This is a genomic window from Marinicella meishanensis, assembly GCF_019931145.1.
Classification (GTDB): domain Bacteria; phylum Pseudomonadota; class Gammaproteobacteria; order Xanthomonadales; family Marinicellaceae; genus Marinicella; species Marinicella meishanensis.
The window spans coordinates 1-115,343 of sequence record NZ_JAIOUV010000009.1; the positions used below are offsets into that span (position 1 = coordinate 1).

The 115,343-nt window shown below is 49.4% G+C and carries 65 protein-coding genes, 9 tRNA genes, 1 other RNA gene and 1 pseudogene; 25 read left to right on the forward strand and 51 right to left on the reverse strand.

From position 1 onward, the window contains the following. The 8 genes and pseudogenes from K7G70_RS14675 to K7G70_RS14710 form a co-directional block, all read right to left on the reverse strand. Positions 1-289 (reverse strand): hypothetical protein (locus tag K7G70_RS14675; RefSeq protein ID WP_223789411.1); only part of this gene is annotated, 289 nt, incomplete at its 3' end. 730 nt (positions 290-1,019) lie between these two features. After that, a complete protein-coding gene (locus K7G70_RS14680; protein ID WP_223789412.1) occupies positions 1,020-1,973 on the reverse strand; it encodes an ankyrin repeat domain-containing protein in 954 nt (317 codons plus the stop codon). Further along, the gene (locus K7G70_RS14685) at positions 1,973-10,987 is read right to left on the reverse strand and encodes an RHS repeat domain-containing protein (RefSeq protein ID WP_223789562.1); all 9,015 of its coding nucleotides are present in this window, start codon (positions 10,985-10,987) and stop codon (positions 1,973-1,975) included. Before K7G70_RS14685 ends, K7G70_RS14680 begins: the two co-directional genes overlap by 1 nt. A 471-nt stretch (positions 10,988-11,458) precedes the next feature. After that, positions 11,459-12,646, reverse strand: a pseudogene (locus K7G70_RS18115) (transglutaminase domain-containing protein); the annotation flags it as partial. Beyond that, positions 12,603-31,553 carry a CARDB domain-containing protein gene (locus tag K7G70_RS14695; protein ID WP_223789413.1) on the reverse strand — a complete coding sequence of 6,317 codons (18,951 nt, stop codon included), beginning with the start codon at positions 31,551-31,553 and terminating at the stop codon, positions 12,603-12,605. The gene K7G70_RS14695 and the pseudogene K7G70_RS18115, both read right to left, overlap by 44 nt. 633 nt (positions 31,554-32,186) lie before the next feature. Continuing rightward, positions 32,187-32,630, reverse strand: a complete 444-nt coding sequence (locus tag K7G70_RS14700; protein ID WP_223789414.1) for a hypothetical protein — start codon at positions 32,628-32,630, stop codon at positions 32,187-32,189. A 13-nt stretch (positions 32,631-32,643) separates the two neighbouring features. Continuing rightward, the gene (locus tag K7G70_RS14705; protein ID WP_223789415.1) at positions 32,644-34,029 is read right to left on the reverse strand and encodes a DUF1501 domain-containing protein; all 1,386 of its coding nucleotides are present in this window, start codon (positions 34,027-34,029) and stop codon (positions 32,644-32,646) included. 14 nt (positions 34,030-34,043) lie between these two features. Then, a complete protein-coding gene (locus K7G70_RS14710) occupies positions 34,044-35,672 on the reverse strand; it encodes a DUF1800 domain-containing protein (RefSeq protein ID WP_223789416.1) in 1,629 nt (542 codons plus the stop codon). Positions 35,673-35,995: 323 nt separating this feature from the next. Here K7G70_RS14710 and K7G70_RS14715 point away from each other — a divergent pair, with 323 nt between their 5' ends. Beyond that, positions 35,996-36,253, forward strand: a complete 258-nt coding sequence (locus K7G70_RS14715; protein ID WP_223789417.1) for a hypothetical protein — start codon at positions 35,996-35,998, stop codon at positions 36,251-36,253. 816 nt (positions 36,254-37,069) lie between these two features. On the opposite strand, the gene K7G70_RS14720 is transcribed toward K7G70_RS14715, so the two are convergent. Both K7G70_RS14720 and K7G70_RS14725 read right to left on the reverse strand, forming a co-directional pair. After that, entirely contained in the window at positions 37,070-39,742 is a 2,673-nt protein-coding gene (locus K7G70_RS14720; RefSeq protein WP_223789418.1) for a serine/threonine-protein kinase, read from the reverse strand. Then, entirely contained in the window at positions 39,739-40,278 is a 540-nt protein-coding gene (locus K7G70_RS14725; RefSeq protein WP_223789419.1) for an ECF-type sigma factor, read from the reverse strand. Before K7G70_RS14725 ends, K7G70_RS14720 begins: the two co-directional genes overlap by 4 nt. A 149-nt stretch (positions 40,279-40,427) precedes the next feature. On the opposite strand from K7G70_RS14725, the gene K7G70_RS14730 reads away from it, so the two are divergent. Beyond that, complete coding sequence (locus K7G70_RS14730) at positions 40,428-44,357, forward strand: Ig-like domain-containing protein (RefSeq protein ID WP_223789420.1); 3,930 nt, start codon at positions 40,428-40,430, stop codon at positions 44,355-44,357. A gap of 93 nt (positions 44,358-44,450) precedes the next feature. Here K7G70_RS14730 and K7G70_RS14735 read toward each other — a convergent pair whose 3' ends face one another. Beyond that, positions 44,451-45,656, reverse strand: a complete 1,206-nt coding sequence (locus K7G70_RS14735; protein WP_223789421.1) for an RtcB family protein — start codon at positions 45,654-45,656, stop codon at positions 44,451-44,453. Between the two features lie 404 nt (positions 45,657-46,060). Here K7G70_RS14735 and K7G70_RS14740 point away from each other — a divergent pair, with 404 nt between their 5' ends. Together K7G70_RS14740 and K7G70_RS14745 are read left to right on the forward strand one after the other, a co-directional pair. Further along, positions 46,061-46,630, forward strand: coding sequence for a hypothetical protein (locus K7G70_RS14740; RefSeq protein ID WP_223789422.1), 570 nt, complete (start codon positions 46,061-46,063; stop codon positions 46,628-46,630). Further along, positions 46,630-47,691: a hypothetical protein gene (locus tag K7G70_RS14745; protein WP_223789423.1), complete on the forward strand. Its 1,062-nt coding sequence runs from the start codon at positions 46,630-46,632 to the stop codon at positions 47,689-47,691. Before K7G70_RS14740 ends, K7G70_RS14745 begins: the two co-directional genes overlap by 1 nt. A gap of 5 nt (positions 47,692-47,696) precedes the next feature. On the opposite strand, the gene K7G70_RS14750 is transcribed toward K7G70_RS14745, so the two are convergent. Beyond that, positions 47,697-48,632 (reverse strand): hypothetical protein, encoded by a 936-nt coding sequence (locus tag K7G70_RS14750; protein ID WP_223789424.1) that lies wholly within the window; start codon positions 48,630-48,632, stop codon positions 47,697-47,699. A 331-nt stretch (positions 48,633-48,963) separates the two neighbouring features. Between K7G70_RS14750 and K7G70_RS14755 the strand changes: the two genes are divergently transcribed. After that, the gene (locus tag K7G70_RS14755) at positions 48,964-49,764 is read left to right on the forward strand and encodes a hypothetical protein (RefSeq protein WP_223789425.1); all 801 of its coding nucleotides are present in this window, start codon (positions 48,964-48,966) and stop codon (positions 49,762-49,764) included. Positions 49,765-50,198: 434 nt separating this feature from the next. Here K7G70_RS14755 and K7G70_RS14760 read toward each other — a convergent pair whose 3' ends face one another. The 5 genes from K7G70_RS14760 to K7G70_RS14780 form a co-directional block, all read right to left on the reverse strand. Next, positions 50,199-50,807 carry a redoxin domain-containing protein gene (locus tag K7G70_RS14760; protein WP_223789426.1) on the reverse strand — a complete coding sequence of 203 codons (609 nt, stop codon included), beginning with the start codon at positions 50,805-50,807 and terminating at the stop codon, positions 50,199-50,201. 1 nt (position 50,808) lies between these two features. Continuing rightward, on the reverse strand, positions 50,809-52,842 hold the full coding sequence (locus tag K7G70_RS14765) for a protein-disulfide reductase DsbD family protein (RefSeq protein WP_223789427.1): 2,034 nt from the start codon (positions 52,840-52,842) through the stop codon (positions 50,809-50,811). 145 nt (positions 52,843-52,987) lie between these two features. Continuing rightward, positions 52,988-53,305 carry a pYEATS domain-containing protein gene (locus tag K7G70_RS14770; protein WP_223789428.1) on the reverse strand — a complete coding sequence of 106 codons (318 nt, stop codon included), beginning with the start codon at positions 53,303-53,305 and terminating at the stop codon, positions 52,988-52,990. Further along, entirely contained in the window at positions 53,302-53,790 is a 489-nt protein-coding gene (locus K7G70_RS14775) for a hypothetical protein (protein ID WP_223789429.1), read from the reverse strand. Before K7G70_RS14775 ends, K7G70_RS14770 begins: the two co-directional genes overlap by 4 nt. Before the next feature lie 215 nt (positions 53,791-54,005). Beyond that, on the reverse strand, positions 54,006-54,368 hold the full coding sequence (locus K7G70_RS14780) for a hypothetical protein (protein ID WP_223789430.1): 363 nt from the start codon (positions 54,366-54,368) through the stop codon (positions 54,006-54,008). 313 nt (positions 54,369-54,681) lie between these two features. Here K7G70_RS14780 and K7G70_RS14785 point away from each other — a divergent pair, with 313 nt between their 5' ends. Beyond that, positions 54,682-56,118: a hypothetical protein gene (locus tag K7G70_RS14785; protein WP_223789431.1), complete on the forward strand. Its 1,437-nt coding sequence runs from the start codon at positions 54,682-54,684 to the stop codon at positions 56,116-56,118. 368 nt (positions 56,119-56,486) lie between these two features. Here K7G70_RS14785 and K7G70_RS14790 read toward each other — a convergent pair whose 3' ends face one another. The 3 genes from K7G70_RS14790 to K7G70_RS14800 all read right to left on the reverse strand — a co-directional run bounded on the left by K7G70_RS14790 (position 56,487) and on the right by K7G70_RS14800 (position 60,285). After that, positions 56,487-57,977 (reverse strand): S8 family serine peptidase, encoded by a 1,491-nt coding sequence (locus tag K7G70_RS14790; RefSeq protein ID WP_223789432.1) that lies wholly within the window; start codon positions 57,975-57,977, stop codon positions 56,487-56,489. Continuing rightward, the gene (locus K7G70_RS14795; protein WP_223789433.1) at positions 57,978-59,669 is read right to left on the reverse strand and encodes a S8 family serine peptidase; all 1,692 of its coding nucleotides are present in this window, start codon (positions 59,667-59,669) and stop codon (positions 57,978-57,980) included. Between the two features lie 304 nt (positions 59,670-59,973). Then, complete coding sequence (locus K7G70_RS14800; RefSeq protein WP_223789434.1) at positions 59,974-60,285, reverse strand: hypothetical protein; 312 nt, start codon at positions 60,283-60,285, stop codon at positions 59,974-59,976. A 349-nt stretch (positions 60,286-60,634) separates the two neighbouring features. On the opposite strand from K7G70_RS14800, the gene K7G70_RS14805 reads away from it, so the two are divergent. Together K7G70_RS14805 and K7G70_RS14810 are read left to right on the forward strand one after the other, a co-directional pair. Next, positions 60,635-61,279, forward strand: a complete 645-nt coding sequence (locus tag K7G70_RS14805; protein WP_223789435.1) for a response regulator transcription factor — start codon at positions 60,635-60,637, stop codon at positions 61,277-61,279. A gap of 21 nt (positions 61,280-61,300) precedes the next feature. After that, complete coding sequence (locus tag K7G70_RS14810; RefSeq protein ID WP_223789436.1) at positions 61,301-64,477, forward strand: sensor histidine kinase; 3,177 nt, start codon at positions 61,301-61,303, stop codon at positions 64,475-64,477. Between the two features lie 245 nt (positions 64,478-64,722). Here K7G70_RS14810 and K7G70_RS14815 read toward each other — a convergent pair whose 3' ends face one another. From K7G70_RS14815 to ssrA, 3 genes are all read right to left on the reverse strand, one after another. Continuing rightward, positions 64,723-65,217 (reverse strand): alpha/beta fold hydrolase, encoded by a 495-nt coding sequence (locus K7G70_RS14815; RefSeq protein ID WP_223789437.1) that lies wholly within the window; start codon positions 65,215-65,217, stop codon positions 64,723-64,725. Between the two features lie 169 nt (positions 65,218-65,386). Continuing rightward, a complete protein-coding gene (locus K7G70_RS14820) occupies positions 65,387-68,425 on the reverse strand; it encodes a hypothetical protein (protein ID WP_223789438.1) in 3,039 nt (1,012 codons plus the stop codon). A 597-nt stretch (positions 68,426-69,022) separates the two neighbouring features. Then, positions 69,023-69,375: a transfer-messenger RNA gene (gene ssrA / locus K7G70_RS14825) on the reverse strand. Between the two features lie 276 nt (positions 69,376-69,651). Between ssrA and K7G70_RS14830 the strand changes: the two genes are divergently transcribed. The 3 genes from K7G70_RS14830 (at position 69,652) to K7G70_RS14840 (ending at position 72,828) form a co-directional block, all read left to right on the forward strand. After that, the gene (locus tag K7G70_RS14830) at positions 69,652-69,960 is read left to right on the forward strand and encodes a hypothetical protein (RefSeq protein ID WP_223789439.1); all 309 of its coding nucleotides are present in this window, start codon (positions 69,652-69,654) and stop codon (positions 69,958-69,960) included. Between the two features lie 129 nt (positions 69,961-70,089). Next, on the forward strand, positions 70,090-70,359 hold the full coding sequence (locus tag K7G70_RS14835; protein ID WP_223789440.1) for a hypothetical protein: 270 nt from the start codon (positions 70,090-70,092) through the stop codon (positions 70,357-70,359). 108 nt (positions 70,360-70,467) lie between these two features. After that, on the forward strand, positions 70,468-72,828 hold the full coding sequence (locus K7G70_RS14840) for a TonB-dependent receptor (protein WP_223789441.1): 2,361 nt from the start codon (positions 70,468-70,470) through the stop codon (positions 72,826-72,828). 49 nt (positions 72,829-72,877) lie between these two features. Here the strand turns inward: K7G70_RS14840 and K7G70_RS14845 are convergent, their stop codons facing one another. Continuing rightward, positions 72,878-73,972 carry a choice-of-anchor Q domain-containing protein gene (locus tag K7G70_RS14845; RefSeq protein ID WP_223789442.1) on the reverse strand — a complete coding sequence of 365 codons (1,095 nt, stop codon included), beginning with the start codon at positions 73,970-73,972 and terminating at the stop codon, positions 72,878-72,880. Between the two features lie 144 nt (positions 73,973-74,116). Between K7G70_RS14845 and K7G70_RS14850 the strand changes: the two genes are divergently transcribed. After that, positions 74,117-75,709: a peptide chain release factor 3 gene (locus K7G70_RS14850; RefSeq protein ID WP_223789443.1), complete on the forward strand. Its 1,593-nt coding sequence runs from the start codon at positions 74,117-74,119 to the stop codon at positions 75,707-75,709. 23 nt (positions 75,710-75,732) lie between these two features. Here K7G70_RS14850 and K7G70_RS14855 read toward each other — a convergent pair whose 3' ends face one another. Then, positions 75,733-76,536: a helix-turn-helix transcriptional regulator gene (locus K7G70_RS14855; RefSeq protein ID WP_223789444.1), complete on the reverse strand. Its 804-nt coding sequence runs from the start codon at positions 76,534-76,536 to the stop codon at positions 75,733-75,735. Between the two features lie 82 nt (positions 76,537-76,618). Here K7G70_RS14855 and K7G70_RS14860 point away from each other — a divergent pair, with 82 nt between their 5' ends. The 5 genes from K7G70_RS14860 (at position 76,619) to K7G70_RS14880 (ending at position 82,013) form a co-directional block, all read left to right on the forward strand. Continuing rightward, on the forward strand, positions 76,619-76,789 hold the full coding sequence (locus K7G70_RS14860) for a hypothetical protein (RefSeq protein WP_223789445.1): 171 nt from the start codon (positions 76,619-76,621) through the stop codon (positions 76,787-76,789). A 224-nt stretch (positions 76,790-77,013) separates the two neighbouring features. Continuing rightward, a tRNA-Met gene (locus K7G70_RS14865) sits at positions 77,014-77,090 on the forward strand. A 137-nt stretch (positions 77,091-77,227) separates the two neighbouring features. Then, positions 77,228-77,746, forward strand: coding sequence for a chalcone isomerase family protein (locus tag K7G70_RS14870; protein ID WP_223789446.1), 519 nt, complete (start codon positions 77,228-77,230; stop codon positions 77,744-77,746). Next, complete coding sequence (locus K7G70_RS14875; RefSeq protein ID WP_223789447.1) at positions 77,746-80,751, forward strand: amidohydrolase family protein; 3,006 nt, start codon at positions 77,746-77,748, stop codon at positions 80,749-80,751. Before K7G70_RS14870 ends, K7G70_RS14875 begins: the two co-directional genes overlap by 1 nt. Next, entirely contained in the window at positions 80,748-82,013 is a 1,266-nt protein-coding gene (locus K7G70_RS14880; RefSeq protein WP_223789448.1) for an amidohydrolase family protein, read from the forward strand. The genes K7G70_RS14875 and K7G70_RS14880 overlap by 4 nt, the downstream gene beginning before the upstream one ends. A 66-nt stretch (positions 82,014-82,079) precedes the next feature. Here K7G70_RS14880 and K7G70_RS14885 read toward each other — a convergent pair whose 3' ends face one another. From K7G70_RS14885 to K7G70_RS14990, 22 genes are all read right to left on the reverse strand, one after another. Further along, on the reverse strand, positions 82,080-83,987 hold the full coding sequence (locus K7G70_RS14885; protein WP_223789449.1) for a SurA N-terminal domain-containing protein: 1,908 nt from the start codon (positions 83,985-83,987) through the stop codon (positions 82,080-82,082). 62 nt (positions 83,988-84,049) lie between these two features. Further along, positions 84,050-84,126: transfer RNA gene (locus K7G70_RS14890), tRNA-Asp, on the reverse strand. A gap of 5 nt (positions 84,127-84,131) precedes the next feature. Beyond that, positions 84,132-84,207, reverse strand: a tRNA-Val gene (locus tag K7G70_RS14895). Positions 84,208-84,219: 12 nt separating this feature from the next. Beyond that, complete coding sequence (locus tag K7G70_RS14900; protein ID WP_223789450.1) at positions 84,220-84,492, reverse strand: HU family DNA-binding protein; 273 nt, start codon at positions 84,490-84,492, stop codon at positions 84,220-84,222. A gap of 241 nt (positions 84,493-84,733) precedes the next feature. Further along, positions 84,734-87,139, reverse strand: a complete 2,406-nt coding sequence (gene lon / locus K7G70_RS14905; protein ID WP_223789451.1) for an endopeptidase La — start codon at positions 87,137-87,139, stop codon at positions 84,734-84,736. 29 nt (positions 87,140-87,168) lie between these two features. Next, on the reverse strand, positions 87,169-88,428 hold the full coding sequence (clpX, locus tag K7G70_RS14910) for an ATP-dependent Clp protease ATP-binding subunit ClpX (protein WP_223789452.1): 1,260 nt from the start codon (positions 88,426-88,428) through the stop codon (positions 87,169-87,171). 265 nt (positions 88,429-88,693) lie between these two features. Next, positions 88,694-89,296 (reverse strand): ATP-dependent Clp endopeptidase proteolytic subunit ClpP, encoded by a 603-nt coding sequence (clpP, locus tag K7G70_RS14915; protein WP_305067299.1) that lies wholly within the window; start codon positions 89,294-89,296, stop codon positions 88,694-88,696. Between the two features lie 4 nt (positions 89,297-89,300). Further along, entirely contained in the window at positions 89,301-90,605 is a 1,305-nt protein-coding gene (gene tig, locus K7G70_RS14920) for a trigger factor (RefSeq protein ID WP_223789453.1), read from the reverse strand. 30 nt (positions 90,606-90,635) lie between these two features. Further along, positions 90,636-90,721 (reverse strand) — tRNA-Leu (locus tag K7G70_RS14925). Positions 90,722-90,762: 41 nt separating this feature from the next. Continuing rightward, positions 90,763-90,838: transfer RNA gene (locus K7G70_RS14930), tRNA-His, on the reverse strand. Positions 90,839-90,856: 18 nt separating this feature from the next. Further along, a tRNA-Arg gene (locus K7G70_RS14935) sits at positions 90,857-90,933 on the reverse strand. Positions 90,934-90,955: 22 nt separating this feature from the next. Next, a tRNA-Pro gene (locus K7G70_RS14940) sits at positions 90,956-91,032 on the reverse strand. Between the two features lie 134 nt (positions 91,033-91,166). Continuing rightward, positions 91,167-91,244: transfer RNA gene (locus K7G70_RS14945), tRNA-Arg, on the reverse strand. Between the two features lie 249 nt (positions 91,245-91,493). Then, positions 91,494-91,584: transfer RNA gene (locus K7G70_RS14950), tRNA-Ser, on the reverse strand. 975 nt (positions 91,585-92,559) lie between these two features. Further along, positions 92,560-92,808, reverse strand: coding sequence for a carbon storage regulator CsrA (csrA, locus tag K7G70_RS14955; RefSeq protein WP_223789454.1), 249 nt, complete (start codon positions 92,806-92,808; stop codon positions 92,560-92,562). Positions 92,809-92,921: 113 nt separating this feature from the next. Continuing rightward, positions 92,922-95,543, reverse strand: coding sequence for an alanine--tRNA ligase (gene alaS, locus K7G70_RS14960; RefSeq protein ID WP_223789455.1), 2,622 nt, complete (start codon positions 95,541-95,543; stop codon positions 92,922-92,924). 105 nt (positions 95,544-95,648) lie between these two features. After that, the gene (gene kdsB / locus K7G70_RS14965; protein WP_223789456.1) at positions 95,649-96,431 is read right to left on the reverse strand and encodes a 3-deoxy-manno-octulosonate cytidylyltransferase; all 783 of its coding nucleotides are present in this window, start codon (positions 96,429-96,431) and stop codon (positions 95,649-95,651) included. After that, on the reverse strand, positions 96,428-97,411 hold the full coding sequence (gene lpxK, locus K7G70_RS14970) for a tetraacyldisaccharide 4'-kinase (RefSeq protein WP_223789457.1): 984 nt from the start codon (positions 97,409-97,411) through the stop codon (positions 96,428-96,430). The genes kdsB and lpxK overlap by 4 nt, the downstream gene beginning before the upstream one ends. Then, positions 97,404-99,149: a lipid A export permease/ATP-binding protein MsbA gene (msbA, locus tag K7G70_RS14975; RefSeq protein WP_223789458.1), complete on the reverse strand. Its 1,746-nt coding sequence runs from the start codon at positions 99,147-99,149 to the stop codon at positions 97,404-97,406. The genes lpxK and msbA overlap by 8 nt, the downstream gene beginning before the upstream one ends. Then, positions 99,146-99,568 (reverse strand): ExbD/TolR family protein, encoded by a 423-nt coding sequence (locus tag K7G70_RS14980; protein WP_223789459.1) that lies wholly within the window; start codon positions 99,566-99,568, stop codon positions 99,146-99,148. Before K7G70_RS14980 ends, msbA begins: the two co-directional genes overlap by 4 nt. Further along, positions 99,565-100,173, reverse strand: coding sequence for a MotA/TolQ/ExbB proton channel family protein (locus tag K7G70_RS14985; RefSeq protein ID WP_223789460.1), 609 nt, complete (start codon positions 100,171-100,173; stop codon positions 99,565-99,567). Before K7G70_RS14985 ends, K7G70_RS14980 begins: the two co-directional genes overlap by 4 nt. Positions 100,174-100,275: 102 nt before the next feature. Beyond that, complete coding sequence (locus tag K7G70_RS14990) at positions 100,276-102,261, reverse strand: SDR family oxidoreductase (protein ID WP_223789461.1); 1,986 nt, start codon at positions 102,259-102,261, stop codon at positions 100,276-100,278. An 80-nt stretch (positions 102,262-102,341) separates the two neighbouring features. On the opposite strand from K7G70_RS14990, the gene K7G70_RS14995 reads away from it, so the two are divergent. Then, a complete protein-coding gene (locus tag K7G70_RS14995; RefSeq protein ID WP_223789462.1) occupies positions 102,342-102,599 on the forward strand; it encodes an acyl-CoA-binding protein in 258 nt (85 codons plus the stop codon). Then, positions 102,600-103,226 carry a TetR/AcrR family transcriptional regulator gene (locus K7G70_RS15000; protein ID WP_223789463.1) on the forward strand — a complete coding sequence of 209 codons (627 nt, stop codon included), beginning with the start codon at positions 102,600-102,602 and terminating at the stop codon, positions 103,224-103,226. Between the two features lie 15 nt (positions 103,227-103,241). Here K7G70_RS15000 and K7G70_RS15005 read toward each other — a convergent pair whose 3' ends face one another. The 3 genes from K7G70_RS15005 to K7G70_RS15015 are packed head-to-tail and all read right to left on the reverse strand — an operon-like array spanning position 103,242 to position 106,767. Next, positions 103,242-104,849, reverse strand: coding sequence for a hypothetical protein (locus K7G70_RS15005; RefSeq protein ID WP_223789464.1), 1,608 nt, complete (start codon positions 104,847-104,849; stop codon positions 103,242-103,244). A 56-nt stretch (positions 104,850-104,905) separates the two neighbouring features. Beyond that, positions 104,906-105,970, reverse strand: coding sequence for a saccharopine dehydrogenase family protein (locus K7G70_RS15010; protein ID WP_223789465.1), 1,065 nt, complete (start codon positions 105,968-105,970; stop codon positions 104,906-104,908). Next, on the reverse strand, positions 105,967-106,767 hold the full coding sequence (locus K7G70_RS15015) for an SDR family NAD(P)-dependent oxidoreductase (protein WP_223789466.1): 801 nt from the start codon (positions 106,765-106,767) through the stop codon (positions 105,967-105,969). Before K7G70_RS15015 ends, K7G70_RS15010 begins: the two co-directional genes overlap by 4 nt. 208 nt (positions 106,768-106,975) lie before the next feature. Here K7G70_RS15015 and K7G70_RS15020 point away from each other — a divergent pair, with 208 nt between their 5' ends. The 6 genes from K7G70_RS15020 to K7G70_RS15045 all read left to right on the forward strand — a co-directional run bounded on the left by K7G70_RS15020 (position 106,976) and on the right by K7G70_RS15045 (position 112,364). Next, positions 106,976-108,157, forward strand: coding sequence for an acyl-CoA dehydrogenase family protein (locus K7G70_RS15020; protein WP_223789467.1), 1,182 nt, complete (start codon positions 106,976-106,978; stop codon positions 108,155-108,157). Next, positions 108,154-108,846, forward strand: coding sequence for a TetR/AcrR family transcriptional regulator (locus K7G70_RS15025; protein WP_223789468.1), 693 nt, complete (start codon positions 108,154-108,156; stop codon positions 108,844-108,846). Before K7G70_RS15020 ends, K7G70_RS15025 begins: the two co-directional genes overlap by 4 nt. After that, a complete protein-coding gene (locus K7G70_RS15030) occupies positions 108,843-109,844 on the forward strand; it encodes a phosphotransferase family protein (RefSeq protein ID WP_223789469.1) in 1,002 nt (333 codons plus the stop codon). The genes K7G70_RS15025 and K7G70_RS15030 overlap by 4 nt, the downstream gene beginning before the upstream one ends. Before the next feature lie 30 nt (positions 109,845-109,874). Continuing rightward, a complete protein-coding gene (locus K7G70_RS15035) occupies positions 109,875-110,627 on the forward strand; it encodes a glucose 1-dehydrogenase (protein ID WP_223789470.1) in 753 nt (250 codons plus the stop codon). Further along, complete coding sequence (locus K7G70_RS15040; protein ID WP_223789471.1) at positions 110,624-111,040, forward strand: nuclear transport factor 2 family protein; 417 nt, start codon at positions 110,624-110,626, stop codon at positions 111,038-111,040. The genes K7G70_RS15035 and K7G70_RS15040 overlap by 4 nt, the downstream gene beginning before the upstream one ends. Positions 111,041-111,119: 79 nt before the next feature. Continuing rightward, complete coding sequence (locus tag K7G70_RS15045) at positions 111,120-112,364, forward strand: DUF3011 domain-containing protein (RefSeq protein WP_223789472.1); 1,245 nt, start codon at positions 111,120-111,122, stop codon at positions 112,362-112,364. Between the two features lie 302 nt (positions 112,365-112,666). On the opposite strand, the gene K7G70_RS15050 is transcribed toward K7G70_RS15045, so the two are convergent. Beyond that, positions 112,667-115,258, reverse strand: a complete 2,592-nt coding sequence (locus tag K7G70_RS15050) for a TonB-dependent receptor plug domain-containing protein (protein WP_223789473.1) — start codon at positions 115,256-115,258, stop codon at positions 112,667-112,669. Positions 115,259-115,343: the final 85 nt, after the last annotated feature.

Genomic DNA, 115,343 nt, shown 5'->3' on the forward strand with positions numbered 1-115,343 from the left:
ACGCATACAACGGAGGAATGACACCCAATGAGTCAGAGCGAAAGTTCTGGCGTGAATCTAAAACCGTGGCCAAAATTACTTGACCACTACAACTCTTCAATGAGGCCAAAGACAAAATGATTAAAGAATAAGAGTCAATCTTTTCAGAATCACTTTTTCCCTGCTTAATAATTGCAATCAATTCATTGGGTGAAGCTTTTTCAATTTCATTAAATAAATTCTCAGCCTCAAAGTTTTGCGCACTACTTATAACAGCAAAAAACAGGCTCATTAAAATTACTTTTTTCATAAATCTAGTCATTTAGTGTAAATTAAATTACTCATTAGCTTTTACCCTCAAGTGGGCTTGAAATTTACGGTTGTTACCTATTTGTATTACTTGCTGCGGCATAACAGGAAAATGTAGTCTGGTTTAACGAGCCAGGCAAGAATCTTAGTGCTTATTTGAACGAAGAAATAGATCCCTTTTCGCAATTTCTTGTAAGAATTTTTCAAGATCTATTTAGGTTTAAACCTAAATCAGATTTCAAGGTTCGTCTTTAATTAAATAAAATGACATACCCAAAGAAGTTCAACGCTATTTTCATATAGAAAACCAAATTTTCGCTAAGCCATTCAACTAAGATTTAATGAAGCTACTTCTTTCTTTTTCTGTATTTTTCATTGTCTCTCATGATATCGACTACAAGTAACACCAACACCAAGAAAACTGATCCATAAATCAGATTATAAACCAACGTTATTCCAGATGAAGCGATTGAGATCATTGGAGATAATAAAAGCAACAAAATAAATTTCATTTACATCACAAAACTAATTGGGTTAGTAAAGCCTTTTTTAAACATTTTGTATTGGTAGTCCAATTAATGGTCTCCATACTCAAATGCGTCAGTCGTTCTATTCCACTCTATTCATAATTAGGTGTATACAGTGACTTAGGCGCCGTGGTCGCGGAACTATTTGTGGTTTCAATTACTGTCCATTGCCTATTAGTTTGTACCAAGAATTAATGTATTTTCCTATTCTTGGCAGTTTAGGTTGTATTCATTTTCAAGGTACTTATAAGCAACTGATTGACGGTTTTCACTCAACATTTTAAAGTAAAAGTCTGGGTTTTCATTTTTATCATGAGGGCCGGTTCCTCTCCGTTCAATATAATTTAAAACGGAATCTCCTAAATCATCTTTATGACAAATATCTGCGCCCCAATTCAAAAGCTGTTTAGTTAAGGATAATGGTATGCTGGAGTAATGTGCAACTTGAAATATACTGCTTCCGGCGTTATCGGTTGAGTTAATATCAAACCCTTTACTCAGAAAGAATTCATAACATTCCAAATAGTCGCAAAAAAACATATAGTTTGCACCTGTAGGGCTTAGGTGATTAATATCTCCATTGTTATCAACCAAAAACTTCACTCTTCTAATATCATTACTGAATAAGGCTCCTTCAATTGCAGTTTGCCCGAATTCTGAAACAACATTTATATCGGCACCGGCATATACAAGTAATTTAGTGATTTCAAAACTCTCAGAATTTTCATTTTCAAGGGTTGTGTAGGATGTGGCAATCAAGGGTGTTACCCCATATGGATCTAAATAGTTAACTTTGGCACCATAGTCAATTAATATTTCGACTGCTTTTGGTTTGAAGTTCTTAGCTGCAAAAAGTAAAGGGGTGCCCCCTTGATTCTTAAATCCATAATCAGGGTCAAGATTATATTTTTGAAATATCAGTTCTAGAATTTCATAACCGTCTCTTCTAATTAAGGAGTAGTAACTGTTGATGTTAACTTTACTTTCTGATTTTTCTAAAAATTCAATTATTTCTGTTTCTGTTCCATTCGCAAATATATCGTAGTCCTCAGAATTTAAACTATCTGGAAGTGACTTAGAAATTACCAAAATAGCAATTGAAAAAATAATTCCAGAACTAATCAAAAGAATCAAACAGCTTCTTAACTTATGATGCATCACTTTGAAACCTCCTTGCTGCCAGGGTTTTTCTCATTTTCCATTACAGTGTCACTTTCCTTTAAGCTATTTTTCACATGATTATATATAAATATTTTTGATTTATATTGGGCATTATTAAACGCATCGTTTAGTATCCTGATCAACTCTCTTCTGCTTAAAGTTCTAATTAAAACATCTTTATGTTGATATTCATTCTTACTTAATGTTTCATGTGCAATGAGCTTTAATTGTTGATCACTGAAATTATTCAGTAGCCTATAGATATTTTCTCCCAAATCATGATCTTCTGTTCTAGGAACATTATTAATTCCATGCTTACTTAGTAATTTCCTTATTGCAACGAATTCATCATCATCATTTATCAAGTCTTGTGGATCAACTAAATATTTAGGTATGTCAATAGCATGAGCATCATTGTAAAGTGATTCATTTAAATCATCTAAATCTGCTAACATAGCATTTAATTTTTTTCTAAATGTATATCTACTCATTTTTTGAGATCCTTGCCTTTGAGTATATTTAAAAAGAAGCCAAGCCCTAGCTTTAAAGGCTTGTTTTCGTTTACTTTCATGGTACAGATACGATTTATCAGTTGATTTCATTTCAAACAAGTGACCTTTCAAAAAAGTATGTGACTTTTGGTCATCGCTGTTCAAAGATTGTTTTTCGATATGAAAGAAACTATCTGTATTGGTGTGGTCTGCCGTACCAATCTGTGCGAAATTATCAGCAACGTTAAATGTATATGCAGATACTGCTTCTCTTACTTGCTCTGGATCTACTCCGCAAAGAGCATGTGCACCACAGTTATTAATAATCAAATTCTTACCAGAATTAATGTATTTGTTTATTCTATCTTCGCTTCCACTCATAAGTTCAGCAAACCCAAAAATTGGCCCAAGAACTTGCTCGAATGCATATCCGCTTGAATTATTAATTGCATCATGATGTTTAAATTCATCACCAATTTGTGCACCCAATGCATAGGCATACATTTGTCCTTCATTTAAGCCAACCAGTTTTCCAATCAATAAGGCTTCATAGTAATGAGAGGTATCGTTTGCTAAACCAGTAGGGTCAATGTAAAAAGTTGGATTGCTGGCAGCGTAGTTATACCTATGCAAACTAGGTGGGTTACTGATGTCGCCTTGCAACGGATCTTCTCGAAGAAAAACTCCTTCAACAGGATCATAGTACCTAGCCTTCGCATAATATAACCCAGTGTCTTCATCTTGTTGGTAACCTGTGAACCCGAAAGGGTTTTCATCGGTATTGCTTTGGTTGGTCTGATTACCCCAAACATCGTATTCAATTCTATTTTGAATTGAACCATCACCTCTAGTTATAGCAATAGGTGTTCGTAGAGCATCATGAATTAGAAAATTGCTTGATCCTGATCTCGTTTCTGCAATTACTCTATCAGAGCCGTAATGATATTTTGCTATGACATTTCCAATATTATTAGTCTCAAATAACAGACTGGTCCCGTCATATGTGAAAAATCTTGTTTGGCCATTGCTGACTTTTTTTATTCGGTTACCTAAATAATCATATTTATACTCAATATTAGATCCACCTGAGATAATTGATTTAATTCGCTGTCTAGGAGTGTAATTATAAATCGAGATATCTCCATTAATATTTTTCTCAGTTCTATTACCTGTAGCATCGTAACTGAACGACACATTCAATCCATTAGTATCTGTGATACTAATTATTTGGTCGCGGTTATTGTGTGTGAAAGTCTTACTTACTACTCCACCTCCATTATCAACAGACTCAGTAATTCGATTTCCGACTTTGTCCAATATGTAGTCAACAGATTGATGGGGATAAGCAACTTGTATTAACCTATCTGCATGGTCATATGAATAATTAATGACTTCATTTGCACTAATATTACTCTGAGTAACTTGAGTGCGGTTCCCATTTAAGTCGTATTCATAGTTAAAAGTAGCTACTGGTACACCCATTTGAAAATTTGTAATAACATCAATACGATTTGCTGAGTCGTATATGAATTTTGATTCCCCATTATTTGGATATTTGATACCCTCAAGTAATCCAGCAGAATTATAGATGTAATCAAAAGCACCTGTTCCAACCATAATTGCTTGTGAAAGTCTGTTTAAATCATCATAAGTATATTTGCTTTGATTGTTTTGAGGGTCTTGCAATGTTTTTCGATTGCCATTTGAGTCATAAGCAAACTGCAAAGTGTTCCCGTGATGATCAGTGATTAAAGTGATTCTATTAAGCTCATCAAAAGTGGAATGAATACTGCTTGAAACACCTTCAATAATTTCTGTTACTATTTCAATGTTTCCATTTCCATCTAGTGTGAATGAAACGTCGATGGATTCAGAAGATGAAACATGGCTTTGACTGATTTGTCGATTTAATTCATCGTAATGAAAACTAAACGAATCACCATTGGCTAATTCTACTGATGCTAAATTGCCATTCTTATCATACCCATAAGATTCAACATCAGTACCGCCAGGATAAGTTTTCGACGTTTTGCGGTTGCGGTTGTCGTAGGTAAAGGTGGTGACTTTTTGTTCGGCATCGGTGATGGTTTCGAGGTTGTCGGCGGTGTCGTATTGGTACACCGTTTCAATTGATTCTGGCACGTTTCTGACATGGGTCAGTCTGTTGGCAGCATCGAAATCGTATTCCCATCTTTGACCTCCGGGTTTGATCACCGCGGTGCGATTGTTGTTCAAATCGTATTCATACCTGGTGGTCTCGCCGGCGCCGTTGGCTTCAGTTTTGAGCCTTCTTCTTAGATCATAGGTTTTGGTGATGTCGTTGGGACCGGGGTTGTTTTGCAGTTCCACATCACCGAAGGCGTTGGGGGTAAACACAATGACCTGGCTTTCGGGTAACACTGTCCGGGTTTTGTGGTATTGGGTGTTGTATTCGTGGACGGTGTTGTTGCCATTCGCGTCAGTCACAATCACCGGCAAACCGGCTTGGTTGTAGGTGGTGGTGCTTTGCAGCTGTCCGGCCCGGGTCACGCTGGTCTGGCGGTTTTCCAGGTCGTAGGTGAATTCTGTGACAATACCTCGGTAGTCAGTATGGGAAAGTACATTGCCCAAAGTGTCATGGCTCATGTTTATGACAAAGGAACCCGAATTGCCCTGGGTTTGTTGATAGGTATGATTCAGGGCATTGACCAAATAGCTGGTGGTGATGTTTCTGGAATCGGTTTGGCTGGTGAGGTTACCGTTCAGGTCATAGCCATAGGCCATGAAGTAGTCATCTGGGCCGCTTGAATCGATGCGGCGTCCCAGTTGGTCCATTTGGTGGGTGATGGTTCCGTTCGGTCCGGTATCAGTCAACATGTCCCCAAACACATTGTAGGTGTATGTATGCCCTCTCCCCTCTGGTTTGATCTCTGCGGTGCGTTGATCCAAGGCATTGTATTCATAGGTGGTTAACTCGCCATTTCCGTCGGTGAGGGTTTTGAGGTTGGAGTTGGCATCGTGGGTTTGGGCCTGGATCAAACCCATTGTATCTGTGCGGGAAATTTCCCGATTCAAAACATCATAGGCATAAGTGATCACATTGCCATCAGTTTGACCGCCGATCACTGGCCAGCGTTCGGTGATCAAGTTACCCACTGAATCATATTCCAAACGCCAAGTTTGCTGATTGATGGTTTTTCGCACCGGCAAATTCAAGACACTGTAATCATAAGTTGCATGGTAACCATTGGGCTTGGTTTCGGTTTTGATGTTGCCATTGCCGTCATGGGTGTAGGACAGGACACCGCCCTCTGGTAAGGTCACCCGTGACAAGCGATTGGCCAAGTCATACTCTTTGGTGGTGGTTTGATTGCCGGTGCTGTTGTATGTGGTTTCTTCGGTGACATTGCCATTGGCATCATAAGTCATGGACTGACCCGAACCCAAAGGACCACTGGCAGTGAGCAAGCGATCAAAGGCATCGTAGGTGAAGGTGGTTTGATTTTGATTGGGATCGGTTTCGGTCAACACATTGCCATGCCCATCAACTGTGCGGCTGATGATGGCATCCCCTTGATCACTCTTGCGGGTGATGCTGGTTTGGAAATACCTGTTTGGATCATAGGTGTATTCGGTGATGCGATCGGCGGTGGTTTCACTCAATACGTTACCCACCCCATCATATGTGTAGGTGGTGACCTTGCCAAGGGGTTCATTTTTGGTGATCAAACGGTTGGCATCGTTGTATTCAAAGGTGGTTTCGTGACCGCCAAAATTATTTTCCGAAGTTTTGTTGCCATTCAGGTCATAAACATGGCTGAAGGTGTCTGTGGCGGCATTGGTGGTGCTCAACAAACGGCCTTGGGTGTCGTAGGTGTGTGTGGTGCTGTGGTTGTTGGGGTCGGTTTCAATGCGGGTTAAACCGCCATTTTGGTATTCATATGTCCACAAGCCATTCCAATTTTTGCTGACCAGGCGATCGGCCAGGTCGTAACTGTAAGTGGTGGTGAAGTTTTTGGCATCGGTTTCACTCAGCATGTTACCGCGGGCATCCCAGGTGTGGTTGATGGTCTCGCCTGCAGGGTTGCGTTGTGATTTTTGGTGGCCAAATGCGTCATAGGTGTACTGGCTGGTCAAACCCCGCCCATCGGTCATGGCGATGACCTGGCCGCGATCATCATATGCATAGGATACGGTGATGTCATCCAGCTCTTCAGAGACCTTGTTGCCATTGAGATCGTATCCGTATTCGGTGGTGAATCCACGCCAGTTGCTGTGGGTTTTGATGCGGTCTTTGATGAAAGGCGGGTCAAACTGGTCCGGCGCATGGTATGTGTAGTTGCTAACCAAGGTGCCCAAGCGCTCTTCGGTGATGTTTCCGAACTCATCATATTCAAAAGCGCGTACCCGATCATTTTCATCGGTTTCACTGAGCAGCAACACATCGGTCCCAGTTTCCCAGACAAACGAGCGGGTGCCGGCTGGTGAGGTGATCTGGGTGGCAGCACCGTAGCTGTTGAGGCTGTATGAAGACTCCTGACTGTTTTGGTTCACCGTGGCAGCGGCGTTGTAACCCAGCCCAGGGGTGAAGGTAAACGCGGTGGTGCCGGCATCCGATTCGGTGATGCTGGCCACTTCTATGCCCAAGACATCAGGGACATCATCAATGCTCGGAGGTACCGCTGTATTTTTGGCATTGTACAGCCAGCTGCGAGTTGCACCGCTCGCTTGGTCCGTCACAGACAACAACAAAGAGCGCGTGGGACCTGACAAGTCACCCGAGTAGGTCATGACTTCGTTGGTGGTTCCACCAATACCGCCTCCTTCCCGTTCGGCCCGAATCAAATTACCCAGTTCATCATAATCAAAAGACAAACTGATGCCTTCTGGCCCGGATACATTGATCAGCATTTCATGGCGGTAGATGCCAAAATCGCGCAGTTCATAGGTAAAATTAAAGCGTCGTCCAACCGCATCGGTCACTGCTGTGATGATTGGCACGTTGTTGCGGAATTGAACCTGGACATCCAATCGGTTGCCATTGGGGTCTTCGATGTAATCCATCCACCAAACGCCTTCTTGCATCTGGACGTAGTGATAGCGATTACCGCCTTTGGGGTAAAAATCAAAACTGCCATCGTCATTGTAAATCAATGATGAATGATGTCCCTTGAGTGGAATGAATTGGTCGCCTTGAATTCGAAACCTGGCAGAACCACCATCTGCGCCGGTGACGATCACTTGACCACAATTGCCCACCATCACCCTTGACATGAAATTGTAGCTCCAGCCATAACCCAATGGCCCAAGTTCGTGTCTGCCAATGGATGAGTAAGTGCGGGTGAATTCCAAGTCAGCGCCTGGGGCTTGCAAAGCAATGTCTTGTTTCGAATAAATCATCGAGCCATCAGCCAGGTCAACCCCTTTGACCACCGCATGGCCAATGGGCAGTGAATTGTCGATGTCGTAGGTCGAGACCAAAGTACCAATGGCTTCATCCTCATCGCCATTGTCATCAGCCACGGCACGGATGCGCAAACTGTAGGTGTGGTTTCCAAACATTTCTGCCCGTGCCGGGATTAAATTGGCACCCGCTGGCAAGGATTCATCAGTGATCAAATTTATGATCTCGTTGGTTGGCACCCCATTCACATCATGTTTATAGGCATCGATGGTCACTTGCGATGCAGTAACCAAATCAATGGTGATGCCTTCCAGACGACAAACGGCCGCGTTGGCCAAGTCCAGAGAGGTGCTTAATCTCAAGGCCTTGTCAAAGGTGTTGTTGATCACGGGGCCACCACAGGCACCAAAAAGACCGTTGCCCGATTCGCAATTAACAGCGCTGATGAGCCTGCGAGACAACCCTTCAAGGGTTTCTTTTTCGTGCTTGATTTCAAACTCGGTGCCACTGTTCATCACCAGCTCGATGAAATAATTCTTGTCCACATCAATCGGTGTGCCTGCGGGCAAAGTCACATCCACAACCGGAGATCCTGGATAATGGGTGGTTTCACTGTGGATCAATTGTGAGTCAGCATAAAAATTCGCAGTTAGATCAGTGGGTTGAAAGCTTGGAGGCGAGATTAAAACGGTGAAGATTGAGCGGGTGGTGGTGGCTTGTTCATCGTTGAGATCAAACACCTGAGGGATTCTGCCCACCAATTCTGCCTGTACAGTGGCACTGCGGGTGATCACTGTCATTTGGTCAATGAACTGCCCCGGATAGACCCCAACAGATTCAAACACCACGTCATCATTGGTGATGGTGTTGATGTTCAAAGTGGGCACTTCACCCATGGCGTAATTCACAACCCAATCATCTGAGAAGCCACCAATGGTGAGCTCTGCATTACCCACCACGCTGACGGTTTCTTGGGAGTCAGAAGACAACAAACGACGTTGAACAAAATCACAGCCATCAGGTGTTCCATCATTGGTGTAGGACAGATAATACGGTTTAATCTGGCGATTCACACTGTCTTCTGGTTCGGCACCAAAATAGTCGCCGTTGGGACCATTGGTGTTGTCACCCATGTACACAATCCCTGCTGGGGCATAGTTACCAGGGGCCACTTCAAAACCATTGAGGCGGCTGATGGTCACATCTACCAAACCAGCTGAACTGATGGTGACTGGAAATCGGGTGGCAGGGTAGCCTTTGCCGTTGTAAAGCGAAAATGTTTGCCAAGTTAAATCAGATGACAACTGGGCTGATGTGTCGGCACACGCAGGTACATCAATGGCGCCCAAATCATGACAACTGTTGACCGCTATTTTGGCGGGAGTCTCAGCATCACAACGACCGGTGATGGCGGCTTTGGTTTGATCTACTTGAAAACCCAAGGCGGTCAGTTGTTCGTTGGTCAGTTCCTGGTCACCCTGCCACCGGACATTTTCAGCAGGCAGCAAGTCTTGCTGAAGGACGCCTTCAAACGCAGCCGACTGAAATGTCTTGGCAACATCGCCAGACGATTCGCTGGTGGATTTATTGATGGATGCCTGTGGAATGGGTGTGTCAGCAGTGATGGTGATGGGGGTGTTGGGCACCGGATTGTTGAATTGATCAACCACTGCTACGTAGACATTACCGGCATGCATTTCCTGCTGTCCTGCCTGGGCCACACAGTCCAATCCTTGCCAATGACAGTCATTGACCAAAATTTGGGTCGGCTGATCTGGGATGGCATAGTGATTGAAGGGCTCTTGGCCGGCCACAAAACCCAAATTGGTGTTGACCCCAAACTGGATTTCAACCAAGCCCAGTTGGGTCAGGTTTTCATCGCTGGGATTGACCCGAACCAATGGTCCGCTCCTCAGTTTTTGGTCCAGCATCACCTGCACTTCTGCGATGCCTTGTTGGTTGGTTTGAACCACCAGTGCATCAACCAAACCCGAATCAGATTGCAATTGGGCTTGTGCTCCCACCACACTGAACAACACTTGGGCACCAATCACTGGGCGATTTTGGGCATCGGTGACCAAAACTTGACTGGGCATGGGCAAGGCTTGATTTACCACACCGTATTGCTGGTCGGTGGCTTCAATCTTCACCACTTTGCGTCCGGCATTGGGGTCTTCATTGGCGCCTTCGGCATAAGGTGCTGAAAGCATTTGATTCAGCTCCCCCAACTCCCAATCATTGGGCGGTTCTGTGGTTTGTCCGCCGGCATAACCACCGCTGATGAAAAAACCTGATTGGCCAGTTTCAGGGTGCCAAATGTACCATGTAGAGCCTATCCAGGCGTTCTTTTGAGTTGGATTTTGACCTATCAGCACATGATGGCCGCCGTCAACCCAAGACTGTACGTGTGATTTAACGTATTCAGGGTGATTCAAGCCACTGATCAGTCCGGACTGATTGGCCTGTGTGATTTCATGGATGACCTCACCATTGTGGCTTTGAATACGCAGACCTTGATCGGCAGAAATGGCTTCGATGTCCCATTGGGCACCAAATATTTCTGACTCCAGATACGACCCTTGCAATGCCGCCAAGCGCATCCAATCAGCACTGATTTCTGAGACTTCGTTGATCGCATCAACAGTGCGGCTCACTGCATCAAAACTGACTCCCATAAATCGCATTCGGATTGGAATGCCATTGAATTCATCCACCGCATATTCAGGCGCGATGATGGCCACACTGGGTATTGGCCGGATGATGGTTTGACCCATCAAGCTGGCCATCTCATTTTCGGCCTCGGCCCATTGTTGGTTGTAGCGAATGCCCAGATTGTGCATCAATCGAATCGGCAAAGTTTCGTCATCAAGCTGATTGATGGTAATGGGACTCTGCGGAAATTCATCATCTTGTGTGCCCAACACCAACGACAAATAGGTGCCCGCAATCAATTTTCGATTCAACTCAATTGAACCGCTGGGACCATGTAAACTCAGCCTCATATCATGGGCTTTGGCCATGGAAATCTCCAATGGCTCATTGGCCACTGGCCTGCCTTCGAGTTTGATGACAGGTCGCAAATTCACCAAATAAGGCGGTACTTGCGCCATGCCACCTGCCTGATTGATTAAATTCAAGTCATCCACGGTGGCAGGCAGGTAAGAAATGGACAGCCGTTTGCCTGAGACCGCAGCCATGGGCAGATCAGCAGCCACCAGCATTTGTCCGTCTGCAACCAACTCAACTTGCAAACGATGCAGTTGTGCTGCCGGCAACGCGGGTCCTTCGTGCGTAACCGCTGTGACTTTGAAAGGCAATGAAGCCGGTAAAACGTGCCAGGCGTCATTGACCAACTGGACTTCAGTCCTCAAGTCATCGGTTTGACCAACCAGGGCATTTTGTAAATGCTCCTGCCAAAAAGCCAATGGTGACTGGTTGGTGGTCACTGCATCGCCCACCAAGTAATCGGTGATCAATTGACTTTCATCCAATCCCAAGTTGGCGTAAACAATCGATGCCGGAATGATTTCTGCTTGTTTGATTGCCGGCGCCAATGGTATCCATGCCGGATCCTTAAGGTCGTTGGCACTGCCCCGGTAATGGGCATAAGGAATGTAGGCACTGACCCAAGTATGGTGCAATCGCACCGCTCGAACTTGACCGCCTTGAATGATGGGCTCATGCGCCACACCGGCTCGATCCAAAGCTTGCAGTACTTGACTGGGCTCGTTGATGCCCAAGGTAATCACCGCTTCATCGATGGGTAGTTCAATCACCCCTTGCACAAAATGGGCGGGGATGTTGGAAGCCCTGAGTAATGCGATCAACAAAGCTGACTGATCCACATCGTTTCCGGCATATGACAACAAAGTTCCGTGAGCCCCTTTCATGCTACCGGCATAATACTGTCGCCTGACTTGCAATCGCACAAAGTTATGGATTTTGATGTAGTCATGCTCCAAGCTGGCGGCCATGGCATAGATATCTGGGGTCAAAGCCACCACATCATCAGCAATCAAACCAGCGGCATCCCCGGGTAATGCCATTTCATCGGCATAAGTCGGGGTGATCATGGGTTCCGTGCTCAAGGGTGGTGCCACCCAGTTTTGGTGGTTATAAGGCAGCAATTCATTGCGCAGGATGGGCCGTGACTCAACCGGTGCTGACATGGGTTGTTGGCTTCGTTTGAGTTGTTGGATGCCTGATTTGGTCCATACCTGCCATGATTTGACTGGCACTTGCATCGCCCTTTCAATGGCTTGCCAGCGAGTTTGCATGTTTTGTAACAATTCTCGACTTGGTTCTGAAACCACTGGTTTCAATTTCATCAGTGGTCCGTTCGACAGATCTGAGAGCCAATGTTCTGTTTTCTGATAGTGATGCTTCAGCTGGTTGAATTCATGGTCAATAAAATCTTGATGTTGTTCATGCAATTCTCCTTTGATGCGCGATAATTTATCCAACTGTTTAATGAAGTTTTGTTCAGCCGATTGATATCGAATCAAGGGATTGTCGTGGTGCAGTTGGGTGTCGTCTGTGACTGCTTGGGCGGCCGCATAACTGGCAGCCACCCCAGTTAGATCCCGGCCCATCAACAAGCCTTTCAGCCACTCTTCCTTTAATTCTTGAGGGTCGTTTGCCCACAAGGTGGTGCTGAAAAACATGATTAAGACGAAAACTATTCGAGCCACATGTCTCAATTCCCAAATCATGTATTTGTTATTTGGTTGATTGTCCTTGTGCTTTTTCATTTCAATGGCCCTCCATGTCGGTAAACAAACCAGCATTATCGGCATTCATAAAACCCGGTGCAGCGCATTCAAATGGATCTTTGAAGATAAATGGGTACACTGTGTCTGAGTCATGTGCGAAGTTGTCACTTGGATTAACGTCGGATATTTCATCAGGCATCAACACCTCTGCTGAACCCATCACCAATGCCGGTTCTGCCGCCACCACCACGGTTTGGAAAATGAACTCGACTTGCCCACCAATTGGCATGTCCAGTAACTGACCTGTCAAGTTACCCACGCCACTGTTTTGATAACAGTGGCTTCCTGAAGAGGCCACACAGGTCCAGCCAGGAGTTGCCAGACCTGCATCAAACTCAGCATACGCTGCCACGCCATTGATTGCCTTATTTCCAGTGTTCTGAATGATGTAGTGGTATGTCAGGCTTTGTCCGTTCTTCACCCCAGCTTGGCAATTGGTGATGGCAGCACTCAGGTCTGGCCGCTCACCTGCAATCAAAGTCAAATCCAAGCTTTGATGCACGTCCACATCGTCGTCAATATACACCTCTAATGTTAATGTGGCAGGTGAGTCGTTAACCATAAGCCAAAATTCACGGGTAATGGTCTCACCTTCAGCCAGGTCATAGGCAAAACTGAATCCATCCGGGTTGGGAGTGATCATCGTGTCACTGTGAGCCAAAAGCAATGTTTCCGGTAGCAACACCTGAACATGACCCGCTACAGCGCGGCCACTGTTAACCAACTCGAATTGAACTGCGCGGGCATATCCCAATTCATTGGACAATCCCAATGGATGGGTATAAGAAAATGCGGCTTTGAGAATTGGCATGTAACCATTGATGCCATTTTGACCCATCGCTTGCAACAACCAATCCAAACCGGCAAACACAGCAGATCCCTCCAAGCCATCCAACCAACTGATGGCCCAGTGATTGGGTTGATTGATACCTGGACCATTGAAGTGGGCCGCTCCGGTGGCACCTGACAAAGACACCTGTAACACCGGCTCAGTGGGCTCAATCGCCAACACTTCAGGAGCACTGAAAGGCGAGGCCAACCATTCTGTGGCAATGGCAGACTGGTGAGTACCGATCACACTCACACCCATGGCTGAATAGGATTGGGCGGTCAAGTTGTCATGGCCACTGGCAACCAGCAGTCCGGCACCAGCATTCACTGCTTGCATCAATTGATCTTGCTGTGTATCACTGAGTAGAACATTCTCCGCCAACAGCGCATAAGCCACATACTGACCTGTGGCCATTGCCTCGGAAAATTCGCTGGCTTCGGTGACCAGGTCAAATGACCAACCTTCTGACAGCAACATGTTTTCCAGCATCACCTGCTGGCTGGCCAAATAGGGTGCTGTGGCCGGACCATTGGGGTCATCTGTGGCCAGAGCAGGAAACAAGCGCACATCAGCCACTTGTAAATCACCGACTTGGCCACCTATATCAGCCATCAATTCACAACCCACATCAATCAAACCGCTGGACCAACTGGTAACCCCCTGAGAGCTTTGCAGTGACAAAGTCAGCTGATATGGTTGCATCATGATGGCCGGATTGGCACCACTGGCGTGGTGTACCCAAGCCGCCACAACACCATTGGTAGGCGGCATCAACAGCAGATTAACATCACTGGTTTCCCCCTGTTGATCAATGACTTGTTGGCCGATGTTGATGAAGTCGACATAGGCTGCCGTTTCTGTTTGGATCAAGGTGCCTTGGGCATCAAACAGTTGCGCTGTGATGACATCAGCAAATGCCCAACTGTGCTCTGTGCGACGTTGTAGGCGGTAGTCACTGAGGCCTTGGCATTGGTTCGAGTCAACTTGAGCAGTGGCCGGATCGACCAATAACAGCAGGCGGCCAGTTTGTTTGTTGGCTCGGACATTCGCTGCCAAGACGGGTTTTTCTTGATAGAACCCAAAATTTTCAATCCTGGTTAGGTTGGCCTCAACAATCACCTGTGAAGGATTGTTGTTGGTGGTGAGCATCCATTCATTCAACAGTGCTTCCTCAATCACAGCCACCGTGTATTCACCGGGAACCAAATCCACCAGAGAATAATGTCCCATGGTGTCGGTCAGAATTTCCTGACTGATTTGATTTTCATCAGTAACGCGCAGTGCCACTTGATTGAAACCGACTTCTCCGCCATCAATCATGCCGTCTTGATCGTCATCCTGCCAAACGCGACCTGACAAAGCGCCCACTTCGATGTATTCGACTTGTCTGATTTGTGGTTCACTGACATTGCCAGCTTGGTCGGTGGCTGTCACAGTGATCAGATTCATACCAACCTGCAAATCCAGTTCCGGGGAGTTGAACTGTCCAGCTGCATCGGTTTTGACCACACTGAAGCTGCCATTGACATCAATCCCAATGGTGTTGCTTGGTTCTGATGATCCACTGACCACCACATGCCCAGTGGTGTTTTGGCTGTTGTTGATTGGAGCCGTAACCACCAGCACTGGAGCGGTGGTGTCGATGATGAACTCACGTATGACTGATGCACTGTTTCCAACCTCATCTGTGGCTATGATGAGCAGTTCATGGCTACCTTCGGCATCCACAACATGTCCATTATCGATCGTTATTTGGTTCAACTCTGCCACGGCAACAAAACCATGGTCATCAGTGACTTCAAAGTCCACCAACACAGGCTGATTGGTGATCAGTCCATCTGATGGGCTGTTCACCTCGATCATCGGACCTTGGGTATCGACTGCAAAAGAGACCACTGCACTGGTGGTCACATTGGCATGACTGTCTTCTGCCCTGAACACGACTTGATGATCACCATGGGTTAATGACAGTTGTGTGCCATATTCAACGCCATTCCATGTCAGAGGCACCCACGTGGATGAGCCATCCAGTTGGTAGCTGACCTCGTTCACATCACTGTGGGCATCATTGGCCAAAACCACAAACTCAACATTGTTATCGAATAACTGATTGGAAATTGGCTCGACCACGGTCAATTCCGGGCCCAAAACGTCTTGTAAATCAATCAAGTGGTCATCCAGCAACTGCCATTGACCCTCGATTTGAACCTGCATTTCCAACCGATGCGGGCCAGAAATCAATGTGTCAGTGGCGAACTCTGTTGTACCCGTCAACACTCCTGCAGCGGTCAAATTTGCGGTCAAGTTATCAGCATCCTGCAGCTGATTGTCTGCCACCCGATATAAGCCTATTGACAACGGCAGTTGCGTGACTGGGAAATTATTCTGATTGGTCAATTGCCAATCAACCAGCATGGTATCACCCAAATTGTGACTGGAACCAGCATCCAGACTGCCAGTGACATCCACACCATCGATCAGCATCACATTGACTGTCGTATCAATACCAGTGTTACCGGCCAAGTCCGTAGCACCCACAATGATGCTGTTACTGCCACTGGCCAAAGGCACATCAGCCAGATTAAACAGACCCGCATGATTGGCCTGAACAGAGGCTTGGTATGCACCATTCACCAAGTTAACCGTGGCCATGGCTTCAGTGTTTCCACTCACGCTGATGCTGGGTTGATTGGTTTCACTGTTGTTGGCAGGATGGGTGATGATCACCACTGGTGCAGTCAAATCCAAACTAAAAGTCATGCGACGGGTGGACGTGTTGCCGGCCAAATCGGTGGCAACGACCATCAATATGTGACTGCCCTCCTCATTGATTGGACTGCCAGAAATGTATGGCGCACCGTTCAATGTGGTCAGGGTGTTGGCTAAATTCAGTTCAGTGATGACCACATCTGCCTGCACCGGACTGTTATATAGCCCGCCATCACTCACTCCAGTGATGTCAATCACCGGCGCGGTACTGTCGACTTGAATGGAGACAGATTGGCTACCAATATTGCCCCAGTCATCTGTGGCTTCAAGCGAAACTTCATGGGACCCATCAGACACTCCAGTCAACCAATACTGGTAATTGTCATTCAAACCCTGTCCTGCCAGTGTGACTTGTTGGATGCCATCCAACATCACCCTGACGTGTCCTATGTTTGCGTGCTCATCGATGATCACTGCCCGCATTTCAAAGCTGGATGGGTAATGGGCCATGGCTTGTGGCTCAATGATGTTGATTTGTGGCCCATCAATATCAGCCGTTTGGATCGTCAGGGTATCAATCAGGTAACTGTCACTGCCTCCAAAACCACTCAAATCTGCACTCAACACCAACAGATATGGGGCGGTTGTCATTTCGCTGCTGTCCCACAGAACCGACTGCTGGGTGCTGGCTCCGACACCCAAAGAAGTCACCCATGTGTCCACCAACAATTGTTCACTGAGGTCATCCTGCCATAAAGACAGGCTGATCGGCACATTTTCTAATGCCACAGAGTGGGTGTTCGTGAGTTGATAATTCACTTGCCATTGGCGACCCAAAATCACAGCAGCCGGTAGGTCTTGAATCTCGCCACCCAATGACAAATCAGCCGTTACTGGCAACACGATAAATGGTATTTGGGCTGATTCTGTCACCAAATTGGTTTGTAATTGCACCCTGGCAACATATGCTCCTGGCTGAATGGCTGTCCATGATTGAATGAATGAACCCGCAAAACCAGGTAGCAATGACCCCAAGTTTTGTGTGTCACTGAATACCAGTACCTCATTCTCATCGAAAATGTCCCACAACAATTGTCCAGACTGAGGCACATTGCCTTGCTGATAAATAACGTTGGCGGCTAAGTTGATCGGCTCGTTCAATTGAACTTGAGCAGCAGAAGTGGATAATGACAGAGACATTTGAGCCAATTCAAACACGGCAAAAGCCTGTTGTGTTTGATCCAAGACTTGTTGGTTGTGATCCAATAAGGTCACTTCAACCCAATAATCACCAGCAAACACTGCTGCACTGTTCCAGCTGAATGCCTGCTGCCAAGCCTGATTTGACGGTAGCGAATCAATGGCTTGAGTCTCATCAAAACCCACTGGAAACCCATTTGCGTCGGTGATGCGTATCCCTATCGACCCATTAAAAACCAAACCTGGGTTATACACGCGGACCATTCCATCCAAGTCATCACCAGGCAACACCGTGGCGGTGTTCAATGTCACATGGACATCCGGTATGGCATCATCAATCACTTGAAAAACCTGGACAGCTGAGTTGTTGTTTTCATTGGTTTCCAGGACTTGATTGTTGGAGTCTGCCACCACACGAACCGTGTACTCTCCCAGAGTATTGGGTGGCTCGATGGTAAAACTTTCCACCAACAGCTCACCTGCAGATAAACTGAAATCCAATGGCGCTGGTGCAAGCACTTGAGAAATTAAATCTGGACCGGTTAATTCAATCAACAAACGGGCTTGTTCGACATCCACTTGACTGACATTTTTGACCGATACAGTACCAGATATTGACTGGCCAAGTTGCGCTTGTGATGGCAACAGTTGTAAGTAGTGGCCTTTGATTTCCAAGTCAGCCAAAACGGCTTCATTCAAAGTCACCTCAATGGCAGCTGAAGGAACTGATTCCATGCCATTGGCTTTGTGTGCCACAGCGATCAATTCATTGGAACCAGGAACCAAAGATAAATCACGGAAAACAAACAAGCCCGGTGGTTGCAATTGAATTAATTCATTGTTAGACAACAAAACAATGCGGTTGTCTGGCAACCAGGTTCCCTGGGATGCGAATCCAGTGTCATTGATGACCCATACATTTTCACCAGAATTCATATCAATGATGGTTTTGTCACAACAATCGACATCCACCATGACCAGATTGACATCGGTGCCAACCAGCGGATTTTGCAAGTCGGTGTTTTCTCGGGCTTGGGTCACAGTAGTCTGGTCAGACAGATTCAACCGGGTGATCGCTTTGTGTCCATTCAATTCAGTTTCGTAGAACAAATGACTCGCATCAAAGTTGGCCCGCAATGTGGTCAAATAGGCCGTGGGACCCATTGAAGTCAAGTTTTGTGACTGCGTATTCAACAACCACAACTCACCGTCGCTGAAAATGCCATTAGGGAAATTAACAAAAGCCAGTGAATCTGTTGCATACCAATTCATGGCAGGCTGGTACAGTTCCTCGTTTTGATTGGTGTTGACTTTGTGAAACTGATCATTGCTTGTGGTGTACAACCACAATCCATTTTCTACCAAGCTGGTGTCAGGATTGAGCCCTTCCCCCCAATAAAATATTTGGCTTCCATCCATCGAAACAATGGCTTTGTTGATCTGATAACCACTGAATACCGTACTTAACTCGCTGCCATTCAGTGCGAAAACACGCAGACTGCTTTGGTCACCATAGCCCACAACGGCATAAACCAATGTACCGTCACTGGACCAGAAATAATCCCGAACATCAAAACTTTGTAGGGCCACAGATGAGTTTGACGCTGGGTCGGCAATTTTGACTTCACCGGTATTGAAATCATAGTAAATGAATTGATCAGAATACGGATTAAACACCGGTGTATCAAAGTTGCCGTTGAATGGCACCCTGGACTCCGAGTAACCGATTGATGCCTGTACACGTTCAATTTCAACATCATTTTGATGCAATGCCACTTGTACGCCTGGATCGGCCTGCCCTGATACGTCTATGGTCAATTGATTGACACTGATTGGATTGCCGTGAGTGGTTGGTGCGGTGATCTCTGGCGGGTTGGGAGGAATCAAGTCCAAAGGCATTGCAGAAACCACCGCTGAGGGCAGACTTTCATTGCCAGTTAAATCCACCGCAGTGAGGCGATAATGATAACGAATGCCGTTGGTCAGGCCTGTATCATCATGACTGGATTCAGTTAATTGATGAATCGGCGCAAAACCTTCGGTCAATGATTCTGACCGATAAATGATGTAATGAGAAAATTGGGTGTCAACGATTGCTTGCCAAGTCAGACTCAGCTGTTGTCCACCAGGCGGCGCGCTGATCACCAACCCTTGGGGAGGTGGCAGCAATTGTTGAGACACCACAATGATCACTTCATTGGATGGATCAGACACATTACCAGCCCCATCAACTGCCACCACTTGAAATCGATGTTCGCCATTGAGTAAATCAACGGCTGTGTGTTGCAAGGTGCTGGCGTCTGGAGAAACAAACACCAAATCTCCATTCCGATACAACCGGTAAAAGGCGATGTCATTGGCGGCAGCAGGGGTCCAACTCAGATCTACTTGATTGCCATTAACCAGCAGACCTTCCAAAGTCACCGCATCCGGTGGTGTCACATCTCCAACCGTGATTTCATCAATGGGTGTTGGGTCACTTTCAAAGCCATATTGATTGATGGCGCTGAGTTGAATTTGATACATGCCATCAGCCATGGTGCGGTCATAGCTGGTGGTCTTAATCAAAGGTTGATGCCAAATCTCTACCTCACTCAGTGCAATTCTGGGTCCCCCAGAATCACCCAGGGGCATCCAAATCCGCAACGCATCTGTCAAGTAAGGTGTATCCGGTGTGAAGCCCACCTGAGCATTATCGTTCCCGGAAAAATCGGCTTGTGTGATCCAGCCCACGGGAGATCTGAACTGCAACCAATAATGGCTGGGAGCTGATACATCACCGACATAATCATAATCCTGCTCCCAATGAATTTGGACATCTGTCACCCAAAAATCTGCAGGCCATTCAATTTGAACAAAAACTGGAACACCATCGGTGCGGTCAGCATAAGAAGGGGCCCAAGATGACAGCAAATCACCGTCTGTAATGGTGTAAGCGGCATAGGCTGATGAGCTGACCGATGTATTTAATCCAACGCTTAAAGGCATCAAATCAATGGCAGGCTGCTGATTGATGTATGGTAAGTAGCCGAAAGTGTCAGCCTCCGGTGCCTGCCAAGATAAGGTCAAGTCGTACCCATTCAACACGTTGGATACATTCAGTGGTAACGGTGGTATTGGGCTGACCTGAACGCCTACCAATGCTGTTACACTGCGGTTACCCGTAGCATCCACTTGAGAGACGGTCATCTCATTCTGGCCTTCGGTCAATACAGCATCAATGATGCTAAAAAAACCATCTGCTGTAACTGTTGGGCTGGCTAATGGGGTCGAACCTGACATGTTATTTAATGTGGCATCAATGACTCCCGAGCCCGGAGTGGAACCGTTGAAAATCACATTTGCCGGATCCAAAATCGGAGAATATGGTTGATCGATGAGCACTGAATAAACCCTCAATTCACTGCTGTTGACTGGATTGGATGGATTGTCATTTTGATCCACCGCATGCAATCGATAGACATAAATGCCATCAGGCAAACCCAAATCTTCGTAAGTGGTCTGATCATAACTTGAAGAAGTTAAACTGGAAAAGTCATTCTCAGGGTTTGGTTGCAGTCTTTTTCTGGCAACCACATAGCCACTCAAGTCGGTCTCGGCAGCAACATTCCAGTTCAAATGAATGTCTCGACCAGTGACGATTGCATTCAATCCAGAGACAGGCTCTGGTGGTGTTAAATCGGTGTATTCAGTCACAACCACATCAGGGGCAGGATCAATTTGAGCCGCCTCATCGGTGGCTGTGGCCTTGAACTGCACTGTGCCAAACGACAAGCCAAAAATGCTTGGGTCAAAGGTGACTGAAAAAGGTGCTGTAAGATCAATATCAATGCTGTTCCAACTCAAACCATCCAACGAATATTCGAACAACACTTGATCAATGTCCAAATCAGCTGAACTGGCGTGGATGGCAATGGCTGTCTCGAACTGAGCACCATTGAGGGGCTGAGTGATGGTGACATGAGGGGGCTGGATGTCAATATCTACTTCTACTTGGTTGCTGTTTTGGCTGAAATTATTGGCCAAGTCGACAGCCACCACATGATAGCTGTGCTGTCCATCAGGGACGTCAACATCAACCCAAGATGTCGCCATGATAAGGGAACCTTGTATGGTGCCATCTCCAGATATCAGCGTGTTGTTCCTGAACACCAAATAACCCATAAGGTCTGATTCTGCGTTGGCATTCCAGTTCAGTTGAACTTCATTGTCATTGAACAGCAAATGAGTCAGGTTAAGGGGAGCTGATGGCGCCACATTGTCGACCCAGATGGTGTGCTCAGTGAAATTTGAATTTCCAGTCAAATCTTGGGCTTCCAGTCTGATCACATATTCGCTGTCTTGTTGCAAAGAGTTGGAATCCAATTCTGCCAGCTGAGCCCCCGTGACAGGGAAGTTTGACTGTGTGATCAGTGTGCCTGGAGGTGCTGCAACGGAAAGGCGATGATACAAACGGTATTGGCCAAAATCGGCTTCGCTGAATGCTGTGCCATGAATTGCCAGCATGCCGCTGATGCGTTGGCCCTGGGTTGGCGCTGTGATGAAGACTTCAGGCCCAGAACGATCAACCGCAATGTCTACTGTGTTACTGGGGATGCTCAAATTTCCTGCCGCATCAGCAGCCACAACCCAATAGCTGTATTGCCCCTCAGCCACTGCTGGATCCTGGTAAGTTGTCTCTTTCAACAGATTTTGGTTCACCACCTGGTTGTTGCGATACAACCAATAGCCCACAGTTTCTGATGAAGTAGATGCCTGCCAATTGAGCAACACATTCGGCCCACTCAATTCTGCTTCCAAAAACAATGCCGGCGCCGGCGGGTCCACATCAATGATGAAAGGGCGAACCACCTCTGAGACCAACCCCACCTGGTCAAAAGCTTGCAATCTAAGATCATAAGATCCTGAGTTCAACTGGTGGTGCCACTGCAAGATGTCTGCCCCGGAAACCGGCTCAAACTGGGTGTAAAACAACACCCAATCCGCATCATCCTGATCTGATGATTTATAACTGAGCGAATAAAAACTCAAATGATCATCGGTGACACTGCCTGTAATCAAGACCTCCGTTGCATGAGTGGATTGTGCCGCTGGAGCGGCCAGTGCCACATCAGGAGGCGTGGTGTCAATGGTGATTTCAACCACTGTTTCACCAATCAATCCGGCCTCATCGGTGGCAACAACTTTAAGCCAGTAATTTCCATCAGGCATGGATATGGGCCATGTCACGGTAAAGTTGTCATCAATCAATTCGGCTCCATTGGCAATGGGTGACCATTGAGCGGGTTCAACTGCCGGGCTCAATTCAATTTGATAGCTTTCGAAATGAGCTTCTGTCACCTCGCCGCTGATTTCAATGGTCGCTGACTCTCCACCTTGAAAGCTCTGATCAGTGGGTTCAGACAGCACAGTTACAGGTGGTATGTTATCCACAGTAAATGAATGTACCTGGCTGAGTTGATTGCCGGCTTTGTCACGTGCCAACAGCCGCACCTGATGTTCAGATTCACTGAGCCCGGACAAATCAACCAGTGTGAACTGGCCATCAGTTGCTGTTTGTAATAACAGTGATTCCGGCCCCGGGGGTTCAATCTCTTGAATCCACACTTGTGTCAGCTGTGGATTGATTTCATTCAATTCCAAGACCAATTCACCGGTTCCTTGGATCACGGGCAAATTGGGGGCCAGCAACCCAACTGGAGCGGTGGTATCCACCACCACATTGATGGACATATCAACCATGTTTCCTGGTGCGCCACTTTCTGTGGCAGTCAGTCTGATCTCATAATCACCATCTGGCGCCACCACACCAAAGTCATCCTTTCCATCCCACTCCAGTTCGTGACTTCCCTGCCCCAAAACTTCTGAGTTTACCAGTGTTCTGATCGATGTCAGGCTGCTGTTAAAGACTTCAATGGACACCTCAGCATTGAGGTTCAATCCAACCAAAACCGATGTGAGGTCCAGCACTTGGTCGTCGTTGGGTGAAACATACCTGTTTGTGACCCGATAGTCCCAAAGCAAATCAGATGTATCATTGAAACTCACTTCTATGATGGCTTCATTTTGATTACCCGCCAAATCAGTTGCAGATATTCTCAGCGGATATGTATCGGCTGGTAGTTGGCTGAGATTCCACTGGCTAAACACTTCAAAATCAGTCTCATTCAATGCAACCAAGTCAATGACATCAATGGGGTTCCAACTCCCGTTATACTCGAATGACAAATGGGCCAACCCAGGATTAAGATGAGGGTCGCTGATGACTGCCAACACGTTTTCCAAACTGCCAACCACAGCACCATTGACGGGCTGATCAAAACCCACCACAGGCAATGCGCTGTCAATCACCACATAGGTGCTGAACTGTTGTTCTAAGCCACAGTCATCGGTAATGGATGATTCCAACAGATAGGTGCCATCTTCCTGCAGTGCACCTGCATAGTAACCGTCCCAGAACAGGTCGGTCTGTGCATCAATCATCAAACTGTCATCAACCTGGAGGCCAACATAATTTGCCACACCTTGTCCATCCAGTTGGTACAACTCCACTTGAACCTGCAATGGTTCACGAGCATAAATACTCAGATATCCCACTTCGGTATTGAATCCGGTTCCCAGTGGAGACAAGAATTGGGTGTTTTGTGAGCTTGAGATGTCGGCATCCAGGAGGGCATCAATCTGAACCTCAATTGAAGTACATTGACTGACTCCTGTGGAGTTGATGGTTTCGATGATTATTTGTGACTCACCGGCAAATTCTGGGGCTGCCAATTCCCAACTTTCTGCAACCAAGTAACCATCATAAACCAGATCAGAAACCAGGTTTAATTCACCATGGTGAATCTCGATACCTGTCAAAGATTTTATCCATGATCCTTCAATGAATTGGTTGGCCGTCATGTTTTTGTTGCTGTTGTTATCAAACTGCAACGAAACTGGCAATTGTATGATTCCTGTGTTCAAGTCGGTCGCGCAAAACACTTGACCACCATTGGGTTCAATGATCTGTGTGTTGACCGACTGGTCTTGGATCAAAATTTCGATTCTTTCTTCATATGCATTACCTTCTGAATCCTTGAAACGGGCATATATATCCTGAGTTCCTGCAGCAAAATTCGATTTATCAAATACCACTTCAGTCAAAAACATTGAACGGCCACTGTCTTGTGTCAACGCAATGTCAGTGGTGATGTACAATAAATCTTCCACTTCGCCTTGCAATCGGTATATTTCAAGGGTTGCCGGCAAGTTGGAACTTGCCCCAAGCATGCCATCCACCTCAATGGTGATGTTCGAATCCATTGGATGTGACGCATCACAAGATTCACCCGCGATATACTTTTGAGTAACCACCATGTCACTCATACAAATCGGTCGAAACGCCCCAAGTCCATCGTCAATGTTGATACTGGTTCCATCTCCACGATTGCCATGGTATTTGACACTTGGGAAGTAGCATGAGTTGTGATCAATTTCAAACAGTTGTATCACCCAGCCAGCGCTGCCTTCATCGGCAGCTTGAGTGGCGGCATATACAGGCAGGTACAGCACTGGGTCTTGTCCGATGTTGGTTGCAGTCAAGATGGGGTTCACAATCTCATCGGCTTGGGTTTTGACAAACAGCCAATAGTCTTTGTCACTGCTGATATCAAACGCTTCACGCATCGCTTCTAAACTGGTCGTCAATCGTTGATTAAACTTAGTGGCTTGCCTTAACTCTGGCGGCAAAAACCCCAACCCTTTTTCGAGATATTGATCCACTGAAGCCAATAACTCCACTCCTTGATTAGCAAATTGAATGTTCCAGTCCACACTGTGGGTATCACCATTTGCATAGGAAAAGTCAAACCTGACATTGATGACCTCTGCAGTGTTCGGGAATAAATCTGATGCCAAATGCAGATAGTATGTTTTGCGCCCGTGTTGCAAACCAAACATCCCTGGGGCACCGCCGTCCATCATTTGCAGTTCTTCCTCATCCAACAACAATTCGGTTTGCAAAAACTCCTTGGCAGCAAACTGCAGAAGATGTTCCTCGACAATCCCTGGATCAGAGGGCTTTTCCCGATAACTGGTCACCATTTTTACTTGGTTAATGGACTCATTTGAAAATGACTCCAATACAAAGAACAAATCGCCTTCCACATCCCAATCGGCTATGCCAAAGCTGTTTTCCTTGGCAACCACGAAGTCATCTTCACATGGAGGATATGCGAATGTAGTGCCATCATCTTCCGGGCAACTGAAGGGGACCACGCTGAGGGGATAATCTTGCCACGGCGGCCTTTTCAATAAAAACACGCTGTAAATGGGATCGATGTCAATGGTCATTTCAGCGAAAATTGATTGATTGCCTGCCAAGTCAGATGTGTAACATCGATACAATTCATTCAAATGTAAATCAAATATGAAGTCATGAGTGAATTTCAGAAAACACCTGCGTGAAATATCATCAGACCAAGATTGGCTGATTTCATCGAAAGACTGTATAAACGAGTTGGCCTTGAGGTTGTCTTCATCAGTGAACTCGTCATAGTAAAAGGCGTGCGTGGATACCCCTGTGCTCCAAGGAAATGTCAGGTACTGTGAATAGTCCATGCCTTTTTGGTTTTGCATCAAGCGGGCTTGGGTTACTGGGGGTGTTACATCTAATGTGACTTGATAAGAATAGTTATTGAAACTGATGGTGTACACGCCTTCGGTCAACGCCTGCCCCAGATGACCTGAACCATCCCAACTCACCACATCGGACTGGGGGCCGATGTATTCACGGGTAATGGTTTTGACTGGCACCCCATTGGAATCTTTGATTTCAATAAGCAGTTCCGATGTTTGCATCACATCATATTCAATCAATACCTGATCCTGGACACCATCACCGTTGGGAGAAAAATGCATTGGACTGACATTTGGATTATTGATGTCTGAACTGACTTCTCCCACATACACTTCGCTGGTGTCAGTGGTTTGGTTGCCAGCTTGATCAAATGCAGTCAGTTTCAAGCGATAATGACCCGCAACTGTCGGAGTCCAATAGGTCATGAAACCCTCAAAAAGCGGCGTGTCAATGACGTCAATGATCTGCCAACTTTGATTCGCCGATCCTATGGATTGCCACTCCAGGGTAAAACGATCAAAATTTCCATCGAATGCACTACCCGAAATCAGCACACCGCCATCCTGAACTTCAGTGGATATAAATGCAGTCAGGTTCTCTTCAGACTGAAAGATGCCATAAAATTCGTTCTCAAATTGTGCACATTGGGTATGGAACGGTAAGTAATGGCTGTGCAGAAATGCTTTTTGCACCACCTGAGGCCATTGTTGTGTAACAGACAGGGCTTCAAATTGAAAGCTGCTGAGCAGTTGAGATTCCAGTTTTTCGATATCCTGCAGTATGGATTTTGGATACATTTTTGAACCAACAGAAAATAGTCGACTCATCCCTTCAAACAAAGGTGGGTTGTAGACCTTCATATGATTCAACTCAGTGACCTCAATTCGGGTTAAATCACTGTACTGAACACGTTGATTGAATTGGTCATTGGCGTATATCTGCACCAACTCATCCGAATACCCGATTGAAGACAGGTCCAAAGTTCCGCTCAGCGTGGCAGATAACTGCAGATACAATTCTTGATCGGCGGCTTCGCTGACTTGTAATTGTTCGATGACCAATGACAGGTCTTGTAAATCACTCAAAGCATAAGGTATTTCTCCAGTTTCATGATATAAAATCAAGCTGTCTAGTGAGCCAAATTCCTGAGTTAACTGATTTTCAAAATAAGTCATATTGATTGGATGCGAAGCTTGTACCAAAAGCTGTCCGAAGCTGTCATAGACACGGCTAAAACCTGCTGACACTTTGAGCAATTGATTCTCACGCAATAATCGGATCACAGAGATTGTCATCGGGTCATCCGCTTCATCAATCAGGAGAGTGACTTGGTTATTGTCGGCTCGATAATATTTCAATTCACCCGCATCCTTTGAATGAATGAAAAAGAACTTTCCATTTTCAGAAACAATGTAGTCAGCAAGTTCAGGATACTCAGCCAACTGCATTGGGTTGCTTAAGTTCTCTGTCGAATCATGGTAATATTTTTTAACTTGATTGCTGTCCTCTGTGGCCCAAACCCATCCGTATTTCAGTTTCTTTTTGCTCACTACCTGCTCACCATTGACAGCAAAATTCAATGCCTCTGAAGACACAGCTGGGTCGTGTGATACTTTGTGATGATGGTATTGCCCTTGGTCAAAATACCGGACCAGCGTGAATGAATCACCAATGTAATCCAGAGAGAATGTGTTAGAGCTAGGTCCGTTGAGGCTGCTGACATGCCTACTGGCGGTGTTGTACTTCCAAAGCTCACTGTTGCCAGTGGTGTCATTTTGTGTGTAAAAGATGATGTTGCCATCTTCCAACACTTTGAAAGGTTGATTGTGGTTGAATCGATGTGCGGTGAGGAAAGCGTTTGACAGCAAACTTTTAACTTCAGTGGCATCCGTTTTTATGCGAAATAAGCCACTTTGTTCATAACCTTGATTATCAACATATCGGTTGGTAAAAATGTATTTATTGTTTGCACTGAAGAATACTTGACCAGAGACTGCATTCAAGCTGCACGTCAAATCAAAAAATGTCCCCTTGTTTTCATTGATGGCATCCAACAGTGGGGAGCGGTTGGTGTCGACCACCATCCTGGTTTCTTTGAAAATACCAGAATTTAGACCAAACAGTTGTACCCAATAGTGGCCATCTGTCACCAACCGACCGGCGACATTTTTTCCATCCCAACTGACGTCTCCGAATGAAACTTGAGTTAATGCAGGAAATGATTTGACCAATTCACCGTATTCATTGATGATTTTTATGGAAATGTCATCACTGGCTGTCAAATTAAAAACCACGTTGGTGTGGTCTTGTACACCATCTCCATTGGGAGAAATGAATTGTTCGGAAACGTAAAGTTCTCGGTTTTGATTTTCAATCAACAAAATAGCATGGTTATTACTTTCGTTGATCTCATCAATTTCATCATTTGAGTCAAATTCAGCTTCGACGTTCTCAATGGTGTCATCATTGGGGAATGTGAAATTAAAATCGGTTGTAAGGGTAGAGCCTGCTTGAATGGAAGGAATCGTTAATTGCCCAACCAAAGTTCGGGACACAGCAGATGCAGTATAGAGGCGCAACTCGCCATCAATCAAATCTTGTTCTCCCAAGTTTGCCACAGAAACTTCAACGGTAATCGGCTCTCCCAATACCGGCTGAGACGGATTCAAATCAATACCTCCAGCCGAAACCATACCATCAGCTTTGCTCAATACCCGAAATGTTTTGAAAGCCACATTGTCATTTTCATTGAACTCGTCGACTGCATTGGTGGGGTCGACCTCTGCCACAAAAGTGATTTCACCAAATGACTGGAATGAACTTATGATAGTACTGATATCAACTTGGTCTTGGGCATTCAGTGGTCCCGGATATGTAACTGTATCAATCAATTGATTGGGGGCATTGTTCAATTGTTGGTAAAAATTAACGTCAAAAGAGCCACTGTCATTGTTTGATGTGTTTTGGATGGTGGCTGTCAATACCAAATCTTGTCCCGACAATCCCGGATCCGGGTTGAATGATAGACTTTCATTACCCAGCAACAAATTGGTTTGTATGTTGTTAGAAATGGATACAGGCAAACTCAGTTGGTTATTGCCTTCATCTGATTCTGCCACCAAATCATCTTCGTCTATGATGAAGTTTATTTGATGATCGCCGATCTCATCAGGTGTCCAACTGAATTCCCTGACCAGTGATTGTCCACCGTTTAATTCTGGGATGAAATTTTCATACAACAATTCAGGAGAACCTGTGCCCAAAAAATATACTTTGACATCAAATCCCGGAGAGCTTTGTGTTCCTGGGTTTGACACAGCAAATGTAACCAGGTCAGATTGTCCCAACACAAAAGGCTCAGGGTGAGACACAGATGTCGGATTGACAGTTAAGTCCATGTTCGCTTCAACAGTCAAAGAAAACTGAATTTGATTGTTTTCTTCATTCACTTCCTGGATCTGATTATTTGGATCGATCAACAAAACATAATTGAGGGTATCTGATACTTGGCTTATCGCCGTATCAAAGCTCACAGTTTGACTCGACATGGAATCTAGCGATATGACAAGGGTGTCTAAAATCTCTTGATTGAAGTCATCAATGAATCTGGCCAGACTGACTTCAACATCATCGACAGAACTTGACGATAAGTTGTTGACAATAACAGAAGTGCTGAGATCATTGGGAAGTACAGCAACAGTTGATGGATCATAAGTCAAGCTGCTCCAGTCAAAAGCCAATTCATGAGCGGAAGTTACTGGCTGTACTTGGATGCTCAGAGGCCATTTGTTGTCTAACTCATTGGACTCATCAATGTTGTTTTCCAAATCAATGATGAGTTGTAAGTCAATGATTCCCTCCATACCAGTGGTGCTAAGCACGATGCGTTCAGAAATGGACTGACGAGCTGGTAATTCAGCAATTAAGTCACTGCTGATGATTTGTTCAGCAATCATGATTGCCACACTCACATCATCGAATGATTGATCAGAAGTATTCAATACTGTGAAATCAATCGCGATGTTTTCCCCAGCAATGGGTTGGCCATTAGAGACTGCTGCTTGTGACAGACTGATGTTTTGTGACTGCACATCAGCCAACACATTCATGGCCAGTGAGGTGGCATATATGCTGCCTTCAAATGAGCCATTCACGCTTTGCATGGAGCTTAACAGGGTCACGGCATCTTCGATGACAGAAGAATGATCCTGATTGTGAGCTGCTTCGAGAGCTTCAATCACCAAGGCCGTCTCATGAGCTGTGCTGGCACCAAAACCAAAACCACCATCAGGATGCTGCTGAGCCAGAATAAAATCAATCAATTGCTGTTCAGCAACACTGTTGTTGGTCAAATGATATATGGAGTGCAACATCATGCTGCTGCTGGTTAGGGCACTGGCTCCACCTTTGGCATAACCAAAGCCCCCATCTTCATTGATTTGGTCCAAAACATATGTCAAGGTATCCATCGTTGGAATAAAGTTTTCACCTTCTACAAACATCAAAGCTTTAAGCACCAAAGCAGTATCAAATGAAGAAGAACCTCCACCCGGCTTCAATCCCCAGCCTCCATCATCATTGACAGAATCTTTTAACTGCTGGGCCAAATCGGCTTGGGCCGTTGAACTCAATCCTCCACTCAACAACATCCAAGCCATTTCATCATGTGTTGGTGATGAAAAATTCGCCAGCCAGTTCTCACCAACAGTGACCCAGTCTGACAATGACAACATTTTAAAAGTAACCAATGCCGTGGCTGTGTCCCTAACTTGGGTCGCCGATTTGTCACTCCAGTTTTCATACTGTGCCAATGTATCAGTCAGAAACAGTTCCGCAGACTCCGGATCGTAGACGGCATTGGTATCCAGAGGATAGTCCAAAATGACTGGATCACCTGAACTGATGGCTTGGTTCATGGCTGGAAATCGAATTTCTCCCATGCCGCTGGTTTCAGCAAAAAACCTTTTCTGAAGCTCCTTTTGTAAAACCAACAAGTTCCCTTTGATGGCATCATCAATGGACTCTTCCGGTTTTTTGAGAAGAACAAATTTAAAACTGAATTGTTTCTGTGACTGATCCACACCTGGGGAGCGAATTCCTTCGACAGCAATGATGTCATTAATCGATATATTGACCCGAGATCCGCTGGCTTGTGTCCCAATCAATGGAGGCGTATCTGTTTGATTCCCTGGTGTCCCGTCTTCGATCAAGAAAAAATCAGGCACTTCATTGGCATGTTTGAACCCCATCAAGTACAAGTCCAGCGGACTCAGAGATCGGCTGACCGCGATGGCTTCAAATTCACCAGGGGTATTTTCATTCCAAGAAGAGCCATACATCAATGATGCTTGACTGTGCATGAAGAAATTCCAATGGACCCCATCCCGACCCAATAAGGCTTGGCTGATGTTGTTGTCTGCATCTTCATACAAAACATAGATACCCCAACGGTGCATCATTTCATGAACCAGCACATCCAGAGTGGTGTCATAAAACCTGTTACCAGGATTCATTTCCCATTGGCCGATTGACCCCATGTCTATGGTGGCCTGCAATTGTTCACTGCTCATTATTGAGCTGTTATCAAAAATCGGCAAACCAATGCCTGATACATCATTTTCTAATGTAATGGCAAAAGCATTTCCACCATCCAAATTGATGGGAAAGGTGGTGAAAATGACCAAAAAGTCAAATTGATCAGGAATGTGGTTGTACAACTCGGCGGTAACTGCTTGCCGTGCCTCTAAATTAAGATTGCCATTGATAGTCTTATCGTAATTTCCAGCATAATTCAAAATTGACAAGCCAGATTCATCGCCGACATATAAAACAGAATGATTGAAGGATTGGGTTTCTGGTGGATGTTCTATCAGCACAGAAGAATCAAGAGCTAAGCCTAGCTGGCTGAACAAGACAAGGCAGCAGAAAATGAGAATTGAGGGTGTGTTTTTTTTGGACATGGCAAAATCCATTTATATTTAAATCCATGCCAAATAACCCAAGGTTATTCAGCCGCTTATTACACACTCACAGCGCCATTATATCTCGATGAATTTAATATGCCATAAGTAATGGTTGAAAAATGGAAGATTTGTAAAACTTGTTCATTTATTCACCAAGAACAAGCATATAGAATTTGCCATCAGCAAGAATCAGTGGTTTTCTTAATCGTGTATCAATGTTTTCTTACCTATGGATAGAAATCACTCAAACCCGGTCCGAAAAATCAGGATCTGGTTGATCCAGTCACGGATCAGGGCTTGGTCGAACAGCGACAGGGGTGGGGCTTCTCTGGGCATGCGGTCGCCTTCGAATTGGTTGGCGCAGTTGATTTTGAGGAACAGGTAGCTGTCGCCGGGGTAGCCTGGAGTGATGCGAGTGAATTGGGGGATTTGGAAGCTGGGGACGTCGACCAGTTGGGTGTAGCCTTGTTCTAAGTCCATGAATGCGATGGGATTGGGGCCGCCGTGACACTGGGTGCAGTGGTTGTCGAAGATGGGTTGGATTTCGGTGGCGAAGTCCACATTGGGCAGTGCTTCGATGGCGCCGAGGTCATCACAGCCACTCAACCCGGCCCGGGCCGGGCTGAGTGTGCTGATTAACAAGCCAAAGGAGAGGAAGGCTTGCGACGAAAACCCCCTGGTCATCGTGGTGGGTTGCTCATGTGATGTTCATGAAACCCAAGTCGCTGCTGTTGAAGCGACCAATGTTCGGGAACACATCAGCGATCTGGCCGTTGGCAACACCGAACCAGCGGGCCAAGGTGGCACCGTACTCATCGACTGCAATGGTCGGGATACAGCGGCCATGGTCGCTGATGGCGTTGATGCTGCCGGGTTCAATGATGGGCATGTCGCCATAGAAGTCACCGCCATTGACGTCGCCGCCAATGACGAAATGACTGCCGCCCCAGCCATGGTCTGAACCTTGGCCATTGGAAATCCAGGTGCGGGAAAAGTCCGAAGCGGTGAACAAGGTGACGTTGTTCTCCATGTTCAGCTCAATCATCGCATCGTAAAAAGCGGAGATGGCGCCATCGATGTTCTGCATGCCAATGGCGTGGTCAGCCAGGTGGTTGTCGTGGTTATCAAACCCGCCTACCCGCACGAAAAACACCTGGCGATTCATGCCGATGGTGCTTTGTACGTTGATCATGTTGGCGACCATTTCCAACTGTTCTGACAGGGTGTTCCAACCCACTTGTTCAGGGAAAGCGGTGGTGATGGGGCTGGCCCCTGCCAAGGCCGCTGAAATCACCGAGTCCAGTTCAATGGAGCGGTTGAAGATGTCGGCATAGCCTTGTTGAAACAGATTGGATTGGGGCTCTTGCAGCAGGGTTTGTAAGGCTGCCAGGCGGTTGTCACCGTCGCCCCAAAAGGTGTCATTGAGGCTGACACTGCCCTGGTTGGTCAAGTGGTATTGGTTGATCAATTCACCGACTTGCAGGGTGTTGTTGCCGGCGATGGAAATGTTCATCGACAGGCTGTTGTTGTTATTCACGCTGTTGTGATACAGGTCGGCAATGCGGCCGGCCCAACCGGACAAGGAAGCTTGGTCGGCCACCGAGGTTTGCCACTGAACCTGTTGATCCGAATGGGAAAACAGATTCGGTGGGATGGGCACGGAGCCGTTGTTGTATTCTTCCTGGGTGATCGGATATGCCAAGGAGCCAATGTTGGAAACCAGGGCGGCGCGGCCTTGGTTGAACAGGCTTTGGATGCCGGTTAATTCAGGGTGCAGGCCCCATTGGCGGCCGCCGTTGTTGGCCGGTGATATGGGCAACACGTCGCCGGCATTCAAGGCCAGATCGCCGCGCACTTGGGCATATGCGGCGTGTTCTGCGGCGCCTCGGGGCACCACCATGTTGGCGCTGTCATTGCCACCGTCCATGAACACACAGACCAAGGCTTTGTAGCCGGTGCCCAAGAGGTGTCGGTTGTCCAAGGAGGCCGCTTTGGCCAGTTGTAGCATACCACCAGCTGAGCACATGCCACCGGCCAGTAAGGTGCTGTAGATGGAGCGGTTTAAAAATTTTCTTCGGTTCATGATGTTCTCCTCTATCAGCGTTGAATCACAAATTCAGGTGACAAGCTCAACACATACAGCAACGAGGCGATGCGCTCAACGGCATCATCGTCTTCCAGATTGTCGTACATGTTGGCCACGGTGGTGCGGGTGTGGGCTGACATTTGGCCCGCGAACAGCAGCAGATCCAGATGATCCAACAAGGCATTGGTGTCGTCGTGGATCAACAGCTCTCGTTGCAGCTGCAACAAGGGCATGCTGTCATTCCAGTGGTTATATAAGTGGTGTCCGCGGTTGGTAGCTTGGTTCATTTCATTGCCGATGGTCACCACGGTGGTTTCGCTGGTGATTTGAAACTCGGGGGAAACCAAGCCTTGGTCGCGGATCGGCCCGGGCAGTTGGAAGCCTGGTTTGTAGAAATTGAATACTGAAGGTGACCCCAGGGCCCGTTGCAGGTAGGCAAACTCGGGATTCCAGTTGCCGTAGCGACCGGTGGGGCTTCTGGCTTCAAAAGCACGCAGGATGTTCAAATAACGGATCAAAGGTTCTTTCAATTTGCCATAAGCTGGCTGGGTGATGAAGCTGTTGTTGCGGGCTTCGTCATCGGTGAGGATGGCACGCATCACCGCTTCCATGTCACCGCGCACGCCACTGCCGTTGTTGGCGAACACGTTGGACACGCGCAGCACGTAAGCCGGTGATGGGTTGCTGGTGACGAAGCGTTGGATCAGTTGTTTGCTGATGAATGGGGGCACGTTGGGGTGGTTGAAGATGTTGTCCAAGGCCGCATCGAGGTCTTGTTGGGCGGTTTGGCCACCGGGCACCAATTGGCCATTGAGCAAGGTCTTGGGATCGGTGTCGTGGTAGGCTTCAATCGGTTCCATTGGCGCATAGCCGTCAACTTCATCTTGGCCGGGGTGGCACCATTCCCAGTTGTTGTCAGGACATCCGGCGTAGTTCCAGCCAGTGAACACGCGGGCGAAGTTTTCGATCACGGTTTGGTCATAGGTGGGGATGGGATTGTCGTCGATGTCGAGGATTTCGGTGCCATCCATGTTCAGTTGGTGCAAGCCAATGCTGAACAATTGCAGCACCTCACGGGCATAATTTTCATCGGGCTGGGTGCCGGCCACCGGATCGGCCTTGGCGTTGCGGAACATGCCAAGGTAAAAGCCCATCATGGTGTTTTTGGTGACGTCTTCGAGCAAGTCACGGTAGTTACCAAAGGCGTTCAAGGCCAGCATGTCGTAATACTTGGCCAGACCCATGACTTCATTACCCAGGCTGCCTTGGTCTGACACCACAAACAACTGAGACCAGGCAAAGGCCATGCGCTGGCGGAATTGGTCCTCGCCTTCGGCGGAATTAAGGAACCAGGATTCCTGGCGGGAATTTTGGTACAGCGGTAAATCGGGGTCATCCAGCACCGCTTGCATGCACGGTTCCTGTAGGGTCACTGGCAGGCTGATTTGTTCATCCAACCAGTTGTCAATGCCCACACCTTGGAGGTGTCTGATTTCAGACAGTTTGGCTCCGAAGGTGGTTTGGTTTAAGAATCGGGAAGCGTCGTTCTCGCTCAGCGCGGGTGAGCCCGGCGCCCCAGGAAACAGATTTTCTATGTTGGATTTGAAGATGGTGTCTGACCAGCAATAGGTCAAACCCATACTGCTCCACCCCATGCCACATAAGAGGATGAGGAGATGCCTGATATTTTTCATTGTAGACCCCTGTTTTGTTATTGAAATGTTTTAGGTTTGGGCGATATCTTATTTTTTTATACCGGAAAAATTGTGACCACATTCACATTCGATTTGAACTTCAGATGAGCGGTTTGTTTTTGGGGCTGGGCGGTCAAGTGCCTGTCAGCCCTTGCAATTTTCATCACAAACCATCGATATTTTCTTACAAGCCAATCAGAGAATTGCGCTATTGGAACGTCGATCAGATGCGTATCATGGAGCCATCCCTAAAACATAAAACATGAAAAATGAACACCAACAGCGACAATAACAACAACGGCAACAACTACAAAAAGATCAAATCTTTGAACATTCAAACCGCGCACTTTTTGCAGCGTCCTGACATCGAGCTGCTGGACAAGATCCAACAATTGAAGGATGAGATTGTGCGCATCTCACATGAGAAAACGCCCGATTTGAAATTGCATCGGTTTCTGATGGAGCAGTTGAAGAAAGCGCAAAAGCACCTGGTGGAGGTGCGCAATTCGATGGAACCGAAACATTAGAAGGGAGGCATGAGGAGTGACCCTGGCTGAATCCCCCTCTCCAAGCAGCCAGGTGTTACTTTAAGCCACAAGAAAATCCCGGCACCGATCGGGATTTTTTTGTGGGTGATGGTTTTTCAGTGCTGAGGCATCAATTGACGTCGACTGAAGTCGACGCTCCTTGAGAAAGTGGCTTACAGTCTGGTAGACACTTCGACGGGTGTCATGCTGAGCCTGACGAGGTGCTCAGTGGGCTTGAGGTTTAGGTGGCTGAGCTGGTCGATGCCAGGGTGGATGCATAAAAATGGGTTTGATTTCGCGCTCCTGCGCTCAACCCTACGGGCCGCTTCGCGTGGTTGAAATGCTGTCCTTGCATTTCAATCCGGGTCTGGCCCGAGGACGACGGTGGTGTTGGTTTTCTGGAGTGCGGACTTCAGTCCGCGATTGGGATATAACTGTCTTTGGAGTTCATCATCAGTGCATTCATATCATGGAATCCGTAAGACTCTACGTCGACTGAAGTCGACGCTCCCGGGGAAGGTGACTTGTTGTCTGGAAGACACTTCGACGGGCTCAGTGTGTTTGGGATTTAGATGGCTGAGAATGTCGAAGCCAGGGTGAGGCTTTTGCTGACTTAAACTTAAGGTGGTCACTTCGACGGGCTCAGTGGGCTTGGGATTTAAATGGCTGAGCATGTCGAAACCAGGGTGGATGCTTAAAAATGGGTTTGATTTCGCGCTCCTGCGCTCAACCCTACGGGCCGCTTCGCGTGGTTGAAATGCTGTCCTTGCATTTCAATCCGGGTCTGGCCCGAGGACGACGGTTGTGTTGGGTTGTTTATGGGTTCAGGGAATCGAGGTCGGCTTTGAGCATGGTCAGGCCGAGGGCGCCGGGTTGGTAGATTTGGGTGGCTTTGTCGTGGGCGGCAGTGAGCCAGGTTCGGGCCAATGGCTTGAGATGGCAGGTTGTGAGCATTTGGCCGATCCACCATTCGGCCCCGAGGCGGCGCCAGCCGTTGGGTGATTCTTTTTCGATCTCGGCTTGCAGTTCGGCCAGTCGCTTGGCGCCCTGCTCGCAAGCGACCGGATCGGTGCCATTGCCGAACTGGTTGGCCATTTGGATGATTTGGTTGTAGAGGTTGTTGCGTTTGTGCTCGGCGAAGATCGGCATGATTTGTTCAACAATGGCCGCCGATTCAGCGTGCTGATGGCGTTTGGCCAGCACCCGCGCCAAGTTGGACTGGGCGGTGGCGATGCGAATGGTGTTATCCGGGTCTAAAGACCGGCGCAGCTCCACCGAACGGCGGTACAATTGTTCAGCTGCTGCCAACTGCTTCTTGTCTTCCAACAGGTAGGCCAGGTTGTTGATGACCCGGGCATATTCGTAATGGTTTTCACCGTAATGTCCTTTAATAATGGCCAACACCTCTCGGTAAAGCACTTCGGCTTGATCAAAGAACCCTTTGTCGTGTAGATAGGTGATTTTGGGGCCCAAAAACAGGGCGTATTGGGGGTGCTGGCGAGAATACAAGCGACCGGCAATATCGATGGTTTGATCAATGATCTCTTGGGCTTCCTGGTGGCGATCAACCCGCATCAAACGGATCGCCCGGCTGCTGAGTCGGCGCAAATAATAAGGGTGTACCTGACCCACTTCCTGTTCGGCATAAGCCAGCGATTTGGCGTTCAATTCCAAAGTGAGCTGTTTGTCACTGTGCTTAACGGCCTCGCCCCATTCACTGTAGATGCGACCCATCAGGGCCACGTCTTGCTGTTGAGTTTCATCCAACAGGCCCAAAGCCGTTTGGGCGTACCCAGCGGCTTGTTCTTGTTGGCCGCGTTCATTGGCGATGGTGGCTTTGCGCAGCCAATGCCAGGCCACTGCTGCCGCTTCATCGACTTGTTGTGCCAGCTGATCGCCCTTTGCCAATTCGGCATCGCTGTTCGGTAAATCATCGGCCCTGAAATACATCAAGGCCAACTGGCCTCGGGACGCCAATTCGCCAACCGGATCACCCATTTGTTGATACAAGTCGGCGGCTTTTTGATAATGCTCAATGGCCCGTGGGGTGTTGTTGAGGTGATGACGGATGGCGCCCATGATGCCGGACAAAGAGGCCAGTACGCGGGGCTCTTGGGTCAAATCCTCTGACAACTGTCGTTCGCCTTGATCCAACACCGATTCCAGGGTCACCGGCTGACCACCACTGCCCAGTGGTGAAACCGATTCAAACAAGGTGGTGAGGAATTCGGTGGTCTTGTTGGCCATCAGGGTTTGTTCGCGGGCGATGTCGCGTTCTTGTTCGAGTTTTTTGCTGTGCTGGTACATCAGCACCGGCATGGCGACCAAAAAGGCCAGCACCAAGGTGGACAACACCGAGGCCAAGGGGTTGCGTTTGAGCAGTTTGGTGGTTTTGTAAGTGAAGCTGTCGCCACTGGCCAGCAAGGGGCGCGATTCTTGGAAATTGTGGATGTCGCGGACCAGGGCATCGACCGTGTTGTAGCGGCGTTCGGGCTCTTTGCGGATGGCCATCATCACCAGGTTATCCAAATCCCCTTGCAACACCCTGGCCGGAATGCGACTGGGCTGTTTGGCCGCCAACTGGCTGGGTTTTTCCGGCGTCACATCGGTGATCATGTGGATGAAATCGGCCGGCGATTCGGTGGTGTTGTTTTGCGCTTGGCTGGCACACAACAATTCATACAACAACAAACCCAGGGCATAGACGTCGGTGGCGGTGGTCACCGGCTGGCCTTTGATTTGTTCGGGGCTGGAGTAAGCCAGGGTCATCATCGCCGCGCTTTGGGTTTGGGTGGTCTCGGCATCGATGGGTTTGGCGATACCAAAATCCAACAACTTCACCACCCCGGTGTCGGTGACCAGGATGTTGGAGGGTTTGATGTCGCGGTGGATGATGCCTTTGGCGTGGGCGTGGCTGACCGCTTCACAGATTTGCAGGAAGCCGCCCAAGATGGCTGACAAGTCGGCGTCGCTTTGTTCGATGTGTTGCAGCAAAGGGATGCCATCGATCCATTCCATGATCATGTACAGGCGGTCGTGGTATTGACCGCCACCGATCAGGCCGGCGATGTTGGGGTGTTGTAAGGAGGCCAACAATTCCCGCTCGGTCTGGAAGCGGGCCAGCTCGTATTCATTGGCCGAAATTTTGAGGAACTTGATCGCCACCTGATGGTTGAACTCGCCGTCATCGCGCGCTGCCAGCCACACTTCGCCCTGCCCACCTTCGCCGATGCGTTGTTGCAAGCGGTAATGATCGATCACTTGGCCCGCCTCGATGGTGGTCAGGTTGAGGCTTTTTTGGGCAGTATCCGAGATGGTTTGGGCCAATTGGTCGCCGATGTCACCGGAGTAATTCAGCAGGCTGGCAACCTGTTGTTTCACCGCTTCGGGGTAATCACTGCTTTGCAACAATGCGGCTTGTTCGGCCGCTGGCAAATCCACACAAGCTTGGTACAAAGCTTTGACTTGCTGGCCGAAGTCGTTGCTCATGGACTGGCCCCGCCTTGGTCCAAAAATTGGTGGATGATGACCCGGCCAAATTTCAGGTCCCGCTCAAAGGTGGCCAGCGACAAATCCATGTAAGCCGCTGCCTGTACTTGGTTCAAGGCCGTGAAATAGAACAATTCGATACAGCGGGCACTGCGCGAGTCCATCGATTCCAAATGGTCGATGGCTTGGTTGATGGTCGAAAAATCGGCCAAGCCGTTATCGGCCAAGCCCAGCGAGTCGGTGAAATGAATCGCCACGCCCTGGTTCTTTTGGGCGTTTTTGTGGTGTGAGTGGTTGACCAGCACGCGCCGCATTTGGCGGGCAAAAGTGTGGTAATGGTGTTTTTGATCATTGAACGACAAATCGGCCACCGACAGTTTGACAAAAGCTTCGTGCACCAAATCGGTCGCCGACAAGGTGTGGTTGTCGCGCTCGGAGGCCATCATCGAGCGGGCCAAGGCTTTCAACTGGCGATAAATGTCGTCATCCAACTGGTCGCTGGTGGGCTTGGTGGTGTAATTGGGCGTTTCACTCATGTCCATAAACATAGCACGAGAATAACTTTTTTTTGAAAAAATTGAAAAATTTTGAGGGTTTCACCACTGAATCTTGCTTGGTTGATTAAGCCGCTGACCCACCGTGGGTCAATGGCCATGATCACTATATTGACAGTTTGGAGAGAACCATGAACCACCATTCCATTTCATTCGCTGGCAAAAGCTTGCTGGTCGCTTGTCTGGTCTTTTGCAGTGCGGTGACGCAGGCAGAGGTTGAGGACAACCAGGATTATCAGGATGCCTATCAAGCCTGGGCCGGGGCCCATTTCACTTTGTTGCCCACTTCGTTTTTGCCTGGACCCATTGGCACCGCCGCTGATTTGGCGTCCATTGGCATCGACATCCGGGTCAAAACCCTGCCGGCCTCGCTGGTGGCGCCGACTCCCAATGCCAAACTGCCGAACAGCCCGGATGGCTGTCATTATTCTTTTTGGTTGCCACAAAAAGAAGCGATGTATGAGAACCTGTTGGGCATCGCCGACATCACGCCACTGACCACCGAATGGGGCGCCTTCAGCGACCCCCAACCACCGCAAGTGGGCCATGCCAACGCCCAAGTCGCGGTGCGGGTGGCCAATGAATACCTCGAAGACTGGTCGACGGATGATCGGTTGGTGATTTTCCCTTCAGGCAACCACCCCATCGATTGGTCGGCCAACACCCAGATCGACCCATTGATCGATGTCACCATCCCCATTGCCTTGTTTGTGATCACCAATGAAATCAAATACTTCGATTCCTTTTTCTCGGTACAAACCGATCCGGCCACCGCCGCCCGAGCGGCTGAAATCGGCGGCTTGTTTTTGATCAACGCCGGCATTGAAGCGGGCTTGATTGCCGCCGGCCAAATCGACAGCAACCTGCCGATTGATTCGGCGGTGCATGCACAAACCCGCGCCTTCACCGTGTATGACACCGAGGTGCCGGTCATCACCACCACCGAGCCGTTCCCAGCGCCGTTGGAAGCCAACAGTTTTGGCGGCGAGCGCTGGGCCCCACATGCCGCCATGTTCCGCGCCACCATCACCGCCACCGATCCTTGTGCCCAACCCTTGTTGGTGGGCAATGACGCGCCGTTCTTGTTGCCCTTGGGCAGCACCGATGTGACCTGGACAGCAGTGGACACCGGTCCGGTCGGTGGCAGCAACCCAGGGTTTGCCACGGTGGTGCAACGCATCACGGTGGAAGACACCCGCCCACCGATTTTGTTGGCCCCTCCCAGCCGGGTGATCGAATCCAGTGTCACCGCCACCACCGATGATTTCGATGTCGGCAGTGCAGTGGTGTTTGATGTGGCCGATCCCAATCCCGTGGTGACCAACACCATCGACGATGGCTTTGATCCCGACACCCGCACCGCCATCACTTGGACGGCAACCGATTCATCGGGCAATGCCGACAGCAAAATCCAATGGGTCACGGTGAAAACCCCCGGCACCAACACCGCCCCACAGGTCAATGACGTCAGTGACAGTGGACTGACCGCAGAACACATCGACTTGACCCTGACCGGTTCGGATGCGGATTTGATTTCTGGTTTGTTTGATCCGATCAAGTTCCGCATCACCGAAGCACCGGCCAACGGCTTTTTCGTGGCCCCTTTGGTGCCCTATTTCATCGAAGACTACCGCGTGCGTCCGGGTGATACCGTGGGTGACATTTTGAATTTCTCCAACAACCCCAGCAACGATTTGTACGACGCCTTCTGTGATGCCAACCCGCCACAAGACATTCCCATAGATTTTGTTTACCGTTCCGAATTTGTGCACGTCACGGATGACGGCACATCTTATGTGCTGGACAAGTATTGGTACTGTGACACCGGTGGTTCTTCGGCCGCCACCCGTGATCGCTTGTCCAAATGGGATGCCGATGGCCAGTGGCTGGACCAAGTCGACATCACCAGCTCCGTCAAACGCATCACCTTGGATGAGGCTGGCTTCATATATGCCGTGACCCCAGGTACGTCCTCGGATGACTTGTTCATGACCATGTATGACGGCAATTTGAACTCGGTACAAAACTGGCGCTTGGATGGCATCCCGGTCAGCTTGGGCAACCCACGCCTGTTGGGCGCCACCCGCGACAGCGATACCGGCATCATTTATGCCACCGACAAACGCCGGGTGTACCTGTTTGATGGGGCCGATGGCCAATTCATTCCGGCCTTTTTGGGCACCTTGAAAAACGACGAAAACTTCCTCTCCGGCGCCCCTTCGGTGGCGGGCAGCAGCAGCCGTGGCTTTTATATCGAACTTGATTCTACCGGTGCGGTGTATGTGGTGGATTCCGGATTGGATCGGATCCACAAATTTGAACCCACCACTTACGATGGGGTGAACCTGACCATTGGAGACCACATTGGCTGGCTGGGACGTTGTGACAGTGGACCCGGCTGTGACGTGCCTAATGGCCGCAGCTTTGGCTACAGCTGCAGCGATGCCACGCCGTGTGAAGTCATCACCGCCAATGGCAGCAACTGCGGTCCCTTCATTTCAGGTCCATGCAGTTTTGGCAGTGGTCAAGGGCAATTTGATGAGCCTTTGGGCATCGCCATGGACCCCAACGACATGCTTTATGTCACCGATTACAACAACAGCCGTGTGCAACGCTTCACCCCGTTGGGGGATTTCGCCGGTGAAGCGGCCTCCACCTGTGATGGCAGCTGTTTTGTGCTCGGTGACATGGGCATGCCTTTGGACATCAGCGTCAACGCCAGCCAGTTTTATGTGCTGGACAATGACCGCAGCTTGATGCACGTGTTTGAAACCGCACCGTTCAAAGACATCACCAACGATTCGGTGGTGGTGACCTATGCCTCTGACAATGACTTCCAAGGGGTCGACACCTTCTCATACCGGGCCAATGACGGCCTGGCCGACAGCAACCTAGGCACCGCCACTTTGACCATCAGCCGCAATTTCCGTGAACCGGAAAGTTTTGCCCAAGCGCTGGTCACCGATGAAGACAATGCGGTGGCCTTGACCTTGTTGGCCGATGACCCCGATGGCATTGTGGGCGTCGATTTCAATGGCTTGGACGTGCTCACTTATGAGGTGGTTGAGGGCCCGATGCACGGCACGTTGAGTGGTAACGGTGAAAACCGCACTTACACCCCGGATGCCGATTACCACGGGCCGGATGCCTTTGTGTTCAAGGTCAACGACGGCGTGTTTGATTCCAACCTGGCCACCGTCAGCATCGACGTGCAAGCGGTCAATGACATCCCGGTGGTGCAATTCACCGATGGCGATTCACAAATGCTGCCGAAAACGTTGTGGCCACTGTTGCAAAACAAAATCGCCGGTGACAATGTGCAAGCCGGCTTGGGCTACCCTTTGCCGCTGATGGCCGAATACACCGATCCGGATGCGGGTCAAGGGCATTTTCTGCAAGTCAGCTGGGGTGATGGCACCATTGAGGTGGTGGACCAAACCCCACCGGCCGATCCCAACAACCCACCGGATGAACCCTTGATCACCACCACCTTCAACAGCCTGGGTCAAATCTTTGGCGATCATGAATACCTGAGCACTGGCATGAAAACCATTGGCCTGACCGTCATCGACGAATTGGGCGGCACATCGGTCACCGCCACCACCGACATCGAAGTGATTCCGATGATTGACATCACCTTGGAAGATGAAGAAGTGGACGAGGCCAATTATCCCGAGCCCGGCCAACCCACCCAAGTGGTGGTGTACGTCAGCAACCAGGCACCGGTTGACCCCATTGTCGGTTTGGATGCCACCAACGTCACCTTCACCGGCACCTTGCCCGATGACGTGCAGTTTTTGAACATCCAAACCAGCCAAGGATCGTGCAGCCATGTGGACCAAACCAGCACCTGTGATTTGGGCACTTTGGCACCGGATGCCATGGTCACCATCACGGTGGACATGCAACCTGACTTGTTGTTCAACCCGGCCAAGTTTGGTTATGTGGTGGATGCCAGCAGCACCGAACCAGATGCCTCCTATGACAACCTGACGGTGTTGCCGATTCCGATTCAGTTTTTGGATGAAATCTTTCTCAATGGTTTTGAGGCCGACGACTGATCAAGCTTATACCGACGGCAAAAAAAAAGCAGGTACCCATGTTGCATATGGGACCTGCTTTTTTGGTGACTGATGGTGTGACCGGCGGGTCACTCAGCCTTTGACACAAACCACTTGTTTCAGGGTGTGGACCACTTCAACCAAGTCACTTTGTGCCGCCATGACTTGGTCGATGTCTTTGTACGCTTGGGGGGTCTCATCAATCACCCCAGCGTCTTTTCGACATTCCACCCCGGCGGTGGCGGCCTGGTGGTCAGCCAGGGTGAAGCGTTTTTTTGCCTCGGTACGGCTCATCACCCGTCCAGCACCGTGAGAACAAGAACAAAAAGATTCCTCATTGCCTTTGCCCCGCACGATGTAAGACTTGGCCCCCATGGAACCCGGGATAATTCCCAGATCACCGGCGGCCGCTTTGACCGCCCCTTTGCGGGTGATCAAAACGTTGGACCCAAAGTGGTGCTCACGCGCGATGTAGTTGTGGTGACAGTTGATCGCTTGTTTGATCAAACTGAACTCCGGCAACTCCTCACGCAGCGCCGCCAACACCAACTGCAACATCACCTGGCGGTTTTTGGCCGCGTAGTTTTGCGCCCATTCAACCCAATCGACGTAGTCATCGAAGTACTCGGTGCCCTCAGACAAGTAAGACAAATTGGTGTCTTTCAGGTTGATGTGGTGGATCCGCATGTCTTCTTTGGCTAGGTTGATGAAATATCGGCCAATCATGTTACCGATACCACGACTTCCAGAGTGTAACATCACCCACACCGCATTGTTCTCATCCAAGCACAACTCGATGAAGTGGTTACCACCACCCAAAGTGCCGCATTGATTCATGATTTTCTCAGCCGGATCTTTGGCCATTTTCGCCACTTCTGGGTGTCGCTCCAAGAGCACCGCATAGTCGGCCCACAGGGCTTTTTGTTCTGCGGCATTCAAGGCCGATTCCCGGTGCTGGGCAAAGCCCACCGGCACGGCTTGTTCGATGCGACTTCTGATCGGCGCCAGGGACTCTGGCAGGTCATTGGCATGCAATGACAACTGCACCGCCATCATCCCACAACCGATGTCGACCCCAACCGCAGCCGGGATCACCGCACCTTTGGTCGCCACCACCGAACCGACGGTGGCACCCAGACCAAAATGCACGTCAGGCATCGCCGCCACGTGTTTGAAAATGAAGGGCAATGACGCGGTGTTTTGCAGTTGGCGAATGGCCTCTGGTTCAACCGCCACATCATTCACCCATGCTTTGATCACTTTGTTTTCTGAGTTGAATACTTGGTAGTTTCTCATCATAAATCTCCTTTTCTTGGTGCCCAACTGGCACCTAATTTTTCCCAAAAAAAAACCTGGTAAATACCAGGTTTCATCAATCCATTTCATGCAAGATCAACCAAACCTAGCCGCAGCAATCCACCTCGTGTGCTTGCTGGCTGTGCAGTCGTTTTGTTTGAACGTTTTTTATCATGTCAGTCCTGGTCTGAAAAAATGGGTCCGACCATTATGGCCAGGTGCCGCCTGATGTCAACTGTTGGTCGAATGATTTGTCGATGAAAGGCGGCATTGCGTGGATGGTCGGTGCCTACAGTCGGCAGTCAGTGGTCAGAACTGATTCACATTTTTCAATGTTTAACCAAATAAATTCCTCACTGCCAGCGTTTTTCTTTACAATGATTCGCCAAGAGGAGTACAGATTCACCATGAAACCACTGAACATTGTTGTCACTGGCGATCCCGACGCCATCAAAACATTGATCCGTTCGATCGGCTATGGGCCGGACAAGACCATCGCCCATGCTTATACCTCAAAAAAAGACCTCCAAGCGCACACCGTGGACCTCAATTTTGGCAGCCTGCAAGTCGATGACGATTACCGCATCGATTTTTTTGGTGGCACCGATCCCAAGTTATTGGAATTCGTCAAGCAACTGCCTGGCTCGGGGCTGCGAGGCATGATCGTGGTGGTTGATGCCGATCAAGACAACGCCACCGACACCCTGGATCAAATCCTGCAAGCCAACACCGCCTTGTTGAAAAAGTTTGCCTTGGCCATTGGCATCACCGGTGATGATTACCAAGGCATCAAGCTGGCCGAAACCCATGCCCGTGAGTCACTCAGGCAGTTGGGCGCGGTGGCGCCGGTGTTCAGCATCGACGTGGCCCACAAGGAAGACGTCAATTTGTTGACCGAATCGTTGTTGTGTCTCACCAATCCGGGGATTCATGAAAACAACAACAAAGCCAGCAGTTACCAACAGTCGGGTCTGTAATGAAGGTGGAATCCGCAAGCAAACACTATGTGACGGTCAGCTTTTGTGGCTTTGACCAGATATCCCGCAAACTCATTCTCTCGCGGTTTAAGGACCCACAGTATGTCATTGAATTGATGGAAGAACCCGAGGACGCAGACCTGTGTTTGTACAACCAGGAGTACCTGGATGAAATCAAAGCCATCGGTGAGTTGAAGGACCGCTTGTTGCAAGCGGAGATTCCGATGATTCTGCTGACCGACGCCGATGACGTGGCCGATGACGGCTTGTTCCGAGCCATCACCAAACCGTATCAAAACCGGGAATTGAGCAAGTACCTGTATCAGGTGACTGACACCTTTTATGCGCTGATCAAAAAGCGCTTGAAGCTGAGAAAGAAACAGCGCGCCGACAAGCAGATATACAACCGACACCTGTCCAATGCCATCAACCCGGCGCAGATCCAATATGGGTCTGACCGCTACTACGCACAAAAGTATGTGGGCTTGAATGCCGACATCGATTTTGCCGATGGTCAACAAGTGAAGGCCGTGCAAATTAATGCCAACAATTATTTATTCACCTATTTGAAACAGGCCTTTGAATTGTCGGCCCAGAAAAACAAAGTCACTGCAGTGAAATCGGTGTATGGCACCTTCTACATCGATGCCGTGCGCAAATTGATTCACCACGACAAATCCGCTGACGAAATCAAAAACATCCACAAAATTCCTTTTTACAAAGACACCCGTGTGTACCTGGCCAAATTGAAACGCGGTGAATTGGATGCGATGCACGCCTTTGATTATGAACCTTTTGTGTGGCATTCGAGCATCAATGCCAGCAAAGGCAAAATCCCTGAAGATGTCAATTACCGTGCGCCGGTGAAACTGACGGCCTGGCCAGACCTGTCGAAACTGATTGTGTTCAAGCACGCCATCCGCATCATGGCCTTGTGGTCACGGGGTGTCTATTCGCTGCAACACACCGGCAAGCTGTTGAATATCCCCCAACGCTATCCCTTGACGGTGTACACCGCCCTGCATGCTTTGGGTTTGATCACCGAAGTCAAGCGTCGCTGAGAAGATCATTCTGGGGCCAAGGCCCGCAGTTGCTTGGACAACACCTGGCGATACATCTGGAAAGACTTCAATTCTTGTTGTAATTGTTTGTTGTAATTGGACAAAGATTGGAACGCCCTTTGTTCTTTGGTCAAAATTTCATACACATCACCATTACCAATGAAAGTGTCTCGGTCCAAAAAGTTCTTCACTTCTTTAAGATAGACCCCCAGATCATTGACGGTTAAGTCATACCCATTGCGCAAGGTTTGCATCGATAACAAAACGTCATTGTAGGCGGCCATGTCCAAGTCATTGATGGCTTGAAGGATTTCTTGGTGAATCACCTGGTTTTCTGTGTGGATGACGTAGATGTCGCCGCCATCATCACGGCTGTTATCCAGGGTTTGTAAGTGGGGGCTGATTTTTTTTCGAATTTGGCTCTTGGCTGCGGTGAACGCTTGCATCGCGACCGGGTTGTCAAACAAGCGCTGGGCGCGCAGTTCTTTGAATGATTCTTCCACCACCTTGGTGATGTTCAGGTCTGCTTTCGGTGGGATCATGCCGTCAGGAAACATCAGTTGCATGATCTGGGCATCCGGTTCGCGCATGGCTGCCTGCACCCGGGCAAAAGCCGATCTGAGGTCGGTGATGTTTTGTGTCAACGCTTTGGTTGCTGCCATGTTTTTGTCGTACTCCACCAACAATTGACGCACGGCATTGTGTTGTTCGGCCTGGCGCATTTGATCCTGTTTCCAGACCACGCCCAACACCACCAACAACAGACCCAGCACATAGGCGTGGTCAAGCATTGGCGGCGGAATTTTGGCTCGCCACGAAGTGGGCCATGGACCAACGAGCTGTTTGGCCATCAACCAGCGCACCGCCAACAAACCCAAGGTCACCACCAGGCCAAAAATCACCAATGGATCGGTCAAATAAAGGGTCAATTGAGCAAACATTGTTATCACACCTCCGATTTTTTTGAGCCAGCCACACACGATACACAACTGGCTTAAGGGGCATTGTAGGTTAAATGTTAACCAAAAATCTTGACTGGGTTGGCAGAAATGGTGGTTTTTGGGTCGTCAAACAGCGACTTTAGCCACCAAACAGCCCCCCATTGCCCCTGCTGAAATGGCCATTGAGGATCTTTGATAAAAATTTTTATGTCAATTAATCCATTGAATTTAAAACAATTATTCATTGCATGTGAGGTAATTCGCGTTTTTTTTCAGCACAAGCTGGCATGGCCATGCTATTATTGTGTCCACATTTGGACACGATTATTTTATGCGTGCTTTGTTGGCTGCGACCCAGGTCGATTTACAAAACCTCAATAAGTTCAAACCAGCGTTCAAAGAGTTGGCTCGTTTTTTATTGAACAACAACATCAAATACGAAGACACCATGAACCTGATGAAAGCTTCATTCATAGACTCTGCCATTGAAATGGATGGCACCATGTCCATGCATGGTGTCAACAAATCGGCCATTTCTTTGCAAACCGGCATCGATCGCCGACAAATCATTCTGCAGAATGAAGTGGACGATGAAGATGAGTTGACCAGAAAGAAACCGGATCCAGTGGTGTTGATCTTGGCCGAATTGAGAAAGTATCGGGACTTGCAGAAACAAAGCACCATTGCCAAAAAAGGCCCTGGCATCACCCTATTCAGTATCATCAACCGTTACAAAGGTCGGCTCACGCCCCCTACCTTAATCAACGAGTTGGTCAAATTGGGTTGTATCGAAGCCATCAACAAAAATGAATATCGGATTGTATCTACCAACATCCGACTGCAACAATCAGACACCCGCAAGTTTGATTATGCCTGCACCTTGATTTATCGCATGATTCACACCCTGCGCAAGAACATCGAACACCCAGAACAAAATGTTTTGGAGTGGACCATCGAATCCACGCAAATTCCGCCAGAACAAAGACAGCAGTTTGTGGCCGATGTCAAACAGGTCAGACAAGATCTGAGAAAAGACATCTTTGAATTTGTTGAACGTTATGAATCCGATGACGAACCGGGCACCTATCCACCCATCAGCCTGAGTGTGTTCATGTACGACCAACAACAGTAACCGAGTCTCGGGGCCACACACAGGAGGTGTGTGTGCAGCCACACAAGGAGGTGATCATCACGCCAAAGGCCTGGTGTGAGCTGCCACCACACCACAGGACGTGGTGTTGAACAAGGACCAAGGAACCAGGCAATCAGCGACTGGGAAGTCGCGCATGAGGAACCCATGCACGGTGATTGTCGGCCAGGAAGGCCAAACCACACGGAGGTGGGGCACATTTAAACGGAACAGCCATTGGTGATCAACAAGGCGGTTGATACCGCACCAGTGACAAGATTAAGGTTTGGTCGCAAACAGGGAGATGTTTGAGGTTGCGATCAAAACAGACTCAGCCGGCTCAAGCAGGACGCATGATCCGGCATTTTTTTGATGTCCATGATGGGCCTATCCGACCGGACCCACACTCACCATGGACGCGAAGCCTGATCCTTGAATCAATATTTCACTGAACAACCATAAGGCGGGGTCGATTTCACTGCCACTTCACTGCCGGTGGCCATGGCCGTCAAAGCTGCGGTCACGTAGTTGTTGGCGCCTTCCAGTGATTTGGGATTGAACGACGGTTGGTCATCAATGGCTCCATCGTATTGAATCATGCCCTCGGCATCGATGATGAACATCTCCGGCGTGGTTTTGGCGTCATACAAGCGACCCACCGTGCCGTCATAATCCAACAAGCGGGCGGTGGCTTTGGCCTGGTGTTTGTCGATGATGGCATTGGCTTCCTCTGGCGAGGTGTGTCCTTGTTTGCCGGGCGCCGATGACAAGATGGTCAACCACACGATGTCATCGGCGGTGGCATCGGCTTGCAGTTCTTGCATGTTGCCACTTTCGTAATGTTTTTTCACGTAGGGGCATTCGTGGTTGGTCCATTCCAACACCACCGTCTTGCCTTTGAAATCAGACAGTTGGTGGCTGTTACCGTGGGTGTCTACCAAGGTGAAGTCTGGCGCCATCACGCCAGCTTTGCTCGCCCAGGCGCAGGCACTGGCGGTACACAACAAAACACTGAGGAGGATGGTGGAGGCGGGTTTGAGTTGCATGTTAAGGTCTCCGATCGATGGCCACATGTTCAGCAATGATGGCCGGGGTTAATAATTGCGGCAGCACCTGCGGTGCCGGTCTGGCACCAGTGGTGGCTTCCTTGGGCCCATAATACACATACAAAGGGACCCCATTACGTTGGTATTGTTCAAGATAGCGTGTGATTTCTGCATCAAAATTGGTCCAATCCCCTTTCAAATATTGTACTTTTTCAGTCAAAAACAGGGATTGGGTGGCGGTGGTGTTCAACGCCACCTGCTCGTTCACCTGGCAGGTGATGCACCAAGCGGCGGTCATGTTGACAAACACCGGTGCTGGGTTGTTCAGGGCTTGTTGGTAACTGCTGGCATTGAAGGGCTGCCAGTTGGGGGCTTGATCCGGGTCTGCATTAAGTCGATGCATGGCATAAAAGGGCGCCAGTGACAACAGCAACACCAGCCAAGCCGCGACGCGCCAGCGCTGGGTGTTGCGGCGGAGCCACAAGCCCATGGCCAACACCACCAGCCCCATCAACACCAACAACACTGCGGTTGAACCGGCCTGTTGACTCAACACCCAAATCAACCACGCCACAGTGGCCAACATGGGGAAGGCCAAAAACTCTTTGAAACGGGCCATCCAAGGGCCCGGCTTTGGCAGCCAGCCCCGCAGGCGGGGGAACAAAGACAACAACAAGAACGGCAAGGCCAAACCAAAACCCAAGGCCAAAAACACGGCTGACGAGGCATACCACGGTTGGACCAAGGCATAACCGATGGCCACACCCATGAACGGTGCGGTGCACGGGGTGGCCACCAAAGTGGCCAAGATGCCGGTGTAAAAGGAGCCACTGAGACCGGAGCGGTTGGCCCACTGACTTCCCAACCCGACCAAACCGCCGCCGATTTCGAAGAAGCCGGCCAAATTCAAAGCCACAGCGGTCAACAAATAAATCAAAAACAGCACAAACAAGGGGTTCTGCAATTGAAAACCCCAGCCAATTTGCGCACCGGCTGATTTCAAAGCCATCAGCACCAAGGCCACCAGCAAGAAACTCACCACCACACCGGCGGTGTAGGCCCAGCCATGCCGGCTGGCCTGGACACTGGAGGCGTCTTGCATCTGCACCAAACTCAGAGACTTCAGGGCCAACACCGGAAACACACAAGGCATGGCATTCAGAATCAAGCCACCCAACAAGGCCAAACCCATGGCCCAAACCAATGAAGACTTGACCATGGGTGGTGCCGCGGCGGCATAGCGGGCGGCCAGTTCAATGCCCTGGCGCTGTCCGCTGGGGTCTTGGTAGGCAATGATGACCGCTGCAGTGGGCACCGTGTGCACCGCCACATCACCGGTGGTCTGTCGCAAGCGCCAAAGCCCATTGGCCAGGTCACTTGAGGCCGAGGCCGAATGGTTGACCATACCTCGACCGGTGAAAAACAACTCAATGTCATGCATGTGGGCCAAAGGCAGTTCGGCCTCCCCTGGGGTCACCTGCAACAGCACCTCATCACCGACCTGCGCATAGGTTGCGTCCCAAGGCCGTTGGATTGGCAAACGGTCTCGGGCCTGTTGAATCGCTTCTGGGGCCGCAGCTTGATCACCATTGAGCACCAGTTGGGCTTGATGGAATTCGGGAATGCAGATCTCTTCGCAAACCAGAATGGCGATGTCGGCCACCAATTCGATCGGGCCGGCAGGCAACGGTGCTGGTAAAGTCAAATCCTGCAACAAGGTCACCTGGTCTTCATAACCATAATTGGTCAGCGGACCGAAAGGAATCTTGTGCGGCACCGGCCATTGGATCGCGGCGCTGCTGAGGCCGTTCAGGCCTGACCAAGACACATCAATGGCCTCGCCAGAATCACCTGGATTGATCCAATACACGTGCCACTTGGGGGCAATGATTTGGACCAGGCCGACGGTGATGGTTTGACCCGCCTCAACTTGCGTTTGGTCGCTGATCAATTCAATTTGGACTTGCTGTTCAGCGGCTTGGGCAGCGGCCCAAACCCAGCCAAACACCAGCCACCATGCCATCAGTTTTTTCATTCTCGGGTTTTCTGCATTAGATCAATTTCTGCGGTTCAATCATGTGAACCCGAACATTATCGCCCAAGGCGGTGGAAAAGGTGTGATGGTTGGGCGTTTTTTTAAAAGGATCGGCAGCGCAGCGGTCAGGTCACAGGCCTGTGGTTCAGTCGTCCCTTGCCACTGAATTTTCAAACTCCAGGTAATGTTCCAACAACAGCGGTTCTTTGCTTTTGTCTTTGAACACCACCCGGGCCCGGAGCATGAAAGTGCCCCAACCGAGGTTGGTGATGGCAAAGGCTTTGGCTGCGTTTCTGGATTTTTTGATCGGGTTCCTGAACGAGGAATGCAGTTGGTACTCCACGTATTCAATGTCATCCAGTGATGCCTTGTCACTGGCTTCGATGAAGGCTTTCCATTGCCACCAATCGGTGCCGCCTTGGGTGTCGTAAAACCGAGAGGTGTTGGTCAGGGCAAAACTCATTCCGCTTCTCCTTCCAATTTAACAATGAATGATTTGGCAGCAAATGAGCCCTCATAAAAGATGCCATCCAGGTCCAAAGACAAAAACACACTTTCGGTGTTGGGGGGCAAGGTGTGGCTGATGTACAAGGCCTGATCTTTCAAGATCCTCACTTTCGCATCTTCCCCAATGACTTGGCCACTGTCAGACCGGGCCGAAACCACCACTTCCCGTCCGACCATTTTTTTCAGATCGGAATCGCGGTCAAACTCCAACCAGATTTTGTTCGAGATGACGGCATCGGTGGCTTGTCCAAAGCCCATTTTGAACAGCAAAAGCACGGCACCAACGACTTCCAAAATCAGCGCATAAAACAATTTGTCTTTGTACTTCTCATCGAGCTTTTCCAGTTCAAAGAAAATGCCATAGATGGTGAGCACGGTGATGGCCAAAAACAAGGTGACAAAAACATAGAACAAGATGGATTTTTGTTTCTTGGTGAGCATCACTTGACCTAAATGCTCCAGCCCTTGGCCAGACCGCTGGTGGGTGAAAAAATTGCTGATGATGGTGGCGCCATAATACCCCTGCTGGTGTTGCGGTTTAAAAATGTACTCGGGGCTTTGTTGTGGTTATGACCCCAAGTTACCGTGTCGGCGCATTGTTGTCAATATTTGTATTTATTTTCTGTGTACATTGGTGGCAAGTATTAACCAATCAATCAGGGCAACAAACAAAAAGAGACCCTGAAATGGTTAATGGCTTGAATGAATTCTTCCAATTTGACTTGGAACTTTCTTTTTGACATAGTCAGTTCACAGATTTGATTTTTGGCTTTAGAAAAATAATGCGGTGAATCCAAAGATGCCATGATTAACCAGACGCCCTGCCCCTTTTTCCTTGGCCGTTCAAATTGCGGATCAATCAGGAATGTGATCAACACCTGCAGACCCCAATTTTCCTGAATCGACTGAATTACCCACTGCTCATCAATGAACCATTCCTCCGAATCCTCATGCACCGTTACCAACTCCCAACCCGATTGGTGCAAGCCATCCAACAATTGTTTTTTGTCAGTGCGCATCAACCACATACCTCCCTGCCCTCGGCATTTTATCAATGGCGGCCGACCAATCATAGGGTAAGGCGCCCAGGGCTGTCAAACCCTGATCATTGACTGACCAGTTTGCTGACTGTGGGTGCCACTGAAGTCCTCTGACCCATCCGTCTTTGCTTTGCCTGGCATGTGTGCCAGTGGCCCAGAGAACCTGATTCAAACCAACCCGTTTCAATTTGTATCAACACTGTTTTCATTTGTTTCAAGAGGCAGAAGCCGCCCCTGTTTTCGCCTATAGTGATCACCAGTGAAAGCAAGCCACGGAAAACCCAAAATGAGCATGAAACTTAAACACATCCCGTTATTCACCCTGCTGATGATCTGCCAACCATTGTCGGCGGCACACCTGTCAGATTCGGGTGAAGGAGAAGTCTTGGTGTTTCCGTATTACACAGTCAACAATGACTTGGCCACCTTAATCAAGATCAACAACAACCGGGATGAAGCCAAAGCCATCAAAGTCAACTTCCTCGAAGGCAACAACATGGAGATGACCTTGTCATACAACGTCTATCTGGGGCCCCATGACTCTTGGGAAGTGGCACTGGTGGCCACCACCGCAACCATCAATGGCGTGATCGGCGAACCTTCCGTGTTGCATGTTACACCAGACACCTCATGCGCCCCCTACCTGAACAAAGCCGGGCAAGAGTTTCTGCCCTTTGGTTTGTCCAATTTTCCATCCGATTCAGCCATAATGGACCGGGTGACCCAAGGCATGGTGCAGGTGTTTGAAATGGGCGAATTGCCCCAAGATGTGGCCGCTTGGGTGGACTACACAAACAGTGGTGTGCCAGCCAACTGCGGCGCCTTTGTCAGTGAATGGAATGACGGTGAATGGAATGCCACAGAGTTAACACCGGCCACCGGCGGGCTGTCAGGCACCGCTTCGATCATCGGTGTGTCCGAAGGCTCATCGATCACATACAACGCCGATGCCATTAACAACTTCTACCCGCCTACTACCGTGATCCACACGGAACCGGGCAATTTCTTGCCCAACTTGAATTCGGCCGCGCCCCACAGCGTGGTCTACAGCGACGGTCAAATCTATGAGTCCAATTGGGAGACCGGCGCCGATGCGATTTCGGCCTTGTTCATGAGCCAATCCATTTCCAACGACTTCATTTTGGGCTCATTCATTGCGGCCAAAACCGAATGGGTGGTGTCCTTTCCCACCAAGGGCTTTTATGTCAATGACCAGGCACCCAAGGCGCCGTTTCAATCCGTATACCAAGAAGCTGAAGGCGCCTGTGTGAATTTTGGCCGCATCCGCAACTTCCCCACTTCATTTGGTGGCGGCTATGGGGCGGTGATTGGCGACAACAACAACGGCCAAGTCTGCACCCCACCGCCCAGGCCTGAAATCAAAACCATGTGCTGGGCCGCCAATGTGATGTTCTTTTACAACTGCGAGCCGGGCAACACCAAAGAAGAAGGCGCACAAATCCTCGGCGCGTACAACAACCAATACGGCATCCGGGTCAAACCATATGAAACCGGCAAGAGCACCATTGATTTTTCTACGATGGTTGACTATGCAAGCACCGCCTTAAAGGATGCGGATGAGCAATACACTTACCATGGCTTCCCGGTCACCGGCTTTGCCATCAGCAAATTCACCAACAGCGGCGCCCAACCCGGCCTGCTGGCCCAATACGCCAATGTCAGAAAACACAATTTGGGCAAGCACATCGTTGAGGAGGCATCAGAATAAAGACTTTGTTTGGCCCAACAGGACCGTTGGGTTTGCAGGTTAAGGAAATCGTGTGCCCCAACAAGGACGTTGGGTTCAAGGATACGGAAATCATGCGGCCCAACAAGGAAGTTGGGGTTGAAGGATATGGAGATCATGTGGCTTGACAGGATCGTTGGGATGAGGGATATGGAAATCGAGAGACACCCGACAGGGACGTTGGGTGGTGGTTGTTTACAAGGAATTCAAAAGGGCTGCCTGGGGTGGCCTTTTTTGTTAGGGGCAAGTGAAGGTCAATATCTTATTGTTGTTTGCAATTTTCATTGTTTAAAACAGTTAAAAACCTTCTCGGAGAAATTCAACCCTCTTGAATCAATGTTTTGAATGTCTTACCAATTGATGTTTTCCATATTGGGCATGGGGCCTATGGGTTTTTCCAATGCTGTGGTTTGAGGCTGTCCTGTTTCTTTTAACAAACTCCTCACTTGCAAAGGTGACATGATCCCTGCTACAGACATTTTTGCTTGGGCTTGGGTGCTGGCGACACAGGCTGCCACGATGGGTGTGGCTGAGGAAGTTCCTCCAAAATTAGGGCCGTATCTGCGATCTGGCCCAGCATCAAACAAGGCAACTTCATCCTCTCTCAAAAACAACAAGGCGGCAACGGATTCTCCCCAGGCGTGCAAATCGACCCGGCTACCATGGTTGGTATAACAGGTTGGTGCCCTTTCATCTGACAAGCTAGCAGCCACCCAAATGGCACCTGAGTCGTAGCTCTGCGTATCAAACATACTTTGAAAAACATTGCTGTCAAAATCAACACACCCGTTGCCAGCCGCTTCAACGACAGAGATACCTGAGGCCACCATCATACTGATCACGTCATACTCAGCTGGATAAAACTCCAGTGGGACATGATTGGCTTGAGTTGGGTTACATGGGCAATCAAATCCCAGTGCCTGAACTGTTTTGGCCACCTCAATGACGATGACATCACCAGGGTCCAGCTGATCGGCGGCTTCCAATAAGCTTTGGGCATGGGACACCCCCAGACCAACACTCCCCGCTTGTTGAAATCCAAATAGAGCTTGATGGACGCCGCCAACCAGCCCTAAACTGTTGTCTTCTGCACCCAATATCCCCAATACCGCTGTACCATGCCGCTCATCGACTGGGTTTCCAGGTGTGGTGTAAAATAAAGAAGGTAAGTCTTCATGTGTATCTCGGTAATTATTGTCGTAGACGATGACCTTGACGCCACCACCGGCACCACCCAGGTGATTCCAAGCGCTAAACATGCCCACGCCTTCTGGCGCATCACGAAAGTATCCTTGGTGCTCTACCAGTATAGGCGTCATCCCTGGAACTGCAACATTGGTTGGGCCTTGAAAACCTTCATGTGATTGATTGGGCGCTTCCAGATAGGCCACTTGTACGATACTGAGACTATTTAAGAAACTCAGCTCTTCACGGAATCTATAACCTGGGACATCTTCCGTGGATAAACTCAAGTAAGTGTTTAAATCAACCAGGTAACGGCCAGTTTCACGCATGATGCGCTGTCGTTTCCTGTCTAGTGACCGTTGATCCATGTTCAACAAAGGTTTGAAGTTCGGATGGTTGAAATGCAGCCACCTGTTGAGCTGGTCCAGTTCATTGATTTCAAACCGGCTCAAGCGCTTTGTGGCAATTAACTTGCCCCGTTGGAAACGAATACCTGTTTGATCTTTTAATTTTAGAACCAGTCTGTCATGTATTTGTTCACTTCTCGCTAGATACATCGCCATGGCTTTTGATAGGTGACCTGTTTCTCTTTGGAGTTGGCAATGTGCAGGTTGAAGCAGCATGATCAGCACAAGCAATGGTATCAAACGTTTCATTTAAAATGACTCCAATGCATATGCCAGCGCGGCGGTCAAATCAGGGTGAGAGCCAATATCTATGTCATGGTTTCCTACATTCGTCGGTATTTGTGGCGTGCCAGTGACGGCCAATGCCTCTCGCAAGGATAATGGGTCTAATCGATAACCTTTCTCAGCTAAAAAGGCGCCTTGTAAAGCAGCTACACCTCCTGCAATGATTGCTGATGCACCCGAAGTACCTCCGAAGTCGCTGCCATATTGATTGCAATAATGACCAGGATCATAAATCACCGCTCCCAATCTCGCTGTGGTTGGGATGTTTTTAGCCCAACTGTGTGTGTCTATTCGACTGCCATAGTTGGCCTTATTAAATCCGCACATGGGTGATAAGCCGTCATCCCAGCTACCAGAAACCAATATCGCACCGGAATCCCTGATGTCTCGATCAAAGCAACCACCATCACAAGTGTTGAATATGGAGTTGTCTAAACTTCTGGAGCCATTGCCGGCTGCCTCAACCACAACTGCACCATTGCCAACGGCTACTTTTATGGTATCAAATTCAGCAGGCCAGTACTCAACAGGGGTGTATTGACACGAATTATTATCCCCACAAGGACAGTCTGAATCCTGCGCCGAATAGCGTTGCAGTTCAAGCAGCACCACCCCTTGCAATGAATGCTTGGCTGCCCAGAAGATGTGGTGTGCGACATTGGCACTGCTGTAGAGAGCTGTGCCCCAATCATCAAAGATATTTTCATTATAAATTCCCCTAAACCCTATACTGACATCAGGCGCCACTCCCTTAAGCCCAATGCCATTGTCTTTGGCGCTGATGATACCCACGACCGCGTTGCCATGCTCAATGTGATGCTCATGGGTGTGGCCAATCTTTTGGAACAGTTTTTTGTGGTCACTGTGTGGCAGGTAGCCGCCTTCAATATCAATCACACGTATGTCACTGCCCTTCCCTCCGGGAAATTGGTGTAAGTCGTTGGCATTGATACCAGTGGGGGGTGTGCTCAGGTAGCCTTGATAGGTCGAAAGATCACCTGCATTTGGGTCAATGGGTGTGCCAAGGCACGAGCCCCAGGGTTCAACCGGTGTGGCATATTTATCCGTTGCCATTGGGAAAGCGATGGGCTCAGGGTAAACAATTTCAATGGATTTGAATCGATTAAAGAGTCGAATCAGCGTGGGTAGGTTAACCTCCCCTGCACGGTTGTTAAGCAATATTTGTTGGTAGGTTTGCAGTTCAGCCAGCTCCTGATTCCAATAACTTTCGGCAATGGCTACTTGGCGTTGTATCATGCGTTCAGAGGCTTGAATCATCGAACTGATTTCCAATCCATGCTCTGACAGCAATTGATTGATCCTGTTAACATCGGAGGGAATGTCTCTGTCATTCAAACGTCGTGCCCTCAGTTTTCTTGTGTTTTGGAGGTCTTGATGTATTTCAAGCGCACCGCTTCGACCAGACCTGATACCCGTTCCATCATGGAACTTGATAACGAGCCGAAGCATGTCAGCTGGCATGTCCTGTTCTGCTAACTGTGATTTGTTGTGGATATTTCGGGGCTGCAGCTCTAAGGAATGAGACGGAATGGCAAGAAAAATCAACGTGGATAAAATGAGACTCTTAATAGAAACTGTGATTAACGCATGCATTTTGTGACACCTGTAATAACTTGAGAATTTGTAGGTGGCCATGCTATGAAATCGCTGCTGTGGATTCAATCACATAAACAGGGGAGGTGTGGTGGCCGAGAAACTTTTGATGAAGAATCTTGTTTTATACAGACATGAAGCTGTTGTCGGATAAGTATGTGTTTATCAAACGGGATGTTTAACTGGCATTTATTTACCACAACTCAATAGAGTTCAAATTACGAAAACACAACGGGTCTTTTAATTCAGTTAAAACTTGAACAACCATTTTTATTTCAAAATTTACGCAGTTTCTCAAGTTTGCATTCTCAAAATTGGCTGTCAGATTAGAACCTATAGAAAAATTTTATTCGGCACGCTGGCATAACCACAAATATTCATCGGTACGGTTAAGAACATAGTGCAGGCCAGAGAAAATCTTTAACCCTCGTAAACTACTGCCGCACTCAAAATTCAAAGGTGTGCTGTTATCATTGTGAAAATCCAGTGATTGACTGCTGCACCAATCTATCACTATTTTCAGCTTATGATTTCCCTCTTGAATTTCAAAAGATTTCTCTTCGCCATTGTTTATTTTTCCTATGGCTTTATCATTCAATAACACTTGGTAAGAGCGGAATCTATCTGTCCAGCCTGAAGCCCTGCGTAAAATCATCATAAAATCCTCTCAGGATATCGTTCTTTGTAAATAAAATACAACCAACGACATCAGCTGTTGAGTATCAAAAGTCATTATTTAACCCTAGTTAGGATTCATGGAATGTCTGGTTATGGCCCAATGAAATATTGTTTGAGTAAAAAAAGGGCTTTTAACTGAAATTGCTAGAGAAGAGGAAAAATTAAAAGCCCAAAACTGTCAGCAAGCAACCATTGATCTGTTTTGGCAATGAAGTCGTACTAAAATGTTTTGCTCATCAAATTATTTATATTATTCAAAGTTATTTATGTTGACCATCCCATAGATAGGGGATGATAACTTGAGCTGTGAGTGTTATCCTTGTTTGGCTATGGCATGTAAAGTTTTTATTATCGAAGACGATCCAGTCATTTTGGGTTATCTTGAAAATGTCGTTGAGTCTTCTGAAATGTTGGAGTGTGTAAGCACCGCAAATACGGTTCAAAAAGCATTGGCACTCATTCCAAATACTGACTTTGACATTGCACTGATTGATTTGGGCCTGCCTGATGGCGATGGTACCCAACTGATTGAATACATCAGTCTTGCTTTTCCTGCCAGAATGAAACTGATCTTGAGTTCATTTTCAGATGAAATCAAAGTCATCAATGCCATCGCCAAAGGCGCCAATGGCTACTTGCTCAAAGACTCCAGTGGGATGGACATCTGTCAATCAATCATTGATGTGATTAATGGCGGCGCACCGATGAGTCCCAACATAGCTCGACACCTGTTGTCGAGGATGCAGGCGAAACCAAAACAACCGCACAACCTGACAGAAAAAGAATTGCAGGTGCTCAAATATGTCAGCAAAGGGTTCAGGTATCGAGAGGTGGCAGATTTGCTTGAAGTCAAATTCAGTACGGTGGCCTCCCATGCCAAAAACATTTACAAAAAACTCGGTGTGCAGTCCAAGAATGAAGCTGTATATGAGGCGCATCAACAAGGTATCATAGATATGGGAGATACCCACTGAAATTAACTTTTTTGTGCTCTTATGACGCTTGGTTCCATTGGTAAATTAATCGCTGTTGCATGGTTCAACCTACATTGGGTTCTTGGTGGTGCGGTTGCCAATTCATCTGAAACATTTCAATCCTTATCTCTGGCGCAGGGCTTGTCTCAATCTCGAGTGACGGCCATGATTCAAGACAGTGAAGGCTACATGTGGTTTGGTACGCAGATTGGCTTAAACCGGTTTGATGGGTATGAAATTATCAGTTATTTTCATGACCCGTTAGACCGATTGACACTGCCTGGTAACAGCGTCAGCACTTTGTTGGTCGATACTATGGAAAATATGTGGGTTGGAACCACGCACACTGGCTTGGCAAAATACCACAAAGACTCCCAATCATTTTCCAGAGTCCAGTATCCTGATTCTCCAACCAATGCCCAAAAGATGATTTATTCGATTGTTGAAGACAATGATCAAAGGTTATGGGTTGGTACCGGAGGAGGTGTATTCATCTATGATCTAAACAAGGACAGCTTCATCAAGGCTTCTGTTAAATACCCCAATTTGAGTAAGTACAATAACAGCACCATCAGGTCTCTGTTCTGTGATGAAACAGGTCACGTATGGATAGGTGCTGATTTCATGGACATGGGGGTTTTTGATGTTCAAAATTCGGTCCTGTTGCAGGCCACGCTTAAGCAAAACAGTTCAACAGAGGTCAACCAATACAGATACCATCAATTACGTCATCACAGTGATGGCAGGTTGATATTGGCGACCAACAAAGGACTCTGGTCACAAGTTGAAGATACCCTGCAGTTTCAGCCAATCACAGTTATGAGTAAGAACATGGCATCTGGAAGCGCTTTGACAGCCAGGGCTTTGCTGCTAGGTAAGACTGGTTCATTGTGGGTAGGTGCGGAAGAAGGCATGTACCAACTGGCGGAGCATGGGGGTGAATTGGTTTTGACTAGCACCAACAAATTCAATGGAAAAAACATCAAGACTGATTCTGTTCAATCCCTCTATCAAAGTACCGATGGCATCATTTGGATCGGTACAGCCGGCGGTGGCGTCAGCAAGCATTACCTCCAAAACAGATTCAAACTTTTTTCAACAGCATCAAACAGCACATATCCATTGTCTGCTGCATCGGTGTGGTCCATTGCTGAAGATCAGCAAGACAATCTGTGGGTCGGCACCAAAAATGGTGGGTTAAATAAAATTAATTTCAAAACAGAAACGGTCGAATACTTTAAACATGATCCAGAGGATGAAAATAGCCTCAGTAACAACACCATTCGGTCCATCTTGGTTGCTGAAAGTGGAGATCTTTGGATTGGAACTGATGGCGGACTCAATCATTTAAAAAAAGATGCCAGTCAATTCAGCCGATACTTACACAAGAAATCAGTTAAAACATCGATAAGTTCTGATTTAATCAGACCCGTCCTGCAAACCCGTGATGGGATGATTTGGATTGGAACAACGGGTGCTGGTTTGAACCGAATGGATCCAAGCAATCCAGGCGTATTCACAAGCTATCGTTACGATACCCTGAAACCAAATTCGTTACCGAGCAATGACATTTATCAACTTTATGAGGATCAACAGTCAAGGTTATGGGTTGCCACATTGGGTGGCGGATTGAGTTATTTTGACCGGGTTAACAATCAGTTCACCACCTTTTCAAACAACCCAGATGACACCACCAGTTTGTCTGGCAATAACGTTTTAAGCCTCACTGAAGGCCAGGGTCAATCCATTTGGATAGGTACCACCAATGGACTTAATCGACTGGACAACATTGAACAGGGTCAATTCAAGCGAATTCACATGGACATGAATATTTTGGGCATTGTTGTTTATGGATTGCTCAGTACCGACGACAACAGCATTTGGCTCAGTACCAATAAAGGCATCAGCCAATATATACCTGAACAGAACTTATTCAGAAACTATGACAGCCTAGATGGCCTGCAAAGCAATGAGTTCAATGGCGGTGCCTATCATAAGTCAAAACAAGGGGTCCTTTATTTTGGTGGTATAGAGGGGATGAACGCTTTCAAAACAACAGACATTTCGAATCAATGGTATTCCTTACCCAGTCAAATCACCGAATTTACCATTAAGACCAAACAAACCGGTGCCGATAACACCAATGTAACAGAACCAGCAATCAATTATTCAAACAGCGATGGGGTCTATGTTTTTGATGACTCATTACACAGTCTGCACCTCGAATTTTCATCTTTAAACTATGTCTCCCCAAGCAAAGTTAACTATAAATATCGCATGCTGGGTTACGAAGAGAATTGGAATGTGACCACTTCAGAAGATAGGGTGGCTATATATACAAACCTCAATCCCGGCTGGTATCATTTTCAAGTACTGTCATCAAACAGTGATGGTTCTTGGGCCAATGAAGCCACACAGTTGGCCATAAAGATTCAACCACCCTACTGGCAAAGCTGGTGGTTCTTGAGTTTGGTCATGTTGATGGCATTGCTTGTGCTGAAATATGTGCTCACCTACAGGCTCAAATCTATAACAAGACAAAATGAGAATCTGGCCAATTTAGTGAATACAAAATCTCAAAAAATTATTGCGTTTGAGAGAGAAAAAATCATTCAAAAAGAAAGACAACGAATTAATCGTGACCTGCATGACAGCATTGGAGGACAGTTAATATCCACCATCATTCAGTTAAGACAAGGAAATTACGACGAACAAGAAGTGATCAACCAAATACAAGACTCTGTCAAGGATTTAAAATACATCATGGACAGCATGGATCAAGCTGAACTGAATCTAGGCACCATTATTCAGTTTATTCTGGATAAATTTCAGAAGAAAATTGAAACCCTTGGTATGTCAATTCGCGTTTTGGCTGACGAAAGACATCTTGATATTGCATTCTTGCCTGAGCAAGCGGTGCACATTCAACACATCATCCAAGAAGCGGTTGTCAATGCTGTACGACACTCGCATGCACAATTGATTCTCATCAAAACAGAAAAAGACGGCCAGTGCTTGAAAATTTTGATTGAGGATGATGGCCAAGGCATCAATCAGTCAAATGAACCTGGTAGAGGGATATTGAATATGAAGTACAGAGTAAATAAAGTTTCGGGTCACATGCAAATCAACACCCACCCATCATTTGAAGGCACGCAACTGGTTCTCAAATTGCCCTTAACAGAATCTCGGGATTGAAACTTTCAAAGCATTTCCTCGATTAACAAATGAGTGATATTTGGATGTTGATCGCTGTTCTTTATGAGCTGAAGCGTCATGATTCATGATGGTTTGCTGATCAATTGTGTTGTTCTTGATTGTTCATTGGCCGATGAAATGTCAGCCATCAGTTGGGCATAGAAATAGTTGGGTGATTTATTCATAGGCCAATGCCCCAAACCATAAAACCTGATGTTTCTCAGGTTATTTTGGTGTAGAAAAGTTTAGCTTTCAGGCGACAAAGTTTCTTCGTTCCAATAATAAATTTTAGGACATTTGAGTTTGAGAAAATCAACCCCAGGCTGAGGATGATTTTGAATTGACTTCCCCAAAGTCCACAATGCCAGAGGGTCGGCAAATCGCAAGCCTGCAAAATAACTTTTAGGAACAATGCCCTCTGCTGTCAGGTTAAAAACTGTTTTTAAGAAATGTTGATAGAATTGATGTGGTTCTTTATAGTTAGCCGCTTGTCCTGAAAAATACGCATCTGTAGCTGATAAGTTGCCTTCAAGGCTGACCACCAAAGATGGGGCTATATGGAGTGTGCCAACTGTTTCAGTCATGATGATGCTGCCAACTGAATGACCGACCAAAACGATTCTTCTGTCTTTCGAAACACCATCAATCAGGGTACTACAAACATTGGCACAAGCTTTTATTGAGAGTCCTTCTGTTCTCGCCGGTGAAGCTCCAAAACCAGGCAGATCAAACAGTATCACCCGAAACTTTTTTTAGATTTTATGCTTATGCGCATCACGAAAGCATAAATGTGATTCACCAAACGCGGGAATGAACCACACATCAGTATCACTCTCGGCGTAATCTCCAACCCACACAGCCATGTTGTCGATCACTTTCAGCATTGATACTCAGCCACTTAAGTCCATCTCAGAGGTTATCCTGCTCCACTGGGTCACCCCAGGGAAGTCCAGCATTGATCCCTTCTGTGACGGTCTTGTCATCACATCGAGACATGTACGGAAAACCATTGTCAATCAAGGCCTTCAAGGCAATGACCTCTTGATCAGTGAGTAAAGAGGAATGGTCATAGTTTCCTGTGTAGTTTTTCCGTGGGTCTAAATCCTGGCCGGTCAGCACCCCCAATAAATAACTGGTTTGAGCGAAATCCCCTCCCCGGCCAAAGTGACTGGGGTAAGGGATATCAGTTAAAAAGTAAAGCTCGCCATTTTCATCAGGTAAAAATAAGGCTTGATAGCCGGGATCCCAAGGGGTTAATGCACCCATGGGCTGGTAAGGATTCATCGGGTCGATAAACTCATTGATGTAGTCACTGCCTTCGGTGATGATGTAATTTCTGGCAGCTGACCAAGCATACCCATAAACGCGCTCATTCACGGGAACCAATGTGTCGTAATTGTTGTTAACAACATCCGCCCACTTACTCTCCGGAACGGGATAATTGGCAATTGCAGAGTAATTTTCAGCCAGCACCAGATCACCATCAGGATTAACAGCACCATGACATGAAAGGCATTTGTCATTGATTAATGGACGAAAGAAATTTTTGAAAGTGAGTTTATGTTTGACCACTGCCGGATTTGAAACATCCACCGCTGTATTGGCTTCAGTGATGAAATCCATTCCTGTTGCCAGCTGGTCATAATTTAATATGCTAACAAATGGTGCATTCAAGGATCCATGACAGGCCGAGCACTGGGCGTTGTATTGTGATCGTTTTACTGAGGTGTCAATCACATGTCCGGGAGGTAAGGCGAAAACCCTTCTATGTTGGGCCACCATAAAACCTTGTGCATCGATGCCTTGAAACAACAACAGTTGTCCGGCCGGAACAGTCATTCTAACGGACTGATCATTGTTAAGTGGGATGTCACCGTTTTGATCACCACCTAAGTTTGTCGGAACAACATAGCGAACATAACCTGTTGCGTTGTTAATGCCCAGGTGGGTGGGATGGTCATATACATCAGTCCAAACATTCTTGCGGATGGTAATGGCATCACTGGTACATGCGTTGTTATCGATCGATTTGCTTAACACCCTGACGGCAACAATCTGATCCAATTGATTAATCAGGTTGGTTTTGTTTTGTGAATTGTTGGTAGAAAAAGACAGCCATAAGGGAAAATCGGCTATGTGAATTTGTGCCGTGTCCTGTGATTCGTCAGTCACCTTTGGTTGAATTTTTGGTGGCTGCCGTTTACCCACCCACGCAGGATACCTCAAAGCCCTCCCAGGATCAGGCGTCAATAACACGTTGGTCTGTCCTGAGTGATCAATAAGTGCCACTGCCAACTCTGGCACATAGGGCATGATGGCTGGAATCGAGCCACCATAGTTTTGCCAAAAGCCATCCGCAGAATCATCATTGGAGTAATGCGTTTTATCAGGGTGATAAGTGATCAATGCCTGACCATTGGGGGCGTAGGCCGGGTCATCATAAAATCTTGAAGTGTGACAATTGGTGCCTTCAGGTGGTGACTGACAATAGGCAAAACTTGGTTCCATTTCTGCATCAATAAAAGGATCCAGTATCTCAAAACCAGGAAATGCACTGTCCAAACCGGTGCCTGTTGTGTGGTCAGAAGAAAATGGTACAAAATGACTGATTGACCCCCTTCTCCTGCCAGTCATGCCAAGCATTCGACCATTGGCCAGTTCCATGATGCTTCCCCACATGTTGGGTCCTTGCACACGCCCAAACAAAACAGGTAATTCCATCATGCCATCGGCAGTCATTTGAATGTAACTGTGGCGATCCATTCTTTCAAGGTTCCAGACATGCAAGGCCAGGTTCCCATTCTTTAAAAAAGTCATTTCCTGTGCTGTGCCCCCTTCATTCAAATAGACACTTTGGGCATCGGTTCCTGTTAAATCCGTTGAGATGATGTTGTTGGTGTGTTCAAATCCGTGATAAGCTCGGGTACCACCCACCCCTGTCCGTGGGTCAACAGAACGGCTGCTGAAGTACACTCGCTGGTCATCTGGCGAGAAAATCGGATAGAAATCATTTTTCTTTCTCATCCTCACATGGCGATCAAAAAGTCCCCTCACACCCCAGCCGTTGCTGTCAAATAAACCCAATGGGTCTATTCTGGACACTGACCATCCCATGTGCCTATCCGCTTCAGGCCTTAAAAACCTTGGATTGATGGCCTGTCCGTCAGCCCCGATTTCAGCGATACAAATATTCCAGCTCAAATCCAACCATGGGATGTCATCTCTGTCAGGATTGAGTCGACATTCAAAAACCAACTGGTTGCCAGCGTGGTTTGCTGAAGACCTGCCAAAATCACACATGCCATCAGAGCCGCAAAAAGTACCATTCAGAAAATCGATGGGAGCACCGATCGGTTGCATGGTTGTTGGATTGATTCGCTGTAGCATCAATTTGGCACCCGTCCTTAACCCCCAGTCTGTTCGGACTGGCATTCGGTTGACAGCCCAATGCCAGGCGGGCTGATCAATGTAAGCAATGTAGGCCACCGATGCACTCATGCCACAATCGGCGCATTCAAGGTTTTTTTCGGCTTGTATCCACCGGATGATTGACTGGTAAATTTCACTGCTGGTGCTGATCAGTTCGCCACCAGCATGTGGAATCGAACGGCTGTCTGTTGTGGGCAACACTTTCGCTAATAAACGACTTTGATCAGGGGCATCCAGTGAAATCAGAGACTTGAAATTTTCATGGTTCAGTAAAGTATCTTCTTCGGTAAAATCCCCGCCACTTCTTTGCAAAGTGGTGAAACCAAATCTTTGACCCAAATGGCAACTGGAACAAGCTTCAGTCAGTTTCGGTTGCACATCGGTTTTGAAAAGACCAAATGGTGTCAGTTCAAATCCATCTTGAAAAATCGAATCAAGGTTTGCGCCTTTGCTGATGGCTTGAGTTGCAAGCAAACCAGAACAAACAAGCATTGATACCAAAAATAAGTTCTTATACATTTTTCCAATTCAACAATCAGGTTGGGTTATCTAGTCTACAGTTAACTGTAATGGCGCTGATATCAGCCTCACTTTTATCCAAATGACCAACCTTAAGGAGTCTACAGGGTTTTATCAAAGCCTCAATCACCTATTTAGGGGATACAAAAACTTACTACTGTAGGTTTTTAGCCAAACTGGCTATTACTCATTGTTTATTGTTTATTAGGTAAAGCCTGGTCTTAATCTCACAAGCGGAAGAGTGTGTATAAAGCACCAAAGAACAGTGATTTCAAAAGACAATCTTATATATCAGTTATTTGAATTAACTTTTGAAAGCTTTGTCAGGAATTTCGACCAACACTCAACTAACAGCTAAACTGAAACCATAAATCAGCGGGGTCAGAGTAACTGATTCATGGTCATTTCTTAAGGAAAACTTCGTTTTCCCGACGGCGGGAATTATGAAAGTGCTTCCTGCACTTTTACCCTTCGGGCTGCCTTCGGCATTCAAAAATGCTTTCCTGCATTTTTAGTCGAACCCCGCGTGGCGGTGGGTTCTATTCAAATCCGCCGGCTTCGCCAACAAAAAAACCGCCCGGAGGCGGTTTTCTTTGTTGGTGGAGACGGCGGGAATCGAACCCGCGTCCGCAAGCTCTCTGCTTGAGGCTCTACATGCTTAGTTTTGGCTTTTTATCTTATGTTGGTAGCTCCGCCAATCAGGATTTACCAACACCAGTTCGGATTTGATTTAACCCAACGCATCCAAACGGTACGTTGAGCGATCTTGCTGGTTATGACGGACAGTTCACGAACGCAAGAAATCGCGAGTGCCCGTTAGCAATTAAGCTGCTAAAGCGTAGTTATCGTCGTTTGCAACTATAACTTTGACACAGATATTTACGAGGTTTATGTCGCCCTCGGCATGCACCATCAAGTTTCGCAACCCACGTCGAAGCCAGGTCGTCCCCTTGAAATCAGTAGTCTTGAATATGGGGCCGAAAGGCCGTCTATTCAAGGAGCTTCATTGTATCACCGGTGGACTGAATAGCAACTGAATTCATTTCAGGGTGCTGGCCGGGCATTTGACCAGGCTGTCATCTCATTGTTTTTATTGCGCTTTTTTGATTTTTACCAGATTGTTCCAGTGCTTCTGACCTGCTTGCCCCCTGGCTTGGGTACACTGGGGCCCTGCTTTCCATCAGGGAAGCCAAAAAAAACATAATCAACATCAGAGGAGTCAACACATGAAACAATTATCTTTGGTCAAAGCGGCTTTGTTCACGGGCAGTTTGTTGTTGGGCGCGGTTTCGGCCCAAGCCGCCTGCAACGGTTGTGTCGGTACCGGTCCAGTGGACTTGGACTTGGATGACATCCGCTCTTACAGCGCGGTGGTGAAATACCGGGTTTGGTTTTACAATTCAAATGGCCAGTACACCTCTCAGGTCCAGTTTTTGACCTTGACCGGTTCCACCATGGCTTATTGTCAACAACAGTTGGCATCGGTCACCAACAGCCCAGGCGTGACCGTGGTGCAATACTGTCAAGCGGATTGATTCAGCACCCTTGATTTGACCGGCCTGCCTGGGTGTGGCTTTTGCTAAGGGCAGGTTTTTGGCTGTTTTTTTGATTTAATTGACTTTTGACCCATTGAATTTCACGGCCCGACACCTATAATTCTGGTCATGACCCACAAATGGCTGATCAGTTTTCTGTTTGTTTTTGTGCTCTCTTTGAGTGTGCATGCTGCGCATGAGCTGAATGCAGAGGAAGACGTCATCTGTGAAGTGTGTCTGCATGGCAAGTCGCAGGATGATGTTTTGCCCGTGGCCAATGCCACGTTCGATCAGCAAATCCTGCGTGCCAATCAAGTCAATCAGCTGTGGATCAATGCCTTTGTTGATGCCACGCATGCCTCTGCGGACCCCATCCGCGGCCCACCCCACTTCTCATAAATCCAACGCAATAAACAATAACCGGCTGGTGCCTGTCTCAGGCTGCTGGCTGTTTGACAATTGAGAATCTGCAGGCCACCCCTGCAGTCAGATTTATGAGAACACAACATGAAAAATTTATTGAAGGTGGCGTCCATCCTGGCATGGACCCTGCTGGCCGGCTTGGCCTACGCCCAAAACAGTCAGGCACAATCCAACCCTGACCTGCAAGGTCGGGTGATCAACGCCAAAGAACAAAACATCGCCAATGCCTTGATTCGCTTGAAAGGCACCGAACAAGCCCCGGTTTATACCGATCAACAAGGGGCATTCAGCTTCGCCGCCCTGCCCGTCGGTGAATACCAAGTCGACGTGGAAGTGTCCAACAGCAAACACTACCACACCACCATCGACCACCAAGGTGATGCGATCACCATCAACATCGACAACCTAAAGCTGGATGATTTGGTGGTGACAGCCAATCCCTTGGAACACAACCAATTGAAAATGACCACCCCGGTGGCCATCCTGACTGAAGAAGACCTGGTGGTTGACCGCGGTTTGTCATTGGACCAGACCTTGAATCAAATCAGTGGGGTGAACTCCGGCAGCTTCGGTACCGGTTCGGGTCAAATCGTGATCCGTGGACAACAAGGCCCCCGCGTGATGGTGTTGAACAACAACATCACCAATCAAGATGCCGCTGCGGTTTCACCGGATCACTGGATCACTTCTGAGCCCTTGTTGGCCAAGCAAGTGGAAGTGCTTAAAGGCCCGGCCACTTTATTGTATGGTGGTGGCGCTGTGGGCGGCTTGGTCAACGTCGTGGATGACACCATTCCCACCCAGCCATTGGATGGATTGAGTGGTGGCATTGAAGGCCGTTTTTCTGACAGTGCTGTGGGCGAACGGGCCGGTGTGTTGTCCTTGAACTATGGCTTCAATGACCAATTTGCCGCACACTTCAGTTACTTTGACAGCCAAACCGATGACTATGAAATTCCCGGTGAAGCCGAATCTGAAATCCTGCATGAAGCCGAAGGCCATGACGATGAGGAAGAAGAGGAAGAAGAATCCATGGGCATTTTGGAGAATTCTTCGGTCGACTCCAAAGGGGTGAATGTGGGCTTCTCTGTCTTCAATGACAACGGCTATTGGGGCCTGTCTTATTCTGATTTTGACCGCAATTATGGCATCCCTGGTCACGAACACGGCCATGAAGATGAGCACCACGACGATGGCATCAGCCAAACCCTGGCCGTGGCCCGAGACGATGACGACGAAGAAGAGGAAGAAGAAGAAATCGTACGCATTGATTTGGACAAATCGGTATTCAACTTGAAAGGTGTGCATCGCTTTGGCAATGGCGGCTTTTTCAACCAATTCAGAACCCACTATTCCAACACCGATTACCAGCACATTGAATTGGAAGGCGATGAAATCGGCACCGTCTTTGACAACCAGGCCGATGAGTTTCGCTTTGAGTTGGGTCACACCCATTTCGCCGGCTTTGAAGGGGTCTGGGGCTTCCAATGGTCAAACCGTGATTTTTCAGCCGTCGGTGAAGAAGCTTACATCCTGCCTTCAGAAACCCAAATCTGGAGCTTGTTCCTGGTGGAAGAGCGTGACTTTGACGGCTGGCATGGCGAATTCGGCATCCGTTATGACGACCAAACCGTGGACACTGCCTTGTTCAATGACATCACCGATTCGGCTTTGAGCGTGTCCTTGGGGGCCACGTTTGATTTGAATGAGCGTTGGACTTTGCCGGTTAACCTGACCTCGGCACAACGCTTGCCCACGGCCGAAGAATTGTTCTCCAACCAATCAGGTGCCGATGAGCTGGTGCCGCATTTGGCCACCTCAACCATCGAGATTGGTAACCCCGACTTGACCCACGAAACGTCCAACAATTTGGACTTGGGTCTGCGCTACCGCCACGACGGCTTGAGCTTCAACCTGTCGTTCTTCTACAACCAACTGGATGATTACATCTTTCTGCGAGACACCGGCTTGGAAGAAGAGGAAACCCCGATCTTTGTGTACACCCAACGCAACACCACATTCCATGGCTTTGAAACCGATTTGGGTTATGAGTTCACTGATTCTTTCAACAACCAATGGGCCTTCCGTGTGTTCGCTGACATGACTGAGGCCGAATTGAACTCGGGTGAAAATGTGCCGCGCATTCCGGCTGAGCGTTATGGGGTCAACATCGATTGGATGCGGGGCAATTGGTCGGCTTCTTTGGACCACACCCACGTCGGTCGCCAAAGCACCTTGGCCCCTTTTGAACTGCCTACCGAGGGCTATGACCTGCTGGACTTGAGCGTCAATTGGGTGCACTACACCGACCAACTGGAAACCTTGATCTTCCTTAAAGGCTCGAATTTGTTGGATGAAGAGATCCGTGATCACGCTTCATTCATCAAAGACATTGCCCCACGGCCTGGCCGCAGCATCACCGCCGGGTTCCGCCTGACTTTTTAAACACCGCCACCTGCCGCAAGCCCGTTCTGGGCTTGCGGCAGGTGGCCAGTCACTCCAAACGATTCCAAAAAATCAAATCCGGTTCGTGGACCGATTCCACGGCACCGATGTCTATGCGGCTGCCTTGTTCCCGCTGTTGGCCTTTGATGTCGTGAGATGGGTGGGACCAATCATTTCTAAATGGTGTCGGGAAAGGACACACTTGACCACAAGGGTTGGTGCCGGCACCCACCAGTGGCGAGGTCAAATCAGGCTCAAAGGTTTCGGTGTTCATGAAAAACCTGGGCGGCAAATCAAACTCATTGAAGGACTCGGTGGGCACTGAGCCGCTGTCATTTTGTAAATTGTTGCTGTAGCGATAAATCTGGGCGGTGGCGGTGGCGCGCAAGTCAAACTGGTCATTATCGCGCAAAACGTTGTTGGCAATCAGCATCTGTGTGCTGCCAGAACCACTGAGCAACACCCCGCCTGTGTGATTCCAGGCTGTGCCATCCATGGTGTTTTGCAGCACCGTGTTGTTGTGAAAATAGATGCCATCGGCGTCATTCATGATGATTTCCACATTACCGGTGACCGTGGCGTGGTTTTGATACACCAGCGCATTCATCACATTGATCCGGGCCGCACCACTGAGTGACAGCGCACCGCCGAATTGGGCTTCATTGTTAACAAATATAACCCGGTCAAACACCATTTCACCGGTGTTGAGGTTGTTCAGTTTGGTCACATTCAAACCGGCTCCACGCCCGTTCAAATCCAAGCCATTAATGAATGACAGCCCATCCACAAACAAACTGGCGTCTTGAGACAGGGTGATGCGCATCACCCGCGATGCCATCTCACCATCCAACACCGTCATGAAGGCGTTCAAGGATTGTCGCCGGGCACAAGGGCTGCCATTGAAGGTGGTCCAACCACCAGAAATGGTTAAATCCATGCCGTCGGTTTCCAGGTAATCGAATTGGCTGCCATTGGTTTCATACAAGCCAGTTTCCAGGCGGATTTCATCGGCCTGTAAGTTGGCTTCTGCGGTGCTCAGTGCGGCCCGCAATTCAGCGGTGTTGCGCGCACACAGCAGTTCTGCCTGGGCTGCCAGGCTGCCAATACACAATCCGATCAAGACAAATATTTGCAGTGGTTTCATGATGGCCTCATTCCTGTGACTTCCTGGTTAACAATGCCATCGCGGCCAAAAACACACAAAAAAATCCACTGGCGTCGGCTGACATGTTGCTGCTGCTGGTTTTCTGTTAAAATGCGCCCCTGAATTTTCACGGGCGCATTTTTTATGGCTGGCAACAAATCCAACACCTATTTGAATCGCAGGACTTTTGCGATCATTTCTCACCCCGATGCGGGTAAAACCACCATCACCGAGAAAATTCTGTTGTTTGGTGGCGCCATTCAAGTGGCCGGTTCGGTGAAATCCAGAAAAGCCGATCGCCACGCCACTTCTGACTGGATGGCCATGGAACAAGAACGGGGCATCTCCATCACCTCATCGATCATGCAGTTTCCTTATAAAGGTCGCATCATGAACCTGTTGGATACCCCAGGCCACGCCGACTTTTCAGAAGACACCTACCGCACCCTGACCGCGGTGGATTCGGCCTTGATGGTGATCGATTGTGCCAAAGGGGTTGAGGAACGGACCATCAAATTGATGGAAGTGTGTCGCCTGCGCACCACCCCGATCTACACCTTCATCAACAAATTGGACCGTGAAGGCAAGGACCCGATTGAGCTGTTGGATGAAGTCGAAGAAGTCTTGAACATCCAATGCGCCCCCATCACCTGGCCCATCGGCATGGGCAAACGCCTCAAAGGCGTGTACCACTTCCTCAATGACGAAGTGCTGTTGTATGAAGCCGGGAAAAACTACGAAACCCAAGAAGCCCAGGTGATCAAAGGTTTGGATTCGCCCGAGCTGGATGCTGCGCTGGGCACGGCAGCGGCTGAATTCCGCGAAGAAATCGAATTGGTGCAAGGGGCTTCGCATGAGTTTGATTTGGACGCCTACCTCAAAGGCGAGATGTCACCGGTGTTTTTTGGCTCGGCGATCAACAATTTTGGCGTACAGCCCCTGCTCGACTCGTTTGTGGAAAACGCCCCGGCCCCACAACCCCGGGCCACCACCGACCGCGTGGTGGAACCCAGTGAGCCCAAGTGCACCGGCTTTGTGTTCAAAATCCAAGCCAACATGGACCCCAACCACCGCGACCGAGTGGCCTTCATGCGCATTTGTTCCGGGGTGTTCACCCAGGGCATGAAACTGAAAAACAGCCGCACCGAAAAAGACATCAAGATCCCCAATGCCTTGACCTTCATGGCCGAAGAGCGCGGCACCGTGGACCAGGCGTTCCCGGGCGACATCATTGGCATCCACAACCACGGCACCATCAGCATCGGCGATTCATTCAGTGAAAACGAAGTGCTGCAATTCACCGGCATCCCCAGTTTTGCCCCCGAACTGTTTCGCCGGGCCCGCTTAAAAGACCCTTTGAAACTGAAAGCCCTGCAAAAAGGCCTGGCCCAACTGTCCGAAGAAGGCGCGACGCAGTTTTTCCGGCCGTTGCTGAGCAATGAGCTGATTCTGGGCGCGGTCGGGGTGCTGCAATTCGAGGTGGTGGCCTACCGCTTGAAACGCGAGTACAACGTCGAAGCCATCTTCGAGAACGTCGACACCCGCACCGCGTATTGGGTGGATGCCGATGACGACAAAAAGATGCAACAATTCAGGAACAAAAACGAAGCCAACCTGGCCGAAGACGCCCATGGCCACCTGGTTTATTTGGCCCCTTCGATGGTCAACTTACAACTGGCCCAGGAACGCCACCCGGACATCCGTTTCCACAACACCACCGAAACCTTGAAAGCTTAAACCCCATGAGCTCGGCTGGATAATCAGTCGGCGTGGGCAGTGAATAAGGCGGCGGTGGCGACATCGGCCGGGTACAACATTTCCAGGCGGATTTCCTGGGTGGTCAAATCCAATGGCGTGCCAATGGTGGCGATGGTGGTGAAAAAGCGCCCCACTTGGTCGCCCACAGCCAACTCCAAAGTCAACATCGGCAGGCCATAATCCCACACCCCAGTCCAATCGGCGGTGAGCTCATCTGTGTCCATCTGACTGACCCAATCCAACAGCCAGGGATCCTGGCTGCTGATGGCTTCTTCCCGCACCCGGGCGAACAACAGCGGCGCCACTACCGACCAGTTGTGCACATGGGGCCTGAGGCCATCGGCGGCAAAAAACAGCTGCAAAGCGTTGGGAAAACGGGTCAGCACATCCGGGCCCAATAAGTGACCCATCATGGCCTCATAGCCGGCATTGTGCAGCAATACATCGTAGCGGCTGTTGAGCACCAAGGCGGGCATCGGGTTGTGGTTCTGCAACAATTGCTGCAAAGATTGCTTGACCACCTGCAAGGCATCGCTGTCGAGGTTTTGTTCTTTGAATTGGGGCGCGTAGCCGGCGGCCACCAACAGGCTGTTTTGTTGCCGATAAGGCAGCTGTAGGGCTTGACCCAGATACAGCACCATCTCTCTGGAGGGTTGTGATTTGCCATTTTCCACAAAGCTCAGGTGGCGTGTCGAAATGCCCACATCCAAGGCCAACTCCAATTGGCTTTTGTTTTTTTGTTGGCGCCAAAATTTCAATTGTGAACCGACGTCACTGGATGCATGCTGCAAGGTTTGGGTGTTCATGGCACATGACCTCTGAGGTAATGGCGTCATTTAATCATACCTGGCAACATACAACCACCTTTTCACAGATTGGAGAACGCGCATGTTTCGTTTCATCACGGTTATGGTTTTGTTGTTGTTTTTGGGCTTGACGGCGGTGGCCGTTTGGCAGCACGGTTATGTTGGTTTGTTCACCTTCCAGTTGAGCAGCTATGCCGGCATGCAGGTGTTGGCCGATTTGGTCATCGCCCTGGGCTTGTTTCTGCTGTGGTAGTGGCACGATGCCCGCCAAGCAGGCCGCAAGCCATGGCCCTGGATCTTGGCCACCGGTCTCACCGGATCCATTGCACCGCTGATTTATGTGCTCTTATACAAGACCCAAACCCAGCCTTCACACAACGGATAAGTCCAAATACTCGAGGGAAGTGGAATTTGCGTCATTTTTTATTTGTAGCACTTGACAAAACGGTCAATTACATAGAAAATTCGCGCTCTCGTGGCTATATAGCTCAGTTGGTTAGAGCACAGCATTCATAATGCTGGGGTCCCAGGTTCAAGTCCCGGTATAGCCACCACTTTCCTCTTTTTGTTGCTTCTTACCATCGCGCTCGACATGTTGCTCGCGGCCTCTGGCCTTCGCGGGATTGATTTTTCCTTGTGATCTGCCGCACAAGTCCTGCACGCGCTGCCTGGCTTGGGCTATAATGAATGCATGAAACTCATCATGCTGCTGATCATTGGCCTGACTGGCATCAACACCCACCCCGAACAGTGGGTTAAAGTGGGTGAGTCCGAAATCAGTTGGGGCTACAAAACCCCCTACCGCATCAACCTGCGCGCACCCAAAGGGGTGCATGACATCGACGACATCAGAAATGGGGTGCAAGACATCCAATTTGACCTGGAATGGTTGGCGCCAGTCACCACCCAAGAACAAGTCACAGCGCATTTCAAAGAGCTGCTGGAAAATCAGCTCAAAGACCCCGAATCCATCAAATTCAACCGCGTGATCATTGACCGACTGTTGAATAAGCTACCTGCGGCCAATCGGTTTGACCATTGGCAATTCTACTTTTCACCCGATTCTGGCACCGCCGTTTACATCAATGGTGAAAAGGTCCACAACATCATTGGCTCGGAAATCAACCGCGCCTTGCATGCCGCCTGGTTGTTCCGTGACCCGGTGACCACTTCTAAACTGTTAACTCGACTGCTCAAACTAGGACAATAATGACCACAAAACTCAAACTCACAGCCTGGGCTGTGCTGGCCAGCAGCCCTTGGGCGCTGACCGCGCAGGTGCCCACCGAAACCATCAATGGCAACCTCGATCAACGCGACACCCTGATTGCTTTGACCGACGCCACCATCCACCTCAATCCCGATGAAACCATTACCCAAGGCACATTGCTGCTGCGCAATGGTCGCATTGTCGGGATCAACCGCAACAACCAAACACCCGCTGACGCCTTGATCAAGGATTACACCGGCATGCACATCTACCCCGGGTTCATTCACCTGGACAGCAGTGTTGGTTTACCAGAACCCGATGCCAGGCCGCCGTTCTCATGGAACAAAGCCGAGACCATCAACAGCACCACCGAAGGGGCTTACAACAGCAATGAAGCGATCAAAGCCTCATGGAATGCCGCGGCCCATTACGTGCACGATGACAAAGCCAGCAAAGAATTGCGTGAAGCCGGCTTCACCACCGCATTGTCGCACCGCAAAGACGGCATCATGCGTGGCACCTCGGTGCTGGTGAACCTGGCCGATCAGGCTGAGGAACTGAATCTGGTGGCCACCCAAGCAGCCCAGCATTTTGCTTTTGACAAAGGGTCTTCGAAACAGGACTTTCCGGTGTCGCTGATGGGTGAAGTGGCGTTGATCCGCCAAACCTGGCTGGATGCCGAATGGTATGCCCAACAACAGCAAATGACCGACCTGGACTTGGCCGCCATCAATGCCAACCGCGCCTTGCCCAAGATCATCACCGTCAGTAACTGGCAAGAAACCCTGCTGGCCGATAAAATTGGCGACGAATTCAACACCCAATTTGTGGTCCGCACCGCCGCCGATTCATACCGCAACCTCGATGCCATCCAAGCCAGTGGACAAACCTTGATTGTGCCACTGAGCATACCGGATGCACCGGCGATCAGCGATGAGTTGGATGCCTGGAATGTCTCTTATCAAGATTTGAAAGCCTGGGAAGTGGCGCCGCACAACCCCGCGCTGCTGCAACAAGCCGGCATCACCTTTGCGTTGTTGCCTGATCCCGGTAAAAAAGGCTTGGGCAATTTCCTCAAGGACTTGCGCAATGCCCACCGACATGGGCTGGATGAAGCCACCGCATTGCGCGCTTTGACCACCGTCCCCGCGGCCATTTTGGGCCAATCTGATTTGGGTACCCTCGCCAGCGGCCATTGGGCCAACTTTGTGGTCACATCCGGGCCCTTGCTGGAGGCAGAAACTTACGTGGCAGAAACTTGGGTGGCCGGTCACAACCACCCGGTCAACGGCTTGCCCAGCCTGTTGCCTGGCGCCTACCAACTGTCCCATGATGACCAATCGATGGGCATCCACCTGCACGACGACAAAGGCAAACTCAAATTGACCCTGGCCGATGAAGACAGTGAAGTCAAAATCAAAGTCAAACAAACCGGTCAGTTCGTGACCCTGACCATCAGCCAAGACGACTCCGACCATGAGTTGTTCGGGGTCATCAACAACCGCCAGCTGGTTGCCATAGCTCCACAGGAATGGACTTTACAGCGTCAGGGAGACCTGCCGGCCAGCGATGACAGCGATGAGAGCGACAGCAACGATGCAGAGTTGCCACAAATCCCACAACCCTTCACGGCCTACGGCCTGGCCACTGCCAGCACCGCGGATGACATCCTGGTTCAAAATGCCACCGTGTGGACCAATGCAGATGATGGCATCTTGGCCAACACCGATGTGTGGGTCCAAGGCGGCCAAATCAAAGCCATCGGCCAAAACCTGTCCGCACCCAAAGACGCTTTGGTGGTGGATGGCTCTGACATGCACCTGACCAGCGGCATCATTGACGAACACGCACACATTGCCTTGTTGGCGGTGAATGACATTGCGGTGAACTCCTCCATGGTGCGCATGGCCGATGCCCTCAACCCACATGACGTCAACATCTACCGGAACTTGGCTGGCGGTGTCACCGCCGCCCAATTGTTGCATGGTTCGGCCAACCCCATCGGTGGCCAATCGGCTTTGATCAAAATGCGTTGGGGGGTCGACCGCCCAGAAGACATGTTGATCGAAGGGGCCGATGGATTCATTAAATTTGCCTTGGGAGAAAACGTCAAGCGTTCACGCAATGCCCAATCCATTCGCTATCCCCTGACCCGCATGGGGGTGGAACAGGTTTACCGCGACGCCTTCACCCAAGCCAAAGCCTATGAACAGGCCTGGGCTGATTACCACGCTTTGAGCCGCCGGGCCAAACAAAACGCCACCCCGCCACGGCGGGATTTGGCCTTGGAAGCCACTTTGGAAGTGATCAACCAAGAGCTGTTCGTGTCTTGTCATTCCTATGTGCAATCCGAAATCAACATGCTGATGCATGTGGCCGACGACTTTGGCTTCAACATCAACACCTTCACCCACATTTTAGAAGGCTACAAAGTGGCCGACAAAATGCAACAACACGGGGTCGGCGGCTCCACTTTCTCCGATTGGTGGGCCTATAAATGGGAAGTCAACTACGCCATCCCTTACAACGCCGCCCTGATGCACAATGCCGGGGTGGTCACTGCGATCAATTCGGACTCGGGTGAAATGTCTCGGCGTTTGAACCAAGAAGCCGCCAAGTCGGTGAAATATGGTGACTTGTCGGAACAAGACGCCTGGAAATTGGTGACCTTGAATCCAGCCAAATTGCTGCACCTGGATGACCGCATGGGCAGCATCGAAGTCGGCAAAGACGCCGACATGGTGTTGTGGTCTGATCACCCCTTGTCGATTTATGCCCGCGCAGAGAAAACCATGGTCGATGGGGTCATTTACTACGACCGCAGCCAACAAGCGGCCCTGGAAGCGCAAATTGCCGAAGAAAAGAGCCGTTTGATCGAAGCCAGCCAAAACAGCAAAGGCAAAAAATCCAAACGCCGCTCGGCACCACCCCAATTGTTGCACTGTGACACCATCACCGGTGATCACGCCACTGACCACGAACTGTACCACGGAGCTGCCCAATGAAAAGCCTGTTCTTAACCACACTGTTGTTCATCATGGGGCCAGCCAGCGCCCTGCCACCGGCACCCAACGACGCCCCACCGGCTGAGCAGGTGTTCATCAACGCCAACATCCACGTGGGCAATGGCCAAGTGTTGGAAAATGCCCAGTTTGCCATCGCCGATGGTAAAATCACCCGCGCCGGATACTACAAAATCGCTTACACCGGCGATGAAATTGATTTGCAAGGTCAGCACATTTATCCGGGCTTCATCCTCACCGCCACCAATTTGGGGCTGACCGAAGTCGATTCCTTCAAAGCCACTTTGGACTTCAATGAGACCGGTCAATTGAACCCCAATGTGCGCAGCCTGATCGCTTACAACACCGATTCAGAGCGCATCCCTGCCATGCGCTACAACGGCATCTTATTGGCCCAGACCACCCCTTCTGGCGGCTTGGTCAGCGGCACCTCTTCGGTGGTGCAACTGGATGCCTGGAACTGGGAAGATGCGGTGGTGGCAGCCGACAATGGTTTGCATGTCAACTGGCCGGCCGAATGGGCCAAACGGTTTGATTGGAGCACTTTTTCGATGCAGTTGCAAGAGGACAAAAAGTACGCCGAGAAAATCAGCCAGATCAAACAACTGTTTGAAGAGGCGCGCGTGGATCAAAGCCAAACCAACATGAAACTGAATGCGGTCAAGCCGGTTTTTTCCGGTGACAAGACGGTCTACATCCACAGCAACTCACCCAAAGCCATCATTGAAAGCATCCAGTATTTTCAGTCTCTGGGCATCGACCAACCGGTGTTGGTGACCAACCAAGCGGCCGAACAGGTGCTGTCATTCATTGCCCAATCGGGAGTCAGTGTGATTCTGACGGCGGTACACACCCTGCCACACCAAAGTGACAGTTCCATCGATGCCGCTTATGCCCTACCAGCGAAATTGCAAAAAGCCGGTATCCTCACGGCCCTGAGTTATCCTGGATCGATGAGTTCACGCAATTTGTCATTCACTGCAGGCACCACCGTGGCTTATGGCAATTCAGCGACCGATGCCTTACAAATGATCACCTTAAACCCGGCCAAAATCCTGGGCATCGATGGCCAATATGGATCTCTGGAGGTTGGCAAGAGCGCCACTTTTTTCATCAGCCAAGGCGATGCCTTGGACATGCGCAGCAACCGCATCGCAGCCGCTTACATCGATGGTCGCGAGATTGTCCTGGACGGTCGACAACAGGCCTTGTATGAACGCTTCAAACAGAAACTGAAGCAATGACTGCTGACATGCAACCACAAAAAAAGGAGCCGATGGCTCCTTTTTTTGTTCATTGTGGATCAAGGATCAGAACGGAGATGCCTGATTCAACAGGTCTTCGTTGATGGTCACTGAGCCGGCTTCACGCAAAGCTTGTAACAACAACTGCTGTTCATTGTTTCTGATGTTGCGGTTCAGCTGCACACTCTCGGCCGCCAAATCTTCCACTGCGTCCAGCTCCACGTCATTGACCGCGATCAGGTTGACCACGACTTTGTCGTTGCCATTGCCGGACAACACATGGGCTTGGCGCTCACCGGCTGCGGGACGACCCAGTTCAAACACATTTTTCACCAAATTGAATGGCAAGCTGGAACCCACTCGGGCCACGGCTTCGGCGTTCTGGGCGGTTTTCTCATAATCAGCGGCCACTTCAGCCAAGGTTTGCTCGCCCGCTTCAAACAGCTCGACCAAGGTGTTGGCCATCTCGTCGGCCGCCGATTCGGCTTTGTCGCTCTTCAGTTGGGCTTCGATGGAGCCTTTCACCTCTGCCAAAGGCCGCACTTCAGGATCTTTGATTTCATTGATGTGAATGAATGCCACATGGGTGTCACTCAGATAGATGGCGTCGGAATTGTTCAACTGCTCTTTGACATTGGGCGAGAAGGCCGCTTTGACAAATTCAACATTGGCAGTGACGGCATCGGCTCCACCATTGCGCGAAAACAACTCTGAAGTTTTCAATTCAAAACCGGTGTTGATCGCCACTTGGTCCAAACCGCTGAAGGCGTCCAAGGCCGCTTCAGACACTTCGGTCACTTTTTCCAAGAACACAGTTTCAGATTGACTCGCCTGTAAAGCCTGCACAATGTCGGCTTGCACCGCTTCGAACACCGGTTCGGCTTCTGCACGAACCTCGTTCAACTGGATCAAGTGCCAGCCGAATTGGGTTTCTACGGGTTCACTGACGGTACCGGCTTCCATGGCGAACAAGGCATCGTTGAAGGCTTCGACCATGTCTCCAGGCAGCACCCAACCCAAGTCACCGCCTTGTTCGGCCGAACCCGGATCTTGTGAATAGGTTTTGGCCAATTCCGCGAAGTCTTCACCGGCCGCCAATTTGTCTTGCAATTCTTGCAAGACCTCTTCTTCGCTGCCGTCTTTGTTCACCAGGATGTGTGAAGTCAGGCGCTGTTCTGGGGTGGTGTATTGTGCTTTGTTGTCTTCAAAATAAGACAAGGCTTCGGCATCGGTCACAACAATTTCACCGGCCAAATCCTCGGCTTTGATTTCGATGTAGTTGACCGCCACTTGTTCTTCGGTCATGTATTGGGCCGAATTCTCATCATAATGGGCCTGCAATTCTTCTTCAGACACCGTGACTTGCGCCATGAAATCAGCCGGCGATACCGTGACGTATTCAAAATCACGGGTTTGTTTGTTCAAATGGGCCATTTTGCGCGATTCAAACGGGGTGATGAAGGCGGTGGTGGTGAACAATTCATTCAAAGCGGCACTGGCTTGGTCATCGGCCAATTTCATTTGCAACAATTGTGCAGATTGGTTGGTTTGGCTGAGGAAAGCGGCGTACAAAGTTTTGTCAAATTGACCGTTTTCATCTTTGAATGCAGGGGCTTCTTCAATGGTTCTTTTCAGGTCAGCCGCTGTCACCGTGTAACCATTGCCTTGGGCAATTTGTTTGATCAACTCCCGATCAATCATTTGTTCCAGGTATTGCCGTCGCATCATCGGCGAGTCAAACACACTCGGATCCATGCCCTGTCCATATTGAGCGATCATGTTTTGCCGTTGGGTGGCAAACTGACGATTGAACTCCGTGTAAGTGATGGTTTCGCCATTGACTGTGGCCAATTGGTCATTGCTGGACTGGGTGAAATAATCACCCACGCCCCACAAGGCAAAAGCCGCAATCAGCAGAATCATCACGATGGTCATGAACAGACCCGTCGATTTTTTTCTTATCCAAGTTAACATATTTCAATTCACTGCATGGTTGATAAAAAAAAAGGGTGTCTGAATGACACCCTTCTTTGGTATGGCGGAGCGGACGGGACTCGAACCCGCGACCCCCGGCGTGACAGGCCGGTATTCTAACCAACTGAACTACCGCTCCGAATCTGGTGGGTGCTGAGGGGATCGAACCCCCGACCCTCGCCTTGTAAGGGCGATGCTCTCCCAGCTGAGCTAAGCACCCGATTCAGGGGCGTTAGTTTACTGCGTCTTTCAGCGCTTTACCAGCTTTAAATGATGGAATTTTGGCAGCAGCAATTTCGATGGTGGCACCAGTTCTTGGGTTACGACCTTGTCTGGCAGCACGCTCTTTAACAGCAAAAGTTCCGAAACCAACAAAAGTCAGTTTTTCACCTTTTTGCAAAGCAGAAGTAATGGTATCGACCACAGCATCAAAACAGTCAGCTGCAGTTGATTGTGATACATTCGCACTGTCAGCAACGGCTTTGATAAAATCTTGTTTTTTCATTGTGTAACTCCTTCGTCTCGTTATTTTAAGTGTTGACGTCAACGTCAAGAAAGGCGCATTTTATAACAGTTTGCAGCCCTTTTGCTAATATATTTTTATTATTTTCTTTCGCATGAAAATCTCGCTCAATCCTAAGCATAGCTTGATTTGAGAAGCAAGATTTAATTCATGAATTGTGACGGATTTGGCCTTAAATATTCAAAAAAATATACATTAAGAAAAGCACTTTAATCATTCATTATTAATGACTTTTCTCTTTGCCCACATTTTCACTTTTCTTAATCAGTCCAACCTCGTCTTTGTCGTTGGTTTCATCCGCTGAAATGTGCTTAATGCGCTGAGACAAGGCCAATGTCAGCACCTCATCAATCCATTTGACCGGGATGATTTCCAGCTTTTGGGTGATTTGCTCGGGTAATTCCGCCAAATTCTTTTCATTCTCTTGGGGAATGATCACCGTTTTCACCCCACCGCGCAGGGCCGCCAGCAGTTTTTCTTTCAAACCACCAATGGCCAACACGCGACCACGCAAGGTGATTTCACCGGTCATGGCCACCGCGGATTTGACCGGGTTGCCACTCAAGGCCGAAACCAATGCCGTGCACATGCCGATACCGGCACTGGGGCCGTCTTTGGGCGTGGCACCCTCAGGCACATGCACATGGATGTCGTTTTTGGTGAACAGGTCTGCAGGCACCCCAAACAGGGCCGCTCTGGACTTCACCACGGACAGTGCCGCTTGGATCGATTCTTTCATCACATTACCCAAGTGTCCGGTCAGATTCAGCTTGCCGGTGCCGGGGTAAACCGCGGCTTCAATTTGCAGCAAATCACCACCCACTTCGGTCCAGGCCAAACCGGTGACAATGCCCACCTCATTGGCTTTTTCAGCCACGCCAAAACTGACTTTGTGCACGCCCAGGTAGTCGGTCAGGTTTTTCACCGACACACTGATCGCTTGTTGCTCGGGATCGGTCAACAACTGCTTCACCGCTTTGCGGGAAATTTTCGCAATCTCTCGCTCCAAACCACGCACACCGGATTCACGGGTGTAATACCTGACGATGTCTTTGATCGCCGCTTTGGACAGCTTCACTTCGGCTTTCTTCAAGCCGTGGGCTTTGAGCTGCTTGGGCAACAAATAACGCACCGCGATTTCAATCTTCTCTTCTTCGGTGTAACCGGGGATGCGGATGATTTCCATGCGGTCACGCAACGGTGCCGGAATGTTCAATGAATTGGCGGTGGCGATGAACATCACCTCAGACAAGTCAAAATCCACTTCCAGATAATGGTCGGTGAAGGCACTGTTCTGTTCTGGATCCAACACTTCCAACAAGGCCGCAGCCGGATCACCACGAAAATCTCGGGACATCTTGTCCAGCTCATCCAGGATCATCACTGGATTGCATTTTTTTGCTTTGGTGATGTTTTGAATCACCCGGCCCGGCATGGAGCCGATGTAGGTGCGGCGGTGACCGCGGATTTCGGATTCATCGGACACACCGCCCAACGAAAAGCGGCTGAATTTGCGGTTGGTGGCTTTGGCAATCGACTTACCCAGTGAGGTTTTACCCACCCCCGGTGGTCCGACCAAACACATGATCGCCCCTTTCATTTTGGGCGTTCTTTGTTGCACCGCCAAATATTCCAGGATGCGTTCTTTGATTTCGTCCAAACCGTAATGATCTTCATCCAACACCTTTTTGGCATAAGCCAGGTCCAGTTTCAGGTCACTGCGCTGCTGCCATGGCAAGGCCAGGATGGTGTCCAGATAATTGCGTACCACCGTGGCTTCAGCCGACATGGGTGACATCATCTGCAATTTCTTGAATTCAGACTCGACTTTTTCACGGGCTGTTTCTGTCAGCTTGGTCACACTGATTTTTTTCTCAAGGTCGGCATATTCAGAATTCGACTCGTCGATGTCGGTCAATTCTTTCTTGATCGCCTTGATTTGCTCATTCAGGTAGTATTCCCGTTGGTTCTTTTCAATTTGTCCTTTGACCCGGCCCCTGATTTTCTTTTCCATCACAATCAGTTCCAACTCGGCCTCAATCATCGCCAGGATGTGTTCCAAGCGCTCAGACACATCGAGCATTTCAAGGAGCTTTTGCTTTTCTTGGTGTTTGATCACCAAGTGGGCTGAAACGGTGTCGGTGAGCTTTGACAAATCATCGATGTTGGTGATGTTGTTGATGATTTCTTTGGGAATTTTTTTGTGTTTTTTGACATAATCTTTGAACCGCTCACGCAAGGCGCGCTTCAGGGCCAATGATTCATTGTCTTCCAAATCACCGTGGTTTTTCAATTCGGTGTAATGGGCTTTGAAATAGCCATCGTCTTCCAAGTCATTGATTTTGACCCGCACTTTGCCTTCAATCAGCACTTTGTGTGTGCCGTCTTGTAATTTCACCATCTGCAAAATGGACGACAGGGTGCCGACCGCATACACGTCATCGGCATGGGGGTCATCGACCTCGGATTGTTTCTGTGCCACCAACACCACTGGGGCGTTGTTTTTCATGGCGTTTTCCAACGCCAGCACGGATTTCTCACGTCCAACGAACAGGGGCACCACCATGCCGGGAAAGATCACCACATCCCGTAAGGGTAAGACCGAAGATTTGTGTTGTGGGTTTTGCATGTTTTATTTTGTCTCGGTTGTGACCTGGTTTACTCAGACTTTTGGTTGGGAATCTTGCCGTAAACCAAGTAGGGTTTGTTACCGTCTTCAATCACCGCTCGATCAATCACCACTTTTTCGATGTTTTCTTGATCCGGCAATTCATACATGATGTCCAACAAGGCCGATTCCATGATGGTTCTCAAGCCTCGGGCACCGGTTTTTCTGGCCAAAGCCAATTTGGCGATGGCTTCATAAGCGTCTTCACGAATTTCCAATTCCACATTTTCCATGTCGAACAATCGCATGAACTGCTTGGAGATGGCATTCTTGGGCTCTTTAAGGATTCTGACCAAAGCACTTTCGTCCAACCGTTCTAAAGTGGCTGAGACCGGCAAACGACCCACAAACTCAGGGATCAAACCATATTTCACCAAATCATCCGACTCCAATCCTTTGAAGATGGCCAGTTCAGCCTCGTTCTCCAACGGGGATGACACCTCGGCGAAAAAACCAATGCCGGTTTTCACCGAGCGTTCTTGGATGATTTTTTCCAATCCAGAGAAAGCACCGCCACAAATGAACAAGATGTTGCGGGTGTTCACCTGCAAAAACTCTTGTTGTGGGTGTTTCCGACCACCTTGTGGTGGAATCGAAGCCACCGTGCCTTCAATCAGTTTCAACAAGGCCTGTTGCACCCCTTCCCCAGACACATCACGGGTGATGGAGGGGTTTTCGGACTTGCGTGACACTTTGTCGATTTCATCGATGTAAATGATGCCCGATTCGGCTTTGTCAACATCGTAGTCACAATTTTGCAGCAGTTTCTGAATGATGTTTTCCACGTCTTCACCCACATAACCGGCTTCGGTTAAGGTGGTGGCATCGGCGATGGTAAACGGCACATTCAGAATGCGGGCCAAGGTTTCGGCCAACAAGGTCTTGCCTGAACCGGTCGGGCCCACCAACAAAATGTTGGACTTGGACAACTCCACCTCTTCGGCATCGGCGTGATTGGATCGAATTCTTTTGTAATGGTTGTACACCGCCACCGCCAGTACTTTTTTGGCCGTGTCCTGGCCAATGACGTATTCATTCAACAGTTCGTGAATGCGTTTTGGGGTGGGCAGATCCTCCAGGCTTTCGGCCAAGGTGTCTTCCATTTCATCGCGAATGATTTCATTACACAAGTCAACACACTCATCGCAAATGAACACACTGGGACCAGCGATTAATTTGGTCACTTCTTGTTGGCTTTTGCCACAAAAGCTGCAGTGTTTGACTTCTTCTAAACCTTTATTTTCACTCATGGATCTGATTTAATTCGGTTGTAATATAGGTATGATACAAAAATTGGTCGCTTGTGGATACAGTGAAGCGGCTAAATCCTGCATTAATTGTCGGTAATATGCGGGTTGAAAAGCGAGATTCAAGGGCCACAGGAGGCCAGTTGACAGAAAGTTTAACCCGGTTGGAAATCCTGCTTTGGCGGCCCTTGCCACCCGTTTGCCAAGACCCTTAACCCAAAAAACCACAACCGTGGGTTGTGGTTTTTCTGAAACTGGGTTGGCTGGATCAGCGCGATGCCACGACCTGATCAATCAGCCCGTATGCTTTGGCTTCATCGGCACTGAGGAAATGATCTCGGTTGGTGTCTTTTTGGATCTTTTCCACCGATTGACCCGAGTGTTTTGCCATCAACTCATTCATGCGCTTCTTGATTTTCAGGATTTCTTTGGCCTGAATATCGATGTCTGAAGCCTGGCCTTGGAAACCACCAGAAGGTTGGTGAATCATGACCCGCGAATTGGGCAATGCAAAGCGTTTGCCTTCGGCCCCGGCATTCAGCAGGAAAGCCCCCATCGAAGCGGCTTGACCAATACACATGGTGCTGACATCCGGTTTGATGAACTGCATGGTGTCATAAATCGACATGCCAGCGGTGATCACCCCACCCGGGCTGTTGATGTACAAACTGATGTCCTTGTCTGGGTTGTCGGCTTCCAAAAACAACAATTGCGCCACCACCAAGTTGGCCATGTGGTCTTCGACCGGGCCCACCATGAATATGATGCGCTCTTTCAGCAGACGGGAGTAGATGTCAAAAGAACGCTCACCACGAGCGGTTCTTTCGATCACCATCGGGACTAAATTCATCGCTTCTTCAATGTGCTTCATCGGTTTATGCCGTTGGTTTCATGACGTCATCAAATGACATTTTTTTCTCTTTGATTTCAACCTGTGACTCAATCCACTCCATCACTTGCGTTTCGATCACACTTTGCTCGATGCTGGCCATCAATTCTTGGTTTTGGTAATACATTTGAATCACCTCTTGCGGCTGTTCAAAGGTTTGTGCGATTTCATTGATTTGTTCACGCACCTTGGCGAAATCGGTTTTGATGTCTTGCTGTTTGGCCACGTCTTGAATGATCAAGGTGTTCAAAATGCGGTCTTTGGCGGCATCAACAAATTCAGTGGCTTCACGCAATGGGGCGTTTTCTTGGCCCATTTGTTTGGCCCGCTGTTGTTCTTGTTGGGCCATGTGTTGGCTTTCACGGGTGATCATGGACTCTGGCAACAAGGTGTCTTTGGCGGCTTTGCGCAAAGCTTGCAAGGCCTGATTCTTGAAACTGATGTTCACGGCTTGCGTCAATTCACGATCCAAGTTTTTCTTGATGTCGTTGCGGAAGTCTTCTTCTTGGCCGCTTTCGACCCCAAATGATTTGACAAACTCTTCATCAATATTTGGCAGCTTGGCTTTGCGCACATCCGTCACTTCAAAACTGAACTTGGCTTTCTTTCCGGCCAATTCTTGGACATTGAATTCTTTGGGAAAGGTCAATTCCAATTCACCCGCTTCTTTCACTTTCAAACCAACGATGGCGTCTTTCAGCTCATCGGGAATGCGGCTTTCACCCAACAGCACACCCATTTTTTCGGTGCCTTTTTCAGGGTAACTGAAGCCCTTGCCTTTGGCGCTGTATTCAATGGTCACCAAATCTTTGTTGGCAATCTTGCCTTTGCTTTCTTTCCAATCTTGCTTTTGCTTTTGCAAGTTCTTGATCATGCCATCAATGTCTTTGTCGGTGACTTCAGCCACCATTTTCTCGACTTTCAGTTTACCGTACTCAATGGCCGGCACCTGAGGCATCAATTCAACCTTGGCTTGGAACTCAAAACCACCGTTGTCGGTGTCATCAGCTTTCACCACTTCAGGTGCCGCGATGATTTCCAACTCATTGTCTTCAATGGCTTTTTCAATGGAGTCTTGCATCAGTTGACCCAGCACTTCTTGTCTGGCGTGCTGACCAAATCTCTGTTGCAAAATGTTTTTCGGGACCCGGCCTTGTCTGAAGCCTTTCAACCTCACTTCTTTGCCCAGCTCAACTAATTTGGCGTCCACTTTAGATTGAATGTCATTGGGTTCAAAAGCCACATTGACTAAGCGCTCTAAACCTTCTGATTGATCTATTGAGATTTGCATCATAACTCCACGTGTAAATCGATAATTTTTTGGTGCGAAAGGAGAGACTCGAACTCTCACATCATAAAGATACTGGTACCTAAAACCAGCGCGTCTACCAATTCCGCCACTCTCGCGTATGTTCGCTAATAAATATAAATGATATGAGGAATGAATATGGGGTGGCCGATGGGGCTCGAACCCACGACAACCAGAATCACAATCTGGCGCTCTACCAACTGAACTACGGCCACCATAACAGATGTCCCGCCTGGCGCGCCCGGCAGGACTCGAACCTGCAACCCTCGGCTTAGAAGGCCGATGCTCTATCCAGTTGAGCTACGGGCGCATTGCGGTTTTTATCATAAATGTGGTCGGGGTAGAGAGATTCGAACTCCCGACCCACTGCTCCCAAAGCAGTTGCGCTACCAGGCTGCGCTATACCCCGATTAATTCACTCATTTCATCAAGCTGGCGAATTTTAATACCTAAAACCACCAAGTTCAATGATAAAGTGAGGTTTCTTGTTCATATTTCAATGAACGATTGGAATATAAAATCCATCATCCCAACCTCAAAAAATGGCGCGCCCGGAAGGATTCGAACCTCCGACCACCTGGTTCGTAGCCAGGTACTCTGATCCAACTGAGCTACGGGCGCTCAAGGGTAGCGAATTATCTTGTTTTTTTTGATGCAAGTCAACAACTAATCATCGCTAATTTTTACAAGCCTGATTCAGCGCTTGAAATATGGCGGAACGTTCGGGATGATTGAAAACCTCCTGTTTTCACCGCTGTGCGGCGCCTCCGGCGATAAAAAATGCTCCAAGCGTTTTTTTCGAACCTCGGCTTCTCAACCTTCGTGCTCCGTGATATTTATTTCAGCCCGCTTTATGGGCTTAAATAAATATGGCGGAGAGTGAGGGATTCGAACCCTCGATGAGCTTTTAACCCATACTCCCTTAGCAGGGGAGCGCCTTCAGCCGCTCGGCCAACTCTCCAAATTCTTCAATTGCGGTATTTTACTTGTTGCAAACACAAGATTCCATCTGCGATGGAACGAGTTCGGGATTTACAAAACACGTCCGGTGTTTTGCCCTTCGGGTCGCCTACGGCGATCAAATTTGTTCCCGACAAATTTAGTCGAACCCTCGATGAGCTTTTAACCCATACTCCCTTAGCAGGGGAGCGCCTTCAGCCGCTCGGCCAACTCTCCAAATTCTTCAATTGCGGTATTTTACTTGTTGCAAACACAAGATTCCATCTGCGATGGAACGAGTTCGGGATTTACAAAACACGTCCGGTGTTTTGCCCTTCGGGTCGCCTACGGCGATCAAATTTGTTCCCGACAAATTTAGTCGAACCCTCGATGAGCTTTTAACCCATACTCCCTTAGCAGGGGAGCGCCTTCAGCCGCTCGGCCAACTCTCCGAATTCATTTTCTGGCATTTACTAGACTTGTTCACCAGATTCAAGTGGCGCTCCCAATGGGAGGCGCCTTGTTCCGGGCTTCCTGCCCTTCACCCTAAAGGGTCCGCTTCGCGGGGCAAAAATGATCCCGTCATTTTTGTCAGCCGCTCGGCCAACTCTCCGAATTCATTTTCTGGCATTTACTAGACTTGTTCACCAGATTCAAGTGGCGCTCCCAATGGGAGGCGCCTTGTTCCGGGCTTCCTGCCCTTCACCCTAAAGGGTCCGCTTCGCGGGGCAAAAATGATCCCGTCATTTTTGTCAGCCGCTCGGCCAACCCTCCGAATTCATTTGTTCAAAGATATTTTACTTGGCTTTGTTCCAAGGTTCCATCTTGACTGGAATTCCAGTATGTTGATCTGCTTGGGTATGGCACCCCCCTGACCTACTTTTGATGGAACCGATTTCAGGACCTGAAGGGGCGACATGATGATGCTGAATCATGCCAATCAGAGGGCGTGTATTTTAATTCAATACAACAAGATTGCAACTTTAAAATGTGGGATTTATTGATTGCCTACGTTGTCGTCGTCAATTTCTGGTTGGTTGGCATTGCCATCATTGCCATCATTGCCATCATTACTGGTTGATTGCTCATTCTTGATGCGTTCATAAATTTCTTCGCGATGCACGGCAATCTCTTTCGGTGCATTGATCCCTATCCGCACTTGATTGCCTTTGATGCCCAATACTGTCACGGTCACATCATCACCAATCATCAAGGTTTCACCCACTCTTCTTGTTAAAATTAACATTTAAATTCTCCTTATGTTGTCTCACAGTCCCTCGGGCAGAACTGTACAGACAGGTATTTCTATACCCATCTTATTAAACAAATTAGACTATACTTCGGTCAAAAAATGAAGCGCTAATTTGATATATTGCCAGCCATCTCAGACAGGGTCTGCGCGATGGCATGCTTGATTTCGTCGTTTGAAGCCTCACCGCCACCTTGGGCAAAATCGGGTCTTCCGCCGCCGCGTCCTCCAATTTGTTCCAGCACGTGCTTGATCACATCACCGGCTTTCAGTTGTTTGGTCAGGGCCTTGGTCACACCGACCAACACCTGCACTTTGGGTCCGGTCACATTGGCCAGCACCACCAAGCCAAATTCAAATTGGCTCTTGAAACCGTCGATGGCGTCTCGCATGACCTCCAGATCTGAATTTTCCAGCACCTGACTCAAGACATGGATGCCATTGATGCTTTCAACCTGTTGTTGCAGGTCGCCCACAGACTCACTGGCCTGGGCTTTGTGCAAGTCACTCAACTCTTTTTCCAACTGTTTGTGTTGGTTAACCAAAGTTTCCACCGCGGTGAACACCTGGTCGGCTTTCACATTGAAAGTATGGCTCAATTGTTTCAGTTGCGATTCTTGGTTTTGCATCATCGCCAAAGCCGCGTCACCGGTCACCGCCTCAATGCGGCGAATCCCGGAAGCCACAGCCGCTTCGTAAGTGATTTTAAACAGGCCAATGTCACCGGTGCGGTTGACGTGGGTACCACCACACAATTCAACCGAAAAACCACCAAAATCCATGACCCTGACTTGATCGCCGTACTTTTCACCGAACAAAGCCATGGCACCATAATCAATGGCTTGATCGTACGACATTTCAACATCTTTGGCGTGAAAATTTTGTCTGATGGCGCGGTTCACTTCGGCTTCTATGGCCTGCAATTGTGCCAATGGAATGGGTTGGTCATGCGAAAAGTCAAAGCGCAATTTTTCGGCATTGACCAGCGAACCTTTTTGTTGCACATGGGTGCCCAACACATCACGCAAAACTTTGTGCAATAAATGGGTGGCAGAATGATTGCGAATCACCTGTTGGCGGTGAGCCCCATCGATCTCGGTTTGCACCGTGGCTGCCTGGGACAGGGTGCCTGACTGCACCGTCACTTGATGCAAATGAAATTGGCCAGCGGCTTTTTGTGTGTCGGTCACTTGGGCGGTGAAACCGGATCCCTTGATGCTGCCGACATCACCCACTTGGCCTCCAGACTCGGCATAAAATGGGGTTTGGTCCAACACCACCACACCTTGGTCGCCCACCTGCAGTTGGTCCACGGGCTTGTTGTCTTGCAACAGCATGATCACTTGAGCGCTGCCTTGCTGTTGGTCATAGCCGGTGAATTCGGTCGGCGTCAGTGCCTTGATCACATCGGCAGAAATTTGATTGACTTGAGAGAATTGTTTGTTCGATTTGGACTGCGCTTTCTGTGCCTGCATGCAAGTGGCAAATGCCACTTCATCCACCACCCGGCCATCTTCTCTGGCCACATCTTGGGTCAGATCCAGAGGAAAGCCAAACGTGTCATACAGCTTGAAGGCCACCTCACCTGGCACCGCTTGCCCTGCAGGCAATTGGGCGGTGGCTTTGCGGTATTCTTGCATGCCCACATCCAAGGTATCGGAGAACTTCACTTCTTCTTTTTGCAAAGCCCCTTCAATGGCTGCTTGTTCGGACACCAACTCAGGGTAATCCTCACCCATGACCTCGATCAAGGGTTGGACCATGTGGTGGAAAAACAAGCCTTGGGCACCCAATTTGTGCCCATGTCTGGCCGCCCGCCTGATGATGCGCCGGAGCACATAACCGCGGCCCTCATTGGAAGGCAACACGCCATCGGCAATCAAAAACGCACAGGTGCGGATGTGGTCGGCAATCACTTTGAGTGAGGGGTTGGCCAAATCGCTGGCGCCAGTTAATGCGGCAGCGCGTTGGATCAGGTGTTGAAACAGATCGATGTCGTAATTGTTGTGTTTGCCCTGCATGATGGAGGCGATGCGCTCCAGTCCCATGCCGGTATCCACACACGGACTGGGCAATGGTTCCAGGGTACCATCGGCTTGCCGATCAAATTGCATGAACACCAGGTTCCAGATTTCAATGAAGCGGTCACCGTCTTCTTCTGGCGTCCCCGGCGGGCCGCCAGCAATGGCTTCACCGTGGTCATAAAAAATCTCGGTACAGGGCCCACATGGACCGGTGTCACCCATTTGCCAGAAATTGTCTTTGGCGCCGATGCGGGAAATCTTGTCAGCCGGAAAACCGATTTCATGTTCCCAAATGGCGGCGGCCTCATCGTCTTCTTCAAACACCGTGACCCACAATTTTTCCACCGGCAAGCCCAGTTCTTCAGTCAAAAAATCCCAGGCAAACTGAATCGCTTCGCGCTTGAAATAATCACCAAAGCTGAAATTACCCAGCATTTCGAAGAAAGTGTGATGTCTGGCGGTGTATCCCACCTGGTCTAAGTCGTTGTGCTTGCCGCCGGCACGCACACAACGTTGGGACGATGCCGCCCGGGTATAAGCCCGTTTCTCGGCACCCAGAAACACGTCTTTAAACTGCACCATACCGGCGTTGACGAACAACAAAGTCGGATCATTGCCCGGAATCAACGAGCTGCTTTTCACAGCCTGGTGTTGATGCCGTTCAAAAAACTCAATGAATTTGGCCCTGATTTGTCTGGTCGATAACATGATTGGTGCATTTAAAAAATTAAGCGGGAAATTTTATTGATTCAGTTCCCAATATACAACCCCTATTGTTTACGGGTTGGTTATTATTTTACATTATTGTATATTTCAATTGTTTTCGAACCGTGCCACATCCGCTGCGGTGTCAATGCCATGCGGCATCGGCGCCACCGCCGCAGCCGCCACAATGACTTTGCCCATGGCCAAAGCCCGCAGTTGCTCCAATGATTCAGCTTGCTCCAAAGCGGCCATCGGCGCTTGGCTGAATTGGCGCAAAAAGTTCACCTTATACATATACAGACCGATGTGGTGCTTAAAACTAACAGCCGTCGGCAACTGATTTGATTGGGGGTCTAAAGAATTGAATTCGGCTTGCACCCAAGGAATGGGTGCCCGGCTGAAGTACATGGCCTCCTGTTGTTCATTGGTCACCAATTTCACCACATTGGGGTTGAACAAATCGGCTGTGGATTGGACGGGTTGGTAGAGGGTGCCGATGCTGGCCCGCGGATTGGCTTGCACCACTTGAATCACTTGCTGCACGTTGGCTTTGGGAATGTTGGGTTCATCGCCCTGATAGTTCAGCACCCAAGTGTCATCGTCCCAGCCCATCAACTCGGCACATTCAGCAATGCGATCGGTGCCCGTGGCATGGTCTTGGCGGGTCATCACGGCTTGATGCCCGTGCTGCTGCACCACTGCCAGGATGCGCTCATCATCGGTGGCCACCACCACTTCTTTGGCACCCAATTGGGCCGCGGCCTCTGCGGCCCACAGCACCAGGGCTTTGCCTTTCAGTTCAATCAGGGGCTTGCCGGGCAAACGGGTTGAGGCATAACGCGCCGGGATGCACACCACGAATTCGAATTCTTTATCGGCAAATTCATTCATGACATCACCCGTTGAATCAAATCATCCATTGCTTGGCGGGTGGCTGCTGGCATGTGCAGATCCATTTTCACCACCCACACATGAGGCAAATTCATGTTTTCACATTTGACCGCATCTTTTTCGGTGATCAACACCGCGGTGTCCTCATATGGGGCGAAATCCGCTTCGCTGATATCATGGTGGTCAGGCAAGGGTTGTTTGACAATGGCCATGCCGGCCGCTGCCAACAGCGAAAAGAAACTGTCCGGGTTGGCGATGCCAGCCATGGCCACCACTTTTTTGTTGCGAAATTCGGCCACGTCCTGGGTCACGCTGGGGTGGTTCAATTGGTGGATGCCAGCCAGGCCAATTTCATAATGGTGCTGGTCTTCCATGTGGCCTTTGAACACCACCAAATCGACCGAATTCAAGCGTTCCAGCGGTTCACGCAAGGGCCCGGCAGGAATCATTTGGTGATTTCCGGTGCGCCAGCGGGCATCCAGCATCACAATTTCGGCATCCCGCCCCAAGGCCAAGTGTTGCAAGCCGTCATCTGCCACAAGCACGTTCACCGAATAGTTTTTGATCAGCATCCTGCAGGCTTTGACCCGGTCTTTACCCACCATCACCGGCAATTGGGTTTTTTTGGCCATCAACAAAGGCTCATCGCCCGAGGCCGCTGGGTTGGCGTTGGCGGTCACAAACATGGGCTCCACTTTGCGCTTACCCCCATAGCCACGCGACACGATGCCAGGCTTGTACCCCAAAGTTTGCAAATGCTGTGCCAACCAAATCACCATCGGCGTTTTGCCACCACCGCCAGCGGTGATGTTGCCCACGACCAGCACCGGCACATTGACCTTATGCGTCCGTTTCAAGCCGACCCGATACAACCAACCGCGCAGTGCCACCAAGCGGGAGAACACCCAGGCCCCCAACTTGTGCCACCAGTGGATCGGTCCATCGCCATACCACCGTTGTCTGATGCGGGTCTCATTCATGCACTGTGATTCCGTTGTTGATTTGTTGACTTTGCTGCAGCTGGGCATAAATTCCGGGCTCAGCCATCAGTTGATCGTGGCTGCCCATCTGGGCCACTTGGCCGGCATCCAAAACCACCACTTGATCGACGTTTTCGATGGTGGACAGGCGGTGGGCGATCACCAAAGTGGTGCGGTTTTTCATCAATTGTTCCAAAGCCAACTGAATGTGCTTTTCTGATTCGGTGTCCAAAGCCGACGTTGCCTCATCGAGGATCAACACCGGTGCATCCTTGAGGATGGCGCGGGCAATGGCGATGCGTTGCCGCTGGCCACCCGACAACCGGGTACCATTGTCACCCAATTCGGTGTCCAGTCCATCGGGTAATTGTTCAATGAATGACCAGGCATTGGCTTGCTTGGCCGCCTGAACGATGTCAGCCTCACTGTGATTGGCTTGGGCCCCGTAGGCAATGTTGTTGCGCACCGAGTCATTGAACAGAATCACTTCTTGACTGACCACCGAGATGTGATCACGCAAACTGCTCAGGGTGAAGTCCTGGATGTTGGCTCCATTGACCAAGATGCGACCGTTGGTGACATCATAAAACCGCGGCACCAAATTCACCAAAGTGGTTTTGCCACCACCGGAAGCACCGACAAAGGCCACGCTTTGGCCCGCTTTTAAATCCAGGTTGATGCCGTGCAAAGCCGTGGTTTCGCCGTCGTATGAAAAACCCACCTGCTCAAACACAATACCCACTTGGTCGGCTTGAAAGGATTGGCTGCCGGTGTCTTTCTCGGGTTGTTCAGCCAGCACATCCATGACACTGTCAGCCGCGGCTAAAGTGGTTTGGATGGTGGAAAACACCGCCGACAGGTTTTTGATGGTTGGCATCAAAGCCAACATGGCCATCATGAATGACATAAAATTGGCCGCGCTCATGCTTGAAGTGGCCGCCACATACATGATGAAGGACAAGGCCACCGCCACCAGCATCAGATTGATCGATGACATGACCTCTTGGGTGGCGACGATCTTGACTTGGAGCTGGCGGTTGTTGTTGATGTTTTGTGCAAACTTCTCTGACTCTTGTTGTTGGCCTTTAAAGATTTTCACGATTTTATGGCCTTTGACCACCTCTTCCACGGTTTGGGTGATGCGGGCGATCGATTGTTGGATGCCGTGACCGATGCGCCGAAAGCGCTTGTTGACCAGGCGAATGATCAAGCCGATGATCGGAAAGGCCACGAAGGCCGCCAAGGCCAACTCCCAGGAATAGTAGAACATCACCATCAAATAAAACACGATGGTCAGCATTTCCCGGATGATGATGACAAAGTTTTTCGACACCCCATTGGCCATTTGTTCAATGTCATAGGTGATGCGCGAGATCAATCCGCCGGCGGAATGTTGGTCATAAAACCGTTGTGGCAATTGCAAATATTGACCAAACACTGCACTGCGCAAGTCGTTGATGATTTTGCGCCCCACCCAGGTGAAGCCGTATGCGGCGGCAAAGTTGCCCACACTGCGGATCAAAAACACGGTGATCACAAACAAGGGGATGCCTTTGATCCACATGGGGTCTTGTTGTTCAAAGGCGTGTTCCAAGATGTATGACAATGACCAGATGAAAAAGGCTTTCATGGACGCATCGATGATGGCTCCAATGATGGCCGCCGTGAACACCAGGCGATAGGGTTTCACATAGCGCAACAACCCGAGATAGGTTGACTGATGCGGGGTTTTATTCACTGAGCATCACTGGCTTGGGTGGTGGCCATGGACACTTTGGCAAAACCCATGGCACCCAACACATCCATCGCCATCACCACGTGCTTGTGCGCCACATTGGCATCAGCCCGGATGATCACCGGCATGTCCCGCGCATCGGCCACGGTGTTTTGCAGGGCGTTTTGCAGGGATTGCCTTTGCGCATTGACCAATTCGTTGTTGTTGACGAAAAACACCCCTTTTTGACTGATGGAAATGACCAGATCTTGGGCTTCTGTGGTGGTCGGTTTGGCGCTGGCCTCTGGCAACTCGATCTTTAATTTGGCCTGCTTTTCAAAGGTGGTGCTGACCATGAAAAAGATCAACAACAAAAACACCACATCAATCAATGGCGTTAAATTGAGTTTACTGCCCTCATTTTGTTGGCTGGAAATTTTCATGACCGACTTTTGGAGATGGCATCAATCAACTGCATGACCTGCTGCTCCATGACGATGGTTTGATCGGCAATCTTGTTCTTGAAATGGCGGTAAAACAACACCGCTGGAATGGCCACAATCAAACCGGCCGCAGTGGTGGTCAAGGCTTGCGAAATGCCGCCAGCCAATTGATTGGCATTGCCGACACCGAATTCCATGATGTTGGCAAACACCTTCATCATGCCGATCACGGTGCCCAACAAGCCCAACAAAGGTGACACTTCACCGATGGCATTCAACCAGTTCAGTGGTTTTTCCAATTGATGCGAAACATGTCGCCCGGCGTCTTCCACCGCTTCGATGATTTCATCCCGCTCATCGTGGCGTTTGCGCAAGGCCACCGCCAGCAAAAAGCCCAACGGTGAAGTCTCACCCAATTGGTCGATGTGTTTGTCATCCAGGTGTTTTTTCTTCGACCATTCAATCACTTGGTCGGGCAATTCTTGCGGAATGATTTCTTTGTCACGCAAAGACCAAAACCTTTCACCCACGATCATCATGGCCAAGGCCATCAAGATCAGCAAAAAGATCATCACCACACCACCGCTGCTGACTATTTCAAACACGCATACACTCCTATGGAATCGGCTGTAAAAAAATTTGCCTGTATTGTAACGATTGCCGCAGTAAATTTCTGTAAAGAATTTTCTGCGGCATCCGGTTCACGGTTACCAGTGCACGCCGCGCATCAAACTGGCAAAGGCCATTTGTTCTGGTGACACCTCACGTGGGGCACTGCTGGTATCGCCGCGGGCCGCCGCGGAATCTGGGAACATGTTGAATGCGGTGTTCATCATCACTTCCATCGATTTTGGCATCACCGCGTGCATCACTTGGGCAAAAATACCCAAGCGGGTGGCAATGCGTTGGGGCCGTCGAATGATGGCATCTTTGATGAACAAGGCCGCTTCCTCGGGCGAAATGGTCGGCACGTTGTTGTACATCTTGGTCGGCGCGATCATCGGTGTTCTGACCAACGGCATGTTGATGGTGGTGAAGGCCACATTCAGATCATTGTATTCGGCAGCCGCACAGCGTGAGAACGCGTCCAATGCCGCTTTGGAAGCGACGTAGGCAGAAAATCGGGGGGCATTGGTCAACACCCCGATGGAAGAAATGTTGATCACGTGCCCGGCCCGTCGCTCTGACATGCCTGGCAAAAAGCCCATGATCAAGCGCAAGGAGCCGAAATAGTTCAAGTCCATGGTTCGCTCAAAATCATGGAACCGGTCATAAGACAGCGCAATCGAACGGCGAATGGAGCGACCGGCGTTGTTCACCAGAATGTCCACCCCACCCAAATCTTTCAACACGTTCTTGACCAAGGAATTGGCCGATTTTTCGCTGGACAGGTCGGCCACATAGGGCGACACTTTAACGCCTTTTTTCTTCAAGGCTTTGGCCGTTTCTTTCAATTTGTCTTCACCGCGGGCGACGATGATCAGGTGAGCGCCGGCCTCGGCCAGCATTTCCGCCACCGCCAAACCGATGCCGGAAGTGGCGCCGGTGACCATCACCCGTTTGTCTTTGACCCGGCCAGAGAGGGATTTGTCGATGAACAAATCCGGGTCCAGGTTGCGCTCCCAGTAATCCCACAAACGCCAGGCATAGCTTTTCAGTTTTGGCAACTTGATGCCCGAGCCTTTCAACGCTTTTTGGGTTTCCCGATCATCGAACCGGGTCGGGTAATTGATGAAGCTCAAAATGCCGGGGGGAATCCCCAAGTCATTGAAAATTTGGGCCCGGATGCGCTTCACCGGTGACAGCATCATCAAGCCCTGCTTCACCGCGCCGGGGATGAAGTTAAAGATGCGGGCATCCACCCGCATGTTCATTTGCGGTGCGTTGGCGGCATCAGCGAAGATGTTCAAAACCGAGCCAATGCGTTTGGGGTTGGGGTCGGTCAAATGGAAACAGCCGCCATCCAAACCAGGCTTGTGTGAAATGTGATCCAGCGCATCAACCACATAATCGACCGGCACCATGTTCAAACGGCCGCCCTCGATGCCCATCATCGGCATCCATTTGGGGAAGGTGTTGCGCAGTTTCTGGATCAGTTTGAAGAAGTAATATGGGCCGTCAATTTTGTCGATTTCACCGGTCTTGGAATGGCCCAGGACCATGGCGGGTCGGTAAATCCGGTAGGGGATTTGGCAAGTGTGCCGAACCACCCCTTCGGATTCGTGTTTGGTTTTGAAATACGGATGATCCAAATCTTCGGCTTCGTCGAACATGTCCTCGCGAAACACCCCGGGGTACATACCCGCAGCGGCGATCGATGAGACGTGGTGGAAGCATTTGGCCTTGATGGCTTCGGCCAAGTGCACCGCGTGTGAGGTGCCATCGACATTGGCCGCCATTTGTTCGTCCAGGCCGGCTTTCATGTCATAGATGGCCGCCAAATGATAAAAATGCTTGACCTTGCCGGTCATTTGGTCGCGGTTTTTCTTGCTCACGCCGAGACTGTTGCGGGTCAAATCTCCGGTCACCAAATCAATGCGGCGCATCGGCGCACCCATATCCTCCAGCATCTTTTTCATTTTGGTTTTCGAACCGGAACGGACCAACAGGTAGATGTGTCCTGACCTCGCGAACAATTTTTTGAGGAAGTGACGACCGATAAAGCCTGTGGCACCCGTGACGAAATATGACATTAATTTTCTCCCGTTATTTGATTGACCGATGAATTAAAATCGTGTCAAATGATGCTTATTCAATTTCCGATAATCATAACATGACTGAATTAAGTGATGCATTTGAGAATGCACAGATTGCGGTAAAAAGTTTGTCCAAACGCCCAGATGATGCCACTTTGCTGAAGCTGTATGCCTTGTATAAACAAGGTTCAACCGGTGACGTCCAAGGCGACAAACCGGGCTTTTTTGATTTCGTGGGCGCTGCCAAATATGAAGCTTGGGAACAGCTCAAAGGCATGGACGGCGATGAGGCCAAACAACAATACGTGGACCTGGTCGAAAAACTGAGCGAATAATTGAAAACCAAGGAGCGCATATTGGCCACCGCCTTGGTTTTGTTCAACGAGGAAGGTGAGCCCAATGTGACCACCAACCACATTGCCGATGAAATGGACATCAGTCCTGGCAACCTCTATTACCACTACAAAAGCAAAGACGACATCATTTGGCAAATCTTCTTGCAGTATGAAAAGAAGATCAAAGCCGTGCTCGAATCCAATGACCTGAACCATGCCTCAATGAAGGACATGTGGTTGTACTTGAACATGGTGTTTGATGTGATCGTGGAATACCGGTTCTTGTACCGGAACCTGATTCAGTTGATGAACCGCATTGAGTTTCTCAAGCGCCACTTTCGCCACATCCTGGCCTTGAAATCACAAACCGCATTGCGCATCCTGGAACAGTTGCGTCTGGACGGGGTGATCTCGGCCGATCAGCGCACCACCGCCAACCTGGCCGACCAAATCGCCCTCACCTCAACTTTCTGGTTGAACTATTCGGTGGCAATTTTTGATGACAACTTCGATGAGCAAAAGAAACTGTCGCACGGTATTTTTCACATCCTACAAATGATCGCGCCGTTCCTCGATGAGAAACAGCGCGCGTTCTTGGATGAACTGTCGAAACAGTTTTTGTCTTAATTCTGGTTGTGAGATTTACCTCAGCCGATAAAAAGTTAGATTATCTGATTCTCGATCAATTCCACTGTAATCAATGCCATCAGCTTGGCCCAAATACATGGTAAAGACATTCATCCCAATGTCTTGAAAATAGACTTTCCCATTGGTAGAAAAATCAGATTGACTTAACCCGAAATTTGCCGTGCAGTTGGGTTGTATGTAGCTTGGCAGTAGGTCGAAACCCTCTCTTGTAACAGTACAAATCATACTCAGTCCAAATGAACCGGCTTCATTGTTTTGATCGAAGGATTCATATCCTCTGGCCCCTAAATACCAAGGAACAGCGGGAGAAATGCGGCTATTGGGCTCAAAGAAACTCAAGTCAATCACATCTAATAGATTCAATTCATTGTCAACCACAACCCACCGGCCAGTCTGGTCTGGAAAAGAGTACTTTTTATCATTAATCATCAACTGCTCGGTCTTAAACAACTCAATGCCAAAATTCACATTCTGGATGTGTTTCACCGGCGAACCATCGACGCTGAAGGTGGCCAGCTCGGTGCCCAGCAATTGAATTTCCAGTTGCTGGATTTGATCGGTGTAAGTCGCTGAAGTTTTGCCGTCGATACCAATCGGCGAACCGCCTACAGTGCTGCGCAATTCGGTTTGCAGCAAGCCGTTGGCGTCGAATGCCCCAGCCGCGATTGACCAGGCCGCGTTGCCGGCTTCATCGTATGAGTACATCAGCACCACGGTGTAGGGACCTTGGCTGACCAGCACCAAACCACCGCCGACATCGGGGTCGTCTTCAGGCCGCCAGTAACCGTCATTCGGTTGTAAAGAGGCACTGGATGGGCGAAAACCAGTGAATGATTGTGATTCATCGGCAGCCACCAATTGCATTTGTTTGACGCCCAAATCAGCAAAAGACACATTCAACAAAGGTTCGCTCTCCTGGCGGCGATCCAGGGTGCAAAACGGTTGTGAAAAGGGCAAGGTGTTGGGGATGAATTGCCAAGGACAGCGCAGCTCCCAACCATCGGTGCTGGGGTGGGTGCTGACAAAGGTTTTCTCTAAAAAGGCCGCGTTGCCTGATTCGTCATTGGCTGCCACCAGATCCAACACAAACGCCAAGTCTGAATCCACACCGCCCACCAGCCAGGTGCCAGTTGGATCGGCCACTTGGTAGTTGGTGCCATCGGTCAAAGTTTGGTGTTCGGTGTCCCAGGTCGGGTAAGCAAAATTCATTGACTGCATGGTTTTGATGGGTTGGTCATCGATTAGGAATGACGCGGTTTGTGAACCATAAAAATCAATGGTCAACTGCCGTGCGGTGGGCAAGTAAGATGCCGAAGGCGGGTTGCTGACCAAAATGCTGGTGCCATCCGTGGTTTCTTTCAATTCAGCCGCAAAGCGGCCATTCTCGTCGATCGATCCCACGGCCAAATACCAGCGTGGCTCACCATCTGGGGTGTAACTGAACACTGTGGCCAAGGTGATGCCACCTTGGGTGATCATCATCATACCTGAACCGATGTCTGGGTCATCGGTGGTCCGCCACAAGCCATCGGCTGGTTTGATTTGGGCCTGTGCCAAACCCACGGTGATCCATAAAAAAATGATCAAAAATGTATTTTTCATTGGTACGCTCCCTCTGCTGGTGGGAGTCATGATACCAATTTTTGTTTAATAAAGCGCTAATTTTCAAGGATTTTTGTGCCTGGCAGCTGTTCAATCAAGTCCACACCCAACAGGGTGCTGGGGGTGTGGTAGCCAGTGGCTTGCCGATGAGTGGTCAACAAGGCTTGGGTCACATGCACCGAACCCGTGGCTGTGAGGTTGTAACCATTGGCCACTTCAATGCGATGGGTTTTGACCTCTCCTGCTTCGTTTTTCACTTCACCCCACACGAAGGTGGTTAACTTATCACGGGTGGCTTGATCCGGTCCTTTGACTTTTTTATCGATGCGTTTTTTCAAGAAGTTTTGCACCAATCCCCACTTCAGAATCGGCTTGAGCCAATTCATGCGCTTGACTTGTTTGATCATGCCGGGTGAAGCCGGGATGTACACTTCGATGTTGGGGATGCCGGTGTTGTGAAAGGCCGTGGACACATCGCCCCAGGGAATGGTCATGGCCAGTTTTTCTCCGCCACCAAAATCAATGCGACGGGTTTTGGCCGCCAAGGGCACGGTTTTGATCACCCCATTTTCACGGATCTTACCACCTTGCGGCAGCGCCTCGACCGAGGTTTTGGCGGTGCCTGGACTGAAACCAGAACGTGAATCAAAACCCAACGCCAAGTGGGTGGCTTCGGGCATCTGGGCCTGCAAATAGCCCGCCACACAATCGGTGGGGATCACATCAAAACCCACCCCGGGGCACAGCACCACACCTTGGGTCTTGGCCGCCTCATCCAGACTGGCTGCCAACTCAAACACCTCGATTTCGCCGGTGATGTCCAGGTAATGAGCCCGTTGTTTGAGACAGGCTTGCATCATCACTTCAGCGGTTTGGGAAAATGGGCCGGCACAATTGAGCACCAAATCCATGCCCACAATCAAGGCATCTGATTGGGCCAACATGTCGATGCTGAACACCCGATATTCCAAGCCATGCTGCGCTGCCAAAGTCTTGACTTTGTCCTCACTGCGACCAGCCAACACCGGCCGCAAGCCGGCTTTGACCGCTTGTTTGACGATGAGTTGCCCCGAATAACCGGTGGCGCCATAAATCATCCAGTTGTTTGCCGTCTCACTCATTTGAACATCCTCTTAACCATTTTCAGTTTTTGCTTGAAGAAATAATTGGGGAACCAACGAGCCACCCGCCACTGCCAGCGGGTTTGGCTGTCACACAACACCATGAAGCGACGCTGTTTGACGGCCGCCAATGTCATGTTGGCAACGTCCTCAGCTGTGTAATTGGAGTTGTCCATCCAACGGTTGATTTGATTCCTGACTTTGTCATTGGCATCGTGCATGGAGGCAACCAAATTGGTTTTGAAAAATGCCGGACACACCACCGTCACATGGATGCCGTCCTGCGCCACTTCACCACGCAAGGATTCGCTCAAGGCCAACACCCCGGCCTTGGCCACATTGTAGGAGGCCACGCCGGGTGCCAAAGCGATGGCAGCAAAGGAGGCCACATTGACAATCGCCGCTTGGGGGCTTTGGGCCAATTCAGGAATGAAGGCTTGACAGCCACGCACCACACCCATCACATTGATCTGCCATTGACGTTGCCACTGGGCTTCGGTGGCTTCCATCACCGTGCCTTGGGCGCCCACCCCGGCGTTGTTGACCAGCACGTCCACTTGCCCGAAATGGGCCAGCACCTGATTTTTTAACTCAATCAAGGCACTTTCGTGGCCCACATCAGAATGAAAATAGGCCGCATCAACACCCAGATCCTTGAGGGCAGCGACCGTGTCTTGCCCCGCTTGGTCTTGCACATCAACCACCGCGATGTCGTATTGTTCTTTGGCGGCGACCATGGCGATGGCCTGCCCCAAGCCACTGGCCGCACCAGTGATTACCATGACTTTTTTGTTCATGCGCGCATCATAGCAAAAAAAGCGAACATCTGCTCGATTTTTGTTATAATCATGGTCGTTGTGAGAAACCAATTGCCCACAAATCCCGCCCCTGGCTGGGCATTACCCCGTTACACGCCATCTGTGTATAATGTGTGGCGCTGAAATGACCCAAGACCATAAAAAACAACCAGCCGGTCATGCAGATTTCCATCAAAAAAAGAGGAACATGAGCCAAGATCAATTTGCCAACATGTTGCAACGCATTGCAACCATCATGCGCGAGCGAGTGATGCCACAAGAACCCTTGTTGTTGACTCAACAATGGGAGCCGCTGTTCACTGCACTCGACGCCATCCGTGACCTCGTCAAACAACAGGGTCTGTGGGCCCCCAACTTGCCGGCCTCGGTTGGTGGCATGTCACTGAGCACCCAACAATTGGGCCAGATTTCTGAAGTCACCGGTCAGTCCCCGCTCGGCCACTACTGTTTTGGCTGCCAGGCCCCGGATGCCGGCAATGCCGAGTTGCTGCATTTGTATGCCAATGACTTCATCAAAGAACAGTTCTTGCTGCCCTTGGCTCAAGGTGACATCCGCAGTTGTTTTGCCATGACCGAACCGCACACCGCTGGTTCCAACCCCACCCTGCTGGACACCACCGCTGAGTTGATCGATGACCACTGGGTGATCAATGGCCGCAAATGGTTCACCACCGCCGCCGATGGCGCCGCCTTCACCATTGTCATGGCGGTGACCGATCCCGAGGCGCCCAAACACGGCCGCGCCAGCATGATCATTGTGCCGCTGGACAATCCTGGATACCAAAACCTGCGCAACATCCCGGTGATGGGCCACAGTGGCTCGGGCTATTATTCTCACAGTGAGGTGTCCTTCCACCAATGCCGGGTCCCGGCCAACCACCTGATTGGACAACGCGGTGCTGGCTTTAAAATGGCCCAACAGCGTTTGGGGCCAGGCCGCATCCAACACTGCATGCGTTGGATTGGCATCGCCAAACGCTGTTTTGAATTGATGTGTGCACACGTCAAAACCCGCCAAATCACGCCCACCAGCACCTTGGCAGACCAGGCATTGATCCAAAGCAAGATCGCCGAGTCGTTCGCCGCCATGAACGCCTCCCGCGCACTGGTGATGGAAACCGCCCGCATCGTCGATGAACAAGGCTTTGATGCCGCCAAGCACCACATTTCAATGATCAAATTTGAATGCGCCAACATGCTGCAAACGGTGATGGACAATGCCTTGCAATCGATGGGTGCCCTGGGCATGACCGATGACAGCATCGTGGCCTTTTATTACCGCGAAGAGCGGGCCGCCCGCATTTATGACGGTCCCGATGAGGTGCACAAGTTGTCACTGGCCAAGAGTTTGCTTAAAGCCCAACCATGAACCTCAGTCACGAGACATTCTTGGATGAATTCAGCGCCCTGATTGGCGATGAGTGGTCTTGTTTGTTTGACCTGAACCACGAAAAACTGAATCTGAAAAACCGCAACATCGCCACCAAAAAATTCCAAACCATCATTGAGTCGGTGTTCAAACTGTCACAGTCCAAAGGCTTCAAAGCCATGACCATGCGCGATTTGAGTCAGGAAGCCGGCATCAGCATGGGCGGCTTGTACAAATACTTTGCCAACAAAAACCAAATTGCCGAAATGATCCACTCGGCGATGATTCACATGGCCGAAACCTGTTTGAAGATCAAGGAATACCGCCATCAAGACCCCGTATTTGAGTTGAATGAATTGTTGGCCCGCCACATTTACCTCAGTGAACGCCTGAAAAAATGGTTCTATTTTGTGTTCATGGAATGCAAAAGCCTGGACCGGGATTTGATGGACACCATCATTGCTTCCGAACAATTCATGGAAACGGCCATTCTGGAGCGCATCCTGGACGCCAATCAACAAGGCTTGAGCCAATGCACCAACCCGGATTTTGTGTCGGCCATGCTCAAGGTGATGCTGCAGGAATGGTACCTGAAATCCTGGAAATACCAGGAAAAGAACATCAATGCCGACCAATACGTGGCCAATTTGTTGCTGGCCGTTTACCAACTGATTCAAGTCAAATCATGAACCCAGAACAACAAGCCCAGATCGCCACTTACCTGCAAAGCCAGCTACCGGTGACCGGCGAACTGGCCTTTAAAGCCTTCAAAGGCGGCGCCTCCAACCTGACCTACTCGGTCACCGACGATGCCCATGAGTGGATTTTGCGCACCTCGCCACCCGGCACCAAGGCCCAAGGCGCGCACAACATGCAGCGCGAGCATGATTTGCTGAAACACCTGCACCCCGGCTTTCCCTTGTGCCCCGAAGTGGTGCTGCTGTGTCAGGATCCAGCGGTATTCGACCGCGATTTTTACCTGATGAAACCGATCCACGGCCTCATCATCCGCCAACAATTACCCGACGTCTATCAAGGCGCTGACTTGGGTGATTTGTGTGAAGAGTTGATCGGTGTGCACCACCGCTTACACCAAGCACCGATTGCCGCCTTACAGCACCTGAACAAAGGCCAAGGCTACATTGAGCGGCAAATCAGCGGCTGGATTCACCGCTACCAACAAGTGGCCCCGGAAAAAGATTTGGCGCCGCCAGTGATGCAGTGGTTGCGTCAGCACCAACCCGCTGACCAACGTTCATACACCCTGATCCACAATGACTACAAATTCGACAATGTGGTGTTCGATCCCTTGGACCAAGCCAGCATCATTGGGGTGTTGGATTGGGAATTGACCACCATCGGTGATCCGCTGATGGATTTGGGCTGTTCCCTGGCCTACTGGATCGAAGCCGGTGATTCGGATCACCTCAAACAAATGAGCATGATGCCAACCCATCTGCCAGGCATGTGGACCCGCGATCAAGTGGTGCAACACTACGCCACCATCAGTGGCCAGCCGATTGATGACTACCGCTATTATTATGTCTATGGGCTGTTTCGCCTGGCGGTGATCGTACAACAGATTTTTTACCGCTATGAGCGCGGCCAGACCGACAACCCAGCCTTCAAACCCTTGGGCCTGGTGCGGGATCTGATGCTGCAACAAGCCCTGCAACAAATTGCATAAACAACCCAGCCCCAAAACACAGAGGAAACCATGAGTCAATTCAACCAGCAAGTCGTTCTCATCACCGGCGCCAGTCGCGGCATCGGTGAAGCCATTGCCCACCAATTCGCTGAGCAAGGCGCCCATGTGGTGGTCAGCTCACGCTCGCAGGAAGGCATCGATGCGGTGGCCACTGCGATCCGTGCCAACGGCGGTCAAGCCACGGCCATCACCTGCCACAACGGCGAACGCGAATCACGCGAACAATTGATCGATCAAGTCGTGCAACAATTGGGCCGCATTGATGTGTTGATCAACAACGCCGCGGCCAACCCCTATTTTGGCAACGTCCTGGACATGGGCTATGCCGCCATGGAAAAAACCATTGAAGTCAACATCGAGGGTTATTTTCACATGAGTCAATTGGCCGGCCGGGTGATGCGCGAGCAAAAATCCGGCGTCATCATCAACACCGCCTCAGTCAACGGCCGGGTCAGTGGTTTCAACCAATCGCTCTACTCGGCGTCCAAAGCCGCGATCATCTCCATGACCGAAAGCTTTGCCAAAGAATGCGCCGCCTTCGGCATCCGGGTCAATGCCGTGTTGCCCGGTTTGACCGACACCAAGTTCGCCTCAGCCCTGACCCAAAACGAAGCCATGCTGAAAATGATCCTGCCACAAATTCCCTTGGGCCGCATGGCCCAACCCGAAGAAATGGCCCCAGCGTATCTGTTTCTGGCCTCAAAGGCGGCTGCTTACATCACCGGTGTGAGTTTGCCCATCGATGGCGGGTATTTGGCATGAATCACGATCCGGCATCAGGGCCCATCCACCAAGCCATCACCGGGTGGCACCACGTGTTGCAACAAGGCGATCTGGAGGCATTGAATGCTTTGTTGGCCAATGAGGTGGTGTTCCATTCACCCGTGCTGCACACCCCGCAGGCCGGCAAGCCCTTGACCAAAATGTATTTGGCCGCCGCCTTTCAAGTGTTGGTGCCCAATGGTTTCAAATACCTGCGTGAGGTGTTGTCAGGTCACCAGGCTGCCCTGGAATTCCAAGCCCAAATCGACGGCACCGTGATCAATGGTGTGGATTTGATCGAGTGCAACGAGCAAGGCCAGATCACCGATTTCAAGGTCATGCTGCGCCCCTTGAAAGCCTTGCAGCTGGTACAACAAAAAATGCATGAAATGCTGCAAGCAGGCCATGCTTGAATCACTTGTTCACAATTTGCCCTGCACGAGTGGTCCTCACTTGCTAAAATGATTGCATCATTCAATGTGGAGGAACACCATGAAACAATACCTGGTTTGGATCACTGTGCTGCTGACAGCAGCCATTGGGCCAGTTCACAGCCAAACATCAGCGGCCGAAGAACTGGAGCAACTGTCCACGGAAAATAATTCCACCGAAGAACAATACAACCAAAGCAAACAGCAAAAATCCATGGGCCAGAAAAATTATGGTCAGGGTGACCGCTTTGTTTGTGAATCATACCGCGGTGGGCGACAACATTGTCGGGCCGATACCTCAGGCGGGGTGCGTTTGGTGCGACAAATGGGCTACAACAGCTGCCAAGGCAACTGGGGCTACGATTATTATGGGGTGTGGGTGACCAACGGTTGTCGCGCTGAATTCCAGATCGACCGGTACCAAAATCACTATGGCACCACCGAACACATCATCCGCTGTGAGTCTTACAGCTACCGACGCCAAACCTGCGCCCGCAACCTCAATGGCGCTGAAGTGTCCTTGATCCACCAACTGAGTCACCGCAGCTGCCGCGGCAACTGGGGTTACAACCAGAATGAAGTCTGGGTGTCCAATGGCTGCAAAGCCGACTTCCTGGTGGTCAGCGGTGGTTTCAATGACCCGTACAATCCAGGTTATGGCGATGGCTTGGTCGAGTGTCGCTCCCAAGGTACTTACATCGAACATTGTCAGGTTCCCGATTTGCAAAGCGTGGAGTTGGTGCAAGAAATGGGTGGCCTCTTTGGCGACCGTTGTCGCGGCAACTGGGGCTATTCCAGCCACGGTTTGTGGGTGCGCAATGGCTGTCATGCCCAATTCAGGGTGGTCGAATACCAAGGCAACGCCAACAGCGGTCCAGGGTACAACGAACCCAGGGGACAAGAAGTGGTCTGTGAATCCAATTTTGGCCAGGTCCACACCTGTCAGGCCGCCACCGCCGGTGGGGTGGAATTCGTGCAGAACCTGTCCAACACTTCATGTCAGAATCGCTGGGGTTATGACCAAAGCGGCATCTGGGTGAAAGACGGCTGTCGGGCCCGCTTCATGACTTATCCAGGTCAAGTGGGCAGTCAAGCCCCGCCGGTGAGTGAAAGCTTTGAAATCAAATGCAAATCTCGCCGCAATGAGCTGAAAATTTGCGACACCCGTGGCCCGTTCCGAGAAGTCAAATTCAAACGCGAAATCAGCAAGGGCAAATACCCATGCGAGGGCAACTGGGGCGTCAATCAAAACGGTGAGCTGTACGTCACCAACAACTGCTACGCCGAATTCAAAGTGTTCAAATAGGCCGGCACAACGCCCACAAAAAAACCCAACAGACCAGGCGGTTGTTGGGTTTTTTTGTGGGTGAAGCCCAAGAGGAAGTGGCCTCACCCGCACCCGCAGCTGGGGTGGTCAGTGTAAAAAAGCGCCATCACCGATGTGTTCACTGGATAGATGCAATTTTTTGAGTCAGAGAACATATGTTGACCGCAACAACCGAGTCAAGGATTGCTGGCTGGTGGTGATGGCACAAGTTGGTCGAACGTGCATGGACCCACTGATTGGAGAACTTCGGTCCATGCACCACAACCAATTCAAGCAAAACGTCAGAAAGTTTGCGTGTATCTGAAGTAAGTCACCCGCCCAAATCCATCATACAAATTGAAGTCGTAATTGCGCGAGCCGATGTTGCCACGACCAATGGGCGGGAACTTCTCTCCGGCATTGCGCACCCCCAAGGTGAATCGACCATCCCAATTGGCATGGTAATTCAACTGCAGATCGTGGGTGGTCCAGGACGGTGCCGAGGTGTTGTTGGCATCGGCATCCTGATCGCCAATGTAATTGATGTTGTAAGCAAAGCTCCAATCTCCAATGGCATACTGATTGGACACCACCACCCGATTCTCGGGCACGCCGGGGGATTTGACCAACTCCCTGCCACCATCAACCGATTGGTCCAGCAAATGGCTCAATTGGATGTTGGTGGTCATGTTACCACCCCAAAATGCGTAGTTGAAACGGGCATTGACGTCCAATCCCGATGTTTCAACCAAACCTTGGTTACCAAAGCCAGAAAAACACTGGGTGATCGAACCATTGGGTGAGCGCTGGCAACTCAAGCCAGCGGGAATGGGATCACCATTGATTTCGGCATTGATAATGAATTGCGCCGTGAAAGAACGGATGCGGTTGCTGATTTCGATGTTCCAATAGTCAAGGGTGAAGTTGAACCAATCCACCGGTTCATAAGCCACACCCAGTGAAAACTGGTCGGAATCTTCCGGTTGCAGATTGGGGTTGGCTTGGATGATGTCATTGATTTGCAACGTACAAGTAGGGACCTGGCCTTGATTGACGCAGGATTGTGGGTCTCGCACTGAGGTGGCCGAGAATGAAGGCTTGGCGGTCAATACGGGTAAGGTTGGGGCCCGGAAGCCTTGGCCGTAGGAACCGCGCACGGTCAAATTATCCAATGGTTGCCAACGCACCGACAGCTTGGGTGAAAAATTATCGCCAAAATCTGAGTAGTCATCATAACGACCGGCCAGGTTGAACTCCAAATTATCCAGCACCGGAAACAGGGCTTCAAAGAACAACGATGTCACGTCGCGATTGCCCGCGGCTGAATTACCCGAAGAACCGCCCACTTGGCCGGCCTCAGACTGCGGATCGTATTGATCCGAGTACTTCTCTTCTCGGTATTCGGCACCCAAATACATCGATGCCGGACCGCCATCCAAATCAAACAGGTCAAAGGCCACCGACCCAAACAACTCATCTTGGTCGTATTTTGATTCGCGGAAAATGGTGATCCGCATGGCATTCAAGACGCTGTCTGGGGCGTTGTATGGATTGGCCAGGTTGTAAGCACCGGACTCAATCAGGTTGACCGCGGCTGAGCGCAGCAGGTAGTTTTTGCCCACGGTGTCATCGCGGTTGTCGGTGTGCCGCAAGCCAAACTCCACTTCAGCCCGGCCGATTTGGCCAGTGGTGCCAATCAAGAAATCCAGCTGTTGTGAGGTCACTGTGCCATCCCGATTACCCAAGGCATCAAAGCGGTGCCACCAATTCACGGCTTGCGGATCCAAGCCCAAGGAAGGGTCATACAAAGGTGAATTGGGGTTGGTAGGGTTGTTCGGGCTGTTGGCACTCAGCGGGGTCGAGAAAAATGACGAATCAGGCACCGGCGCATACCGACCAAATGATTCGGCTTGGGAAAACGTGGTGTTGGCCCACAACACCCAGTTGGTATTGATTTCATGGGTCGCCTTGGCATAAAACGATTTGTTTTCGGTCGACGCTTCATTGGCCGACACCAAAGTGAAATCATAGGCACATCGGGTGCCATTCAGGGAGTTGGCGTTTGGCGTGGTGAAAAATCCCGTGCCCGGAAAATCACAGCCAGCGCCATTGGCAAAAGAAGTCCAGTTGAAGTTGTCAAAACCGTCGGTGATGGTGGTGAAGCTGTTGCCATAAACCGAAGCACCAGGTACGTTCCATGGAAAATCTCTGGCGAAGACAATTTCTCGATCATTCCATGACACCCCGGCCAACAAGCTGGAGCGATCGGCCGAGGCACCAAACACAATGGAGCCTTCTTCACGTTCACCACCGTTGGCAGGAATCGACACGTCAGCCGTACCCAGCATCAATTCTGCCCCTTGGTAATCTGAACGGGTGATGATGTTGATGACCCCGCCGATGGCATCTGAGCCGTAGACCGCTGAAGCGCCATCTGACAGCACTTCGATGCGCTCAATGGCGCCCATGGGCAAGGTGCTTAAATTTTGCGATGAACCGGTGGAAGGTGATTTCGGCAAGCGGCGGTTATCGATCAAAACCAGTGTTCTGGCTGAACCCAGGCCACGCAATGACACCGTGGCCTCACCTTGGGCGGAACTGCCCGATTGGGGTCGGAATGAACCCGAACTGTTGAACGTTAAATTGCGGATGTAGTCGGCCGCATTGGACTCACCACTGAGTTCAATTTGTTCGCGGGTGATGACGGTGATTGGCAAAGCCCCTTCCACATCTGAGCGTTTGATGCGTGAACCGGTCACCGTGATTTTACCTTGCTCTTCGACGTTTTCGTCGGACTCATCTTGGGCCCACAACGCCGGACTGTAGACACCGGTCGTCACCACACCCAGTATCAATGAGCGGCGTATGGCTTCAGTCAAAAAGTTCTGTTTCATTCAATTCTCCAAAGTTAAATAATGCCAAAGACTGGTCGGTCAAAAGGGTGGAGGTTGAGACGTCTTAACCAACTTTTAACTTTTC

Bases quoted from the DNA above. Each gene is read 5' to 3' on its own strand.
- K7G70_RS14680 (WP_223789412.1), bottom strand. From the start codon at position 1,973: ATGCATCATAAGTTAAGAAGCTGTTTGATTCTTTTGATTAGTTCTGGA.
- K7G70_RS14695 (WP_223789413.1), bottom strand. From the start codon at position 31,553: ATGAGCAGTGAACAATTGCAGGCCACCATAGACATGGGGTCAATCGGC.
- K7G70_RS14700 (WP_223789414.1), bottom strand. From the start codon at position 32,630: ATGACCAGGGGGTTTTCGTCGCAAGCCTTCCTCTCCTTTGGCTTGTTA.
- K7G70_RS14705 (WP_223789415.1), bottom strand. From the start codon at position 34,029: ATGAACCGAAGAAAATTTTTAAACCGCTCCATCTACAGCACCTTACTG.
- K7G70_RS14710 (WP_223789416.1), bottom strand. From the start codon at position 35,672: ATGGGTTTGACCTATTGCTGGTCAGACACCATCTTCAAATCCAACATA.
- K7G70_RS14715 (WP_223789417.1), top strand. From the start codon at position 35,996: ATGAACACCAACAGCGACAATAACAACAACGGCAACAACTACAAAAAG.
- K7G70_RS14720 (WP_223789418.1), bottom strand. From the start codon at position 39,742: ATGAGCAACGACTTCGGCCAGCAAGTCAAAGCTTTGTACCAAGCTTGT.
- K7G70_RS14725 (WP_223789419.1), bottom strand. From the start codon at position 40,278: ATGAGTGAAACGCCCAATTACACCACCAAGCCCACCAGCGACCAGTTG.
- K7G70_RS14730 (WP_223789420.1), top strand. From the start codon at position 40,428: ATGAACCACCATTCCATTTCATTCGCTGGCAAAAGCTTGCTGGTCGCT.
- K7G70_RS14735 (WP_223789421.1), bottom strand. From the start codon at position 45,656: ATGATGAGAAACTACCAAGTATTCAACTCAGAAAACAAAGTGATCAAA.
- K7G70_RS14740 (WP_223789422.1), top strand. From the start codon at position 46,061: ATGAAACCACTGAACATTGTTGTCACTGGCGATCCCGACGCCATCAAA.
- K7G70_RS14745 (WP_223789423.1), top strand. From the start codon at position 46,630: ATGAAGGTGGAATCCGCAAGCAAACACTATGTGACGGTCAGCTTTTGT.
- K7G70_RS14750 (WP_223789424.1), bottom strand. From the start codon at position 48,632: ATGTTTGCTCAATTGACCCTTTATTTGACCGATCCATTGGTGATTTTT.
- K7G70_RS14755 (WP_223789425.1), top strand. From the start codon at position 48,964: ATGCGTGCTTTGTTGGCTGCGACCCAGGTCGATTTACAAAACCTCAAT.
- K7G70_RS14760 (WP_223789426.1), bottom strand. From the start codon at position 50,807: ATGCAACTCAAACCCGCCTCCACCATCCTCCTCAGTGTTTTGTTGTGT.
- K7G70_RS14765 (WP_223789427.1), bottom strand. From the start codon at position 52,842: ATGAAAAAACTGATGGCATGGTGGCTGGTGTTTGGCTGGGTTTGGGCC.
- K7G70_RS14770 (WP_223789428.1), bottom strand. From the start codon at position 53,305: ATGAGTTTTGCCCTGACCAACACCTCTCGGTTTTACGACACCCAAGGC.
- K7G70_RS14775 (WP_223789429.1), bottom strand. From the start codon at position 53,790: ATGCTCACCAAGAAACAAAAATCCATCTTGTTCTATGTTTTTGTCACC.
- K7G70_RS14780 (WP_223789430.1), bottom strand. From the start codon at position 54,368: ATGCGCACTGACAAAAAACAATTGTTGGATGGCTTGCACCAATCGGGT.
- K7G70_RS14785 (WP_223789431.1), top strand. From the start codon at position 54,682: ATGAAACTTAAACACATCCCGTTATTCACCCTGCTGATGATCTGCCAA.
- K7G70_RS14790 (WP_223789432.1), bottom strand. From the start codon at position 57,977: ATGAAACGTTTGATACCATTGCTTGTGCTGATCATGCTGCTTCAACCT.
- K7G70_RS14795 (WP_223789433.1), bottom strand. From the start codon at position 59,669: ATGGCCACCTACAAATTCTCAAGTTATTACAGGTGTCACAAAATGCAT.
- K7G70_RS14800 (WP_223789434.1), bottom strand. From the start codon at position 60,285: ATGATGATTTTACGCAGGGCTTCAGGCTGGACAGATAGATTCCGCTCT.
- K7G70_RS14805 (WP_223789435.1), top strand. From the start codon at position 60,635: ATGGCATGTAAAGTTTTTATTATCGAAGACGATCCAGTCATTTTGGGT.
- K7G70_RS14810 (WP_223789436.1), top strand. From the start codon at position 61,301: ATGACGCTTGGTTCCATTGGTAAATTAATCGCTGTTGCATGGTTCAAC.
- K7G70_RS14820 (WP_223789438.1), bottom strand. From the start codon at position 68,425: ATGTATAAGAACTTATTTTTGGTATCAATGCTTGTTTGTTCTGGTTTG.
- K7G70_RS14830 (WP_223789439.1), top strand. From the start codon at position 69,652: ATGAAACAATTATCTTTGGTCAAAGCGGCTTTGTTCACGGGCAGTTTG.
- K7G70_RS14835 (WP_223789440.1), top strand. From the start codon at position 70,090: ATGACCCACAAATGGCTGATCAGTTTTCTGTTTGTTTTTGTGCTCTCT.
- K7G70_RS14840 (WP_223789441.1), top strand. From the start codon at position 70,468: ATGAAAAATTTATTGAAGGTGGCGTCCATCCTGGCATGGACCCTGCTG.
- K7G70_RS14845 (WP_223789442.1), bottom strand. From the start codon at position 73,972: ATGAAACCACTGCAAATATTTGTCTTGATCGGATTGTGTATTGGCAGC.
- K7G70_RS14850 (WP_223789443.1), top strand. From the start codon at position 74,117: ATGGCTGGCAACAAATCCAACACCTATTTGAATCGCAGGACTTTTGCG.
- K7G70_RS14855 (WP_223789444.1), bottom strand. From the start codon at position 76,536: ATGAACACCCAAACCTTGCAGCATGCATCCAGTGACGTCGGTTCACAA.
- K7G70_RS14860 (WP_223789445.1), top strand. From the start codon at position 76,619: ATGTTTCGTTTCATCACGGTTATGGTTTTGTTGTTGTTTTTGGGCTTG.
- K7G70_RS14870 (WP_223789446.1), top strand. From the start codon at position 77,228: ATGAAACTCATCATGCTGCTGATCATTGGCCTGACTGGCATCAACACC.
- K7G70_RS14875 (WP_223789447.1), top strand. From the start codon at position 77,746: ATGACCACAAAACTCAAACTCACAGCCTGGGCTGTGCTGGCCAGCAGC.
- K7G70_RS14880 (WP_223789448.1), top strand. From the start codon at position 80,748: ATGAAAAGCCTGTTCTTAACCACACTGTTGTTCATCATGGGGCCAGCC.
- K7G70_RS14885 (WP_223789449.1), bottom strand. From the start codon at position 83,987: ATGTTAACTTGGATAAGAAAAAAATCGACGGGTCTGTTCATGACCATC.
- K7G70_RS14900 (WP_223789450.1), bottom strand. From the start codon at position 84,492: ATGAAAAAACAAGATTTTATCAAAGCCGTTGCTGACAGTGCGAATGTA.
- lon (WP_223789451.1), bottom strand. From the start codon at position 87,139: ATGCAAAACCCACAACACAAATCTTCGGTCTTACCCTTACGGGATGTG.
- clpX (WP_223789452.1), bottom strand. From the start codon at position 88,428: ATGAGTGAAAATAAAGGTTTAGAAGAAGTCAAACACTGCAGCTTTTGT.
- clpP (WP_305067299.1), bottom strand. From the start codon at position 89,296: ATGAAGCACATTGAAGAAGCGATGAATTTAGTCCCGATGGTGATCGAA.
- tig (WP_223789453.1), bottom strand. From the start codon at position 90,605: ATGCAAATCTCAATAGATCAATCAGAAGGTTTAGAGCGCTTAGTCAAT.
- csrA (WP_223789454.1), bottom strand. From the start codon at position 92,808: ATGTTAATTTTAACAAGAAGAGTGGGTGAAACCTTGATGATTGGTGAT.
- alaS (WP_223789455.1), bottom strand. From the start codon at position 95,543: ATGTTATCGACCAGACAAATCAGGGCCAAATTCATTGAGTTTTTTGAA.
- kdsB (WP_223789456.1), bottom strand. From the start codon at position 96,431: ATGAATGAATTTGCCGATAAAGAATTCGAATTCGTGGTGTGCATCCCG.
- lpxK (WP_223789457.1), bottom strand. From the start codon at position 97,411: ATGAATGAGACCCGCATCAGACAACGGTGGTATGGCGATGGACCGATC.
- K7G70_RS14980 (WP_223789459.1), bottom strand. From the start codon at position 99,568: ATGAAAATTTCCAGCCAACAAAATGAGGGCAGTAAACTCAATTTAACG.
- K7G70_RS14990 (WP_223789461.1), bottom strand. From the start codon at position 102,261: ATGTCATATTTCGTCACGGGTGCCACAGGCTTTATCGGTCGTCACTTC.
- K7G70_RS14995 (WP_223789462.1), top strand. From the start codon at position 102,342: ATGACTGAATTAAGTGATGCATTTGAGAATGCACAGATTGCGGTAAAA.
- K7G70_RS15005 (WP_223789464.1), bottom strand. From the start codon at position 104,849: ATGAAAAATACATTTTTGATCATTTTTTTATGGATCACCGTGGGTTTG.
- K7G70_RS15010 (WP_223789465.1), bottom strand. From the start codon at position 105,970: ATGAGTGAGACGGCAAACAACTGGATGATTTATGGCGCCACCGGTTAT.
- K7G70_RS15015 (WP_223789466.1), bottom strand. From the start codon at position 106,767: ATGAACAAAAAAGTCATGGTAATCACTGGTGCGGCCAGTGGCTTGGGG.
- K7G70_RS15020 (WP_223789467.1), top strand. From the start codon at position 106,976: ATGAGCCAAGATCAATTTGCCAACATGTTGCAACGCATTGCAACCATC.
- K7G70_RS15025 (WP_223789468.1), top strand. From the start codon at position 108,154: ATGAACCTCAGTCACGAGACATTCTTGGATGAATTCAGCGCCCTGATT.
- K7G70_RS15030 (WP_223789469.1), top strand. From the start codon at position 108,843: ATGAACCCAGAACAACAAGCCCAGATCGCCACTTACCTGCAAAGCCAG.
- K7G70_RS15035 (WP_223789470.1), top strand. From the start codon at position 109,875: ATGAGTCAATTCAACCAGCAAGTCGTTCTCATCACCGGCGCCAGTCGC.
- K7G70_RS15040 (WP_223789471.1), top strand. From the start codon at position 110,624: ATGAATCACGATCCGGCATCAGGGCCCATCCACCAAGCCATCACCGGG.
- K7G70_RS15045 (WP_223789472.1), top strand. From the start codon at position 111,120: ATGAAACAATACCTGGTTTGGATCACTGTGCTGCTGACAGCAGCCATT.
- K7G70_RS15050 (WP_223789473.1), bottom strand. From the start codon at position 115,258: ATGAAACAGAACTTTTTGACTGAAGCCATACGCCGCTCATTGATACTG.